Here is a 114,663-nt window from a genome sequence, read left to right on the forward strand (position 1 = left end):
ACCGATAGCCAGAAGACGCTGTCGTCCATCAGGAACTGGTAGTTCTCAAGCCCGATGAAGATGCCGTCGCGGCCGATCCTCGTATCGGTGAAGCCGAGCCAGACGCCGAGCCCCAGCGGATAGGTGAGAAAGCAGACGAGGAACACGGCCGCCGGCAGCATGAACAGGAAGCCGAGCACATTGTTGTTCTGCAGGAGCGAAGAGATCGGCCCACGCCTGTCCTCCGAATTCACCATCGACATTGCCTATCTCCCAGATTGCGTTTGAACTCGCGGAGGACTTGCGGCATGCCGAGGGCCGGCACGCCGCTTGTTTTGAGGCGTGGCTCAGACGCGATAGTAGCGGTTTGCCCGGCGTTCAGCTTCCTTCATCGCATCTTCGGGCGACATCTGGCCGGTGACGGCGGCCGCATACATGTCGACCAGAACGTAATCGGCCATGGTCGCTGCCGAGGCATAACCGAGTGGGCCGGCATAGCCGTTCGGACGCAGCTTTTCCGAGGCACGTGCATAAGGCGCGTGGATCGGATCGGATGTCCAGATCGGGTTCTTGGCGAAAGCCTTGAGCGGCTGGCAGCAATAGGCGCTGGAGCCCTGGATCCAGGCATTCATCTGGTCGGCTTCCATCATGAACTTGATGTAGGCCTTCGCCGCTTCCGGATACTTCGTATGCTTGAAGAGAAGCAGTGAGCTCGTCTGGAAAAGCTCGACGCTCTGGCCAACCGGGCCGACGGGGAAATTCGTCGTGCGGATGTCCTTGGCGATCTCGGCGAGCTTCGGGTCGTTCTTGGCCGTGTAATAGACCGAGACGCCGTTGGCTATCAGCGAAACCTGGCCCGCGAGGAAGGCGCGGTTGTTGTTGACGTCCTGCCAGCTTTCCGTGCCCGGAATGAAGGTCGCATAGAGCTCCTTGGCATAGTTGATCGACGCCAGCGTTTCCGGGCTGTTGATCGTCACCTTGCCGCCTTCGTCGACCATCTTGCCGCCGTGGCTCCAAAGCAGCCAATGGGCGTAGTTGTTGCCGTCGCCGACGGCCTTGCCGTGCGGGAAGCCGGCCGGCGTGCCCTTGGCTTTCATCGCCTTACAAAGCTCGAGGAAGCCTGCCGTATCCTTCGGGAACTCGTTGAAGCCGGCAGCCTTCACGTGAGTGTCGCGATAGACCACCGCATTGCCGATTGCCGCCAGCGGCATGGCGATGAACGTGTCGCCGCGCGCGGCATAGCCCTTCACACCATCATACCAGCCGCCATACTTGTTGCCGAGATAGTTGGCGAGCTCGGTCAGGTCGACCAGCTTGTCGGGATACTGGTGAGCGTCATCGAACCAGCACATGATGAGGTCCGGGCCGGAGCCGACATTGGCCGCGACGGCCGCCTTTGGGCGGATATCTTCCCAGCTTTCCTTGTCGATGCGTACCTGGACGCCGGTCGCGTCTATGAATTTCTTGGTGTTTGCAAGCCAGGCTTCCTCGTCGCCCTTGACGAAAGGTGTCCAGCGCAGCAGCCGCAAGCTAGCGCCGCTTTCCGGTGTGTAGGTCGGTTCGGCCTGCGCAAGGGATGGCCGGATGCCGAAGCCGGCGGCGCCGGCGACGGCAGCCGAGGCGGCAAGAAAGTCACGTCTCTTAATCCTCATGATATTCCTCCTCTTCAAAACAGCGGGTGCGAACTCTCCGCCATTCACCTCCCGCTTGGCGAACGGCGGTCCTTGCATCCCTGAACCAGGGTGCAGCCGACCTGCGGCTGACGGGGCTCCTCCGCCCCGCGCAGCCGCCGGACGGCGTCAGTCGGTCAATCTCCGGCCGCTCTCGGCATCGAAGAGATGAACATGCGCGGCGTCGATCGCAACGCGCAGGGTCTCGCCTGGGCGCGCGCTGACGCGTTCGCGGAAGACGCAGCTGAGATCGCTGCCGCCGAGCCTGAGAATAAGATGCGTCTCGTAGCCGGTCGGCTCGATCACCACGATTTCGCCGGGCAGGCCATTGGCGTCGAGCAGGATGTATTCCGGGCGAAGCCCGTAGACGAGGTCGCGACCCAGGGCGTCGGCAGGCGGATTGGAAACCGGGAGCGCCGTGCCGTCCGGCGCCTTGAAACTTGTCGGGTTTTCGGGGTCGAGCCTGCCCTTGATCATGTTCATCGCCGGCGAGCCGATGAACCCGCCCACGAAGAGATTGGCCGGCTTGTCGTAAAGCTCGAGCGGCGTGCCGATCTGCTCGACGACGCCGTCATGCATGACGACGATCTTGTCGGCCATGGTCATGGCCTCGATCTGGTCGTGGGTGACGTAGACCGTCGTCGTTTTCAGCCGCTGGTGCAGTTCCTTGATTTCGGCGCGCATGGCGACGCGCAGCTTCGCATCGAGGTTGGACAGCGGTTCGTCGAACAGGAAGACTTCCGGATCGCGCACGATCGCCCGCCCCATGGCGACGCGCTGGCGCTGGCCGCCGGAAAGCTGGCGCGGATAACGGTCGAGCAATTTGTCGAGACCGAGGATGCCGGCGGCATATTTCACCCGCTTCTCGGCTTCCGCCTTCGGCGCCTTGTTCAGCATCAGCGAGAAACCCATGTTCTCTTGTACCGTCATATGCGGATAGAGCGCATAGTTCTGGAACACCATGGCGATGTCGCGGTCCTTGGGCGGCAGCGTGTTGACCACGCGCCCGCCGATCTTGATCTCGCCGCCGGAAATATTCTCAAGTCCCGCCAGCATCCGCAGAAGCGTGGATTTTCCACAACCCGACGGGCCGACCAGGATCACGAACTCCCCGTCGGCAATGTCGATATCCACGCCTTTGATCACCGGAAATGCCCCGAATGATTTCCGCACATCCGCGAATTGAACGCCTGCCATACCCACTCCTCCCAGAAATCGAGCGCTACATGCTATGTATTCGTATTTTCGTATATCTTGCCGGCGGCCTTATCTTCTCAAGTCCTTCTGCCGCTGCAATCCCGCATATGCGGGTGTGCCCGGGCGGTACTGTCCTCTTATGGGGCGGTTTTAGCCCGGTTCAATCTCATCCGGACGCACCCGGAGCGTCTTCGGCGAGATAGACCTTGATCAGCTCGTCCACCGTGGTTTCGGCGACGAAACCCAGTTGCGTCGCGCGTTCGGGCGTAAAGGACTTCGGCCATCCGGCGACGATCCCTTCAATGACCTCGTCGCGGCGACGATCGATCAAGTCCGCCGCCTCGGGACCGGCAGCACGGCGCAAGGCTGCGATCTGGTCGGCAACGGTGGCGGCGACGCCCGGCATGGTGAGCGTGCGCCGAACACCCAGCGCCGCCGTGTCGAGCGTGGCCGCATGGATCAGGAACTTGATGGCGGAACGCGGGCTTGCCAGCCAGTGCTTGACCGTTTCTTCGACCGGAAGAACAGCCCGCTGGCCTGCAAGCGGTTCACGCAGGATTCCCGAAAAGAAGCCCGATGCGGCGGCATTCGGCGCACCCGGCCGGATCACGATGGTCGGCAACCGAATTCCGACGCCGTCGATAAAGCCGCGCCGCGAATAGTCGGCAAGCAGAAGCTCGGATATCGCCTTCTGGACTCCGTAGCTGGTGAGAGGTGCGAGCACGTAATCGTCGGGAATGGGATCGGGAAACGGCGAGCCATAGACCGCGATCGACGAGGAGAATACGAACCGGGGAACATAGGCTTGGCGGCTTCCTTCCCGGCGGATCGCTTCCAACAGCAATCGCGTGCCGTCCAGATTGACCTTGTAGCCGAGGTCGAAATTGCGCTCGGCTTCGCCGGAAACGATCGCGGCGAGATGGAAGATCACGTCGGCCCGGCGAGCCGCCAGGGCTTCCGCTGCGCCGCTTTCGGAAATATCGGCAGCCAGCGCTTCCGCCGGCACGGAGACGTCGGTGGGCACCGGCGGAGGCGTTACATCCACAAGCGTCATGCGCGTGATTGTATCGCCGCCGAGTGACCCGCTGCGCCCCAGTGTGGCGGCGAGCTTCCGGCCGATCATTCCTCCCGCCCCGATAATGAGAATATGCATCGTGTTTCGCCTCCCTGCGAACTACGAGAAGAGTAATTTGGTCGTCGTATAAATACGGGTTTCGTGGATTGCGAAGGCCGCGCATGCGGCATCCGGGTCCCGCGTCTCCAAGCCAGCGAGGATCAACCGGTGATCGGCAATGCTCGTGGCGATCGTTCCGGGCTGCGATACGACGCGCCTTCGGTGGCTCAGAAGATAGGAATAAAGGTCGGCGGCCATATCAGCCAGCACCGCGTTGCCGCTGGAACGGTAGATAGCGGTGTGAAATTCCCGGTCGCAGATCAAAAAACGCACAGGATCGTCACAGGCGGCCTCCTGCGCTGCGATCGACTTGCGGAGATAATCAAAAGTTGAAGGCTCCATCTTGAGCGCGGCAGCCCTGACGACCTGTGCTTCGATAAGAAGCCGGGCCTCATGAACATTGTCGAGACTGTAGGCCGCGATGTCGCGATACCGCGCAGCCTGGACGGCCAATTCGCCGACGTCCTCCGATGCCACCACCGTGCGCGTTCCGTGCACAACCGAGAGAATCCCATGGGTGGAAAGGATAAGGATGGCCCCACGGACGGTCTCGCGGCTGACCGAGAGTGCGGAGGCGAGTTCACGTTCGCTTGGCAACGGATCGCCCACCTTGAGAATGCCGGTGGCAATGAAGGTCGCAATCTTCTGGACGACGAAGTCTTTCATCGACTTCTTCGGCGCTCCACCGAGCGCCGCAACGTCGTCTTCGAGCATCGCTCGAACGTCCATTGCTTTTCCCTCCCCGCGCTCAGGTCTACTGGTCCGGTAAGTGGACCAGTAGACCTGAGCAAAAGAGGATTGTCAACGTGATGGCACGCGATTTGCCCAACCGTTATTTGGAGCAGTTTTGTGAATGGCAATATCAGCACGCCGAGAAAATTCACGCCGAGAAAACCAGCTGATCACAGTGCCGGATGGAGTGTAGTCCGACGCTCAAGCCACTTTGGAGACTTTGCCGAGGCGCTTGATCGCCTGTTCCAGCGGACGCTTGCCGTCACTGCAATCTTCCCAGGCGGAAGATTTTGACAGCAGGGTCGGAACGGTGCGCGGGCGCCGGCGGCTCCGCGGTCATCGACGTCGGAGGCTTTCGGGGTATCGGCGCGAAGCCAGTTGCAGTTCCGATCTCGGATCTTGAGTTCATGCGCGATGAAGACGGCGACGTTCATGCCGTTACGAGCTGGACCAAGGACGAGCTCAAGCAGATGCCCGAGCACCGCGACTGAGCGTAATCACATGATGCCTTCCGTCCTGGGGTAGTCGTTGACGCTGCAGAGCGGAAGGCCCATCTACTCGTACATGGCAAAACCCAAGACCACCGACGATGCGGAGCTGATCAAGGAGTGGCCCCTATCGACCGCAGCCACGCTCGGATCATCCGTTCGCGCGAAGGGGATTCTGCTGGAAATTCGCGCACGTCTGCCTTTGGCGGTGAGAAAGTCGCTCGAAATCGAGGCGGGTGCTCTGACATTGGCGATGGCTGAAACGGCTAAGAGTGCGTTCCGTGCTGCTTCGTCAGTCGTTTCCAACGCGCTCGAAGACATCGAAACCTTGCCTGTGATCCCTCGTGAAATCCAGGATATCCTGACGATCTCTACTACCGAGAGACATCGCTGGCTCACCGACGGGCGCTTGCGCAGCGCTGGAACCCGCACGGTGAAGCTGCATGGGCGGGCGAGGAAAATTACCTTCCACGTATTCGACCCGCGCGTGGTGGAGGACATCCTCGACCGAGACCTGGTGACAGTCTGGCGCGAAGAGGATGCTGAAGCTACCGCCGAGAAACGACGACGGGCAGCCTTGAAAGCGAAGTTGACGCGTTCGCTGAAGACCAAGGCCAAGACCCCTTCGAAACCTGATGCCGACCCCGACGATGCGTCAGGTTCGAAACCTCTCGGCTGGGAAGAGTTCAGTCGCGATGGGTTGCTCCGCTAAGGCGGCGGAACCTCTGCAACGCAGTCTTCGATCCCTTCCCAATAGTCGCCGAAGGCATTTCTGCGACCTTGAAGATCGGGTCGGCATCACAGACGTGGAGGCCTCCACCCCTCCACCGGCATGCTGCAATACAGCTCTCCGGATTTCTCCTTCGCGAGGGACGAGACAGTTAAGACCGTCACCGAGGGACTTCCGTCTCATCGGCGACTTGCGGACGCCGATGAGGGATTTTACATTCCCTGGATGAAAATCTTCGAATCCGGCGACAGCTCTCAGCGGAATTCGCTTCGTCAGGGTCCTAAGGCCGGAGACACTTTTTGGCGGCGTCAATCCGAAACTCTGTCTAACGGTGTCGATCCGCTGATCAATTCTCGCAAAGCTTGGCCAAGTTTTTCTCCAGACTTCGCCGGAGGGCGCCAGAGATTTCAGTCTCAAGTCCTTTGACGATATCGCCGAACCGGCCACCGGTCTTCACGATCTCGATGGAGGTCTCGGTCATCTTGCAGGTCGTAAGGTCGACCTTCAGCCGAACCTCTGCGGTCGCTGAAAACCCTCCTTCTACCAGCGCTTCGTCCGAGGTCTTGCAAGCAAGCGTGCCACGGGCGCTCGCCTCCGCGGAGTTGCCATTCACCGACAATTGCAGGTTTTCGATCTTCACGGAATCGAGCTTGTCGACGCCTACCTCCACACTGATGCCGAAGCTCGATACCTTGGTCTTCAACGACCTGCATGGCTGCGCATCTCCGATGGCCCTCTCCAGGGCATTCGGTGCCTGTGCGTTGGCGAAGGAGCATAGCTGGAGGAGAAAGACTCCTGCAGCTAGCAGGCTTAAACAATTCCACATCGCTCTCCCATCTCCCTGGATTTCATGCAGGCGCCTCAGGATGATAGGGCGGGATCGGTCTGCGGGAAAGGCAATGACGGTTGCCCGACCATGACCGTCGCATAAGGAACTTAGACGTCAAATATTGTTTTACGACCGATGGAAACTACGTCGTTTGCAGTACGAGCTCGTGGCCGTGGCGAATGGCGAGCCACATATCCCTCGCATTCCGATCCGATTACCGGCCCTGATTGATCCTGTGTCGTCTTTCGAGCCGCTCGTCGATCTTCCCCCGACAAGTTTCGGAAACTGTAAGCACAGGAGACCGCAGCTCCGCGTATCGCTCTTAGAACACTGATCTGTTCGAAAGAAAATGATGATTTTTCAAACCGGTATTGGCTTCATGAGCGGCGACTGTGTTCAGGAACCGGTCGAGTATCGAGTTGAAGCTCTCCGGCTTTTCCCAGAAGGGCGCGTGACCAGCACCTTCCATTACATGCGCTTTGCCTTCGAAGAGCAACTGGATGTTCAGGCCCGAAAAATAGCTGAGTTTGACAAAGGGGTCATGAAATCCATTCACAAAAGCAATGGGTATATCAGCCTGTTCGACGGTGCGGCGCTGATCCACCCCCTGCCCCCGCAACATTGCGCGAGAAAAAACGCTCCTTAGTCTCCCGTCTGCGCGCGCTATAGCATCGCGAAAGGAGGGGTTGCTCATGTCTCCAAAGCAAAGAGACTGAAACCGCTCCACGTCACGCGATGTAAAGTTCTCTTTTGATGCCAGAAGAATATCAAATGATGGATGGAATCCCCGCAGCATTCCGAGGAGACCGCTGGGGACCGGTGGCGTGCCGCACAACATCAGGCCCGAAATGCCGTTGCCGCTGCCCGCCATCTCAATCGCGACGTGACCGCCAAGCGACCATCCCAGCACGGGAAAGCGATGAAGCCCCAGGCGGGCTGCCACCTCTCCTATGCAGTCGGCAAGACCGGTGACAGTGTAAGTCGACTGCGGATCTCGAGCGTCGCTCGATTCGCCATGTCCCGGAAGATCGAGCGCAATCAGACGCCAATTCCGTGACAAATGGCTGTGTAGTTGCCGTGAAAAGACCGTCCGTGAGCTGCCGGAGCCGTGTATCATAACCAGTGGTGCAGCGCCATCGATAGTGTCACTGATGCGCACAGCGCCGTGGCTAGTGTCGATTGTACAGTGAAATACGTCCATAAGCTGCGACCCCTAAAGCGCAGCCAAAGACTTGCACGAAAATATCTACGGCAGGTGCATGATCATCGTAAACCAGATCTAAACCAGGTCGTGCAATCACGACACGTTTCGGTGCGGTTACGTATCATACATCAATCATTTGCCTTGGCGTTTTATACGGGTTAGGTCTGTCGCAGCAGCAATTGTAACCAACCTTTCAAGCTGGGTATCGAGATGCAATTTCTTCTGGACTTCATTATTTCGATCACCAGCCTGACTATCGTCGCGTCCTACGCGTGGTCGTTGCGAGGCCACTTCAACTCACCGAAGATGGAAGCCGGAGCAAAGCTGATCACCGTCGGCGTCATCGCGACGACGGCGTTTTTCCTGTACCTGGTTTGGTCCGGGACGCAGATGCTATGGGTACAGGTAGTAGGACTGGGATTTGAAATCGGGTCGGCGGGCTTGTTCTGGTGGGCGGTGTCGGCCTCGCGACAGGCCAGGTTGCGCTTTGTGTTCACCCTCGATCATCCAGATAGTCTTGTCACCGACGGTCCCTATCGCTACCTGCGGCACCCTTTTTACACGTCCTACCTGCTCTTCTGGTCGGGGTGGGCGCTGGCATCTTGGTCGATATGGTCGATCCTGCCGGTCTTATTTTTTACGGTTGTCTACGTGATTGCAGCCCGCAATGAGGAGAGGAAGTTCTCCCTATCACCGCTGGCATCCGAATATGAAGCCTATCGGCGCAAGACGGGCTTGCTGACACCGTGGTTCGATGGGCGGTAAACCTGCCTCCGAGGGAAGCAGCCACGTGGCTGTTGAAGGGCCAGGTAACACTGGCATGGCTGCTGGCTCTTCCGGTAAGGTTCGCGAGATCGAGCTCAACGCGTCCGCGCTGATCATGCGGCGACGCGCGCCTTGCCGAGGCGCTTGATCGCCTGTTCCAGTGGCCGTTGGCCGTCGCAATAGTCTTCCCAGGCAGAGGACTTCGGCAGCAGCGCCGGAACGGTGCGGATGGTGAAGCGCTTGGGGTCCAGATCCGATTTGACCTGCGTCCAGCTCAGCGGCATTGAGACGGTGGTTCCCGATCGGGCGCGTGGCGACAAAGGGGCCACGGCCGTCGCCATGCGGTCGTTGCGCAGATAGTCGAGGAAGATCCGACCGTTCCTCAGGCTCTTGGTCATCTTGATCAGATAGAGATCGGGATTGTCGCGCGCCATCTGCTGGCAGACATCGTGGGCAAAATCCTTCGCTTGCGCCCACGAGAGCGGCTTGCGCTTGTTGACCGCAAGCGGAGTGACAACGTGCAGACCCTTGCCGCCAGTCGTCTTGCAAAAGCCGACTAGGCCCAACGCATCGAGACGGTCCCGCATTTCCCGAGCCGCTGAAACGACCGCGGAGAATGGCACGTCTGGACCTGGATCAAGATCGAAGACGAGCCGGCCGGGCACCTCAGGCCGATGCGGTTCACAATTCCAGGGGTGCAGCTCGACGGCGCCGATTTGCGCGACGGCAGCCAAGCCTTCGACCCGGTCGATTTGCAGATAGGGCTTTTTATCGCCGAAGACCTTGACCAGTTCGAGAAGGTTCGAGGTGCCGGGCATCGCATGGCGCTGGAAAAACTGCTCACCGCCGATCCCGTCAGGCGTGCGGATGATGGAGCATGGCCGTCCCTTGATGTGCTCGATCAGCCAGGAGCCGACGGCTTCGTAGTAGCGGGCCAGATCTTCCTTGGTGACGGGTTTGCCGTCATTGGCATCGGGCCACAGCGGCTTGTCCGGGTTGGAGATCAGTACCCCCATGACCTCGGCCTTGGCGCCTTTTTTGCGGGTGGTTCTGGCCTTCGCCTCCACGGCCGGCAGCGGCACGTCTGTTTGCGAGGGCGTAGCCGGCCGTTCGGCTTTGACCTCTTTGGCCGGCTTGTCTTCCCGCAGTCCCTTGAAGGCGGCCTGCCGGACAATGCCGTCGGCGGTCCAGCCGGCGAATTCGATTTCAGCCACGAGCTCCGGCTTCAGCCAGGTGACCTCAGCCTCCTTCTTCGGCGCGCCGATGCCGGTGAAAGGTGATTTTGCCGTCTCGAGCGCTTTCAACTTCGAAAGCAGCGTTTCAACCTTCTTCGCGCCATATCCTGTGCCGACGCGGCCGACATAGACGAAGTGGTCGCCGCGGTAGACGCCGACCAGCAGGGATCGGAATTTCCCGTTGGTCTTGGCATAGGCGCCGATCACCACCTCGTGGCCGGCGCGGCATTTCGACTTCGCCCAGCTTTCGGTACGGCCGGATTGATAGGGTGCATCCGCCTCTTTCGAGACGATGCCTTCCAGCGAGAGCTTGCAGGCAGACCGGAGAACTGCATCACCGCCGGTGTCGAAATGCTCGACGAAACGGATGCGCGGATCATTGCCGGCGTCGGACAGAAGGCTTTGAAGCCGCGTCTTGCGCTCGACGAGCGGCAGAGATCGCACGTCCTCGCCACCCTCATAGAGAAGATCGAAGGCGAAATAGACGAGCTCCCCCGTCTTGCCTTCCGAAAGGGCCGCCTGCAGGGCCGCGAAATCAGGAACGCCGTGATCGTCGAGGGCGCAGATCTCGCCGTCGATGATCGCATCGGGCAGTGTCGATGCCGCCTCGGCGATCTCGGGATATTTGGCCGTCCAGTCGAGCCCTTTCCTGGTCTTCAGCGTCGCCTCACCATCCATCACCCGCATCTGGATCCGGTAACCGTCGAACTTGATCTCGTGAATCCAGCCGGTGCCGGCCGGAGGGCGTTCCAGGGTCTGGCAGAGCTGCGGCACAATGAAATCCGGCAGATCGATTTTTGTGGCCGGTTTCGATTTCCGACCACCTCCGGCGTTCTCCTTTCGCTCTTCGGCAGCCAGTCCGTGATTGCTGTCCCAGACGGCATCAGCCTGAACGTCACCACCCTCGACCATGAAAGGCTTGGGCTTTCGTCCCTTGCCGGCGGCAATCATCTCCATGGTTCGGCCTGAGGCGACAGAGGTGTCGTTCTTCTCGAGGATCGCTTCGCCATTATTTTCGACAGAGAACTGATCATGGTGTTTGATGAGCAGCCAATTTGTCCGGTTGCCGCCGTTGCGATCATTGCGCATGCGCACCAGCACGAAGCTGCCGTGCAGGCGTTTGCCTTCCAGAGTAAACTTGAAATCGCCTTTTGCCAGTGCCTGCTCCGGGCTCTTCTTTCCTTCCGGTTCCCAATAGCCCCGATCCCAGAGCATGACCGTGCCACCGCCATACTGCCCTTTCGGAATGGTGCCTTCGAAATCACCATAGTCGAGCGGATGATCCTCCACCTCGACGGCCAGCCGCTTGTCGTGCGGATCGAGGGACGGACCTTTCGTGACAGCCCAGGATTTGAAGATGCCATCGAGCTCGAGTCTCAGATCGTAGTGCAGTCGAGTGGCATCGTGTTTCTGGATGACAAAACGACGGCGATTGCTGCGCGCGAGGCGCTTTTCACCGGTCGGCTCGGCCGTTTTCTGAAAGTCGCGCTTCGATCGATAAGTCGATAGTTTGTCACTGGCCATGGTCGTTCCCGAAAGCAACCCCGATAGCGAAATGCCGCCTGACGGCTGGAAGTTCCATCAGGGTGCTCCTCCAGCCGTCAGCGGACAAAACGGCTGGGAATAGACGAGAAAAAAATGTCTCCGCCTCGCCGCATCGTTCTCTCGCTTGAAACGTTAATCGCTACCACCGGGATGCAAATATGCGCGCTGATCAATGGCTATCTCTTCTCATCATCGCGCTGATGATGGGCGCGTTCCTGTGGGGGCGTTATCGATACGATATAGTCGCTGTGAGTTCCCTTCTCGCTGCAATCATTGCCGGTATCGTCCCTGCCAAGAATGCTTTTTCCGGCTTTTCCGATGACATTGTCATCATCGTTGGCAGCGCGCTCATCGTCAGCGCGGCGATATCCAGATCGGGGATCATGGATGTCGCCTTGCGCAGATTTTCTCCCGAACGACGCGGGTCACGGATGCAGCTGATCATTCTGGTTGCCATTGTCGCAGCCCTGTCGGCTTTCATCAAAAACATTGGTGCGCTGGCGATCATGATCCCGGTCGCTGTGCAAATGGCCCGGAAATCACGCGTATCACCGTCGATGTTCCTGATGCCGATGTCTTTCGCCTCTCTGCTCGGAGGGCTTATGACGCAGATCGGCACGTCGCCAAACATCATCGTTTCCCGGGTGCGCGAGGAGATCACCGGGCAGCCGTTCATGATGTTTGACTATACGCCTGTCGGCCTGGCGCTCTCGGTCGCCGGGGTTGTCTTTCTGGCGCTCTTCTACAAGCTGCTGCCTGAAAGATCACGGGTCGAAACGTCGATGGATGAGGCGGTGGCCATCAAAAACTACACAACCGAGGCCAAGGTCACCGCGCCATCAGGGGCGATCGGGCGGTCCGTCAGCTGGCTGCAGAAGCCGGCGGGCGGCGATGCGATGGTGACTGCGATTATCGGTGGCAACGGCCAAAGACGAACGCCCCTTCCCGACACGGTGCTTAAGGATGGCGACCTTCTTATTATCGAGGGGGAGCAGAGCGCCCTCGACAAGATCGTCAGTGAAGCCAAGCTTCAACTGTCCGACCGTAAACACGAGCCCGAGATACGCCAAGACATCAGTTCTGTTGAAGCTATCGTTGGCGAACATTCCCGATTGATCGGCGTCAGCGCAAAAGACGTTTCTCTCTTCCACAATACCGGGCTCAACCTTCTTGCCGTCAGCCGCCGCGACAGGCGCTTCACCGAGCGCCTGGGCGAGATCAAGATCCGCAATGGCGACGTCGTAGTCTTGCAGGGCGACTTGCAGAAACTGCCGGATCTTCTACGCGAATGGGGATGTTTGCCGCTGGTCGAACGAGATATGAAGCTCGGCAACGCCCGCAATGGCATGATCCCCGTCATTATCCTGATGGCAACGATGGGGGCGACAGCCTTCGGCGGCATTCCCGTCGCGACAGCGTTTTTCGCCGCCGCTTTTCTGATGGTGGTCACCGGATCCGTTCCTTTGCGGGAAGTCTATCACCATCTCGATGCGCCCATTCTGATCATGCTGGCCGCTCTCATTCCGATCAGCGACTCGCTCAGGACCACAGGAACCACCGACATCATCGCGGACCTCCTCTCGCGAACCGCCGAAATGCTCCCGCCCTTTGGTGCTTTGGCTCTCATCCTGGTTGCGGCCATGGCCGTAACCCCGTTTTTGAACAACGCAGCGACGGTTCTGGTCATGGCACCGATCGCCGCGACCTTTGCCGAGAAGCTGGGCTTCAGGCCCGATGCTTTTCTGATGGCGGTGGCAATTGGAGCCGGCTGTGACTTCCTCACGCCCATCGGACACCAATGCAACACGCTTGTGATGGGACCGGGCGGATATCGATTTGGTGACTACGCCCGACTGGGTCTGCCGCTCTCGCTCATGGTGGTGGTCGTCAGTGTGCCGATCCTGCTGTTGGTTTGGCCGATCTGATTGCACCTGACACCGGGCGTTGCGGTGACCGATAGAAGTTTCGAAGCAGAGATGTGTTCCTCACGCGGCGACGTCGGGAATAGGCAAGCCTAGGATCTCGGCATGTTTGCAAAGCTTTTGCCAAGCTGCATCGCCGACCGGCACGCCCTCTTCCAACGCCGAGCGGCGCTTTCGCGCTGCGCTGTCGCCCGGCATGCGAACGGCGCCATTGTTCCAGGGCGCCGGAGGATTGCTGCGGCATGCAGAGGCGAGAAAGTCAGACTGCGCCGTAAAGGCATCGAGCCCGGCAAAAAAGGCGGGATCGATGACCTGAAGGAAAGCGCTTTGCGAAAAGACGCCGGACGGCGCGTTCGCCCGTCCCTTGCCGGAAAGCCCCTGCCCCAGCAATTCGACGATCAGCCCGAGCCCAAAGCCCTTGTGGCCCTTCAGCTGACCGCCGAGAGGCATCATCGTTCCGCCACGTTCGGTCACCTCGCGCGGATCATTGGTCGGCTCGCCTGCGGCGGTGAAAGCCCAGGCCTCCGGAAATTTCTTGCCGGCCTTGGCCAGGTTTTGCGTCATGGTCGTGGTGGTGATCGAGGCCGAGACGTCTATCAGGATCGGATCCTGAGATGTCGGGAATCCGGCAGCCATCGGGTTGGGCGTCAGGAGCGGCTTCGTGCCGCCATAGGGCGCAACGCGGCTTGCAGCGGGATGCGATACCGACAACTGCACGATGAGGCCCCGTTCGGTCACTTGCCGCATGAAGGCTGAAAGAGCGCAGGTATGGTGGCAGTTGCGGATCGCGGCGGTGACGACGCCATGATCGCCGACGCGTTCGCAGGCCTGTTCGATCGCCTTGGTCAGCAGCCATGCGCCAGGCAGGGATTTGCCGTCCCAAACAAAGGCCGCGCCGCGGTCATTGACCACCTCATAGCTGCCTGACTTCGCCAGCGAGCCGTCTTCCAACGCCTCGACATACCAGTTCAGAAGGCTGACACCATGCGTTTCGTGGCCGATCATGTCGCCCTCGACCAGGACGGCGGCAGTCGTTTCGGCCTTGTCGGGCTCCATGCCCGCACGGGTCAATATCTGCTCGGCGAATTGGGTCAGGGCAATGCGGTCAATCAGGGGCATAGGTATCCCTCCGTCACGTCATCGAAAGCACGGGCCGCTATTTGCGGGCGACCCGTGCTTAAGTTCTGCGAACCAGCTTACTTGAAGCGGATTTGCGAGAGCTGCAGTTCGGAATTCGTCGCGATCGTCGGCTTGAAGTCGAGACGCGGCGAGACGCGGGTGAAACCCACCATATGAAACATCGGGATGTCCGCGATGATTTCGGTGTTCACCTTGGCGAACAGCTCCTTCCAGAGTTTTGTGCGCTCGTCGCCGGTGGCAGACGTCGCCTTGGCGATCAGCGCGTCGACAGCGGGATCCCGAACCATGGAGTGGGAGCCGTCGGTCGCGTATTTCACGAATGCGGTGAAGACGGGATCGCCGGTCGCATTATCGTGCTGCGACTGGGTCAGAGTCGGACCGGAATCGGCGACAAAGGGTGCAACGAAATAGCCGTTCCACACGGAGACGTCATACATGTCCAGCTTCACGTTCAAGCCGGCTTCCTGAAGCATCGCCATCATCGCTTCCATCGCTTCGGTGGCGTTTGGATATTGCCCGTTGCGACCGATGATCCGGATCTCACGATCGACCGGGACGCCATCAGCTTTCGCCGCTTCGACCAGTGCCTTCGCTTTTTCGGGATCATAGGGCCAGGCGGGGATATCGGCATTGTAGCCGATCGTGGTGGGTACGACGAGCTGCGTCGCGATCTTCGCCTGTTCGGGGAACAGCGTTCCGAGCATCGCCTGACGATCGATGGCGAGGTTCATCGCTTCGCGGATGCGCCGATCGTTAAGGGGTGCTGCGCGCGTATCGATGCGCAGCGATGTCGTTTCGGAATTCGGATAGGCGAAATCGGTTTCCTTGTTGGTGGCATCCTGTACGGATACGGCCGGCACGATATCGGCTTCGCCGGCATCGACCATGGCCGCAGCAACGGCGCTGTCAGAGCGGAACAGATAGGTCGCCTGTTCCACCTGCGGCTTCTCTCCCCAATATTCCGGGTTACGCTTCAGCGCGATCGACTGGCCGATATCCCATTTGTCGAACGTATAGGGTCCGGTGCCAATCGGCTTGCGGGTGAATTCGTTTGCTGATGTCGCCTCGGCCGATTCCACGGCCATTACCGTCATCAGAAGCGGAAGAATCGGTTGCGCCGGTTTTGTCGTAATCCGGATGGTGTTGGCATCCGGCGTTTCGAAGCTGAACTCCGTGCCGCCGAAATATTTGCCGCCGGTTTCACAGCTGAGCTTCTTGTTCTTGTTGCGCTCGATGGTGAACTGGACATCTTTGGCGGTGAACGGCTTGCCATCGTGCCATTTGACATTCGGGCGCAGCTTGAACTCCCAGGTGTCGTCGTCGATCTTCGACCATTCCGTCGCCAGGCGGGGTTTGAGGCCGCCATTGACGTAGTCGAATTCCACCAGCATCTCGTTGACGTTTTCAGAAATGACCCGGCCGACGTCCTGGCGCGCTGCCATACAGGGCTCGACGACATCGACGGTTTCGGCAAGCACAACGGTGACGTTGCTCTTGGCATCCTCAGCATGAGCCGAGCCGGCGCTCAGCGCGAGCACCGTTGTTGAAAAACAGGCAGCTAACAAATGCAATTTCATTTCGTTCTCCTCCCATGCGCCTTTGGCGCTCCTCACAGTGAACTGCGTCCCGTTTCCGGTGCCCCGGCATCTATCTCCTCAGTAGTTTCTCAGAAGCACAAGTGCACTAATATACTAGTTAACGACAGTCTTCAACCCTGGCGCTTCGAAGCGTGAAGCCTTCAACCTTGGCTAGGATGCGAAATTTTACCTTGCCGAAGCAATCAGTTCGCGCATCATCTCGACTTCCTCGTCGGTAAGATCCGTCAGTGGCGCCCGTACCGGTCCCGCCTCAAAGCCGCGCAAACGCACACCTGCCTTGACGGCGGAAACCGCATAACCGGCCTTGCGATCGCGAATACGGGCAAAGGGATAATAGAAATCGCGCAGCATCTGTTCACAGGCCGCGTCGTCACCGGCAAGGAATGCCTTGTGAAATTTCAGTGCCGTTTCAGGCACGAAATTGAAGACCGCCGAGGAATAGGTCGGCATGCCGGCTCCGCGATAGGCCTGGGCAAACAGTTCATGTGTCGGCATGCCGCCAATATAGGAAAGCCGATCCCCGAGCGCGATCGTGACACGGCGCACCGTATCGATGTCACCGGTACCGTCCTTGAAGCCGATCAGATTTGGGCATTCGTCGGCAAGCTGAGCAAGCTGCTCGGCCGAAACCCGCGCCTGGCCACGATTATAAACGATAACGCCCATACTGGTGGCCCTGCAAACGGCTCGTACACGCGCGGCAATGCCATCTGCCGGCGCCTCGGTCAGGTAATGCGGCAGCAGAAGAATGCCGTCGCCACCTGCCGCCTCGATCTCGCGAGCCATGTCGCAGGCAATGCGCGTGCCATAGCCGCATCCGGCAATAACCGGCGCATCGCCGGACACCGCGCGGGCGGCCTTTACCACCTCGACCACCTCGCCCGGTGTCAGCGAGAACAGCTCGCCGGTGCCGCCGGCAACGATCAGGCCGGCAACGGGGTAGGATGACAGCCATTCCAGATGCGCTGAAAACGGCCTGGGGGCAAATCGGTCCTCGGCATCGAAAGGAGTGACGGGAAAAGACAGCAGGCCGTTGCGAATGATCTCGCGAAGTTCCGTCGGGGCGATCAATTTGGTACTCCTCGGTTTCAGTTGCGCAGGTCTTGCGGCAACAGGTCGGCGGGGAAATTCTGATAGGCGACGGGGCGCAGAAACCTGCGGATCGACATGGTCCCGACGCTGGTTGCGCCGAAATTGGTCGAGGCCGGATAGGGTCCGCCATGCACCATGGAATCGACAACCTCGACGCCGGTTGGGAAGCCGTTGACCAGCACTCTGCCCGCCCTCCGTTCGAGGATCGGCAGCAGGTCGCGGGCAAGGCCCAGATCGGCGTCGTCCATATGGATCGTTGCAGTCAGCTGCCCCTGAAAGCTTTCGGCAAGGGTGAGCAACTTTTCAGGCGAGCCGACGCGCACGACGAGGCCGAGGGGACCGAAGACCTCTTCGCTGAGCGAGTGATCGGCAAGCCAGGCCGAGCCGTTGGTCTCGAACAGGTTCGGCGCTGCGTCGCGGCCGGCGCTCTGTGCCGCGAGAACCGGCGCGACGGCATTGCTTGTCCGCATCCGCTCGACACCTTCGTGATAGGCCGTGGCGATGCCTTTGGTCAGCATCGTCTGCGGCGCCACCTTTTCAAGAGCCGCCTTGGCGGCACTGGTGAACTTGTCCGCCTCCGGCCCGTCGACGACGACGGCGATACCGGGTTTGGTGCAGAACTGGCCGGCACCAAGCGTCAGGGATCCGGCCCAGCCGGAACCGATCGCCTCTGCCCGGGCAGCGGTAGCGGCCGGCAGCAGGAACATCGGATTAACGCTGCCGAGTTCCCCGAAAAAGGGGATCGGCTCAGGGCGCTGGGCGCAAAGGTCAAAGAGCGCCCTTCCGCCGGCAAGCGAGCCGGTAAAGCCGACGGCTTTGATGGCGGGATGCGTCACCAGGGCCGTTCCGACATCACGACGGCCGCCCTGGATCAGGCTGAAGACGCCGGCCGGCATTCCAGTGCGCTCGATAGCGGCTGCAATCGCCTCGGCAATGATCTCACCTGTGCCGGGATGGGCTGAATGTCCCTTCACCACGACCGGGCAGCCCGCGGCAAGCGCGGCCGCCGTATCACCGCCGGCCGTCGAAAATGCCAGCGGAAAATTCGAAGCGCCGAAGACGGCGACGGGGCCGATCGGCCGTTGCACCAGCCGGATTTCGGGGCGCGGCGCCGGTTGCCGGTCCGGTTGGGCCGCATCGATCCGAGCGTCAAGATGCGCGCCCTTGCGGATATGGTCGGCAAACAGTCGGAGTTGGCCGGTGGTGCGGGCGCGTTCGCCGTTGAGCCGGCCCTCCGGAAGCCCGGTTTCCTGCGTTCCAATGAGGGTGACGGCCTCGCCGCGCTTGTCGATCTCCTCGGCGATTGCCTCGAGGAAAATGGCGCGCTCCTCGCGTGTCGTTGCTGAAAATGCTGCAAAAGCAGCTTCGGCAGCGCGGCAGGCGCGGTCGACCAGTTCCGTTGTGCCGACAGCAAAGTCATGTGCCTGCCCATGCGCCGGCTCGGACTGAAATGTCGTCGTTCCGGCAATCCACTCGCCGGCGATGAAATGCTTGCCTGAAGGGGTCCAGCTCATTGTTATTCTCCTCGGCGGAGCCTCGCTCCGTCCTGATGCGTGAAGTGTTGTCCAAGGTGCGCCGCCTTAGAACAGGATGATATTAGGCCAAGTCGGCCCAAAATCTGAATCCTGTTCTAAATTAAATAGTTAGAGCATGGTGTCGTCCGAAAACCGCTTACACTTTTCGGCATCATGCTCTAGCGGCCATTCACCTTCCGCCATTCGGCAAAGAGCGTCAGATTGCTTTCGTCGGTGGCCGGGTAGAGGCCGATGATCGTATGACCTTGCTTGACGCGTTCCGTCACGAAATCCTCGTAAGCGGTCATCTCTACCGCTTCATCGGCGATCTCGTCGGCGATCTCGGCAGGGATGACGATCACGCTGTCGTCGTCGCCAACCATGATGTCGCCCGGGAAGACCGCAACATCCCCACAGCCTATCGGCACATTGATGTCGATTGCCTCGTGCAGCGTCAGGTTGGTCGGGCTGGAGGGACGATGGTGATAGGCGGGGATATCGAGGCCGCCGATGGTCATGGCGTCCCGGAAGCCGCCATCCGTGACGACGCCGGCGCCGCCGCGCACCATCAGGCGGGTAATCAGGATGTCGCCGGCAGAGGCTGCGCGCGGATCCTTGCGGCTGTCCATCACCATAACAGAGCCTTCCGGGCAAGTCTCGATGGCAAGCCGTTGCGGATGTTTCGGGTTTCGAAAGACGTTCATCGCGTTGCGGTCCTCGCGCGCCGGCATGTAGCGCAGCGTGAAGGCCGGTCCGACCATATTGCGGCCCTTCGGCTGCACCGGCCGAACATCCTGGATCGTCTGGTTTCTCAGGCCGCGCTTGAACAGCGCAGAACAAAGCGTCGCGACGGAGACACCCATCAGTTTTTCACGGGTTGCGGGGTTCATATTTCCTTCTCCTCGTTCCAATTCAGACGCCGAAACTGCGCGTTTCCACGGTCCAGTCACGGGCTTTGCCCGTCAGGCTGCAACCAAGCCCCGGACGGGCCGGCACGATCATCCGACCGTCCTTGATCTCGAGTTGTTCGTTAAACAGTGGCGCCAGCCAATCGAAATGCTCTACCCACGGCTCATGCGCATAGGCGGCCGCCAGATGCAGATGGATTTCCATGGCGAAATGCGGCGCCAGGCGCATGCGTTTCGCCTCGGCGTGTGTGCAGATGCGCAGAAAGGGCGTGATGCCGCCGACCCGCGGCGCATCCGGCTGAATGAAGTCGACCGCATCGGCCCGGATCAGCGCCATGTGCTCGTCGGCGCTTGCCAGCATTTCGCCGGTGGCGATCGGCGTGGCGAGTTCGCGTGCCAGTGCCGCATGGCCCTCGGCATCATAGGCATCGAGCGGCTCTTCGATCCATTCGAGATTGAGCGGCTCGACCAGCCGGCCGAAGCGCAAGGCCGTCGTTCGATCCCATTGCTGGTTTGCATCGACCATCAGCGGTACACGGCCATCGATATGGCTGGTCACCGCATCAAGTCGGCGAAGGTCGATCATCGGGTCCGGCTGTCCGACCTTGATCTTGATGCCGCCGATGCCGGAGGCGATCGAGTGGTCGATGGCATCGCGGATTTCCTCGATGCTCGATGACAGGAAGCCACCGGAGGTGTTGTAGCAGGCAACACTGTCGCGATGGGCGCCAAGTAATTTTGCAAGCGGCAGGCCGGCGCGTTTCGCCTTCAGGTCCCAGAGGCAGATGTCGATGGCGGCGATTGCCTGGGTCGCGATGCCGGAGCGGCCGACCGAGGCCCCGGCCCAGCAGAGCTTGTCCCAGATGCGCGCTGTATCGTTGGGATCTTCGCCGATCAGATTGTCGGCAAGCTCGCAGGCATGTGCATAAAGGGCAGGTCCGCCTGCCCGCTTCGAGTAACTGAAACCGAGCCCACTATGGCCGGCCTCGGAGACGATCTCGCAAAACAGAAAAGCCACCTGGGTCAGCGGCTTCTGTCGGCCCGTCAACACCTTGGCATCGCTGATCGGTCGCGCCAACGGCAGGTAAGCAAGCGACAGGGTAACCGATCGGATGGCGTCCAGTTTGGACGGACCGGCAGCGAAGCCAGCCTTGGGAGGCTGTGCGGGGATCGTGCGTCGATTGGGATCAAACATCGTGGTGCCTCAGTTGATAGCCGGTTCCGGCGTCTTGCCACCGAATTCCGTCGTCAGGAAATCAAAGTCGCAGCCTTTGTCTGCCTGCTCGATATGGCTGGAGAACATAAAGCCGTAACCGCGCTCGTAATGCCGCGTCGGCGCCACCCAGGCGGCCCGCCGCGCTGTGATCTCTTCTTCGGAAACCAGCATATTGAGACTGCGTGCCGGAATATCAAGCTCGACCATGTCCCCCGTTTTCAGCAGTGCCAGAGGCCCGCCTACATAAGATTCCGGTGCGACATGCAGCACGCAGGCGCCGAAACTGGTTCCGGACATGCGGGCGTCCGAGATGCGCACCATGTCGCGCAGACCGAGCTTCAACAGCGCCTTCGGCATCGGGATCATGCCCCATTCCGGCATGCCCGGTCCGCCCTGGGGGCCGGCATTGCGGAGAACGAGAACAGTGTCCGGCGTCAGCGGATAGTCGGGATCGTCGATGATCTTCTTCATCTCCGCATAGCTATCGGCGACCAAGGCCGGGCCGCGATGGCGGTGGAATTTGGGGTCGCAGGCCGCCGGTTTGATGACCGCGCCGTCGGGACACAGGTTCCCCTTGAGCACGGCCAGCGAACCTTCGTGATAGACCGGGTTCGACAATGGCCGGATAACGTCGTCATTGTAGATCTTCACCTGGTCGAGACCGTCCACCAAGGGTTTGCCCGTGACGGTAATCGCGGTTGGGTCGAGCTTGTCGCCGAGCTGCTTCATCAACGCACGCAAGCCGCCCGCATAAAAGAAATCCTCCATCAGGTAGGTCGAACCGGAAGGCCGGATGTTGGCGAGAACCGGCGTCGTGCGACCGATGCGATCGAGATCATCGAGCTCCAACGGGACGCCGGCGCGCCGCGCCATGGCAATCAGGTGAATGATGGCATTGGTGGAGCAGCCAGTCGCCATGGCGACCGTGACCGCGTTGTCGACGGCCGCCGGAGTGATGATCTGATCCGGCGTCAGATCCTCCCACACCATATCGACGATACGGCGGCCACAGGCCGCCGACATGCGCTGGTGGTTGGCATCGGCTGCGGGAATCGAGGATGCGCCCGGCAGCGTCAACCCCATAGCCTCTGCGATCGCCGTCATCGTCGACGCCGTGCCCATGGTCATGCAATGGCCGTAGCTGCGGGCAATTCCGCCTTCAATGCCCTGCCACTCCTCCTGGGTGATCGTGCCGGCGCGCCGTTCGTCCCAGTATTTGAAGCCGTCGGTACCGGAGCCTAGCGTCTTGCCGGCATAGTTGCCGCGAAGCATCGGGCCGGCGGGCAGATAAATGAAGGGAATGCCCATGCTGGTTGCGCCCATGACAAGGCCGGGTGTCGTCTTGTCGCAGCCACCCATCAGAACGGCGCCATCGACAGGATGGCTGCGCAGCAGTTCCTCGGTCTCCATCGCCAGCATATTGCGATAGAGCATCGTGGTTGGCTTGACGAAGTTTTCGGAAAGGGAAAGAGCAGGCAGTTCCATGGGGAAACCGCCCGACTGAAGAATTCCGCGCTTCACCCATTCGGCGCGTTCACGGAAATGCATGTGGCACGGCTGGGCATCGGACCAGGTGTTGATCACGGCAATAATCGGCTTTCCCTGCCAATCCTCGGGCGCATAACCCATCTGCATGGTCCGCGACCGGTGGCCGAACGAGCGCTGATCATCCGGAAGCATCCATCGGGCAGACCGCAATTGCTCGTAGGTTTTCCTTGCGGTCACGGCTTTCTCCCAGCTTTTCGCTTGCTTATCCCGGCGTTTGCACCAACTGATATTTTAGTTTGACATATATATCAATGGAAAGTTTGCGTTCTTGTGCATTAGGTCGTGCAAAGCTATGAATGGACTGAAAAGGATGCCTCACATGAATTCCCAGTTCGCCTCCACATTCGGCCTGACTGCACCCGGCTTTCCGGTCGTCGCCGGCAGCACGGTCCAGCGGGTCTATGATGATCTGCGAAAGCGCATCATCACCATTCAGCTGCCGCCGGACACCACACTGTCGCGCACCGAGCTCACCGAGACTTATGAAGTCAGCCAGACTCCCATCCGCGACGCATTGCAGCTCCTCAAGCAGGAGGGTCTGGTTCGCATTTATCCGCAGTCCCGCACTGTGGTGACCAGGATCGACGTCCTGCAGATTTACGAGGCACATTTCCTTCGCGTGGCGCTGGAAACGGAAGTTTGCCGCCGCCTCGCAACCGATCCGGATCCGGATCCGAGCGTCATTACCCGCGCCCGGTCGATCATCAAGATGCAGGCGGCAGTCGCCGACGACGCCGATCAGATCGCGATCTTTCAGGAGCTCGACGAGCTCTTTCACCAGACATTGTTCGCAGGCGCCAAGCGCAGCAGCCTCCACCAATTGATACGCGAGCGGTCCGGCCATCTCGAGCGCATTCGTCGTCTGCATCTGCCCGAAAAGGGCAAGATCGTCAGCATTCTCGATGGACACCATGCCATCATCGATGCGATTGCCGCTCGCGACGAACAGGGTGCGGTCGATGCAATCCGTGAGCATCTCAGCCGCACCGTCGCAAAAGTGGAAGACCTGCGGAAGGAGTTCCCGGACTATTTCGTCTGATCTGCCGCGCCGCGGGTTTTTGCCGGAGTCAATTGACCGGCGTCAGCAGCGGCCTGCCTGCGAAGAAGGCGGCAAGGTTGTCGACCGTCAATTGCGCCATCCTGTCGCGCGTTTCCTCGGTACCGCTGGCATGGTGGGGATAGAGCACAACGTTGTCGAGCGCTGCAAAGCGCGGATCTGGATTGGGTTCGTTGAGGTAGACATCGATGCCGGCCGACGCGATTCGCCTTTCCTGCAAGGCCTTAATCAAGGCCGGCTCGTCGACCACGGTGCCCCGGGCAATGTTGATGAAGCTGCCCGTCGGTCCGAGCGCATTCAGCACGTCCGCCGAAATCAACCCCTCGGTCGAGGGGCCGCCCGGGGTCGCGACGATCAGGATATCGGCCCAGTCCGCCAGTTTTACCGGCGCGTCGAAATAGGCAAAATCGTTGCCGGCTTTCTTCGTCCTCCCATAATAGCCGACCGTCAGCCCGACAGCCTCGCATCGCTTGGCAATCGCCATCCCTATGCGGCCGAGGCCGACGATCCCGGCCTTCTTGCCCGAGGTCGACGTCGTCAGCGGCATCATGCCCTTCTGCCCCCAGTCGCCGGAGCGCACATAGCGATCGCCTTCCGGCAGGCGCCGGCGTGCCGCCAGCATAAGAAGCAGTGCCATGTCGGCAACGTCGTCGCAAAGCACCTCGGATGTGTTGGTGAGCTTGATGCCGCGCCGTGTCATCGCCTCGACGTCCATCTGGTCGTAGCCAGCCGACGAACAGGCGGCGAGCTTTAATGCCGGCAATTTCGAAAGCAGGGCTTCGTCGATCGTCACATGGCCGTTGCAGACCAGCGCGGAAGCGATCGGGCCAGCTTCCCGCAAGAGAGCATCCCGCTCTTCGCCTTTGACGAGATCCAGCCGGTGCAGCGTGTAGGTCTCCTCCAGCATCGCCATCTGATGGGGCCGGAGCGGATAGGCGACGATGACATCGGGCTTCATGCGGAAACGAGTCCTTCCTGTAGTTGGCGGGCGGCGCGTCGGGTGGCCTGGATCTCCGGATCGGGATCGAGGCTCGCGGCAAGAAGTGCCTGCGTGTAGGGGTGGGAGGGCGCGGTGAAGATCTGTTCGACCGGCCCCTCCTCGACAATCTCGCCGGCCTTCATGACGATGACACGATCGGCGAAATCGCGAACCACCGGCAGGTCGTGCGCAATGAAGAGGTAGGACAGGCCGAATTCGCGACGCAGGCCCTCAAGCAAGGCGATTACCTGGGCCTGGATCGACACGTCGAGCGCCGAAACCGCCTCGTCGCAGATAATCAGTTTCGGCTCCATCGCCAGCGCTCGCGCAATCGCGATGCGCTGGCGCTGGCCGCCGGAAAACTGATGTGGATACCTGTCGGCCATATGCGGTTTCAGGCCGACCTTGACCAGCAACTCGGCCACTCTCTCCTTCCATTTCGCTTTCGGCAGGATATCCGGGTGAATGACCCAGGCCTCGGAAATCAACCGGAACACGCTCATCCGGGGGTTGAGGGACTGCGTCGGGTCCTGAAAGACCATCTGCAAATCGCGACGCAGCCCGAATATTTCTCTCGGGGTCATCGCAAGCAGATCGTTGCCGCGGTAGAGAACCTGGCCCTCTTGCGGATCGTCGAGGCGAACGATCGCCCGGGCAAGGGTTGACTTGCCGGAACCGCTCTCGCCGACAACGGCAACCGTCTCGCCGGGCATGATGACGAAATCCACGCCCTTCAGCGCCTGAAATGCGCCAAAACTCTTTTTCAAGCCGATGGCGCGCAGCAGCGGTTCGCCCTGTCGGTCACGCTCTTGCGCCATCGCACCCTTCCCCGGTGCAGCAGCAATCAGCTTCTTCGTGTAGGCGTTCTGAGGGTTGCGATAGACTTCGGCCGCATTGCCGGTTTCGACGACGCAGCCGGAATTCATCACCACGACCCGGTCGGCGATCTCGGCAACGACGCCCAAATCGTGGGTGATCAGCAGCAGGCCCATGCCGGTTTCCTGCTGCAACTCCTGCAGAAGTTCGAGCACCTGCGCCTGCACCGTAACATCAAGCGCGGTGGTGGGTTCATCCGCGATCAGGATATCGGGCTTGCAGGCGATTGCCATGGCGATCATCAGGCGCTGCCGCTGGCCGCCGGAGAACTGGAACGGATATTTTCGCATCGCCGCCTGCGCATCGGTTATGCCGACGCGCCCGATCAATTCGAGCGCCCTCGCACCGGCGCGCTCCGCCGACTGGCCATGCGTCGTCATCATCTCGGTGATTTGCCAGCCGACCGGATAGACCGGGTTGAGGTGAGCGAGCGGGTCCTGAAAGATCATGGCGATCTTGGCGCCGTTGATCGAGCGCCGCTCCTCGGGCGTCATTTTCAGCATATCGCGGCCGTTGAGGAGAATGGTGCCGCTGGTGATCTTGCCGGGCGGCATGTCGATCAGGTTCATGATCGCCGAGGCCGACACGGATTTGCCCGAACCGCTTTCCCCAAGGATCGCCAGCGTCTCGCCGCGATCGAGATGCCAGCTGACATCCTGCACCGCCTTGACCGTCCCGCTGACGGTGTGGAACTCGACCGAGAGGTCACGCACTTCCAAAAGATGTTCAGCCATTTTTCCTGCCCCTCATTTCAAGGCGCCAGCGTTGTGTCGGATCGAGCGCAATGCGCAGCCAATTTGACAGAAGGTTCAGCGACAGCGTCGTCAGAATGATTGCAAGACCCGGCCAGAAGGAAAGCCACCAGGCATTGGTGAGATAGGGTCGGCCTTGAGCAACCATGAGACCCCAGGTGATCTCCGGCGCCTGAATGCCGATCCCAAGGAACGACAGCGAGGATTCCGCCAGCATGACGAAGGCGAAATCCAGCGTCGCGATGGTAACCAGCGTGGGGAAGATCACTGGCAGGATGTGATGGAAGACAATACGCCAGTATGATGCTCCCATGACCTTCGCCGCCTGCACGAACATCCGCTCGCGCACTTCCAGCACTTCGGCGCGCGTGGTGCGCAGATAGATGGGAATGCGGGTGATCGCCAAGACGAGGACGATATTGGTGACCGAGGGCTCGAGCATGTAGAGCACGATCACCGCCAGAAGCAGCGACGGAAAGGACATGATGACGTCGCCGAGGCGCATGATCCATTGAGCCGCGGAAGAGCGGCTGTAACCCGCGATCAGACCCAGCGCCGTACCGACGACAGATGATGCAAGCACGGCTGCCGCGGCAACCAGGATGGTGTTTTGCGCCGCCACGATGACGCGGGCAAGAAGCGGCCTGCCCAGTGCATCGGCGCCGAGGACATAAAGCCATCCGCGGGTGATATCGAACGGCGGCGCGTTCCGGCCCCGCAGGTTCTGCTTGGTGGCGATGCCCTCGAGCAGGAACGGGCCAAACAGCGCACAGAGAAGAACGATCAAGAGGAACAGAGCGGCGAAGAAAGCGAGCTTGTCCGCCCACAGCATCGTCAGCCAGCGCCCGATCGGGCCGCTCGGTTTTTTCTCGGCGAGGATTTGTGTGTCGGTCATCGTCATCGCTCAATACCGGATACGCGGATCGAGCAGCGCATAAGCGAGGTCGATCAACAGGTTCATGATGAAGATCGCCAGCGCCGAGACCATGATGACGGCCAGCACGACGGCAAAATCGCGAAGCAGGATGGAATCGATCATCAGCTTGCCGATGCCCGGAAAGCCAAACACCGTCTCGACGACGACGGCACCGTTCAAGATGGCGGCCGCCTGGTCGCCGATGACTGTGATCACCGGCAGCATGGCGTTGCGCAGTCCGTGAATGAAGATGATTGAGTTCGAGCGGACCCCCTTGGCGCGGGCCGTCTTCACATAGGCGGAAGACAGAACGCTGATCATCGAGCCGCGGACCACCTGCAGGATCAGGCCGAAAGGCCGGATGAACAGCACGCTGACCGGCAGGACCCAGTGCCAGAAAGTTCCCGTTCCCGATGTCGGCAGGACATGCAGTTTAACGGCGAAAATGACGATCGCGACGATGGCCAGCCAGAAATCCGGCGCCGCAGCACCGATCAGCGAGAAGAAAGTGGCAAGACGGTCGAAGACGCCGCCGACGCGAAACGCCGCCAGAGAACCGATGACGATCGCGGCGACCGTGACCAGCGCCATGGTGATGGCAGCCAGCCAGAAGGTCCAGACGAAGGCCTCCAGCACGACATTCATGGCCGGACGGGCCTGCCGCAGTGACTGACCGAAATTGCCCTGGGCAAGATCCGAGACATAACGGCCGAACTGGATGATCAACGGATCGTTGAAACCGTTCATCTCACGGAATTGCTGGCGCATTTCGGTGGTCGCATCGATCGGCAGATAGAGGTCGGTCGGATCGCCCGTCAGCCGGGACAGGAAGAACACGATGACGATAAGCACCACGAGCGATACGCCACTGGCGATCGCGCGTTTGCCGATGAAACTCTTCATGCCACTCCTCCCGAGTGAACCCCATGGGGTCGTGATTCCGGTTTTTCGTCTTCGTTTGTGCTACCTGTGATACCCCTCCGGCAACAGGCACGGCTCGACGACCAGTCGCTGTAACTGAAATATTAGTGCATCTAGAATTTTTGTGAACCCCAAAAATGATCGGGGCTTATCGCGGCGGCTTGCGCCGCCATGTCATGCCGCGGGTTCCAATAATGGCCGCGCCGAAGATCACAGCCGCGCCGATCCACGTCTGTACGGCCGGAACTTCCGCGAAAAATGAGAAGGCCATAAGGGCCACGACGGGCAGTCGGAGAAAGTCGAGCGGTGCCAGAACGCTTGCGGTCGCCATACTGAAGGCGCGCGTGATCAGCGTCATGTTGAGTGCGCCGAGTGCCCCTTGGAGGGCAAGCAGTCCGAGTTGGCTCCAAGTCGGCATCGACCAGACCGGCAGCATGACGATCAGGCCAAGCGGTACCGTCGCTATCAGATTCCATGCAACCAGCCGGTCGGCACTATCCCTCAATGCCATCCGCCGCAGCATCAATTGGCTGGCCGCCGTCAAGACCGCTCCTGCCAGCGCAAAAAGCAGCCATTGGTCGAAACCGGACGCTCCAGGGCGAATGATGATCATGACGCCGATAAAACCTGCGACAATTCCCACCACGCTGGAGATGCCGACATGTTCCTTGAGCACCAGCCACGCACCGAGAACGAGAAACATCGGCATGGTGAAATTGATCGCCGTGGCATCGGCGAGTGGCGCGTGCGCAAAGGCGACGAACAAAGCAACCAGTGAGGCAAGCTTCAAAGCCGCACGCACGACATGCAGAACACGATAGGGAGAGGATTTCAGGTCGACCCGCGACACGATCCAGGGCGTGACGACAAGAAGTCCGAAAAACGACCGGAAAAAGCCGATCATCAATGGATGCACCTCGCCGGCCAGCAAACGCACAATGACTGCGTCGAAACTATTTAAAATGGAGGCAGCCACCATCAAGCAGACGGCAAGGCCTGTGCGACCAGGCTGCATCACGCTTCTCCTGACCAAACCAAGGTGAACCCCGCTATATCGGCCATTCGATACAGCTGCGCGTTGAACCGGCAATCCATTGGAAATAAAGCCTTCCTGGCGTGTCTGCTAATCTCCGGGCCTCCCAACGGTTTGCCGCGGCTGAGACCGCTCGTTCTTGCCAGGGGCCGGCAGCATCCATTATCTCCGGCGCGGATTAACGGCTTTACCTCAATCCATCGGCCGCCGTCCACACTGACAGAGCGCATTGCTGACAGGGCCGCCCTCGCCCTCGGCTAGTGGAGCACTCCGTTCGTTTTCGCCCGGTTGGAGAATTGGTGGACGAGCATGATGCCCTGCTCAAGGAGCAACTCGGCCGCCTGCAGATCGCGCGGCGTGAGATCGCCGGATAGTCCGCGAATCGTATTCGCGACGCAGATGGAGTTGGCGACGAAGCGGGCGTCGCCCTCACCTTCTGCCTCCTCGGCCGTTGCTTCCAAGGCGTCGGCGACGGTGTCGAGCAGGCTCGAGCGTTCGACAAGCGTCATGTCGTTCAGGGTTTTGGAAATGCCGTTCATGATTGTCTCCTCGCGCGTGCCCAAGGCGGATCGCAGCTCCAATTTCTCGATTTCAGTCACATGGCGGTGACTGTCAGATAGGATGGTTGTCTTCAGAAGCAACTCATGGCTGCCGCGCATCTGACGCATAGTGCAGCCAGATGGGACGGCTTAATCAACAACTTCGGGCCGTAGGAGGCCGGTAAGCATTGGTCGCTGCCCTTTCAAGAGCTTTACGGCTGCGTCGGGCAGGGAAAACCAGCCCGCGCGATCAACCTCCGGAAAACTCTTTACCCGGCCTGACCGTGGCGGCCATTCCATTTGAAATTCGGAACTCTGTATCGCATTCACGTCCAGTACCGGATCGGCTTCGATCGACCACGCGATAACTATCTTTCCGCCAGGTTGTCGGTATTCGCCCAACGGTGTGAACCTGCCATCGACTGCTACACCCAGCTCTTCGGCAGTCTCCCTTATTGCCGCCGCGAGCTCGTCTTCTCCAGGCTCGACCAGCCCCTTCGGGATCGACCACGCAGCCTCGTCTTTCCCAGCCCAGAAAGGACCGCCCGGATGGACGAGAAGGACTTCGATGTCCCCGGAAACGTGCCGGTATATCAGAAGTCCGGCGCTACGGACTACCATCGCCTTGTGCCCTTCTTGCGTCGATCACGAGGCCAGGCATTCCTCACAGATGCCGCAGCCGTCATCGTCCATCCACCGACGCCGGCGCTTGCAGCAAAGGCAAGCAGCATAGTCCGGTTGTTCTGTTGTGTCTTCCGGAGGAATGATCTCGATCGTCGTGTCGAATAGAGTGTCGGCCACAAGCTCCGCCATCTCGTTGCTCCATTAGTCTGTTCTAAATAAGATAGGAACGGCGATCGATACCGGCAAGCTCTCGACGACGTCAGGCGGTGCAATGAAAGGGTCAACTTCGACGCCGGTCGGAGCGGCAAATGCCATGCCGAACCACATTCGGCGATCTCAGCATCGAACGCTGGGCCTTCTTGCGACACGTGATATAGTTAAATTTCGGTCGTCCACCTGGACGATGCGACAAAGGAATTATTCCATGGGAGACCAGAAACGCCCGCTGCAACCAGGAGAAACTGCCCCAGCCTTCGCACTAGCCACGGCCAACTTCGACGGAACCGTCTCTTTCGCCGACTTGAGCGGTCGCCCGTTCGTAATCGGTTTCTTTCGCGGGCTGCACTGCCCGTTCTGCCGGCGCCAGTTAGAACAGCTTGCCGGCGTACAGCCGACCCTGCGCGCTGCCGGGGTGGAGACCGTGGCCGTTATCAACACGCCGGTGGAACGTGCCCGGCTGTATTTCCGCCACCGGCCGACGCCAATAACGCTTCTGTGTGACCCGGACTGCCGCACGCATCGAGCCTACGGTGTGCCGCATGGCGAGTTCCTGCCCGAAGGGAGCTGCGAGCAGCCCGAATGGCCCTATGGCGCAACGATGGCGCAGTTCCAGGCGGCACGCATCAACCCCACGGGCGAGCTGCCGGAACCGCTGCACCCGATGGAAGCCAACACGATACTCAACGCCAAGGACGGCTTCGAGCTTGACGAAGCCGACAATGCGATCTTCGCGAACCACGCTACCCAGCTCGTCGGGCACTTCCTGGTCAATGCGAACGGCACCATCGGCTGGACCCAAATCGAGGCGCTCGACGGACCGAACAGCCTCTCGATCTTCCCGACCGCGGCGGAGATCATCGCCGCCGCTGGTAGCCTTGGACGCTGACCTGCCGCGAACCGTCGGGATGTTGCGTTCCGCCGGTCCGGAAAAATCATCACGTTAGACGGACCTCAACCGCTTTTCGGTTTTTGCGTCGAACAGATGCAGTTTGCTGAGATCTGGGGCAATGACGATCTGGTCGCCGGCGCGCAGATCAAGGCGTTCTCTTACCGTCGCAACGAGGTGATCGGCGCCAAACTTCGTGGTTATCTGGATCTCAGCACCAGTAGGCTCAACGAGGACGACCTCAGCTGTAGCAGGACCTTGTCCGATTGTGAGATGCTCAGGGCGAATGCCGTAGATAATCTGCGCGCCGCGTTCCAATGACGCTGCTTCGGGCAATGGCAATCTACCTCCGCCGTCCGCAATCAACTCCAGCGGTCCCGAGGTGCTGACCTGCCCTCGAATAAGGTTCATCGCCGGCGAACCGATGAAGCCCGCCACGAAAAGGTTTGCCGGCCGGTCGTAGAGATCCAGCGGCGAGCCTATCTGCTCGACGAAGCCGTCCCGCATCACAACAATCCGATCGGCCATCGTCATGGCCTCGATCTGATCGTGGGTGACGTAAATGGTCGTTGTCTTCAGTCGCTGATGCAGTTGCTTGATTTCGGAACGCATCTGGACACGCAGCTTCGCGTCCAGGTTTGACAATGGTTCGTCAAACAGGAAGACCTGCGGATTTCTAACGATGGCACGGCCCATCGCCACACGTTGGCGTTGGCCACCCGACAGGTTTCTCGGATATCTTTCGAGCAGATGTTCGAGCCCGAGAATTTCAGCGGCCTCCCGAACACGCTGCCTGGTCTGTGCTTTGGGTGCTTTGGCCAGCTTCAGCGAAAAACCCATATTCGCCTCGACTGTCAGGTGGGGGTAGAGCGCATAGGACTGGAAAACCATTGCGATATCGCGTTCTTTTGGCGCGACATTGTTTACGACCTTGCTGCCGATCGAAATCCGACCAGCCGAAATCTCTTCGAGGCCGGCGATCATCCGCAACAATGTCGACTTCCCGCACCCGGAAGGACCGACCAGGATAACGAATTCGCCGTCTTGGATATCAATATCCACACCATGCAGAACTTCGAAGTGACCGTAGCTCTTGCGGGCATTCGCCACACTTACTGACGCCATAACTTTCTCCGGCTGAATATTGATATCCTCGGGACGCAGCCGCTCGTCTGATACGGCTGTCGATTGCTCATCGGCTTGCCGTGGCGGCTGAATAAGGCGCCAATGCCGCGTCGACCGCAGCAAGGCAGAGCTCGCGGGCCTTCGGAGCGACCCGCTTTGAGACCACGTTAGAATATAGTCGGCCGAGATATTGGCTGATCAGAGTTTCGGGAATTTCATCAGGAAGCCGGCTGAACAATTCGCCGACTGCGGCGGATGCTCGAGGATCCGGCCAGTAATAGCGAATTCGATCACTATAGCTGAAATGCCGCTGCAGTCGCTGCTCATCGGGACTGCCGCCATAGTGGCCCGCCCAGCTTGCCGGTTGCTCAACCATGATTTTTTCCATGGTCGTCACCAGTCCTGTTCGTGGCGTCTTCCCTGCAAGTAGATCAGCGATCGCATCGAGACCGTACAGCGCTTCGCGCAGCGCGAAAGTCAGCCCTGGTCCGACCTTGAGGATTGCAAAGCCGCTGTCAACGAGAGCAGACAAGGCTTCGGCCGGTTGGTAGTCGGTGGAATGTGCTTCGAAAACCAAGCCCGGCATGTCGTCCAGCGAACGAATGAGGCTCTCGGCCCGTTCAGGCTTGTAGAGCGCCACGTCCGTGTTGCCAAACTCCACACCCGGCTGAACCACTATCCCAATGACCCGCTCCATCGCCGACGCCAAACCTGCTTCGGCAAACGACGCCCGGTGAACCGCCAGGGTTTTCATCGCCGCATCGGCCCGCGTAATTTCGATTTCTTCGAGTGCGTGCGTTGCGCCACCTGGAGGCGGCACCTCGGTTCCGATGATATAGACCGGCGGACGGCGGCCTGAACGAAGAGCGGCCTCTTCCGCGGCCTTTGCCAATCGAGCGGCCCGCGCCGCGGTCAGTTCGTCATCGAGCGCCGCTGGTTCACCGGCACAGCCCATCGACGTGTCCAGGTGAATCTTTTCGAACCCTGCCTCGACATAGGCCGTCACCATAGCCGCGGCGCGCAGCATTGCCTCCTCGGCCGCCAACGTCCTCCATGGGTTGGGGCCGAGATGATCGCCTCCCAGGATGATGCGTTCGGCTGGAAAATCAGTCGCTGCGGCGACGTTCTCGATGAACCGGCGAAAGTCCACCGGCGTCATCGCGGTATAGCCGCCCTCCTGATTGACCTGATTGCAGGTGGCTTCGATGAGGACCGCCCGGTGCTCCATGCCGGCACGCCGAAGGGCTGCCTCAATGACCAGCGGATGAGCCGAGCAGACCGAAGTGACGCCATGGGGAAAAGGCAGGTTTCGGACGCCGAAAAGCTTTCGCAGCGCGATCTGCCGGTTCTCTTCGATCCTCGTCATGCGAGCGTCACAACCTTCGTCAGGTGACGGGGAGAGACCGTGTCGATTTGCCGAGTCTGCGCGGCCCGTTCGCCGAGGACCTGCAGCGCCGGAAGGACAACGAGACCCGCAAGCGAAAGATCGACATCAACGGCGAGTTCCAGATCGCCTGGACCACCTACACCGATAACAACCGCGCCTTTTTCTCTCAGTTCTTCCACCAGTTTCATTTCCGCCTCCCTCTGGTCGGAGCTATACAGCATGACCGCAACCGTCTTCCCGTCAACGAGGCTGATCGGCCCATGCCGGTATTCCAGCGGGTGGAAGGCCTGGGTCATGATCTGGCTCATTTCCATCAGCTTGAGCGCTCCTTCCAGGGCGACGCCGAAGAGGGGCCCGCCGCCGAGAAAGACGAAGTGCGATCGGTCGGCGATAATTCCAGGCAGCGCGGCATCGAGAGCGCTCGCGAGCTGGCGGGCCGAATTCACGACAGAGACAGGAACCTTCTGCCCGATCATCTGCAAACCGAGAAGGACCATGAGGCTCGCCGATACCGTCATGACGATACCTTCGTCCGGATGGGTTTCTGCCGCGACCATCCGATCGCAATTTTTCGCAAGAGAGCTTTCCGGTTCGACGGTTATCGCCGTCACGAAGGCGCCGGCGGCCCGGCTTGCCTTTGCTGCGGCGACCGTCTCTGTCGTCTCGCCGCTCCGGGAAAGCGCGACGACGTGCGTGTTGCGCCACTCCGGCCAGAACGCCGAGGGGCGGTTTTGCCATTCGGCGCCGGGGACCGCGATTGCCTTTCGTCCGGCCATATTGGCATAGGCTGCCAGCGAAAGTGCAAGATTGAAAGACGTGCCACAGCCGACGAAGACGAGCAGCTCCGCCCTATCGGCAGCTGAATTCGAGCCGATCGCCTTCTCCCAGTAGGGAAATTGCTCGAAAATAACTTTTTCGGTCGTGTTCATGAAGTCTCCGATTATTTGACTGAACCAGCCAACAGGCCGCTGACGAGGTAACGGTTGAGGAAAATGACAACGAGGGCGGGGATGACGATGGCGATCGAGCCGCTCGCGGTGATGAGCCCGTAGTCGATGAAGTTCTTCGTGACGAATTCCGGGATCAGAACCGTTAGGGGCTTCGTTGCCTGCGGCGAAAAAATGAGCGGCACGAGATACTGTCCCCAGGCACCAAGGAAGGTGAGGATCGCCGCTGCCGTCAGACCCGGTCCGGCCAGCGGCAGGACGATATTGAAGAAGATGTAGAGCCGGCCCGCTCCGTCTAGTTGCGCCGCCTCTTCCAGTGCGATCGGAAGAGCTTCGAACACGCTCCGCAGCAGCCATAACGACAGGGGCAGGAAGGCCGAGACATAGATCAGCGAGACGCCCACATAGGTATCGACGAGATGCAGCTTGATCATGATCTGATAGAGCGGGATCAAAACTGCGTAGGCGGGAATAGCCAGCGTCGCGACGACGGCGATAAAAAGCACTTTCCGGCCAGGAAACTGAAGCCTGGTGAACGCGTACGCTCCAAGAGAGGATATCGCGACGCAAAGCAGGGTGGCGGCGATTGATGTCACCACGCTATTGAGCAACGCGGCCCGGAACTGTTTGAATACCTCCACACCTCCGATCCGGGCAATATTGATGCCGAGCAGCCGTGAGTAGTGATCCAGCGTAAAGTGCTGCGGGAAGAAGTTGATGGGTCGGGTCGAAAAGTCGTCGCTTGGCGTAACCGAACTCGCGATGGTCCAGTAGATCGGCCCTAAAGACCAGATCAACAGGACGACGACGCCGGCCCAAATCATCATTCGATAGGCAGTCGTGGATTTCATCAGTCGAACCGTGTGTTGCGGTAGACACGAAGGACGTAGACCAGCGAAATCAGCAAAGACACGAGAGTGATCACGACCGATAGCGCCATGCCATACGAGAAACGGAGATTCTGGAAGGTTTCGAGGTAGATCTGGACGAGCACCGGTCGGGTCTCGAGACTGGCTCCCGCCAGAACCCAGGCCTCGTCGAAGAGATTGAAAGCGTTCACGGTTGCGTTCGTCATGGCGACAGCGATCGCACTGCGAACCAGGGGAAGAGTTACCAATGTGAACATCTGAACGCGCGTGGCTCCATCGATCCGCGCAGCCTCATAGAGATGGGCAGGGATACTCTGCATCGCGGCAAGGACGATGACGATCGTCAAAGGCATCATGCGCCAGACGTGGACGATTGTTACGGCGACAATGGCGCTGGTGCGATCGTTGAACCAGACGTGATTTTCGAAGGGGAGCCCGAGCGCCGAAAGAATGCCGTTCAACAGACCCGCGCCGGGTTGATAAATCCAAAGCCAAATGACCGAATTTACAACGCCGGGCAGCGCCCAGGGCAAGATCACTGCTGCGAGCACCCACTGCCGCCCGACCTTGATCTGATTGATGAGAGCAGCGGCAAGAACGCCGAACACGGTTTCGGCGACGACGGCCAGAACAACGTATGTGAGCGTGTTGCTCCAGGTCGTCGCGAGCTGGCCATCCGATAGCATTCGGCTGTAGTTTTCTAGGCCGACGAATGGAGTGCCGGCCTGCATGGGGTTGACCCTGTGCAGGCTGTCCCAGACGGTTCTTCCCATCGGGTAGAAGACCAAAGCTACCATCGTGATAACGATGGGCGACACCAACAGCAAGCCGAGCGTGGCGTCGGCGTTGAAGCCGACCCCACGCTTGCTCGTGGCCCCTTCGGACGCCAAAGCTGTCATTGCGCCATCGCCTGCTTGGCGGCGGAAGCGATAGCCTCCATCGCCTGGTCGACGCTCATCTGTCCCTTGGCAGCGCTATTGATCGCTGTGTTTACGCCGCTGGAAAATTGCGGATACCAAGGCGGCGTGCCTTGCGGGAAGAGCGGCTCAACGGTCTTCGACTGTGCCACGAGAGCGTCGCCGCTGTTCAGCTTTCCGGACTCGTTGAGTTCGGAAAGCGCCGACGTGCGGGTCGGCAGGAAGCCGTTCACGGCATTCTTCTTCTGGAAGTCCTTGCTGGTGAACCATTTGACGAAAGCGATCGCCGCCTCCTTGTTGGGAGAGACGTTTGGAATAGCCAGCGCTTCTGGAAGGCCGAAACTGCGCGTTTCACCACTCGCCGTCGGCACGAGGATCGCTTCAACCTGGCCCGCGACTTTCGACTGCTTCGGGTCGTTCATCTGGCCGAGACGACCGGGCTCACCGGAGATCATGATGCTGGTGATGCCCTGCCCGAACATGCTCTCATTGATCTGGCTGTCTTTCAGGCCGGTAGACGCCGGATCGACCAGCCCTTCCTTGAGGAGCATCAGCTCGAAAGCAAGCGCCTTGTAACCAGCTGAATCCGGCGAGGTGAAGAGCGGATTGAAGTCCTTGTCGAAGAGTTCGCCACCGAAGGCCTTGGTCAGCAAGTACCAGCTTGTTGACGCGCCTTCGGTTGCTGAAACCGGCAGGCCGATCGGATACTCGACAATGCCCTTTTCCTTGATTTTCTTGGCTGCAGCGACCAGGGCGTCCAATGTTTTCGGCATCTCGGTGATGCCTGCATCCGCGAAATGCTTCTTGTTGACGAGCATCACCCGGAAGTCGTTGGTGTAGGGAATTCCCAATAACTTGCCGTCGACGGTGAAGATCTTAGCAACGCCGATATCTTTCACGGTGTCGGCGTCGATCACATCGTCAAGCGGCATATACCAACCAGCGGCGCTGAACTGACCGGTCCAGGACCAATCGAACTCGGTCACATCAGCCGGCGCTGTACCGGCAACCAAAGCCGTCACCAGCTTCGGGCGGATGTCGTCCCAGGACAAGGTCTGCAGGTCGACGTGAATGCCGGTTTCGGCCTCGAAGTCAGAGGCGATATTCGGTCCCTGCGGCGATGGCATGAGCACTGTGATCGATTGGCCGGCAAGCGGCTTTGCGTCCTGGCCAAGAGCGGGTACGGCGACTGCCAGAGCTGCTGATGCAAGTAGAGGCAAGATCAATTTATGCATGTTCCCATCCTTCATTATTCTTGAGCTCAATTCACTGGGGTGCGCGGTCACCGCCTTCGGCCGTGGCCACGATTTGCCCGAACCAGCCGTCGTCTAACGGCCAGTCGAGAAGCTGGGCGGCAGCCAGGAGCGCGCCGCCAATGGGGGGAAGTTTCGGCAAAGCCGGAGGCCTGCCAATTCGGCGTTCAAGCGCCTCTAAAAGAAGCCGGCTCGAAAAAGTACCGCCGGCATAAGTCCAGTCGGCATCCGGATCACAATGGCCGGCAATTGCCTCATGATGCTTCGCCAATTCATCGGCGGCCTGCTCGATCAACGCGATCGCCCCTTTGTCGCCGCCAAGTGCGACCTGATCGACGAGGGCCGAAATTGCTGCAATGTCTGCCCGTGGGTTCGCCAAGGAGCTGGCCCAATCGCCGAGGCCATTCATGGGATTGCTCGGGTCGATGCGAAGGTGGTCAAACAAGGCCGTTGCGAGAGCCGTTGCCGGAGCACGCCCGTCCATGCTTTGACTGACGAGGTTGAGCGCCCTCCGGCCGATCCAATGGCTGCTGCCCTCATCGCCGATGAGATCTCCCCACCCGCCGGTGCGGGCTGACTGGTCTTCAGAGTTGCGCGCCCATGCCATTGAACCCGTGCCCGAAAGAATGAGGATGCCCGGCTCGCCCGCAAAGGCACCAAGGTGTGCCGCGTCGACGTCGTTGAGGACGCGCCGGTGGACGTTTGGGAACGCGCGCTCGATCGCGTCCCGTTGTTGAACCGACAGGCGCTCAACCTCCCCGTAAGCGGGTAGTGCTGCAGCGACCGCCGCCAGATTTCCTTCATCGCGAAAGGGAAGGAGATGCCGCTCCAGCTCCTGGAGCCAATTGGGATTATCCATGGGGTTGACCCCGTGGCCGCGGGAACACCGCAATATCCGGCCACGCTTGTCCGTAAGGGCAACCAGCACCTTGCTTCCGCCACCGTCGATGCCGAGGATCAGCGCGTCGCTCACTCTTTCGCCCTCAAGTCGGCGATCGTTGCGTCGACGCCGAAGTTGACAAGCTCGTCGCGCCAATGTCGCGAAAGCCCGGAATCGGTAATGACTTTCGCAGTGTCCAGCGGCGCGACCTTGTAGGTCGCCGTGGTTCCGAATTTCGAGGAATCGGCCAGGACGAAACGATTGGCCGACCGAGCCAGCATGCGCCGGTTGAGGCTCGCTTCCGCACTGTCCACGCTGTAGATCGCACCGTCGGCGCTAATGGCGCTGGCGCCAAGAAAGAGCTGGTCGAACCATAATGTTTCCAGCATTGCCTCCGCCTGAGGTCCGACAAGCGACGCATTCTCGCTACGCAGCTGACCGCCGAGAAGCACCACCTCCAAATTCGGAATATTCAAGAATTCCTGCGCTACCGTCAGGCCGTTGGTGAATATTCTCAGCGGCATGGGGTTGATGCGAACGAGGCGCGCAAGCTGCAGGACGGTGGTTCCCGCGTCGAGAAAGATTGCCGTACGCGGATGAAGCAGGTCGTAGGCCGCGGTGGCAATCGCCCGTTTGGCCGATAGATGGCGCTTTTCGCGCTCCTGAAATGCAACCTCAACCGACGATCCTTCGGCAATGCGCGCTCCACCATGCACGCGATCAATGGCGCCCTCCTGCTCAAGGATCTGCAGGTCTCTACGAACCGTGGCAAGCGATGCTCCGATCGCATCGGCAAGCGCCTGAATGGTCGAAAAGCCGTTCGCGTAGAGGTGGCTGCGAATGGCATCCAGCCGATCGACCTTCACTCCAACTGCCTGGCTCAACGAAAATCTCCCTCACGGCCGATCCCAATTTCGATCATGCTTTCATTTCAAATGATCAGTGTCAATCAGTTTTCTGACGTTTTATGATTTATTGGATGGGGGCTGGAATGAAAAAGACGCGCCGTGAATTCACGGCGCGTCTATGACGAATGAACTGCCATCCGCTTGTGGCTGGCTTATCCGCGGGATCTCACTGATATCTCGGCAGCAAATCGCCGTGCGCGTCGATCAGGTCGTCGACGAGGTTCCAGATTTGGTCTGGAGACAATTCCGCAGACGTATGCGGATCGAGCAGAGCGGCCTGGTAGACGCGCTCGCGGTTTTTTGTAAGAGCCGCCTCGACCGTCAACTGCTGAACAGAAACGCTCAAGTTCATGACGGCGGAAAGCTGAGAGGGGATCCGACCGACCCGGACCGGCTGAATTCCGTTTCTGTCGACATGGCAAGGCACTTCCACGATGCATTCATCGGGCAGATTCTCGATCAGGCCGTTGTTTGGGACATTGCCGTATATCAGCGCCGGGTTGCCGGTGACCGCGGCATGAATGATGCCGGCCGCATATTCATTGCTGCGGCACACCTCGATCGGCTTGTCGCCTTCCAGTTCCTTCCGCAGGGCATGCCACTCTTTGATCTGCACTTCGCAGCGCCGGATGTATTCGTCCAACGGGATATTGAGCTGATCGATCAGATCCCCGCGGCCCTCTTTGATGTACCAGGAGGTATACTCGGAGAAATGCTCGCTGGATTCGGTGACGAAGTGGCCGAGCCGTTTGAGCACATCGAACCGCACCCGATCGTCCGGCGGGACGCGGCCATCGGCGGCGAGAGCGTTCAGTCTCGGATAGAGATCTTCCAGCCGTCCGTCGCTGTGAACTTTCTCATATTTTAGGAAGAAGGCGACGTGATTGATGCCAGCCGAAACGTAGTTCACGTCGGCAACGTCCTCGCCGAGGCATTGCGCGAGATGTCCGGCTGTGTGCTGCACACTATGACACAAGCCGACGGTCGGGATTTCCGGGGCCAGATCCTTGATCGCCCAGCAGTTGATGGCCATCGGGTTGACGTACTGCATCAGAAGAGCCTGCGGGCAGACCTCCTGCATGTCTCGGCAGATCGCCTCAAGGACTGGTATCGTCCGCAAACCGCGGAAAATGCCGCCGATGCCAAGGGTGTCGGCGATCGTCTGACGCAAGCCATATTTTTTTGGAATACCGAAGTCCGTGACGGTCGCCGGCTTGTAGCCACCGACCTGCATCATCAGGATGACGAAATCAGACCCGCGCAGCGCTTCCCGCCGGTCGAGCGTGGCGTCGATCCTGACGCTTGAAAGCTTAAGCGACTCGCAGATCCGGCGAGCGACGATCTCTGACGTCATCAGTCGCTCTGGATCGATATCAAAGAGGCTGATGACGTAGTCGCCGCCTCTCTGCGAGGACAGGACGTCTCCCAGAATGTTCTGGGCAAAAACGGTGCTACCAGCGCCTACCAGGCAAATCTTCGGCATTGCAATCTCCCTATCGGTTGTGATTGCTTATTGCTCCTTCTGGGTCGGAATTTCTTCCTGGCATCGGCCTATTAATTCCGGAATTCGAGTCTCAGACACATGAAACATACCCAAAGCCGCGGCGAATGGATCGGATCCCGAGGGCAGTTCCTGATCGAGCGCCACATCGCCGATGCGATGGCGGCACCGCATTGGCACGACCACGTTGAATTAAACCTGCTCATGGCAGGCCAGATGACCTACCTTTTTAATGGAAGGCAGGAACAGGTTGAGGCCGGCCGTCTGGTTTTATTCTGGGCCGCAATTCCCCATCAGACGATCGCTGTTGCCGACAACGCGCCGCTCGTATGCCTCTATCTTCCCCTTATCGATTTCCTTGGCCTGCCGGTGGACAGAAAGGCCAGGCAGTCGATCATGCAGGGGAGGTTTCTGGCGCAGGCAAATCAGGAAACGATGGATGCTTTGACACTCCCACGATGGGAAAAGGAATGGCAATTCGGCAGTGCGGCAAGACGGAAATTGGTCGTGGAGGAGGTTCGATTGCGAATACGGCGCCTGATCCTGGACAATGCTGAAATCGACAATTCGCCAACCCATGTCTCTCTGACATCGTTGGCTGGCCACGCGGTGCGCCACGTCGAGCTGCTGATCGATCTCATAAATTCCCGCTACGCAGATCCGATTAGCGTACCCGATCTCGCGAAGCTTGCGGGCATGCATCCAAGCACCGCCAACAACGCTTTCCGAAAGGTTCTGGGAATATCAGTCAACGAATACCTGACCCGACATCGGATTGCCCGGGCGATGCAGCTTCTGACAGACACGGAGGACCCTGTGCTCCAGATCGGTTTTGACTGCGGGTTTGGTTCCAGCAGTCGCTTCTACGAGATTTTCAAGGAGCGAACGGGTACGACCCCCCGTCATTTCCGAGAAGCGGTGAACTCCAGGAACACTCCGGCGCCTTGATGGGATTCAAACCGACGAGGGTGAGATCGCTCTTGTGACCCTGGCCTCTGCTGCCGAAGTGACCGCCGATCCGGAGCGGAGTTGCAATTGACGTTTGGCCGGTACGACGCGCCGTCCGGCAAATGATGGCTCTAGTGGAGCGTGCCGCTGATCACCATTTTTGACACGAATGCGGAAAGAAGCTGGCTATCGAAATGGCCCGGCGAATTCATCATCATGTTGATCGCCTCCGCTTGAGAGAATGCGCGCTTATACGGCCTGATTGTGGTCAATGCTTCGTAAACGTCACAAATCGCCGCAAGCCGGGCTACGTAAGGGATCTTCTTTCCGGCGAGCCGACCAGGATAGCCAGAGCCATCGAACTTTTCGTGGTGGTAGCGACAAATGTCGAGCACCTGCTTAGGGACATGCGCGACATGAGAAACCAGCTCATATCCCCGCTGAGGATGCCCGCGCACAAGATCCATTTCCTCGGCCGTCAGCTTACCGGGTTTCGTCAAAATTTCGTCCGGCAGCGCCATTTTTCCAAGATCGTGAACCAGTCCACCCAATCCCAATACCCGTACCTCCTCTTCTCCATGACCGAGGCTGCGCCCCAGGGTGATCATCAACGCGCTAACTGCAAGCGAGTGGAGGAACGTCAGCTCATCTTTTTCCTTCAGCTTCGCGACTGCGATCAGCGCTCCGGCATTGTCGAAGGCTGCCGACATGATCCGCTCCACAGCCGAGCTTGCCGCGTCACTGGCAAAAGAGGCTTTGATCCTGGCGTGGGCAAGCATCTGGCGGATCTGCGGTCTCGTATCCTCTACGCATTCCCTCGCCTGCTTGATATCCTTCGCCGAAAACACGGCACGAAGCTGGGCGTCAAACGCAGCCCGGTCGATGTCCTGTGGCGCACCTGAGTCGACATCCGCGCCTTTTCCGACGTCGATCACGACCGTCATCAGGCGGCTTGCCATCAAACTCTCGACCTGACCGGCGGCCGAGATCAGGAACGGCTTGAACCGGCGTGTCCTGTCTTCCCCCTCAATTTCGACGTCCTCGACATACATTCCGACCCGCAATTGGCTGACATGTATCCGTTTTCGCATCTCTGATCCGTTCAAAATGATCTTGGTACTTATGCGTTGTCTCAGGTGTCGGGGGCTGGCCCGAGCGCGAAAACCTCACTCAGGGAGGCTATAGGGCTCCGGCACGGGTCTTGTCTTTGTTGGGCCGTTGTCCATGCTGCTCTAAAATGGCTGCGGCAACCGTTCGATCGACTGCTTTCGAAAACAGATAGCCCTGTCCGAGCTTGCAGCCGAGCCGGCTCAACTGAGCAGCTTGGGATTCTGTTTCAATCCCCTCTGCGACAACCCGGATTCCCAGCTTGTCTGCTATTCCGATCAGGCCCTCAACGATGAAAGTCCCTGCGTCGCCCGGCACCATGCGATCGATGAAGGACTTGTCGATCTTGATAATATCGACCGGCACCGTCAGCAGGTGGGTCAAAGACGCGTAGCCCGTGCCAAAGTCGTCGAGGGCAACCAGTAACCCCTTGGACCGAAGAGCTTTTATCTCGTCCGCTACGACATAGTCCCGTTGTCCGAGATAAACCGATTCCGTCACTTCGAGGATGATGTGCTTAAGAGGAACCTCCGCTTCCCCGAAAATGCGGCACAGCCTGTCTTGCAGATTACCGCCACGAAAATCTGCGGCGGACAGGTTGATGCCGACATGTTGGAGAGGAAGGCCCCGGGCGAGCCAGCTACGGATGTCCCTCGCGACCCTCAGCAACATCCGTTGGGTGAGCTCAGCAGCAATATGCGCGTCTTTCGTCGCCTCATGGAAATGCGCTGCGGCTATGATTTCGCCGGAAGGCGTGGTCATCCGACATAAGGCTTCGAAACCGACAATTTCCCGAGTATCCAGGCGCAATATCGGCTGGTAATGCGCGTCGATCCGATCGTCCTCCAGGGCGACGCCCACATCGCGAACCGCCCTGAAGCGGCGGGTCAGGGCGGTGCCCAGGCCGGGATAGTGTTGCACGTACCGGCCGCGGTTGTGTTCTTTCGCATGATAGAGCGCCACATCGGCGTTCTGGCGGATCTGGTCTGAGTTCGTTTCCATCTCAGCCAGCGCGCCGCCAATCGTCGCGGCGGGAAAGACCACATGACCGTCGCACGTTGAAGGAGAGGACAGTGCTTTGAAGATGTCGGTTGCCCTCGCATTCAGATCAAGCTCTTTGTTGTCCGACACAATGACAGCAAACTCATCTCCACCGAGCCTAAACGTGTTTCGGGAGCCTGCTGTCGCGGCGATCCGGTCTGCAACCACTTGAATCAATGCGTCGCCGGCGGCGTGCCCGAACGTGTCGTTCACGAGTTTCAAGTTGTCGATGTCCACCAGCAAGATACCCCAGGCACGCCCGGATCGAGGCAGCTCTTCGGCTAGAAGCTGGTTGAAACGAGCGCGATTCGACAGTCCTGTTAAAGCGTCGCTGTATGTCAGCCGCTGACGTTCCATTACACGTTCTTCGCGATCGATGGCGATTATGCAGAGATGGACACAAGCGTCGACGAGGTCCCGTTCGATGGCCTTCGGACCGCGGTGGTCTCGATAGTAGAAGGCGAAGCTACCAATCACCTGCTCGCCACGTTTGATCGGGCTGGACCAGCAAGCCTTCAACCCTAGCGGAAGGACCAGGGACTTGAAGTCCTGCCAACGAGGATCAGTCTCGATATCGGTGACAACGACCGCTTCTCCGAAATAGGCAGCAGCGCCACAGGAGCCCGCAAGAGGACCGGCCTCAAGATTGTCGACAGCCGCCGAATAGTGAGGCGGTAGGGAAGGTCCAGCGAGTGTGTGAAGACGGCTCCCGTCGAACGTCAGCACCGAAGCGATGATCCTAGGAACGGCGGCCTCAACCTTGAGGCAAAGTTGCTCCATCGTTGCTGCCAGCGGTTCCCCTTTGGCAATCATTTCCAGAATGGCATTCTGCAACTCAAGGATCATGACGTCACTTCCCGGAAGGAGACCTTCCCTAGCAAACCGACTTTCAGATCAGGTTACGCCGTTGATTAGACTTTGATCGAATAGACGCCGGATGATCAGTTCTGGACCCTTCGTGCCGAGCTTCGCGTGCGAAAGGTTTTTTCCACCATTCGGATCTCCTTCTCGAACGAAGTGGGATTGACCGAATGTCACGGTCATTCTCTAAAGGTGACTGTGAATATACAATCCTCAGTCGTACTTTTGAGGACACCGAGTCGGTGAGCACGGCATAATTTTCGAGAGTCAGAAATCAGCTTATCGGATATGGTTCGGAATGCGTTGCAATGTCCCCATTTGGCCGTCGCCGCACAATGGAAATTGGCCTGAAAGATGATCGGTGGCGATAAATACGTTGGCTCCGTAGGAAAAGCATCGCTCGCGATCATCGCGCTGATGTTTCTGTCACTGACCACCCTCTTGTCGCTCTGGCTCATATCCAGTTACGAGACAGCTGTTCGCCGGGGCGATGAGCGTGTCAGCGCCGCTTCCAAAATTGTTGCAGCGAACGCGAACTGGTTGAATTCCCTTGCTCGGGAGACCCTGCACCGAATTGATGATGCTCTGGGGCCGAGTACATCTTTGCCCGGCCCGGAGCGCGTGCGCGATCTCGACGCTGCCGTCTATGACCTTCCTCCTCAGGCGACTGCCTATGTCATCGGAGCGGATGGAGAAACGCTCTATTCAAATGATCGCAATATCCGGCCGATCAATGTTACGGACCGCGACTACTTCGTTCGGCTGAGAAACGGTGCTGACGAATATACGTCCCCGCTGATCATCAGCCGCCTTTCCCAGCGGCAGATATTCGTCTTCAGCCGCAGGCTCGAACGAAATGGCGTGTTCGCCGGCGTCGCCGTGATTGCCTTCGACGCAAGCATCCTAAGGCCAATATGGGACGCGGTCGCGATAGGCGAGAACTCGATTGTCAGCCTCATAAGGCGCGACGGGCAACTTATCGCCCGATACCCGGAACCCGCCGGACCAGTCGATATGCGAAACCACAAACTGTTTACCGACTACATGAGGAAGGCGACATCCGGCACATATCGCTCCGTGTCGCCAGTCGACAATGAAGATCGCCTGGTCGGATACCGAATTCTCGAACGCACCCCTTTTGTGGCTATTGCTTCGGCAGATATCCATGTGATCATGCAGCCCTTTTGGGAGGATGCCAAAATCGCGGCTTTGCTGGTCGCTTTCGCCCTTGTTGGCGCTTTAGCCGCTGCATTGTGGATTCAGAACCTAATCAAGGTGGACACATTGCACACCAGGCAGCTTGCGGATGCGTTGCGATCGAATGAAACGCTCATGCGCGAGATACACCATCGAGTGAAGAACAACCTGCAGACGGTGATGGCCCTGCTGCGCTTGCAGGGTTTTGAACCGGAGGCCGTTCAAAAATTAAATGAGCGCATCTCTGCAATGTCCGCAGTTCACGAGCAGATGTACGGCTTCGACCAGTTTAGCGGAATATCTGCTCGAGAATTCATTCCATCATTCGTTAAGACGCTTGTCGATGTCCATGGTCGCGCCGTTTCCGTTGACTTTGAAATCGACGACATCGTGATTGCAGCCGACAAGGCAACACCGTTTGCCCTCCTGCTCAACGAGTTGATCGCCAACAGCATGAAATACGCGTTCGACGGCCGAGCATCCGGAAACATTCGCGTCATGCTGCACGTGACCGAAGGAGAGGAATCCCAACTGACTGTCGCTGACGACGGGATTGGATTTGATGGCCGATCGGACAGCGCCGGGATGGGGACGAGGCTGATTAAAGCCTTCGTAAATCAACTGCATGGCGAGGCGAGATACAATCGCCTGGAAGGGACGCAGTTTACGGCAACACTCAAGCTTACCGATTGAGCGAGAGAAGCCAGCTCCCTCCGCAAAGCAAACCTTCGGTTATCCCCGTCGCATCGGCACTTTTCATTGGGCTTGGGGCGACACATCTTCCAGATGCCCTGCCGCTCGTGCGAGATTTCCTCGCCCTCGGCTTGTTCAATTCAGATATCACTGGGAAGCAGAACATGACGAAAGTTCCAACCATAGCTCGTATCTGGCGTGGCCGCACCAAGCCGGAATTCGCTGATGAGTATGAAGCCTACAACCGCGCGGAGGGAATTCCTCCACTGCTAAAGACAGCGCTCGACGTTCAGCTATTGCGCGAAGACCGTGAGGATGAGACATGGTTCACGACAATTTCGTACTGGGCCGACATGAAATCGATGACCGCGTTTACGAAAGGCGATCCACAGCAGGTTCATCATCTGGAGCGGGACGCGGAACTGCTTTGCGAACTTCCCGAGCGTATCCAGATACACAAGATAGTGGTCCCGCCTAGGCTGCGCTGAGAAGACCCCGCCGCCTTCGCATATCTGTGTCTCTGCTCGTCTTGAAAGATCATGCGCGCTACCTCGGCACGAATCCAAAACGTTTTGGCTTGACTCCCAAAACGTTTTGGAGAATCTTTTTCTCACTTCGGGAGGAAGATCTTGGCCAATCTCAAACAGCTCGCGCAATCGTTGGGACTGTCGATCACCACGGTGTCGCGCGCGCTCGATGGTTATGCCGATGTGTCGGCTTCCACGCGCGAGCGGGTTCGCGAGGCCGCCGACAAGGTCGGCTACCGGCCGAATGCTTCGGCCCGCCGCCTCCGCAGGCAGCGCGCCGAACTGGTCGCCGTCACGCTGCCGAGCGATCCTGGCCATATCGGTCCTCCCCATTTCCTCGATATGTTGTCCGGCTGTGCCGAACATCTTGCTGCTGCCGGCCTCAATCTGGTGATTGCGCCGGTGCCGCGCGGCGAGAGCGAGCTCGACATCTGCCGCCGCTTCGTCGATGGCCGCCGCGTCGACGCCATGCTTCTCGTCCGCACCAAGCGGAAGGACGAGCGCGTCGAATTTCTGCAGTCGCGCGGCATTCCTTTCGTCACCAACGGCCGCACGGAAAGCCTGCTGCCCCATCCCTATATCGATGGCGACGGCTTCGCCGGCTTTCGCGCCGCGACGTTGCGCTTCCATGCCGCCGGCCACCGCCGCATCGGCCATATCGCCGGCCCGCAGGAATATTACTTCGCACATGACCGCTGCCGCGGCTGGCGGGCGGCAATGGAGGAATGCGGCCTTGCAACCGACCTCTGCGCCGAAGGTGCCCCGTTGGAACAGGGCGGTTATCTCGCAGCACTCGAACTTTTGCGCCAGCCATCGCGTCCGACCGCACTCGTCTGCGCGACCGACGAAATGGCAATCGGGGCTCTGAGGGCGCTGCGCGAAGTCGATGGCGGCAACCAGATCAGCATTGTCGGCCATGATGACCTGCCGATGGGCGCCTTCACCAGCCCGCCGCTCTCGACCATGCGCATGACCGGCGAAAATCTCGGCGCGAGCTTCGCCTCGCTGCTGCTGCGCGCCATTGCAGGCGAACCCGCCGAAGAACTCCAGGAGCTTCATGCGATCGAATTCGTCGATCGCGACAGCCATCGCCGTCCCGCCAAGGCGGCATAGACAGAAGTGCATCTCAAACAAAGAACAATGAAGGAGGAGAAGATGAAACGTATCATGTCATTTGGAATTCTGGCTTCCACCGTGCTGGCCTTCGCCTCGCCGGTGCTTGCCCAGACGGTTTTCGTGTCCACTCAGCTTCGTCCGATCGAAGAGGCGACCGTCGTCCGCGAAGAGCTGTTGAAGGATGTCGGCTCGGTTGATTACGTGGTCGAGGAGCCGCCACAGTTTGCGGTGCGCATGGAGGCCGAACGTCAGGCCGGCAAGCGCACTGTCAGCCTCGTCGGTGCCCTGCACGGTGAGCTCTCGCCGCTCGCCGACAAGGACACGCTTGAGCCGCTCGACGATCTCGCCAAAAAGCTGGCAGCGAGTGGCATGCCGCAGTCGCTGCTCGACCTCGGCAAGCTCGGCAAGCCGACCCAGCAGTATATTCCCTGGATGCAGGCGACCTATGTGATGGCCGCCAAGAAGGAAGCGCTGCAATACCTGCCTGCCGGCGCCGACGTGAATGCGCTGAACTACGATCAGTTGATCGAGTGGGGCAAGAATATGCAGGAGGCGACGGGCCAGCCGCAGATCGGCTTCCCGGCCGGCCCGAAGGGGCTGATGGCGCGTTATTTCCAGGGCTATTTCTATCCGTCCTTCACGGGTGGTGTCGTGCGCACCTTCCAGAGTGCCGATGCGGCCGCTGGCTGGGAGAAGCTGAAGGCGCTGTGGGCCTATGTGACACCGAACTCCACCAGCTACGACTTCATGCAGGAGCCGCTCGCTGCCGGCGAAGTCATGGTCGCCTGGGATCATATCGCCCGGCTGAAGAATGCCATTTCCGCCGCACCGGATGATTATGTGGTTTTCCCTGCTCCCGCCGGTCCCAAGGGTCGCGGCTACATGCCAGTCGTTGCCGGTCTCGCGATCCCGAAAGGCGCGCCTGACAAAGCCGGCGCCGAAAAGATCATTGAACACCTGTCCATGCCGGACACGCAGCTCCTGACCGCCTCCAAGGTCGGCTTCTTCCCGACCCTGAACGTCAAGCTACCGCCGGATCTCGATGCGGGTGTCGCCCTGCTCGCCGGTGCGGTCACGGCCACCCAGGCCTCCAAGGACGCCATCATCTCGCTGCTCCCGGTCGGCCTCGGCGACAAGGGCGGCGAGTTCAACAAGGTCTATATGGACAGTTTTCAGCGCATCGTGCTCCAGAACGAGCCTGTCGCCGACGTGCTGAAGACCCAGGGCGCCACGATGGCCAAGCTGATGGCCGATACGAAGGCTGCCTGCTGGGCGCCCGATGCCAAGAGCGACGGCCCCTGCCCGGTCGAATAAATCCGTCCGAGACGCGTCCGGGCGAAATGCCCGGGCGCTCCTTCACCACTCTGCTCGTCAAGGCGGGAGCTGATGACCAATAGCCGACCCTGGATCCCCTATCTGCTGATCCTGCCATCCGTCGCCTTTCTGGCGCTGCTGTTCGTCGTGCCGCTGGTGCAGACGATATGGCTGGCAGTTTCGGACAATGGGGCGCCGTCGCTTGCGAATGCCGAGCGCATGATCACCGACATCAATTTCACCCGCTCGGTGAAGAACACCTTCCTGCTGACGATCGCGGTCGTGCCGGTGCAGATCGCCGTTGCGCTTGCCATGGGCACCATGGTCGCCAAGGTCGGCCGCGGACGCGAGACGATCCTGTGGATCTGGACGATCCCGCTCGGCATTTCCGATCTCGCCGCCGGTCTCGTCTGGCTGTCGATCCTGCAGAATACCGGCTATCTGAATTCGCTGTTCTTCGGCCTCGGTATCATCAGCAGGCAGGCAAGCTGGCTTTCCTACCAGACGCCGGTCGCGCTCTTCATCGCCATTGCGGTTGCCGAAATCTGGCGCGGCACGGCCATCGTCATGGTCATCATCGTCGCCGGCCTCAACCAGGTGCCGAAGGAATTCAAAGAAGCGGCCGAAATCTTCGGCGCAGGTCCGTGGACGCGCTTCTGGCGCATCACCCTGCCGCTGATCCGCCCCGCCCTGCAATCGGCGCTGATCCTGCGCACCGTGCTCGCCTTCGAAGTCTTCGCGGTGGTCTATGCGCTCGGAGGGCGCAATTTCCCGGTCCTCGTCGGCGAGGCCTACAACTGGCAGAACCAGAACCAGAACTACAGCGTCGCTGCCGCCTATGCGGTGCTGATCATGATCATCTCGCTTGCCGCCACGCTCATCTATCTGAAGGCCCTGAAAGTCGATCCGGAGCGCCTGCCATGACCACGGACACCATCAGCACGGCCGCAGACACACCCAAAGCCGCCGGCTTCGTCTCTTCACGCCGCTGGCTGCTCTGGAGCGGCATTGCCGCACTCTGTGCCTGGGTGCTGGTGCCGATCTATCTGGTGGCACTCGGCGCACTCGGCGGTCGCCAGGGCGTCTATGTCTGGCCGAAAACCGGCCTTCCCACCGGCATTTCACTGGAGCCCTTTTTGCTCTTCCTGAAGACGGAAGGCGTCGTCCAGTCCTTCCTCAATTCGCTGGGTGCGGCAGGCATCACGGTGGCGCTTTCGATCCTGCTCGGCGCGCCGGCCGGTTATGCGCTCGCCCGCTACGATTTCCGCGGCAAGGACAGCTACCGCCTCCTTGTGTTGCTGACCCGCGCCTTCCCGCTGGCGATCCTGGCACTGCCGCTGACGGTCTCCTTCATCCGGCTCGGCCTCTACGACACGATCCTCGGCGTCGGCCTCATCCACACGGTCCTGGCGCTGCCGTTTGCCGCGCTCGTCACGCAAGGGATTTTCCTCGGCGTGCCGAAGGAGTTGGAGGAAGCCGCCTGGGTGTTCGGCTGCACCCGCATCCAGGCCTTCTTCAAGGTGGTGGCACCCTTGGCGCTTCCCGGCATCGTCGCGACCGCGGTCTTTGCCTTCGTCATCTCATGGAACGAGGTTTTTGCCGCCTCGGTGCTGACGGTGCGCAACCGCACACTAACGGCCTACCTGCTGACCGTGCTGTCGGAAAGCCCGATGCATTACCGTTTTGCCGGGGGCTTGATGCTCATCCTTCCCTCGGTTGTCTTCATCTTCGCGGTCAGACGTTACCTCTTCGCGATCTGGGGCATTTCCTCCAAATAACGGGACCAGAGATATGGCCAATATTGTCATCGACCGCATCCGCAAGAGCTTCGGAGCCTTCCAGGCGCTGAAAGAGGTTTCGCTGACGATCAACGACGGCGAATTCGTCTCGCTGCTCGGCCCGTCCGGCTGCGGCAAGACCACGCTGCTCCGCATCATCGCTGGCCTCGAGACGGCAACATCGGGAGATGTCCGTATCGGCGACAAGTCGGTGATCGGCCTGCCGCCCAAGGATCGCGGCCTTGCCATGGTGTTCCAGAACTACGCCGTCTTTCCGCACATGACGGTCTATGAGAACGTCGCTTTCGGGCTGCGGATGCAGAAGGCCGACGACACACGCGTGAAGGCGCAGGTCGAGAAGGCCGCCGGCCTCCTGCATATCGAGCAATATCTCGACCGCTACCCGAACAAGCTTTCCGGTGGCCAGCGCCAGCGCGTCGCGGTTGCTCGCGCCCTTGCCGTCGAACCGAAGGTGCTGCTGATGGACGAGCCGCTTTCGAACCTCGACGCGCTGCTCCGCCTCGAAATGCGCACCGAACTCAAGACCGTGCTGCAATCGGCAGGGACCACGACGATCTATGTCACCCACGACCAGACCGAAGCGATGGGCCTTTCCGACCGCATTGCCGTCATGCATGGCGGCGTGGTCGAGCAGGTCGGCCATCCGGTCGAGATCTACAACCACCCGGCAACACGTTTCGTCGGCGGCTTCATCGGCAACCCGCCGATGAATTTCATCAAGGTGCCGGTGACGAACAGCCAGGTGGCGGCAGGCGCCGAGCAGCTTGCCGCGCCGCAGGGGTCCGGCAATGAAGTGATCCTGGGCCTGCGCGGCGAAGCCGTCGAGCTTGCGCCGCTGCCGCAGGGTCTCGAAATGAGGGTACGCGTTGCCGAACCGATGGGCTCGCACCTGCTTCTGACCGGCTCCATCCACGACCAGCCGGTGCGCGTCATCCTGCCGGCCTCGGAAACCGTAAAGAGCGGCGACACGATCGGTCTGAAGCTCGACCAGAAGCGCATAACCTGGCTTTCGCCCGAAAGCGGCAAGTCCTTTCCGGCCGTTTTGGCCTAAGAATACCGGAGTACCCGAAATGAATATGCATATCGACCAGGCGAAGCGCATCCTCGCCGCCAACGATCGCGGCGGTTATACGGTGCCGACCGACCGGCTCTATCCCTTCCAGTGGAACTGGGATTCCGCCTTCGTCGCCATGGGCTTCGCGCTCTACGATATCGATCGCGCCTATCGCGAGCTGGAACGGCTGGTCGAGGGCCAGTGGGCTAATGGAATGATCCCGCATATCGTCTTCCACGCGCCAAGCGAAACCTATTTCCCGGGGCCGAACGTCTGGCGCACGAAGCACACGATCCCGACCTCCGGCATAACCCAGCCGCCAGTCTTTGCGATCGCACTGCGCAAGCTGCATGACGCCGCCGGCAAAGGCGCCGAAGAGCGCACCTTGCGCCTCTACGAGGCGGCGCTGAAATGGCACCGCTGGTGGTATTCCGCCCGCGATCCCGATGGCACCGGGCTCGTCGCGCTGCTGCATCCCTGGGAAAGCGGCAGCGACAATTCTCCCGCCTGGGACATCGCGCTCGCTCGTGTACCCACCACCACCGATACCGCCGTCGTGCGCAAGGATACCGGCCATGTCGATGCCGACATGCGCCCGCGCGACGAGGATTACCGCCGCTTCATTCATCTGGTCGATACCTATGCCGCCTGCGGCTGGGATCCGGCGAAGCAATGGCAAAAGGCGTCCTTCAAGGTCGCCGAGATCCAGACAACCGCCATCCTGCTCAAGGCCGGCGAGGACCTCGAGCACCTTGCCCGCCTGTTCGGCCGGACCGAGGACGCGATCGAGATCGCTGCCTTCAACAACCGCACTCGCAAGGCGATAATGACCCAATGGCGGCCGGACCTCGCGCGCTTCGTCTCCCGAGACCTGATCTCGGGCGAAGATGTCGAAGCCGCAACGCAAGCCGGCTTCATCCCCCTCCTCTCGCTGGATCTGGACAAGCAGGTTGCCGACGCGCTGGTTTCGGAAATGAAGGCCTGGTCCAAGGATCTCAAGGTCGCCTTTCCCACCACGAAGCCGGGCATCGCCAGCTGGGAGCCGAAGCGTTACTGGCGCGGCCCCGCCTGGGCGATCATCAACTGGCTTCTGATCGACGGATTGAAGCGCAATGGCCAAGCGGATGTCGCCGAAGAGCTGCGGCGATCCACCATCGCAGCGATCGAAACGGAAGGTTTTGCCGAATATTTCGACCCGGTCACCGGCCAAGGCTGCGGTGGCCTCGGCTTTTCCTGGACGGCTGCCGCCTATCTGTGGCTTGAGCGAGGCGTCGGCGTCGCCTGAGCATCGATCCCAATCAATCCGGCTGCCATGGCTGCATGGTGAGCACATTGCCGCCCAGCTTGGCGAAGGCGCGCTGGCGACAGGAGAAGACGAGGATCTGCTGGTCGCGCGATTGGCGGTGCAGCGCATCGAACATCCGCTCGATCCGTTCGTCGTCGGAATAAACAAGCGCATCGTCGAGAATGACAGGCGCCGGCCGGCCGTCGCGGGCAAGCAGCCGGGCGAATGCAAGGCGGGTCAGCACCGAGAGCTGCTCCCGCATGCCGCCGCTCAGCCGGTCGACATCCTCGTCCAGGCCGTTGCGGCGCACGATCTGCGGCAGCAAGGTGTCGCCGTCGAAGGTAATCGAGATGTCGTCGAACAGCAGGCCGAGCAGCGGGGCGAGTTCGTTCATAACAGGCTTGAGATAGAGGTCGCGCGCCGCCGCCCGCGTCGCCGTTAGCGCCTTGCGCAAGCGATCGAGCACACCGACCTCCGTCTCGAATCGCTTCACCTGCTCCCACGCCGCTGCAAGCAAATCTCGGCTTTCCAACCAGTTTTCTTCCACCGCACTGTCCGAGCGGGTGCGGATCTGACCGCCGAGATCGGCAAGCTCTTCGCGAAGCCTGGCAATTTCGCGGCCTGCGGCATCGGCGACCGAGCGCGCCCTGGCAAGGGCGGCCTCTGCACCTGCGAGGTCCCGCCCTGTCCTGCGCAAAGGCCCGGCCCGCAGTTCAACCGCATCGATCTGCTCTTTGGCGCTGGAAAGTTTTACGGCAAGGTTCTGCTGCAATTCAGTTCGACCGGCCTCCGGGCCGATGACCGCCTCGATGGCCTCGAGTTCCTGGCCAAGCTTGGCGTGCTCCGTCTGCGCGCGCAATATGGCCTCGCCCGCGTCCGTGCGCATCACCGACGCCTCCCGCGCCCGATTGCGCGCCAGTTCGATGCGCCGCGTCGCATCCGCGAGACGGGCGCGCACCTCTTCCGGGTTGGCGTCGAGTTCGACCGGACCCTGGCTGAGTTCGGCAAAGCGTGCGGCGTCGAGGTGAAGCTCGTCAATGCCATTCGGGGCGAGATCCGCGAGCCGCTGGCGCGCCCGCACCAGCTTCTCCTGCTTGTTCCGCGCGGCAATATCGCGCTGTCGCGCCGCCCGCAGACTGTCGACACCGAGCTTGGCAAGCAATGTTTGGCGCGCGGCTTCCGCGGTCTCCAGCGCCCCGTCCTGGTCTGCCTGCCGGCTGGAATGGATGGTCAGGGTGCCGACGCCTGTTATGTCGAGCCTCGCCATCCCGGCAAAGCTCTTATCCTCGCCCCCAATCAAGGGCTGGCGGTCCATGCTCACCAATCCGGAGAAGGCTTTCAGGTAATCGATCCTGAGCGTGGGAAGGCCGACTTCGGCGGCTGCGCGCAAGCCGACGATCTTGAGATCCAGCGCTTCGAGCCGTTCGATCGCATCGGCTGGAATGGCAAGCAATGCATGCGCCGCCTCCCCATCCTCGATCTGCTGGCGCGCGGCTTCCGCCTGTTCGAGACGCAGGCGGACCTCGGCCAGACGCTCGGCGGCGTGGCGCGAACGCAGCGCTGCCTCCAGCCGCGCAAGCAGTTCGCGGTTTACCCGCTCCTCCTCTTCGGCCGTCTGCACCTCCGCCGTTGCGGCCTCGCTTTCGGCCAGCGATGCCGTGCGTCGCTCGGCTGCGTTTGAAAGTTCTTTCTCCGCCAAGGCGAAACGCCGCGCGAGTTCGCCGCTGCGGTTCAATGCGGTGAGGAAGCGGTCGAATGCCTGCTGCGCCTCATCGCGACGGCTGGCGGCCAATGCAGCCTCGGCATCGAGGGCTTTGAGTTCCCTGTCATGCAGTTTAGCAGCTTCGAGCACCGACTCGGCATTGGCAATCGCCGTCTTCCGGCCGGCCTCCTCATCAGGGTCTTCCAGTTCGCTGAGTCTCGCCTGCACTGAGCGGCGGCGGTCGAGTGCGCCGTGCAGCATCTCCACCTCCTTGGCCAGCCGCGCCTCCTCCTCCTGCAGCCGGTCACGCTCCTCGAGAGCGGCGGCAAAGCGGCCTCCTGCCTTCGGCCGGAGCGTCGCGGTGACCAGGCGATTGAGTTCGTCCTCGCAGGCTTCGAGCACTGCCGACATGCGCCGTCCGCCCGTCAGCGCCTCCACCTCGCCCTGCACCGAAGTCAGCAGGCTTTCACGCACCCGCTTGTCGTTCTCTTCCTCGCTCTTGCTGCGATTTTCGATGCCGGTGACGCCCTGGCGCACCCAGAGCAGTCCTGCCGGGCCGGATGTTCCGCCGGAAATGAGATCGCTGATGAACGCCTCGGCCTCGTCGGCCTGGGCGACGATCCGGCCGCTGCCGAGATCGGTGACGCTGGCGCGCCGTCCGCTATGGAACTGCTTGGTCAGGCGGTAGCGGCCGGCTTCGATCGTGATATCGGCCTCGACGATCGGATTGCCGCCGCTATAGGGGCGCAGCATCTGCACGCTCTTTGGATTGCCGCTGTGCGGCTGGAAGAACAGGGCATGCAGCGCCTCGAAACAGGTTGATTTGCCATGTTCGTTGGCGGCGCTCAGCACATTGACGCCGTCGGTGATTCCTTCGACTGATATGCCGCGGCCGGCGAAGCGTTTGACATTGTGGAGGCGAAGGGCGGTCAGTTTCATCGATCGATCGCCTCGCAATAGGAAAACAGGCGGATCAACGCTTGACGCGCCACGTTCCTGTCGTCGCCGGAACGGGCCTCGTCGAGGCTTTCGGCAAGAAGCAAGTCCGCAGCATAGCGCAGCGCACCGGCTCGGTCGATGGTCTCGAGATCATCGCTCTCGCAGTCGGTCCCCAGAAGGTCGGTATCGATCTCCAGATGCGCAAATTCCGGCGCAACCTGCTCCAGCAGGCTGATCATTGCCGTTCGCCCGTTCAACCGGGCACGGCCGGACAGCGCGACGCGCAACAGGGTTTGTCTCCGCGCGAACGGTTCCGGTAACGCGGCCTTCAGCACCTGCGCACCGTCTTCCGATGCCAGTAATGGAAGGTGCAATGTCTGCCAGGAAAAGCTGGCGGTCGTCACCCCCGTCGTTGTTGGCATCGCCCCCTGCCCGGCAATGGAAACGACCATCGCCTGCCCCGGCCGTTCATGCTTGAAACGGTCCGGCTCGGGCGCGCCGCTGTAATATGTTCTGGCGTCCACCGCCACCGATCCGTGCCAATCGCCGAGCGCCATGTAGTCGAGGCCGGCCAGCGCCGCGCGGTTTGGCGCAATCACGTTCGTGGCCGTGGCATCCTCCGAAAATTCCTGGATCGGGCCATGGGCGAGGCCGATGCGGATAGCGCCGTCCGGTGTGGCGGCACCCGTCATCCATTCGGTCAGGTCGCGGCCCGGCCTCCTGGTCGTGCAAGGCGCCGGCAGCAGGATGACATCAGGTCCAAGCGGAAGGGGCACCGCTTCCGTCGCCAGGATGACATTGTCGGGCACCACGCCGCGCGCAGCACTCCAGAGCTGATCGGCCAGCAGCGAGTCGTGATTGCCTGGAAGCAGGACCCAGCGCAGCGGTGAATTCCGGGCCATCTCACCAAGCGCCTGACGAAGCACGGCTGGCGTCGGCGTCTCGGTATCGAAAGTGTCGCCCGCGAGCAGGATGACAGCTGCCCCATGCTCTCGTGCCGCACCGGCAAGCCTGGCGATCACGCCATGCCGCGCCTCGCGCAGGCGCCCTCTCAAATCCTCCGGAAGATTGCCAAATCGTTTGCCAATATGAAGGTCCGAACTGTGCAGGAAGGAAAACATTAATCAGCCATGTTTGCGATGCGCTGCGAGCTTTCGAGCATGGCCAAGGACCTCTCGTCCGTAGTTTCGTGATTCCGTTGTTCCGTGACAGACCATGCCTCCCGATAACAGGCGAGGCAAGTCGATCCTGGCTGAACGAGCTGTTATCCAATGCTTGTCTAACTCTCAGCGGTACTCGACATCGCATCGCCCAGCAGTCTCGATGCAAATGCCGCTGGTCCGGCACGCCTCGCGAAAGCGTCGTCCATTGTCCAATATTGTTGGCTGCCAACGGCGACGGAGTGCCGACCGGTCTTAAGTAACCTGGTTGAATACCACCATCTTGTCGTCAGCCATTTCTTCCATCGTCCAGGGAATGCCGCCGACCCCGTATCCGGACTGTCTGCGTCCGGCGAAAGGCATCCAGTCGGTGCGAAACGCCGTATGGTCGTTGACGAGAACGGCCGATGCATCCAGATGTTTTGCCGCCCTGAGAGCAACCGCGATATCGGCGGAAAAGACGCTTGCCTGGAAGGCATAGGGCAGCGAGTTGGCGATGCGGATCGCTTCGTCGAGCTCGCGGTAGCCGTAGACGCAGGTCAGCGGTCCGAAGACCTCGAGCACCGACACTTTCGCGTCGGCAGGCGGGTTCAGCAAGACAGATGGCAGCAATGTCGTCTCGGACATCCGCCCACCTCCGATCTGTCTGGCTCCGGCATCCGTCGCCTCCCTGATCCAGGTCGTGACGCGGTCTGCCTCGCGTGGCAGGATGAGCGGCCCTACCTCGGTTTGCGCAAGCTTGGGATCACCGACATGCAGGGCTGCAACCTTGGCGGCGAGGGCTTCGGTGAAGGAAGCCAGAATATCTTCGTGCACGAAAAGACGCTGGGCCGATACGCAGACTTGCCCGGCGTGATAGTAGCCGCCTTTGACGATGGTGCCGACGATCGCATCGACATTGGCGCTGCGGTCGACGATGACCGGTGCCACTCCGCCATGCTCCAGCGCGCATCGGGTGCCCGGCGGCAACTTGCTCTTCAGGTACCAGCCGACCTTTGCAGAGCCGATGAAACTCAGAAACGCGACGCGACGATCGGTTGCGAAGGCTTCGGCAAGCGCATTGTCCTCGGTGATGAGGGTCTGGCACCAGCGTTCGTCGAGACCGGCCTCCCAGAACAGCTTGACGATCTCGATGCAGGAAATCGGCGTCGTTGCCGCCGGCTTCACGATCACAGGGCAACCGACTGCTATCGCCGGCGCGATCTGATGGATGATGAGATTGAGCGGATGGTTGAAGGCTGATATCGCCGCCACGACGCCGATCGGCTCCTTGGTGGTGAAAGCCCATCGGTTGGCGCTTGCCGCAGTCAGGCCCATGGGGATTTCCTTGCCGCCGAAATTGCGCAATTCGTCCGCCGCGTTGAGGAGACCGTCGATCCCGCGCGTCACCTCGATGATCGCGTCGGTCAGCGGCTTGCCGCCTTCGCGCGCGATCATCATCGCAAAGCGGTCGCGATGTTCCTGCAGAAGCGCCGACGCCTTTCTGAGGATTGCAATCCTTTGATGGGCGGGCAGCCAGCCATCGCGATCGGTAAAGGCTTTGGCGGCGACTTGAAGCTTTCGTTCGAGCGCGGCCGCGTCGTCTGCCGGCAGCTCCGCAATCGGTTCACGGTCAAACGCCTGGTAGACCTTCATGGCAAGCGGCATCTCAAACCTCCAATATCTGGGGGAGCCGTTCACGAAGCTCCTTCACCAGCACGCGTTCATTTTCCGAATAGTCGACCGGGACGTTCACCAGATGGACCCCGCCGCCGGAGAATGCCTCTTCGAGAACCTGTTTGAATTGGCTGATATCATCGACCCTGGTTCCCCTAGCGCCGTAGGATTCGGCATATTTCACGAAGTCGGGATTGCCGAAGGTCATCCCGAAATCCGGGAATTCGTCCACCGCCTGCTTCCAGCGGATCATGCCGTAAGCATTGTCCTCGATCACGAGGACGAGGATGTTGAGTTTCAGCCGGACGGCCGTCTCGAGTTCCTGGGAGTTCATCATGAAGCCGCCATCCCCGCAGATCGCCATGACACGCCGCTCCGGATAGAGCATCGAGGCAACCATGGCCGACGGCAGCCCTGCTCCCATCGTTGCAAGAGCATTATCAAGCAGTAGCGTGTTCGCCATTCGCGTCCGGTAGTTTCGCGCGAACCAGATCTTGTACATGCCGTTGTCGAGCGCCAGGATGCCGTCATGCGGCATCACCTCCCTGATATCGTGGACCAGCCGCTGTGGCGTGAAGCGATCCTCCGTTGCCCGCGCGGCGATGCGCTCGAGGATGCGCTCGCGCAGGTGGAGAAGCGCCTGCGCGTTTGGCAGCTTGCCCTCGAGGCGATCGGCCAGCGCCTTCAGAGAGGGGCCGATGTCGCCGATGACCTCGGATTGTGGAAAATAGACCTGTTCGACGGTCGCCGGCTGATATCCGATATGGACGACCTTCGGACCACCCTTGCCCATGATGAACGGCGGCTTCTCGATCGTGTCATGGCCGATCGTGATGATGAGGTCGGCCTGTTCGATGGCCTCATGGACATAATCCCGCTCCGACAGTGCGGCGGTGCCCATGTAAAGTTCGGTTCCACCTGGAACCGTTCCCTTCCCCATCTGGGTCGTGAAGAAGGGGATGCGCGTGCGGATGACGAATTGGGCGATGTCGGAGGTGGAGCGAGGACGGGAGGCGGCGGCCCCGAACATCAGAAGCGGACGTTTGGCCGCGGCGATGAGGGCGGCGGCACGGTCGAGCGCCGCATCGCTTGCCGTCGGCAGTTCGAGTTGGTGCGGCGCAATCAGCGCCACCTCCTGGCATTCTTCGGCCGCGATATCTTCCGGAAGCTCCAGATGCACCGGCCCCGGCCTTTCCTCCTGGGCGATGCGGAACGCCTCCCTGACCGTCGTCGGGATCATCTGCGGCGACACAATCTGCCTTGCGAGCTTGGTCAGCGGCTTCATCGACGCGACAACATCGACCACCTGGAAACGCGCCTGGCGGGACGAGAGTATCCCTTTCTGACCGGTTATCATCACCATCGGCATCGCGCCGAGCAAGGCATAGGCGGCACCCGTCGAGAGGTTCAAGGCGCCAGGCCCGAGCGTCGTCAGGCAGACGCCCGGCTTTCCTGTCAAGCGGCCATAGGTTGCGGCCATGAACGCCGCCGCCTGCTCGTGCCGGGTGAGCACGAGCTCAATCGACGATTTACGGATGGATTCGACGACGTCGAGATTCTCTTCGCCGGGAATGCCGAAGATGCGCTCGACGCCTTCGTTCTCAAGCGCTGCCACTAGAAGATCGGAGCCTTTGGTCATGGATGTGTGCCCGTGCTGTTTGGTTTGAGACTTCCAGAAAGGAAGGTCCCTCGAAGATATGTTCTTTTCCGGGGCTGTCCATGCGTTCGGCGGCTTCAGCCACAGTTCCAGCTTGATCTCGGATCGTGACGGGTGCTTGCGCCGTCATTGAGCGCTGGCTGATATGGACGTTCCCGAGCGCTCCCTGAGGATGAAGCTCGCTGGAGCACTACGGGCATTCGTAGCCAGCGCTCAGTCGAAAAATACGACTTGGTCTTCACCTGCGAATTTGAAGTCGCCTTAAGACCAAGAACAAAATTGAAGATATTTGCGCCGCTGGCGTCGCGCGTGAAGCTGAGATAGGAGCCGAATCGTTCGGATTCAACGTTTTGAAGGTTTCGGATCGAGGCAAGAGTATCCTCGAAATCACGCCAGCACGCCTGCTTCACTATGATCTCGAAAATGCGAAGGATGGCCGGGGAGAGACGTCCCTGGGCGTCGGTCGTCGGCCCGATGATCTTGGCTCGGATCTCAAGGATATCGCCCATTTCATCTCCACGAACCTTAACGAAGGTCGAGCTGAGCGGACGCACCTGGTCCCGTTCGTAGATCCGCTGAAAATAACATTCATAGCTGCGATTGCGCATCGATGCGGCTTTCCATTCGCTCATATCAATGCCGGCTTCTCGAAGAGCACCACAAAAGTTCGACCCCGAGACGCGCCACATCCGCAGAAACTGACTTGCTAACTCCAGCTTCGGGGCCTCGATCAACTGCAGCGGTATCGACGTCGGCGGGAGGGGAGAAGGTGCCGCCGGATCCGGACGGGCGGCGATGCGAGATGATCGGGCAGCCTTATTGAGAGCTCGATTTTCAATGGGGCCGACCGGATCTTCGAGGCGATGGATTTCACGGTAAAAAACGACGATGCCTGCAAGAAGCAAAATTGATATCAAAAGCCCTGGCCAAAGCAGCGACCAGCGGTTCCTCGGCATCGGGAAATTCCGGTGCCAAGGCGGGCTGTCTCGAGGAGGATCGACTGCTGATGGCACTTTATCCACGGCGCGACCTCACAAGCAAATAGGAGCGGCTGCGAGTTCGAGCTCAATCAATCTCGATCCTATTTGCGATCAACCGGTGTCGGTCGGCGCGTGGACCAATCAGCCCTGCTGAACGACTCCCCCTCAGATGAGCAACGGATGCGAAAAACGGTACAGTCTGTCCGACTCACCTTCGACGCTGTGAGTGTGAAGTCGCGTGTGTGGAGCGTCAAGCAGCAACCCCGGTGGATGGCGCTCGTCCCCTAGTATTCCCGTGGCGGCTTTGCAATGTCGGCAGCAACGTCGAGCGTTTCAAAAGAACGAACGCACGGGTTAATCTGCGAGCAGACGGCAGCCTGTGACAATGCTTTGAAGCAATTGTGTCATGCCGTCATATGACGCGCTTGGCGCCAGGCCTCATAACGCTCCAGGGTCTCCTGGTTTGGCGGGTATACGCCCAAGGTCGACTTGCCTGATTCGATTTCCAGCTTGAGAAACTCTTCCTGCTCCTCCATCGCGACGGCTTCTTCGGCAATGTCATCGACATATTCCCGCGGAATAACGATCACCGCTTCGCTGTCGCCGAAGATGATGTCATCGGGGTAAACGGCAACGCCGCCGCAGGCGATTGGCTGGTTCATGTCCGAGGCATGGTGGGCAACCAGGTTCGCCGGCGCTGCAGGTCCCAGGCAGTAGGTCGGGAGGCCCAACTGCGCGATATCGGCCGTATCGCGGACGCCGCCGTCGAGCACGAGACCGGCGGCACCACGATAGACGAGGCGACGGGCGAGCATGGCGCCGATGCCGGCGACTTCCGCCAAGGAGCGGCAATCGAAGACGAGAACATGGCCGTCGGGGATCGTATCGATCGCCTTGCGCTGCTGATTGGATGGATCCGAACTGTAAGTCGAACCGTCGATATCCTCCCGGGCGGGAATGTAACGTACGGTGACGGCTGGGCCGATCATCGGCTTGCCGGCGCTCGCCAGCGGCCGGACGCCGCGAACCGCGGTGTTCTTGAGGCCGCGCTTCAGCAACAGAGTGCTGAGACTTGCAGAATTCGTCCGCAAAAGTTTTGCGTAAACTGATGGGTCCAAAGCCGTCATGAGATCCTCCATTGTCCGGTGGAAGCTCTAGCACAGGGAACAGATAGTTCAATAAAGAATTTTATGTTTCTTATTTGGATAAAGGCCGCTTGCCGTTGATCGCCTTTGTCAAGATGGCGGCGCCCTCCACAACCTCGCGCTTGATTGCGCGCGCCCTGTCCGGCGTCGCTTCACCAATAAACGGGACGCTGATCGTCGCGACGAGTCGACCTTCGGAATCGAAGACGGGCGCGGCAAAGGCCCGGAGGCCAAGGTTGGATTCCTGATTGTCCTCGGCACATCCATTGCGCCGAATTTCAACAAGTGCTTCCTTCAGCGCCTCCGGATCGGTAATCGTGTATGGCGTCTTCGACTCCAGTCCGCCGCTGCAATAGGCCTCGATGTCACCGTAGTCCGAATAGGCAAGGGCGAGCTTACCGGCCGCGCCGACATGTTTACGCGACCGGCTGCCGACCTTGATGAAAAGCGAATAATCGCCGGGACTGGAGGCCGCAAATATCGTCATCATCTCGTTGCCTTCGGGGGCGGCCAGCCTGAAGGATTCGAAAATGCGGTCAGCCGCTGCCGTCAGGATCGGCCTTGCCGCCTCGATCACCGTTGCCCTGTCTGCGCCGGGCGAGATGCGCCGCGCAAGCTCGACGAATTTTGGCCCCAATTCGTAGGACGCTCCACCATTCACTCGCGCCACGAGCCCGTGCGCGGCCAATGAATTGAGGATCCGATAGACGGTCGAACGCGGAACTCCAAGCTGATCAACCAGCGCGGCCAAGGAAATTCCCGTCTTCGCATCGGCGACTGCCTCGAGCAGGTGGGCGGTCTTTTCGACGACGGGTGATCCATGCTTTGGTTCAATCATGAACTTTGAATTCCATATTAGAATTATAATATTGACTTCGCCGGACTGAGCGAGCATGCTCAATGGTGTGAGTGTCACATTTGACACTACGCGCTTGCCGGAGGAAGTAAAGCCATTTGCATACCCGCCGAGGCGGTGCGCAACCGGATGGTTTTCACACAGACGGCACTGCGATGGACGGGATGCCGCTCGTTTGGATCTGGAGGAGGGATTTCATGAAGAAGATGAAGGGAATTGGTGCGCTGGGCATCGGACTGGCATTTCTGCTGGCTCCGGGCAGCGCAATTCGCGCCGACGCTGCCTCGGATAAGCTGACGGTCGTGGTGACCGACGAACCGAAGTCGCTCGATCCCTGTGACACCGACCTTTCCGGCAATTCTCGCATTCTGCACAACAACATCACGGAAGCGCTCGTCAATCTGAGCCCGATCGACGGATCGGTCGTCCCGAGCCTTGCCACCGGCTGGCGGCAAGTGGACCAGCTGACCTGGGAATTCAAGCTCCGCGACGACGTCACCTTCCACGACGGCAAGGGCTTCGATGCCAATGCAGTCGTTGCCGCTCTCAAGCGGGCACAGGATCCGGCACTGGCCTGCGAAGTCGGACTTGCGACGCTGAAGGGCGTCAAGTTCAATGCAGAAGCGGTGAACCCGACGACCCTCCTCATCAAAACGGATATCGTCGAGCCGATCCTGCCGAACAAGATGTCCGCCGTGGACATCGGTTCGCCGGCGACCCCGAACGACGGCAAGTCGCGCTCCCCGGCCGGAACCGGACCTTACAAGTTTGCAGCGTGGACGCCCGGGCAATCGGTCAACCTCGTGGCCTATGACGGCTATTGGGGCGACAAGCCGGCGATCAAGAACGCGACCATCATCTGGCGCGCCGAATCCGCTGTTCGCGCGGCAATGGTCGCCACTGGTGAAGCGCAGATCGCATATGAAATAGCGCCCCAGGACGGCACCACGGAACAGGATCATGCTTTCCCGAACGCCGAAACCTCCCTGCTGAGGATTGATGCAGAAATCCCGCCACTCAACGACAAACGCGTCCGTGAAGCCCTTAATCTTGCGATCGACCGGGACGGCCTTGTCGGCACCATCTTCCACCAGGATGCCCAAAAGGCGATGCAGGCGGTGCCGCCGTCCGTCTTCGGCTTCAATCCCGATATTCCCATCTGGACCTATGATCCCGAAAAAGCGAAATCCCTGCTCGCCGCGGCGAAAGCCGACGGCGTGCCGGTCGACAAGGAAATCGTGATCTACGGCCGCATCGGCATCTATCCCAATTCGTCCGAAAGCCTGGAAGCCATTCAGGCGATGCTCGCCGATGCCGGCTTCAATGCCCGGCTCGAAATGCTTGAAACAAGCCCGTGGTTGAAGAAGCTTCTTAAGCCTTGGGACAAGGAACGTCAGCCGTCGATCCTCCAGACGCAGATCGACAACACCGAAGGCGACGCCGTATTCACGCTGCCGAACCGTTTTACCACCGACGGCAACCAGTCGACCATCGCCGATGCCAAGCTCGACACATTGATTGCCGACGCGTCGAAGGCAACCGGCGACGAACGCAAGAAACTGTTCGAGGAGGCGTTCAGCTACATCGCCGTCGATGCGGTCAATATCGTCCCGCTGTTCCACATGGTCACGATCGCCCGCGTCGCCGAGAACGTCGCCTATACGCCCGATGTGCAGGCCGGTAACGAGATCAAGCTTACATCGATCAGCTACCGCTGACGGCGCAGACTGGTTGCCGAACGTCCCTTGAGGAGAGCGGATGTCCTTCACCTACTTCCTGAAACGCGCGGCCTTTGCGGCACTCGCACTTGCCGCACTGATGACATCTGCCTTCTTCCTGGTGCGGTTGACGGGCGATCCCGTCAATCTCTACCTGCCCGTCGATGCCTCGGATGCAGCCCGCGAAGCCATGCGTGTCCGTCTCGGCCTCGATCGCTCCCTCCCGTGGCAATTCCTCGATTGGGCCGGGGACATGCTGAGCCTCGATTTCGGCACGTCGCTTTGGCACAACCGCCCGGCCATGGACGTTGTCCTGGAGGCGTTGCCGAATACGCTGGCGCTCGGTGCCATTGCCTTGACCCTGGCTTTCATCACTGCCGTCATCATCGGATCGATTGCGGCTGTGAACGCCGGAGGCTGGATCGACCGGGGTATCAACTTGCTGTCGCAGGCAGCGGCCAGCGTGCCGGATTTCTGGCTCGGGCTGATGGGCGTCCTGCTGTTTGCCGTCACCTTGCGCATTCTGCCGACATCGGGTTTCGGCGGTCCGATCTATTGGATCCTGCCGGTTGCCTGTCTTTTTGCCAGGCCATTCGGGACGCTGGTGCAAATCGTCCGCGGCTCGATGATCGAAGCACTGAACGCGACATTTGTCCGGACTGCGCGGGCCAAGGGCGCGCGCGGCGGCCGGGTCACCTTCGTGCATGCACTGCGCAATGCCCTCCTGCCCGCGGTGACCGTGACCGGTGACCTCGCCGCCCAGTTCGCCGGTGGCGGTGGCGTCGTCGAGGTTGTTTTTGGGTTTCCCGGCATCGGCAAGCTACTGATCGACGGCATCCTGAAGCGCGACTTCGCGATCGTCCAGGCATCGATCTTCGCGGTCGCCGTCGTCATCTTCTTCATCAATATCCTGGTCGACATGCTCTATGCCTCGATCGATCCGCGTGTGAGGGTTGAATGACCAGCACGTCCGCCGACGTCCTCCCCGCCCGCGAGCGCCGAAGCCGCCGCGTTCTGTGGTTCATGCGCGCGCTCGCGGGTGACCCGATGGCGGTCGCTGCGACGATCTGGCTGCTGATCGTCGTCCTTGCCATTCTTGCGGATGCATCGTCGCTGCTCGGCGAAAACCGCATTTCGCTGAAGGCGCGCAACCTGCCGCCCTTCGACTTCGGCCAGTCCTGGACGTTGTGGCTGGGCGCCGACGCCCTCGGGCGCCCGCTTCTCGTTCGCCTCATCCAGGCGGCATCCACGACGATCGGCATAGCGCTGGTGACCGTGCTGACGAGCCTGATCGGCGGAACGCTGCTCGGCGTAATCGCCGGTTACTTCGGTGGCATCATCGGCAACCTTGTCATGCGGGTGTGCGATATCATCCTGGGTTTCCCGACGCTGCTGGTGGCGCTCTTTGGCCTTTACCTGTTCGGCCCGAGCGTCGGCAACCTCGTGATCGTGCTCGCCGTTACCCGCATGCCTGCCTATATCCGCGTCGCAAGAGCCGAAACTCTCGAAGTCCGGGAGAGGCTTTTCGTTGATGCGGCGCGCGTCTTTGGCGGCGGGCCTGTCTGGATATTGCGCAATCACATTCTCCCGAGCGTCGCTCCCACGATGCTGACACTCGCCTCTGTCAATCTCGCCATGGTCATGCTGTTCGAATCCGGGCTGAGCTATCTCGGCCTCGGCATCCAGCCGCCTGCAGTGAGCTGGGGTCTGATGGTGGCGCAGGGCCAGGGATATCTGTCATCCGCTTGGTGGCTGGGCTTTTTCCCCGGCATGGCGGTGATGCTCACCACCATGTCCTTCAATCTCCTCGCCAACTGGTTCCGGATCGTCAATGACCCGTCGCAGCACTGGCGTCTTGTCAGCCGGAGGCGCTGATGGCTCTTCTCGAAGTTGAGGATTTGCAGGTCAGTTTCGATACGGCAGCCGGCCGCATCCTCGCGCTCAACGGCGTCTCCTTCTCGCTCGAGCGCGGAGAGGTGCTGGCGCTTCTCGGCGAAAGCGGCTCCGGCAAGTCGGTGACCGCATCGGCCATCATGGATCTCGTTCCCAATCCACCGGGCGAAATCAATAGAGGATCGATCCGTTTCGACGGTGTCGAGCTGTTGCAGCTCTCGCGGAACGAACGGCGCGATCTTTGCGGCGACCGCATCGCCCTGATCTTTCAGGATGCGCTCGCAGCGCTCAACCCGGTCTATTCCGTGGGTTGGCAGATCGCCGAAATGTTCCGCATCCACGGCCGCACTCCGGAAGGCGGTGTCGAAAAGGCCGTGATCGACCTCCTGACGGCTATCGGCATTCCTGATCCTGAAAGCCGTGCCAGGCAATATCCGCATGAGTTTTCGGGCGGTATGCGCCAACGCATCATGATCGCCATGGCCGTGGCACTGGAACCGGATGTCATCATCGCAGACGAGCCGACGACAGCGCTCGACGTCACGATCCAGGCGCAGGTGGTCGATCTTCTGGAGACTATCCGCAAACGCAGCGATGCCGGCATGATCTTCATCACCCATGATCTCGGCGTCGTCGCCGAACTCGCCGATCGCGTCGCCGTCATGTATGCCGGCCGCGTCGTCGAGACCGCAAGCGTCTTCGAACTGTTCGAGGATGCCCGGCATCCTTACAGCGTTGGATTGCTTGCCTCGCAGCCGCGCATGGACACAGATGAAGACGAATTGGTGCCGATCCCCGGCTCCGCCCCCAATCCTGTCGCCCTGCCTTCCGGCTGCGCATTCAGAACCCGCTGTCCACGCGCTGAAGCGCTCTGTGCCGAGTTCGTCCCCCATCTCGAAACCGTTGGGCTGGGCCGCCAGGCCGCCTGCCACTTCCCGGTATCTCCAGTATGATCGAACCTCTGCTCAAGGTCCAAAACCTCTCCCGGCACTTCGGCAGCGCCTCGGCGCCGGTGCGTGCCGTCGATGATGTCAGCTTCGAGATTGCCAATGGAGAGACGCTCGGCCTCGTCGGAGAAAGCGGTTGCGGCAAAACCTCGCTGGTTCGGACGCTCTTGAAGCTTGGGCCGGCGACAAGCGGCAGCGCTTTGCTTGACGGTGTGGACATTACGACAGCCAGTGGCCGGCGGCTGCATGAATTGCGCCGCAAGATGCAAGTCGTTTTTCAGGACCCCTACCAGTCGCTCAATCCCCGCATGCGGGTCGACCGGCTAATTTCCGAACCGTGGGCATTGCACCCGGGGGTCGTGCCTAAGAGCAACTGGCGTGAAGAGACGGTCAAGCTGCTCGAATCCGTGGGGCTGCGCGCCGAGCATGCGGACCGTTATCCCTCGGAATTTTCAGGCGGCCAGCGGCAGCGCCTTGGCATTGCCCGTGCTCTCGCCCTCAATCCGACACTTCTTGTCTGCGACGAGCCTGTCTCGGCCCTCGACGTCTCGGTCCAGGCGCAAGTGATCAACCTGCTCGCCGGACTGAGGCGCGAGCGCAATCTGGCGATGCTGTTCGTCGCGCATGATCTCGCCGTTGTGCGGCATGTCTCGGACCGTGTCATGGTCATGTATCTCGGCAGGATCATCGAAACGGGACCAAAGCAATCGATCTTCGGCGCGGCGGCCCATCCCTACACGCAGGCCCTGATGTCGGCGGTCCCGACACCGGATCCGAGGCGTCGCGCGCAGCGCAAGCGCATCGTTCTGCAGGGCGATCTGCCGAGCCCCGCAAATCCGCCCAGCGGATGCCGTTTTCGAACGCGTTGCTGGAAAGCAACCTCGATCTGCGCAGAACAGGAGCCGGCCCTAATCGCGCGAACGGAAGCCCCTGGTCTTCTGACCGCCTGTCATCACGCCGGTCCAGAAATCGCCAACGAGATCCCTCGCCTTGAGGAAACCTGAACCCAGGTCCACTATGGCGAGGTGATCGCAAAGCTGCGCATGCCGTTGCGCAGGTCGGGTATAATTATTTTCCGTCCGTTTTTCCCGTTTGTTTCGTGGCTGCCTTCAGCACGCCTTGCTGCAGATCCGCCTCGTCGGCAAGAATGGCGGCCGCCTCATCCAGCAGAACGTCCTTTGCGTTCTTGCGGGCATTCTCGATGGCAATATCAGCGCTCAGGCTGCGCTCGCCGGCCTCAAGGCCATCATCTCCAAGATCCTCGCCATCCCCTGCTTCCGCTCGATCCTTGAAGCGTTTCTCACGAGCCGTCGCTTCTTTGCGACGTTCGGCTTCGTTGAGGGAGATAACCCCTTTCTCGCGCTGCGCCTTGAGGTCGGCAATGTCTTTCAACAGGCGTTGGAAGTCCGGATCGCTGCCGACCCGCGCATCATGGCGGCTTTGCAATGTCGGCAGCAACGTCGCGACTGTGTCGGCGCGCGCGTAGTTCGCGGGCTTGATCTCAGCCCACGGCAGCGCATTGTCATAACTGGTTTCCCCGAAAGCAGTCGGATCGGACAGTCCCGGCAAGCTGATATCAGGCGTCACGCCGTGCAACTGCGTCGTACCGCCATTGACCCGGAAAAACTGGGCAATCGTCACTTTCAGCTCCCCGAATTCGGGTTTGCTGTTGCGAACGATCTGGTCAAGATCGACGACGGTCTGAACCGTGCCCTTCCCGAAACTGGGTTCGCCGACGATCACGCCTCGACCATAATCCTGGATTGCCGCGGCAAAAATCTCCGAAGCCGAGGCCGATCCGCGATTGATCAGGACACCCATCGGGCCTGTCCAGACAGGCTCTGCAAACTCAGCGCTTTTGACCTCGATCTTGCCGTTGCTGCCACGTTGCTGAACGACCGGGCCGTTGCCGATGAACAGACCGGTCAAATCAATCGCCTCGTCCAATGAACCGCCGCCATTGTTGCGCAGGTCGATGAGAACGCTGTCGACCTGTTCTTGCTTCAGTTCGTCGAGAAGCTTGGCGACATCGCGGCTTGCACTTTTGTAATCCTTGTCGCCTTTGCCCTTGGCTTCGAAATCCTCGTAGAATACCGGCAGCGTGATGATCCCGATTTTACGCGTGGCGTCGCCCGCCTTCACGGACAGCACAGTCTTCCTGGCGGCCTGCTTGTCGAGACTGATTTTATCGCGCACCAGGCTGATGACGCGATGCGTGCCATCTGCTCCGGCATCTGCCGGCAGGATGTCCAGCCGCACGACGGAGTCTTTTTTTCCGCGTATCATCTGCACGACTTCGTCAAGGCGCGTGCCCACCACTTCTTTGATCGCCCCATCCTTGCCTTGACCAACGCCGGTAATGCGGTCTCCGACCGCGAGCTTGCCGGACAGTTGCGCCGGTCCGCCAGGCACGAGCTCACGGATCGTCGTGTAGTCGTCGCGTTCCTGCAGCACAGCACCGATACCAAACAGCGAAAGCTTCATCGAGACATTGAAGTCGGCTGAAGCGGCCGCGCCGAAATAGTCCGTGTGCGGATCGATCGACGTTGAATAGGCGTCCATGAACGACTGGAAAACGTCGTCGCTTTTAAACTTGTAAGCGCGCTCGAGCGTGTTTTCATAACGTTTGTCGAGTGTTTCGCGAATGGCCGCGTCGTTTTTACCGCCCAGTTTCAACCGCAACCAGTCGCTTTTGACGCGCTTGCGCCAAAGCTCATTGCTCTCGGCTTCCGACTGCGGCCACGGCGCTTTGTCGCGCAGCACCGAATAATTTTCCTGCGCACTGAAATCGAAGCCCTGCTTAAGCAGGCTGCGCGCGTAATTCATGCGGTCGACAACGCGCTGTTCATAGGTGTTGAAAATCGCAAACGGGATCTTCAAGTCCTTCCGTTCTATCGCATCGTCGATCTCGTTGCGATCGGACATAAACCTGTCGATATCCGCTTGCAGGAAGAGCATGCGGTCCGGATCAAGTGACTTGATGAACCCATCCATGATCCTGGCCGACAAGGCGTCGTCGAGTGGAACGGGCTTGTAGCTATACCGCGAAAGAAATTGTGCGCTCAACTCAGCGGCTTGCGCCTGTCGCTTTAGCGGCGCCAAAACAGGCGGCGATGCGACTTCAGCATATGCGGACTGTGCAATTGCAAGAAATGCACCAAGGAAAACGTAGGCTATGCGCATTCAGCGTTGATCCAATTCTTAATGCCGAGTCTCGATGTGCGATCTATGTGACGCAATCATGGTTTTTTGGCAACCAAGTGGCAAACGACATCGTTTGCAAAGCCGCGGAAACATATCCGGCGCGTGGTCGGCGTCTCCGCAGCCGGCGCTCAATCCGCCTGTACGTCTTGCCAGGAGTCGAATGTCGCAGCCTGACCGCGACGGTGTCCGCTGCGGTCGACGAGATCCCAGACGATGGCTTTCTCGATATAGAAACGCCGCCCTGACTTGGCGATGCGAAGTCCTCGGTAGTCGGCGATAAAGCCGTTGGCCGCCACGGCATTCAACAACCTGTCACGTTCCGCGCGATCGGGTGCCTCCGCCGAAAGACGCGATGGCAAAGTGATGAACTCGTCCCACGAATATTCAAAGCAGGCCTGGGCAGCGCGGTTTGCGTAGATGAAGCGCGGATCGGCATCGATGTTGTGGGCAAGGACAACCGCCGGCGACTGGTCGTAAAGCCATTCAGCACCCTGGCCTTCCGGCGTCAGGCTGCGTCCTACGCTTCGTTCGAAGCTTTCCGCCATCAGTGCGTAAAATTCGAGATCGTAAGACAAGTCGAGGCCGGCGTCGGTATAGTTGGCAATCATGCTGCGCATCCTGAATTGCGGCGAGAGATCTTGAAGTGATCTTCTCGCTTGAAAAGGGCTACAAAATCCTTTTGCGCTACAGAGAGTGCAAGCTCAAATGCGACCCGGTCAAGCCGGGCGACCGGGACTTCAGGCGTCGTCCTGGAGGTAGCGCTCCGCGAGCCTAGCCCACATAGCTGCACCTACCGTCAGGCTGGCATCGGCGAAGTCATATTTGGGGCTATGCAGGGTGGCGGAATTCATGCCGTTGCCGAGACGCAGGAAGCTGCCCGGCTTGTGCTCGAGAAAGTGCGAGAAATCCTCGCTGCCGGGAATGAGCGGGCAGGTCGCGACCTTGTCTTCGCCGATCAGTTCTGCCGCGACGATCCGGGCAAAATCCGTCTCACCAGGCGAATTGACGACGACAGGATTGCCGCGATCGTAGTCGATCTCGATCGAAGCATCATGACCGTCCGCCACCGAGCGGGCGAGCTTGGTGATGCGCTCCTGCAGGAGGTTGCGAATGCCAGGCTCGAAGGAGCGCACGCTCAATGCGAGCTTGGCATATTCCGGAATGACGTTGACGGCATCGCCGGCATGGATCGTGCCGACGGTAATGACCGCCGTCTGGGTCGGATCGAGGTTGCGCGAGATGATCGTCTGCAGCGAGACGACGAGGTTGCACGCCACGACCACGGGATCGATGGTCAGGTGCGGCCGCGAGGCATGGCCGCCTTTGCCCTTGATGGTAATCTCGACGGTATCAGACGCCGCCATCATCGGGCCGGATCGCAGCAGGATGGTGCCTTCGGGAGCGCCGGGGTGATTATGCAGACCAAAGATGGCGTCGAACAGAAACCGCTCGAACAGGCCGTCGGCGATCATCGCCTGGGCGCCGCTATTCTTGCCCGCCTCTTCCGCCGGCTGGAAGATCAGCGTCACCGTGCCGTTGAAGCGGCGGGTGCGGGCGAGATATTCGGCTGCGCCGAGCAGCACGGTCGTGTGACCGTCATGGCCGCAGGCATGCATCTTGCCGGGGGTGCCGCTGGCATAGGCAAGTCCGGTTTCCTCGACGATCGGCAGCGCATCCATATCGGCGCGGATGGCGATGCCCTTGCTGCCCTTGCCGGCGCTGAGCCGCGCGACAACGCCGTGACCGCCGACATTGCGGGTCACGTCATAACCCCAACCTTCCAGCTTTTCTGCAACGTAACGTGCCGTTTCCGCTTCTTCAAAGGAGAGTTCCGGATGGGCATGCAGGTACTGACGGATCGCCTTCAGCTCCCCCTCCATCGCTTCGAAGTCGGAAAGGCGGGCATAGGCATTGTCGAGCGTGGGCATGAAAACATCCAGTATTGGTCGAAAAGAACGATTGCTCCGGCCCGAGGGTCGAAGCAGCGAGCTGACACCAGTCAGAGAAAACGGGCGAGAAAAGCCTGGGTTCGGGGATGTTGCGGATTGCCGATGACATCCTCGGGCTTGCCCATTTCGACGACATTGCCGCCGTCCATGAACACCACCCGATCGGCCGCCTCACGGGCGAAACCGATCTCGTGGGTCACGACGATCATGGTCAGGCCCTGTTTGGCGAGATCGCGCATGGTGGACAGAACTTCGCCGACCAGCTCCGGGTCGAGCGCAGAGGTGGGCTCATCGAACAGCATCAGCTTGGGCTTGATCGCAAGGGCGCGAGCTATGGCGACGCGCTGCTGCTGACCGCCGGAGAGTTGGCGGGGGTAGCTACCCGCCTTTTCCGATAGGCCGACCCGCTCCAAAAGCCGCATGGCGTTCTCGGTTGCGGCCTTGCGGCTTTCTCCGTGCACACCGATCGGGGCTTCGATGATGTTCTGCAGCACCGTCATGTGCGGATAGAGATTGAACTGCTGGAACACCATGCCGATCTTGCGCCGCTGGCTGGCGATCCCGTTGCTGGACAGCTTTTCCAGCCGGTCCTTGCGAAGGCGATAGCCGATCTGTTCGCCATCGACTTCGATGAACCCCTTGTTGATCGCTTCGAGATGGTTGATGCAGCGCAGGAAGGTCGATTTTCCCGACCCGGACGGGCCGAGCACCACGACGACTTCACCCGGCATGACGTCGAGGTCGATCCCCTTCAGCACTTCGAGCTGGTCGAAGGACTTGTGGACGTTACGGGCTCTGACGAGAGGTTTTGCAATTTCGGCACCGGTCAATGGCTTGCCTCCTCTGCAAGGGTCTCGGATTTGACGGCGGCGGTATTGTTTCGCCGTTCGCTGCGGCCGTAATAGGCCTCGATATAGCTCTGGCCGAGATTGAGGATGGAAGTGATGAAGAGGTACCAGAGGACGGCGACCAGCAGCATCGGCACAATCTCGAAGGTGCGATTGTAGATCGACTGGACGGAATAGAGCAGATCGGCCATGGCGATGACGCTGACGAGCGACGTCGCCTTGATCATGCTGATCAGCTGGTTGCCCGTCGGCGGCACGATCGAGCGCATCGCCTGCGGAATGATGATCCGCCACAGCGCCCTCGCCTTGGTCATGCCGAAGGCTTCCGCCGTCTCGAACTGGCCGCGATCGACCGAGAGCAGGCCGCCGCGGATGATCTCGGCCATGTAGGCCGCTTCGTTCAAGGCAAGGCCGACGATCGCCGCCGTCATCGGCGTGATCACCGAATTGGTCTCCCAGCTCGCGAGCGCCGGGCCGAACGGAATGGCGATCGAGAGTTCGGGAAAAAGGGTCGAGAGATTGTACCAGAAGATCAGCTGCACCAGGAGCGGCGTGCCGCGAAAGAACCAGATGAACAGCGATGCCAGCGAACTTGCGAGCCGGTCATTCGACAGCCGGGCGATCGCCAGTCCGAGGCCGAGAACGATGCCGATGGCCATCGCGATCACCGTCAGGCCCAGGCTGACGTAAAGGCCACTAATCACCGTCGGATCGAAGAAATAGGCCGCGACGACAGGCCAGCCGAAATTCTCGTTGTGAGCGACGATCCACAGGAAGTTCGCGGCAATGAGGAGCACGGCCATCCATAGGATGAGCCGGCCCGTTTGAAAGGGCTTGTGGGCGTGGGCAACGTCCCGGAAGTCCGCACCGCCCGAAGGCGGCGCGCCAGTCACGCCGTGAGTGCTCATTTCGGCAAGGCTCCGCCGAGATTGAGGCCGGGCTGCTTGATCATGTTGTTCTCAAGACCCCACTTCTTCATGATGGCGGCATAGGTGCCGTTATCCATCAACGCCTTGATCGAGTCGAGCAGAACGGGGCCGAGCGGCGAGCCTTTCGGCACCACGGCGCCCTGATATAGATCGTCGAAGCCATTCTTCTGGCCGACGCCGCTCAGTTCCAGCTGGCCGTTTGCCTGAGACACGAAATAGGTCAGCGGCGCCTGCGAGGAGAAGAAGGCATCGGCGCGTTTGGAGCGGACCGCCAGGATCGAGCTCGGCTGGTCGGTGTAGGACTGCACTTCGGGCGCGGGCTTGCCCGCCGCCTTGCACTTTTCGACCTGTGCCTGGATCACCTTTTCGGCGGAGCCGCCGGCCATGACGGCAATGCGATTGCCGCAGGCGCTTTCGAGCGAATCGATGGCCTTCGGATTGCCCTTCTGGACGGAGAAGACCACGTATTCCTGAACCCAGTCGACGAAATCATTGGCCTCTTCACGGGTCTTGAAGTCGCCTATCGGGCCGAAGGCGAACTGGTATCGGCCGGAATTGATGCCGGCGAGCAATGCGGTCAGTCCGCTGACGGTTTCGTGCTCGATCGTAACGCCGAGCATCTGGCCGATCGCATCGGTCAGATCGGCGCTGGCGCCGGTCAGTTTAGTGCCGGTGACGATCTCATAGGGAGGAAAGGAACCGTTGTTGACGGAGATCATCTTGCCGTCCGTGCGGAGCTTCTCCGGCAGGCGGGCGCGAAGCGCGTCGTTGACGGTCTGTTTTGGTACGCCCGCCTCCTCAGCGAACACCGAAGTCGTCATCATCAGACCGAGCAGAGCGGCGGAAGCGATCAGTTTTGAATGCATGTCATTCCCCTTTTTTGCGAAAATGGTAATTCAACATGACGCGAAGAATTTCACCGGGCCTTGGCGTGCCACGGAAACAGCTCGGCGGGTGTCAAACGGCGCGGCATGATCTTCTGTTCGTAAAGTTCCTCGGCAAAGTCGGCGATCATTGCTTCGTTCTCGGCAAGCCCGCTGGCCCTCCAGGTCTGCGGCAGATCGGCCGCGCAGCGGCGCAGTTCGTCGATCATCCAGGGCGTGGTGTCGGCATATTTCTCGCGCTTTTCCAGCCAGAGACGCTGGGACTCGTCGATCAACTCGCTGAGTTCATCCATGATCCAGGGATGCTCCTGGACGATATCAGCCTTGAAGCCGATCAGATGCATGCCCGGGATATAGCCGACCCCATGGAAGTAGGCGACTTCAGCGGCGCGGAAATCATCCAGCACCTGTCGCAGGGGCGATTCCTGATCGAAGAAACCCTTCGGCATGAAAGGCGTGAACACGGCATCGAGCTCGCCATCCAGCAAAAGATCGACCATCGGACGCTCGCCGGGAGCAGCCTCGATGCGGCCAGGCCGTCCAAAACCATCAAGGCGGTCGACGATCGGATGAGCCTCCGTCAGGCGCCCGGCATACCAGATGGCATCCTCGACGCCGACGCCTTCCCGGCGCAACGCAGCACGGGTCCAGGTATTTCCGGAATCGCGCCAGCCGGTCACGCCGATCTTCTTGCCGCCGAGATCGGACAGCTTGCGGATCGGACTGCCCTTGGTGGTGATAATGCAGCGATGGCGGAAGCCGCGCATGATGAAGTTCGGCATGCCGACGATCCGATCATCGCCATCATGACGCATCTGCGAATAGCGGCTGAAGGACATTTCCGCGGCGTCGTGCGCCGCGTCATCGGCGAGGCTGGAGACCAGCGTGCCCACACGATCCACTTTGATATCGAGACGGGAAGAACTGACATCACCGAGCACAAGCGGTGTCATGTAATCCCAGTCTCTAAGGGCGATGCGAAGCGTTACAGGCATGCAAAAAACTCACTGAAATGGCTCGACGAGGGGCAAATTAAATGTTCAAAATGGTGAGTACAAATGTTATTACGTTATTGAACATTTAAAGTGAGAGAAAAATGGGCGACACTGTCGAAGCCTCCTGGTTTGCTGAAAAAATAGCCGATTGCAGCATCAGGGGGATCGCCCTCGAAACGAGTGCGCTGATCCGCGCCGGTGTCCTGCCCATTGGTACGCGCCTGCCGGCGATCCGCGATATCGCCTACGAATTGCGTGTCAGCCCGGCAACGATCTCCCAAGCATGGGGCGAATTGCGGCGGCAAAAGATCATCAGCGGCCGGGGGCGCAACGGCACCTGGGTTAGCGGCGACCGTTTTGTCGCCAAGCCGGAGCGTCTTGCGAGCTCGGGAAACTATGCGGCCGGTGTTCTCGACCTCACCTTAGCCGGGCCGGATGCAGCACTTCTTCCTCGCCTGGCCGAAGCAATGGCCTACGGCGCGTCAGCTGCCGACCTCAACAGCTATGAGCGCAGCCGTATCGTACCTGAGTTGAAGGGCGCCGTTTCAGAGCGGTGGCCTTATGAGGCGGAAGCCTTTCTGGCCACCAATGGCGGTTACAACGCCGTCTATACGATATTGCATGCGCTGGTCTCCTCGGGCTCGTCGGTCGCGATCGAACATCCGACGGCCATGCGACTGCTCGATATTCTGGAAGATCTCGGCGTGAAAATCATCCCTATCGCCTGCGACGGCGAAGGCCCCCTGCCGGATTCGCTGCGCGAAGCATTGCGGCAACGTCCGGCGGCTTTCCTGTTCCAGCCGCGGCTGCATTCCGTGACCGGCGTAACGGTCAGTTCATCCCGCCTCGATCAGCTTGGAGATGTGCTGGAAGACAGCGACACGCTTGTCATCGAGGACGATGGCGTCGGCGACGTGTCGGCAGCGCCTCCGCAGTCGCTCGGCGGCCGATTTGCGGAGCGGACGATCCATATCCTCTCACTCTCTAAAAGCCTCGGCCCGGATCTGCGTCTCGCGGTTCTGTCGAGTTCTGCGCCTATCGTCGACCAGATCCAGTCTTACCGTTCCTTCAGCGCCGGCTGGACCAGCCGTATCCTGCAAAGTGCCACCGCCTGGCTACTGCGTGATCCGGCAACCTGGCAGCTTATCGGCGAGGCGCGCGAGATCTATCAGCAGAGGCGCGACGCTCTTGCCGATGCACTCTGCGAACGGGGAATACCGATACCGTCGGGCCAGGGCCTGTGCCTCTGGGTGCCCGTCGTCTCCGAACCATTCGCGATGGTGACGCTCGCCGCACGCAATATCGCCGTCAATCCAGGCAGCAAATTCTCCGTCTTGCCAAGCAGTCATATTCGAGTGGCCACCAGCACGCTCAGCGATCGCTGCGAGGAAGCCGCCGATGCGATCGCGCTGGCTCATACGCCGTGAAAGGCAGGCGGCCGCAGCCACGTCTCTGATCCCCAGCCATTCCACGAAAGTCCGGAAACTACTTTCCCTCCAGCCACTCCTGCAGCTCTGCTTCAGCTCGCTCCAGAGCGCTGTAATTCAGGAGTTTGCGCAGGAAAGCGACGGTGACGGCGCGGGCGCGGAGATTGAAGCGGCCGTCCTCATGGTCGTCACCGGCGCTCTGGTAGACGTCGAGCTTGTCGTAGAGCTGCTGCAGGCGGTTCTGCACGCTGCGCAGCGACAGGCCCCGACGTTTGGCGATGGCCCGGTCGGTGAGGCCGAGAGCGATATCGACGAGGATCTCGTATTCGGAATCGGTGAAGCCGTTCGTCTGGCCGAGGCTCTTTTGCTGCAGGCCCCGCACTTCGCGGTCGATGACGCATTGGCTCTCGATGAAGATCGAGCGCAGCGCAAGCTTCAGCCGCTCGTCGGAGGCGGATTTCAGCACATAGCCATAGGCGGCGCCATCCGGCACGATGCGGGAGACGCCGCGCACATAGGCCTCGTCCGAGTAATTCGACCAGAACAGGATGCGGGTTTCCGGCCGCTCCTTCCAGATGGTGCGCGCCGCCTCGATGCCGTTGCGGTTCGCCATCTGCAGGTCCATGACGATATGCGCCGACTTGTGGTCGCGGGCGAGCTTCTCGCCGACGGTTCCGTTCTCCGCCTCGATCACCGTGTCGCATTCCGGCAGGGCCGCGTTAACAGCCTCGTGCAGATAGGACCGGTGCAGCGGGTCGTCCTCGACGATCAGAACCTTCATGGCGCCCTTCTCCTCAGTTTGGCCCGATTGCCGGGTCGTGCGGTAAGAGCGGTAGCACGACGCGCACCGCAGTCCCGCGATTGTTGTGGCCGGGCCCGGTCGTGAACCGCGCCGAGATCAGCCGCGCCCGAGTCTTCATATTGTCGATGCCGCCGCCGATCCGTCCCCGCGCCTTGGTGAGGCCGGTTCCGTCGTCGGAGATTTCGATCGACAGCCGCTCCTCGTCGGCCTCGAGCCGCACCGTGACGGCCAGCGGGGCGGCATGGCGCACCGCATTGTTGATCGCCTCCTGCGCGATCCGGAACAGCGCGACGCTGACGGTCGGTTCCAGTCGCTCCAGTGCGCCGTGCGTCTCGTCGACAAGGCCCCATTCGATGCCCGATCCGGTGTCGCGGGTCGACCGGTCCAGATGATGTTCGATCGCCTGGGCGAGGCCGAAGAGCTGGAGCACGGAGGGTTTTGCCTGCTCGATGATCTGCCGCAGATCCTGCATGCAATGCTGCAGGGAACGGGAGATCGGTTCCAGCGCCTCGGGCGCCAGCTCTCCGTTGCGCGACAGCCGATCGATCCGGCGGGCGAGCCGCGTCAGGTCGGCGAGCGTCTGGTCGTGCAGGTCCATGCCGATGCGCTGGCGTTCCTGCTCCAGGGCTTCGGTTAGCTTCAGCGCGCCTTGCCGCAACCCCTCCTCGCGGGCACGGGCCTCTGCCTCGACAATGGCCGAGCGTTGCGCCTGTTCGGCCGCCTGCAGCGCGAAGAAATAGGGCGTCAGCAGGTCGGCGATGATGCGGGCGCGCTCGATATCCTCCATCGTATAGACGCCCGCCCTGTGCGACGAACAAGACAGCGCCGCGATGATCGTGCCCTGCACCTTCATCGGAACATGCAAGCGGCTCCTCAGCGACTGTTCGACGATCGGCCGCTTGAACGCGCCCTCGAAGTGGAAACGCGGGTCGATCATGGCGTCGTCCGCCAGCAGAAAATCCACCTCGCCGCGGAGCAGCGAGCGGATGGGGCTGTTGACAACAGGCGCACCGGCAAGGCCGCCCCAGGCGGTCTCGATGCCCGTCTCGTAGGCCGTGTGGTAGTTGCCGCCCTCAAGCAGCACGCATACATCGAGATGGTCGTGGGGGATGATATGGGCGACCTCGGCCGCGACGGAACGGATAGCCGAGCGGAAGTCGAGCTGGCCCGCGAGCAGCCGGGAAATGCCAAGATAATGGTCGAACATGGCTGCGGGTACGAGATGCAGCATTGTCAGTTCCTCCCCGAGACGGCAGCAGGCTCCTCAACCCGCAGCGTCTCCTTCCCAGTAAGCGCCCGCGGACGCGTCGCCGTCTTGCGTAAACCCGCAGCTTGTTGCGCAAATCCCGCAAACGACTTGCCGCCTTGCCCCTGTACAGGCCGATCGATCTCCCGCATCCTGCCCTTACTGAGAGGAGGAAGCTCAGTGCAAGAACAATTTTCACTCGGACCCAGTTGGGCCGGCAGGAGTGAAGCGATCCGCCGACCAGCGCGATCATCAGGGAGGAAGACATGACAATTCGTAAGATGCTTCTGGCATCGGCCGCTATTGCTTGCGCCGCGATGCCCGTTTCCGCCTTTGCCGACACGTCGGCCAAGAAGATCGCCCTTTCCAACAACTATGCCGGCAACTCGTGGCGCCAGGCCATGCTGACGAGCTGGGGCAAGGTGACGGGCGAAGCCGTAAAGGCCGGCATCGTTGCCGCAGCCGACCCTTTCACCACCGCAGAGAACCAGGCGACGGAACAGGCCGCGCAGATCCAGAACATGATCCTGCAGGGCTATGACGCGATCGTGCTCAACGCCGCCTCGCCGACGGCGCTGAACGGCGCGGTCAAGGAGGCCTGCGACGCCGGCATCACCGTCGTTTCCTTCGACGGCATCGTCACCGAGCCCTGCGCCTGGCGCATCGCCGTCAACTTCAAGGAAATGGGCCGCAGCGAGGTCGAGTACCTGTCGAAGAAAATTCCGGACGGCGGCAACCTGCTCGAGATCCGCGGCCTTGCCGGTGTCTTCGTGGACGACGAGATCTCGGCCGGCATTCACGAGGGCGTCAAGCAGTTCCCGCAGTTCAAGGTTGTCGGCTCCGTTCACGGCGACTGGGCGCAGGACGTGGCGCAGAAGGCTGTTGCCGGCATCCTGCCGAGCCTGCCCGACATTGCCGGCGTGGTAACGCAGGGCGGCGACGGCTATGGCGCCGCACAGGCGATTGCCGCGACCGACCGGAAGATGCCGATCATCATCATGGGCAACCGCGAAGACGAACTGAAGTGGTGGAAGGAGCAGAAGGAGGCGAAGGGCTACGAGACCATGTCCGTATCCATCGCGCCCGGCGTCTCGACGCTTGCCTTCTGGGTGGCCCAGCAGATCCTCGACGGCAAACAAGTCAAGAAGGACCTCGTCGTCCCCTTCCTGCGCATCGACCAGGACAATCTCGAAACCAACCTCGCCAATACCCAGGCCGGCGGCGTCGCCAACGTGGAATACACGCAGGCAGACGCAATCAAGGTCATCGAGTCGGCAAAGTAATTCTCCCGGCGACTGCCGCGCGGCCGCAGAAGGTCGCGCGGCATTTTTTGCAAGCAGGCATGGCGGGCAGCATGGATGACGTTTTGAAGGCGGTGATCGCCGTCGATGGCGCCAAGGTGAATTTCGGCGCAGTCAGGGCACTCGATGGCGTGACCCTTCGCGTCATGCCGGGCGAATGCGTCGGGCTCGTCGGGCACAACGGAGCCGGCAAGTCCACCATCGTCAGCGTCATCAATGGCGGCCTCACCCCGCACGAAGGAAGTGTGGCGAGCGACGGCGAACGGCTGGAGCGTTATGGCATCAACGCTGCGCGTGCCCGCGGCGTGCGCTGCGTCTTCCAGGAGCTCTCGCTCTGCCCCAACCTTTCGATCGTCCAGAATACGCGCATCATGCATCGCCATCTCGGTGGCTTCGGCTGGCGCAGGCGCGCCGCAAAAATCATCGAGACGAGCCTCGACGCCGTCTTTCCCGGCCACGGCATCGACAGCAGCCGGGCCGTGGGAGATCTTTCGATCGCCGAGCGGCAGATGGTCGAGATATCAATGGCCTTTTCCGACGCCGGCATTCCCCCGAGGCTGGTGATCCTCGACGAGCCGACCTCGTCGCTCGATGCAAGCCTTGCCCGCCAGATGCTCGACCATGTCCGCCGCTTCATTGCCGCGGGTGGGTCCGTCATCTTCATCTCGCATATCCTGCACGAGATCCTCGAAACCTCCGATCGCATCGTCGTCATGAAGGACGGCCGCGTTGTCGCCGAACGCCCGGCGCAGGGCTTCGACCATCACGGTCTCGTGGAAGCGATGGGCACCGTTGCAAAGGAGGAGACCAAGCAGCGCTCGGCCCGCGAACAGTCCACCGCCCCGCTCATTCTGTCCCATCAGGCGAAGGGGCTTCCCTTTGCGGCGCGCAAGGGTGAGATCATCGGACTGGCGGGTCTGGCCGGCCACGGGCAGACTGGGCTGCTGCTCGCCCTGCATGCCGCCCAGTCCAGCAACTGGCTGCCGGAGCGCGATCCGCTCGTCACCTTCGTCGCCGGCGACCGCCGCCTCAACGGCGTCTTCGAACTGTGGAGCATCCTGCGCAACTTCTCCATCGCCTCGCTCGGTGATCTCTCCCGGCGTGGTCTCATCCTCGCGGGCGAAGAGGAGGCGAAAGCCACCGACTGGAAGCGGCGGATCGAGATCCGCACGCCCGATATGGACAACCGCATCCTGTCGCTTTCCGGCGGCAACCAGCAGAAGGTGCTCTTTGCCCGCGCGCTTGCGACGCGCGCACCTGTCGTGCTGATGGACGACCCGATGCGCGGCGTCGATGTCGGCACCAAGCAGGAGGTCTACGCGATCATCCGCGAGGAAGCGGCGCATGGCCGCACCTTCATCTGGTACTCGACCGAAATGGACGAGGTCCGCCTCTGCGACCGCGTCTACGTCTTCCGCGAAGGCCGCATCACGGCCGAACTCGCTGGTGACGCCGTCAACGAGACGAATATCATCGCCGCCTCCTTCGAGGGGGTCGCCGCATGACGTTCCGGCTGTCGTCCGACGCCATGCGTCTTGCCATTCCCGCCCTGTCGCTGACGCTGCTGCTCGCCGCTGTCTTCTGGCTGCAGCCGCGCGCCATGAGCTATGTCGGGCTCAACCTGCTGTTCAACCTGGCTGTACCGATCGCGCTTGCGACGATCGCCCAGATGATCGTGATGGCGGTCAACGATCTCGATCTCTCGATGGGCGCCTTCGTCAGCTTCGTCGCCTGCGTCACCGCGACCTTTCTGCGAGATGCCCCGGTGACCGGCGTGCTGATCCTTGCCGGGGCGATCGCAACCTATGCAGCGCTCGGCATCGTCATCTATCTGCGCAACCTGCCGTCCATAGTCGTGACCCTTGGCATGAGCTTCGTCTGGGGCGGCCTCGCCGTCCTGCTGCTGCCGGCACCGGGCGGGCAGGCGCCGGACTGGGTGCGCTGGCTGATGACCGTCAAGCCGCCGCTGGCGCCGATGGCGATCGTCGCCAGCATCGTCATTGCCGCCGTCGCTCATCTTCTCGTCATGCGGTCGTCGCTCGGCGTGCTGATGCGCGGCATCGGCGGTAACCAGCGTTCGGTCGAGCGCGCCGGCTGGTCGATTGTCGGGGCGCGCGCTGCCGCCTACGGTCTTGCCGGCCTCTTTGCCGTGCTCGCCGGCATCGCCCTCGTCGGCCTGACCACCTCGGCCGATGCCAATATCGCGCTGCGTTACACGCTGCTGTCGATCGCCGGCGTCATCCTCGGCGGCGGCGAGTTCATTGGCGGCCGCGTCTTCCCGATTGGCGCCGTCATCGGCGCGCTGACGCTGACGCTCGCCGGCTCGTTCCTGTCCTTCCTGCGCATCTCACCAGACTGGCAGATCGGGGCTCAGGGCGCGATCCTCATCATTGTGCTGGCACTACGGCTGATGCTGAACCGCCTGGAGAAGCGGGAGAAACGCCGATGACCCCGCTCCTTCGCCTATTTCGTAAACCCTGGATCTGGTCGTGGCTTGCCGCCTTTGTCGTCTGGTTCCTGACGATCATGGTGACGCTCGGCGCCAGCACGCTTGGCCTGTCGCAGGCAGCCCTCACCTTCGCGGCCTTCTCGGTCATCGTCGGCATCGGCCAGATGTTCGTCATCACGCTCGGCCCCGGCAACATCGATCTCTCGGTTCCCGCCACCATGACGCTTGCCGGCACGGTGGCGCTGAAGTTGATGAATGTCGAAAACGGCATGATCCTGCCGGGCCTTCTCGTCGCCATCGTCATCGGTCTTGTCGTTGGTCTCGGCAACTATGCGCTCATCAAGGCGCTGCGCATTCCGCCGATCATCGCCACGCTGTCCATGAGCTTCATCGTGCAGTCCGCCGCGATCTGGACGAACCGGGGCTTGCGCATCAAGCCTCCGAGCGTGCTGGCGGAATTCACGACGTCGAACGCGCTCGGCGTGCCGAATGTGGCGATCGTCGCTTTCCTCATCTCGCTGCTTGCCTGGTTCCTGCTCGAGAATACGATCTACGGACGCTGGATCTCGGCGATCGGCCAGAGCATGCCGGCAGCGCGCATGGCCGGCATACCGGTCGACGGCACGCGTTTCGTCACTTATCTCTTCTGCGCCGTGCTCGCTTCGGTCGCAGGCTATCTGCTCGCCTGTTTCTCCGGCGGCGCAGCGCTCAACATGGGCTCGGAATATCTCTTGATGTCGATCGCTGTCGTCGTGATCGGCGGTACGGCAGTCGCCGGCGGCGATTCCAACGTGCCGGGGATCTGGGGCGCATCGCTCTTCATGTTCCTGGTCGTCTCCATGCTCAATACTTATGGGTTCGGCGCGGGCATTCGCCTGATCATGACCGGCCTCATCATCATCAGCGTCATCATGCTCGCCGGCGGTCGCCGGGCCGGCATGCGATAAACGGGAAGACCGCCATGGCCGAGGCCAGCATTTACGAAATCCACGACCCGCGCTTCCGGCAGATGATCGTGACCAGCGCCGGTCTCGACGAACTCTATTCGGGCTGCCGCTGGGCGGAGGGCCCCGTCTGGTTCAACGACGCCAACCAGCTGCTGTGGAGCGACATACCCAACCAGCGCATGTTGCGATGGACGCCGGAGAACGGCGTCTCCATCTATCGGCAACCCTCCAACTTCACCAACGGCCATACGCGCGACCGGCAGGGACGGCTGATCTCCTGCGAGCATGGGACGCGCCGCGTCACCCGCACCGAGGTCGACGGCTCGATCACCGTGCTCGCCGATCGTTTCGAGGGCGCCAGGCTCAATTCGCCGAACGACGTGGTGGTGAAGTCAGACGGCTCGATCTGGTTCACCGACCCGACCTACGGCATCATGTCGGACTATGAAGGCTTTCGCGCCGAGCCGGAGCAACCGACGCGCAACGTCTACCGGCTCGATCCGACGACCGGCGCGCTTGCTGCTGTCGTCACGGATTTCACCCAGCCGAACGGCCTCGCCTTCTCGCCCGACGAGACCATCCTCTATGTGGCGGATTCGGCAGCCAGCCATGACGAAAGCCTGCCACGTCACATCCGCGCTTTCGACGTGATCGACGGCATCAGGCTTACGAACGGCCGCGTCTTCTGCCTCATCGACAAAGGCATCCCGGACGGCATTCGCACAGACGTGAACGGGAACCTCTGGTCAAGTGCGGCCGATGGCGTGCATTGCTTCGACTCGACCGGCAAACTGATCGGCAAGATCCGCGTACCCCAGACCGTCGCCAACCTCACCTTTGGCGGCCCCCAACGCAACCGGCTGTTCATTGCGGCGACGCGGTCGGTTTATTCGGTTTATGTCGCGGTGAGTGGGGCGCAGGTGCCGTGAGGTTATCGCCTTGCACCAATATGGCGCGAGGCGAACAAAAGCTCGGCGGCCCACGTATGCTGGCCGCCGATCTCCACATAAATCTCTTCATCAGACGGGCTGATTGAACCCTCCGCTCGAGTCCGTAAGGCCATGCATGTCCCGGATCAGATCGGCCGCCCGCTCTCCGATGACAACACAAGGCGCCATCGTGTTGCCGGTGGTGATGCGAGGCATGATCGAGGAGTCTGCGATGCGAAGGCCATCAATACCGTACACTTTGAGCTCGTTATCGACCACCGACATTCTGTCGCGTCCCATCTTGGCTGTGCAGGATTGATGCCAATAGGTGACGGCCGATCTGCGGATGAAGTCAATCATTCCCGACCGATCGCGCGCGCCTGGCGCTGTCTCTCCTGTCACCAGCGGCGTGAACGCTTCGCTGTTTCCCAGTTCCCGGCATAGCTCCACCGCGGCCAGGGCAGCAGCCATGTCTTCTGGTTCACTCAAAGAGTTCGGTTCGATCAGGATGGGGTCATTTGTATCCGGGCCGGAGAGCCGTAGTCGACCACGGCTTTGCGGTTGGGCGAGACCGTTAAACATTGTCCAGCCATGTTCGGGCGTTTGGAGACCCGTCTCGATCGGCGAAGGCACGGCGAACTCCAACTGGCACTGAAGAATGTCCGGCTGGGCAAGACGCGAGTCGCTTTTCCAATATAGTTTTGCTTCGCAGCCGCTACCACCGATGGTTTCAGGCTTTCGATATGCCCAGGTGCAGCCGAATGCGAGGTGATCCTGATGATTGCGACCAACACCAGGTAAGTGCTGAACGACAGGAATGCCATGAGCGTGTAACTCATCTTCCGGGCCTATACCCGACTGCATCAAAACTTTCGGCGTGTTGATCGCGCCAAGCGACAGCACCGTCTCGCAACGCGCCGTGAATTGACGTCGCTGACCATCGACAAGAACCTGGACCCCAATCACCCGCTTGCCATCGAAGATGAGACGCGTGACCAGGGCATCGGTCAGCACCGTCAGGTTCGGCCGCGACATGAGCGGACGGACATAGGATCCGAACACGGATTCCCGCTTGCCATCCCGGATCCGCAGTTCAGCGATCGATGCCCCTCCTGGCCCCTCCATCATTTCACCGTTCGGGCTATCGTAGACGGGAATGCCGATAGCGGATGCCGCACGCAACAGGGCCTTTGCGATCGGTTGGGGCGCCTGCGGCTGCGCTACGTAGGCCGGTCCTCCCACGCCGCGCCGCGTTGAGTCCGGAGCGCCGCGCCAGTCTTCGACCCGGCGATAGTAGCCGAGGATCGACTGGTAGCCCCACGTCTCATCGCCGGCTTCAGCAGCAAAGTGGTCCCAATCTCGCTTGTGTCCTCTGGCCCACACCATGACATTGATGCTCGAACCGCCACCGAGCCCCTTGCCCATGCTGAGAGGAAGACGTCGACCATATAGGCCCGGGGCCGGTTGTCCAACAAAGCCCCAGTCCCGGCTCGAGCCGAGATTGAGCGGCCACTGCGCAGGGTTCGTAACGGTCTCGGCCTCATCGTCTCCACCCGCCTCGAGCAGCAGAACATTCGCGTTCCCACTCTCTGCCAGGCGCGCAGCGACAACGGAGCCGCTGGACCCGGCGCCGCAGACGATGAAGTCGAAAACATCACCGACCTCGCGCTGAGGAATGGGCGGATTTTCGAGTGCATTTTGGTCATGACTATTCAGCTTCACGTGACTACCTCCGTGAATGGATTCAAAACAATAGCGAATTTGCTGGGGATCCCCGGGGCGAATGCGGGCAATGGATCCCAGTCCGAGATCGTGCGGCCTTTTATGTGCTCGCTTTAGCCCGACCTCGCTCGGTTCGACAGCCCCTGCTCGTCGTCATCGGGATAGTGCGGAGTGTCCCGATGAGGCTGCGTCTGTCATTGCCTCTTCGCCGAGACGGCCTTAGCGGCCTGATCAATGGTATCCGCGACCACCTTCGGCTGCGTCATGAACAGGGCGTGGCTTGCCGAAACCTTGGTGATCTTCGCCTTGATGCGCTCTGCCATGTGGATCAGCATCGCCTGATCAAATGCCTTGTCCTCGGTAGCAATGACGGCCCAGCTGGGCTTGGTGCGCCACGCAGCATTTTCGAGCTTGGTGCCGAACGCCAACATGTTGATCGGCACCTGCGCGTCCCTCATGAACGCAACATCGGCGTCGCTGACGTCATGAGCAAAGCCAGCCTTGAACTTTTCCGGGCTGACATATCCGAAACCATCCTTGGTGGTCTCGATGACGAACTCCGATGCGGGAGCAAATCCTGCGTATTGCTGTGCCGTTGTCTCGCCAGCATCGGGGGATAGAGCAGAAACATAGACGAGGCCTGCAACCTTTGCGTCTATGCCCGCTTCCGTGATGACTGTGCCGCCCCAGGAATGTCCGACGAGAATGACCGGACCGTCCTGCCGCTCAAGCGCACGTTTGGTGGCTGCGACATCGTCTTCCAGCGAGGTCAGCGGGTTCTGCACGATGGTGACGCGATAGCCGCGCTTTGTCAGATTGTCGTAAACACCCCTCCAGCCAGAGCCGTCCACAAATGCGCCATGGACGAGAACAACATTTTTTACTGACTGGTTTTGAGGAATGGTGTCGGCGGCGTCCGCCGATATGGCGGCAGACAATGCGGCGGCGGCTGCGATTGCGGCAACGGTAGTCGTGGTCTTGAGTGTCATGGCTTTCTCCTATGAGCGATAACTGTTATCGCGATATATATAAGTTTGCAGACTTCAGCTCAGGCGTCAAGATAATTCTTATCGCGATATTTAAATTCCTGCTTGCATGGGCTATATGGAGTCTACAGGAGCTCACAATGACCAAACGCCATAACGACCCGCCCCCTCTGCACGAACAATTGTGCTACGCAATTTATACAGCTGGTATTGCCATCCAGCGCGCTTACAAGCCCCTTCTCGATGAGCTGGGTCTAACGTACCCGCAGTATCTCGTGCTCAACGTATTATGGAGCGAAGATGGACAAACGGTGGGTGCCATTGCCAACGCCCTTGCCCTGGAATCCAGCACGCTGACGCCGCTTCTAAAGCGCCTTGAGGTATCCGGCCTGCTACGCAGGACCAGAAACCTGAGCAACGAGCGCCAGGTGTTGATTGCGTTGACCGGCGAAGGCAGGGCGTTACAGCACAAGGCTGGTTGTCTGAGCGACACCTTGCTTGCTGCCTCGACCCAGACGCCACAGGAATTGGGCGCTCTGAACCGCGACGTCCGCCACCTCCGCAACGCGATCTATTCCCAGATCGGCGGGTGGGACGCACCCGTCTGATTTGCCGTGTATGTCGGCGCCTAGGCTGTTGGCACTGTCCCTCCATCGATCGTATATTCGGTACCAGTGATCGATGCAGCCCGGTCCGAAGCGAGGAAGGCAATCAGGTTTGCGACCTCTTCCGGCTTTGCCGGACGCCCCATCGGAATGCCGCCCAGCCCGTCCATGATGATCTTTTTGCCCCCCTCAAGGTCAGTTCCGGCCTGCTTCGCCAGGCGCTCTGCAAGGTGGATCGAAGCTTCCGTTTCGATCCAGCCCGGCGACACCCGAACGACCCGGACACCTTTGGGCGACACTTCTTTCGACATCGCCTTGCTGTAAGTGGAAAGTGCTGCCTTGGCTGCAGCATAGGCGGTCGTCGATTCTGGAAGCGGCAGGACTCCCTGGATGGATGTCACATGCACCACCACACCGTTTCCTTGAGCAACCATGTCCGGAACCAGTTGCCGATCCAGGCGAACGGCTGGAAAGAGGTTGAGCGACAGCTCCTTATGCCAGTCGTCTTCCGACAGTGCAGAAAATCCACCTCCGGCCGCTGAAGAGCCACCGAGCATATGGACGATGACGTCGACGCCGCCAAGGCGCCGCCGCGTGGCCTCTGCGACGATTGCACATCCCTCTTCCGTGGTCAGGTCCGCCTCGACGAACATTTCTTCCGACAGGCTTTCCGGACGGGCCCGCGCTGTCGTCAGCACCTTTGCGCCTAGCTCCCGAAACAGTCTGACGGTCGCAGCGCCGGTACCTTTTGTTCCAGCGGTAATGAGTGCGCGTTTGCCCCTCAGGTTGAGAAAGTCGGTCATGACCGGATCTCCAGCCAGACGATCCTGTCGTCCTTGAGGGTGAAGGCATGGGTGAGCATCACCGGGCTACCGGGAAACTGGCCGCTCACCCTCGCCCGGACGATTGCTTTATTGCCGTCAACCGCGGATTCCACGGGTTCTGCATGGTATTGGGTCGCCTTCTTCGCAGCCACCCACCACTCGCGGATTGCGGCGACGCCTTGATGGTGCGCTCCTTCGTCTTCGACGACGGCTTCGATCGCAAAGGTGTCCAGCAGCGCATCCGCGTCATTTCGACGGTCTGCTTCAAAGTACGTGTTTATGATACCGGGCATGTCCATTGTGTTCTCCTCATAACCTAACCGATACTTTATCCCTCGACCATTGCGTAAATAAGTGGGATAAACCGGCATGCGATGATGAACAGATCGGGACGATGGAGCTATCCAGCCTGAAGGAACTTGAAGCGGCCATTGCAATTGCCAGGCGCGGGACTTTTCGAGCAGCGGCCATTGATCTCGGTATGTCCACGACCGCGTTGAGCCATACGATAAGCAGGCTCGAGGCGGGACTTGGCGTGCGGTTGTTCAACCGCACCACCCGCAGTGTGTCGCTGACGGATGCCGGCCGGTTGTTTGTGCAGCAGGTCGCGCCCTCGCTTCAGGATCTCCATGCTGCTCTGGATCTGGTGCGCTCCCACCGCGAGACTCCTTCCGGGACAATACGGATCAACGCAGCGCCATTTGCGGCGCGCGCCATCGTCTCACCGCTCGTGCTGGAGTTCCTGCGCCGCTATCCCGACATGAATGTCGATATCGTTACCGAGGGTAAAATGGTCGATATCGTCAAGGACGGGTTCGATCTGGGCGTCAGGGTTGAAGGCCTCGTTCCCAGCGACATGATTGCCGTTTCGCTCGGCCGGCCTCAGCGACACGCAGTGGTTGGGTCTCCCGAGTATTTCGAGAAACATGGTAAGCCCACGGTGCCTCCGGATCTTCTCAGTCACAGGTGCATTCGTGTTCGCCTGCCAGACGGCTCCTTGTTTCGATGGCGGTTCGAAAAAGACGGCGAGCCGGTGCAGATAGATGTACGGGGGCCAATCGCACTCGATGAGGCCAGTCTTACGCGGACTGCCGTGCTCGAAAGCGCCGGCGTGGGCTACCTCTTTGAACAGGACATTCTCTCGGACATAGAGGCGGGGCGCGTTGTTCGTGTTCTAGAAGATTGGACGCCGCCCTATCCAGGCTTATGCCTCTACTATCCTGGACGCCGAAATCTATCGGCTGGCGTCAGAGCATTTCTCGACTTAGCTCGTGAGTTCTCCCGAAAAGCGGCTTAACTCACTGTCTTCCGCCTTGAACGGTTTCGAACCGTTGGCCGGTGAACCCTCCTGCTTCGTTTCTGTCTACCGCCCACCCTGCTACTGCGCCGGCTCCAGCATGGCGCAATCTTCCCCGCCGGTGCACTCGCCCGAGAGGGTACGCTGACCGAGCGCAATGATAAGGACGGTCGCGGCCCCGGCCGCCGCAGACACCCAGAATCCGCTCTGGGGACCGTAGCTGTCGACGACCCAGCCCGTGACGAAGGCGCCAAGCGCCATACCGATGCCTATGCCGGTCATCACCCAGGTGACGCCCTCGGTCAGCACCGATTCCGGCACACGACGCTCAATCAGTCCGAAGGCCGTTATAAAGGTCGGCGAGATCGCGATGCCGCTGACGAAGACGGCGATAGCAAGCAGGGTTACCGAGCTGCCGGCGGCGAGAAGAGGCAACGAGGTTAGTGCGAGAGTCGCAACAGCGATCAGCAACTGACGATGTAAGGGGATGCGCAGATTAAGCGCGCCGAGGGTCAAACCCAACAGGAAGGAACCGAGCGCATAGACACCGATGACCAGGCTTGCCGCATTCGGCTGACCAAGCTCCTTGGTGATGGCGACAACACTCACTTCAGCGGTTGCGAAGATCGCGCCGACGAAGATCAGCGCGAGCGTAATGATCTGCACCGGACGCTGCCGGATCGCGGAGCCAACCGAAGCCGCGCCGGCGACATGACGCACCTTCGGCTCGGTGCCGCGCTGCACGATGAAGGCCGCGGTCCCAAGCGCTAGAAAAGCTGTGCTCACCATCATGCCGGCTTCCGGGAAAAGGGCCACTGCGAGCCCAACGGACAGCGAGGCGCCGGCGATATAGACCAGTTCGTCCGCGGCACTTTCGAACGCGAATGCCGTGTTGAGTTCTGGCTGGTTGCGAAACAGTTCCGTCCAGCGCGCCCGCATCAGCGCCGGGATGCTTGGCATGGCTGCCGCAAGGAAGGCTGAGGCGAAGAGCGTCCACGCCGGCCAGTTCTGATTGGCCGCGGCGATCAGCGCGATGAACGCCAGCACTGATACGATGGTTGTCGGAACGACGACTGCCGTCTGGCCCTGCCGGTCGACTGCTCGCGAAATCTGCGGTGAAATCACCGCATTGGTGAGCGCATAGGTCGCCGACACGGCGCCTGCCAGCCAATATTCGCCATGTGCCTGGGAGAGCATGGCGACGATGCCAATCGGCGCCATGGCGATGGGAAGCCGTGCGAAAAAGCCGGCGACGGAGAAGCCCTTGGCCCCAGGTGCCGCGAATATTTGTCTATACGGATTTGACATGGGACGAACCTTCCAGCTATCGGATAGAACACTTATATACGGAGCGTATGTGTTTACATAATGCATACGCCACGTATGTCAATGAAAAAGATACGCGGCGTATGCCAAAGGAGAAGCCATGCGCAAACCGCGCCGGGAGATGATCGCAGAGACCCGCGGCAAACTTATCGCAGCCGGGCGGCGTGCCTTTGGCACGATCGGCTACGCGGAAGCGTCGATGGACGATTTCACCGGCGAAGCGGGACTGACGCGCGGGGCCCTCTATCATCACTTCGGTGACAAGAGGGGCCTGCTCCAGGCCGTGATCATGGAAATCGACGCTGAGATGACTGAACGGCTGAACGAGGTCTCGGCCGCCGCGCCCACACGCTGGCAAGGCTTTGTCGACGAGTGCTCCGCTTATATCGAAATGGCGCTTGAGCCCGAAATCCAGCGCATCATGTTTCGCGATGGCCCGGCTGTCCTCGGCGATATCTCGCAATGGCAAAACACCCCCGGCTGTATCGCCGCCCTCTCCCGCAGCCTCGACCGTCTCAAGGCCGATGGCGAGATCATCGACATCGACACCGAAACTGCCGCTCGCCTCATCAATGGCGCCAGCAGCCATATGGCGCTGTGGATCGCCAATGCCGAGAATCCGGAGGGGGTTTCGAAGCGGGCGGTCGCGGGGTTCAAGGCTATGCTGGGGAGCCTCCGCAGACAGGAATGAGGTGTTTGATTTCCCGCTCAGGCGCCGCGGCTTAACAATTCCCGTCCCAGCGGCACCAGACGGGTCGAGTGCCGACCCTTCCGGCCCAACGTGCGTTCTCGATTGCCGCCTTCTGCTGCTTCCTGTTTTTGAGGACGTGGCGGATCTTCCAGGCAAACACTTTCCACGTCGAAAGCTTTGATAGCAGCTCGACACCGGGGCCAGGCCGTTCCCTGATGATCGCGTTCCCCCCTGCGAAGCCGCCACTCCACACTCTGATACGTTTTTGGCATTTCTTGAAACATGTCAGATACGCAGACCCGTCAGAGATCACTCCGTCACGAAATGTCGCCCTGGGCGACAAGAACATGGAGTGCCTCATGAAGAAGATTGAAAATGTTCTCGCCTGGCGCCGCCTTGTCCGCGGCGCGATGGTGATGGCGGTTGGACCAATGTTGCTGTTCCCAGCCGGCTATCTTTTGCCAGCGAGTGCCGCCGACGTCACATCGGAAGGGCCGGCGACGCCGATCGGGGCCGATGAAACTATCCGCCCGTTCCAGATCCACGTTCCGCAGTCACAGCTTGACGATCTGCGCAAGCGCATTGCCGAGACGCGATGGCCAGATAAGGAAACCGTGAGCGACGCCTCGCAAGGCATTCAGCTTTCGCGCGTCCAGGATCTGGTCCGTTACTGGGGCACTGATTACGACTGGCGCAAGGCGGAGGCCCAGCTCAATGCACTTCCGGAATTCATCACGACGATCGACGGGGTCGATATCCAGTTCATTCATGTGCGCTCCCGTCATCCTAACGCTCTTCCGGTCATTCTGACCCATGGATGGCCGGGTTCAACCTTCGAGTTCATCAAGGCGATCGGCCCTCTTACAGATCCGACTGCTTATGGCGGTAAAGCGGAGGACGCATTTGATGTCGTCATCCCCTCGATCCCGGGTTACGGCTTTTCGGGTAAGCCGGCAGAGCTTGGCTGGGGGCCAGATCGAGTTGCGCGGGCATGGGATGTACTGATGAAGCGGCTCGGCTACGCGCACTATGTTTCCCAGGGCGGCGACCACGGTTCCGTTATCTCCGACGCACTGGCGCGCCAGGCACCGAAGGGCTTGCTTGGTATCCATCTCAATATGCCGGCGACCGTTCCGGGCAACCTCACGAAGGCCATCAATAGTGGCGACCCGGCGCCTGCAGGGCTGTCGGCGCCCGAGCGGGATGCATTTGAATCCCTGAGCACCTTCTTCGGCCGGAATGCCGCCTACGGGGCCGTGATGGTGACGCGTCCGCAGACGATCGGCTACTCGCTTTCCGACTCGCCGTCGGGCCTAGCTGCATGGATTTACGAAAAATTCGCGCAGTGGAGCGACAGCGAGGGCATTCCTGAACGCGTTTTTTCGAACGACGAAATGCTGAATGACATCACGTTATACTGGCTGACCAACACCGGGGCATCCTCGTCGCGGTTCTATTGGGAAAACAACAACAACAACTTCAGCGCAGACGCCCAGAAGACCAAAGAGATCAAGATCCCGGTGGCAATCAGCGTATTCCCAAAGGAGATCTACCAGGCGCCGGAGAGTTGGAGCAAGCAGGCCTATCCCACGCTGCATTATTACCACCGTGTCGACATGGGCGGTCACTTCGCCGCCTGGGAACAGCCCAAGCTCTTCGCTGAGGAATTGCGAGAGGCGTTCAGGTCGGTGCGTTGATACGCCGGTAGAACGACAGGTCGGCACATCCGCGGCTGAGAGTGACAAATTCAAAGCCGGGGAGAATGCAGTTCGAATCATTTCATCAAATGATCCTCACCTCGCTGTCTTTTCCGCAGGTCAGTTCATTGCGCCACCGGCTGCCAATACCCGCGTGTCGACATCCAGTGGGCGGTTTCGCCCACTGGATTGTGATCCGTCTTCGCGGTACAGCCAGGATGTATTTGTTGCTGAGTCCATCCCTTTAGGTGCGAATTTATGACAAAAAAAGTTTATCTCGCCGGTCCGGAAGTCTTCCTTCCCAACGCCCGTGAAATGCTCGACCGCAAGGCGGCACTTGCCCGTGAGGCGGGACTTATCCCGCTCTCGCCCGGCGATCTGGAAATCCCGCACACGAACTCGAAGCGCGAGCGGGCGGCGGCGATAAACGCGGTGGACGAGAAGATGATGATTGAGGCTGACGCGATCATCGCCAATCTGACGCCATTTCGCGGCATTGCCGCCGATACAGGGACAGCCTTCGAACTGGGCTTTATGTGCGCAAGTGGTAAGCCTGTATTCGCCTACACCAATGTGGCCCGCGATCACAGCGGACGGGTGAGCGATCTTTATGGCGGGGCCGTCGCCTATGATGGCGAAGGTCGACTGCGAGACCCGAACGGGATTGCGATCGAGGATTTCGGCCTGGCCGACAATCTCATGCTGCACGCCGGGATTGAGCGGCGTGGTGGCGTCCTCATCATCGGAGACGCGGCGCGGGATGCGCTCTATACGGATCTTGCCGCGTTCAAGGCGTGTCTTGCCGTCGCCGTTGAGAAACTGCGCTAAGGCGCTCGATAATCGGCGATCCCTCGCCGACGCGAGAGCTTGCAGCTCGCTTCACGCCGCCCGAGGGGATCGCCGCTCCAGCCGCGCGTTGTGTGGGTGGACAGGTTTGAGAGTTAGCCAGACGGCGACCAATGATCGGTATCGTGGTCAGGATGCTGATGATTGGTGCTGCTGATCCGGTGCAACATCTGGGGATTGTCGGCATAGGTCGGTCGCTCGCCCGGCACTTGAGCCAGGTTGGCGTACCAGGACACCCGGCTCTCGTTGCCGTATTGGTTTTCGGGCGGCGCGCGATCGGGCTGGTCGAGGGTACCGACCAAAACTCCGATGTCGTCACCATCGGGATAGTCGAAGGTGAGTGGGGTGCCACAGTCACGGCAAAAACCACGTCGGCCGACGTCCGAGCTGCGAAAATAGCTGATCGCGCCACGCGTCAGGCGAAATGCGGGCTTCAGCACCGGGCAGATGATCGCGAACGGACCGCCCACAGCCTTCTGGCACATCCGGCAGTGGCAGATATGGACGTTTTGCGGGGGCTCCTGAAGCGCGTACCGCACGGCGCCGCATTGGCAGCCACCAGTTAGAACGACTATTTGCATGCGGACAAACCATGGAAGGATCGCGCTGGAGCATTTCCGTTTTTCTCCGAATCACGGAAATGCTCTATCTCTTTGTTTTCACGCAATTTCGGACGCAAAACCGCTACGCACTTTTGCTGGAATTGCTCTAGCTCAAAAGCGCGTGAGTCCACGGCGGAGGCGCCTTGCCGGTACAAAAAGGTAGCGTCTTGGGTGAGCAAAGAGCACGTCCCCACTTCTACATTTGCTGCACGGTGACGAATGCTCGCCAACTGGCTCGACAAACTATGCATCCGCGAGGCCCGAGACGTCAATCTTCGGCGGTTGATTGTCGTGAGAGGGCGATGAACGCCGCCGAAGAGGCTTGGTTCGAAGCCAGTCGTTGATCTCCCATGAAAGCGTTTTTCTCAATTTCTGTGATCGGGGCATCAACGGTCTCCAAGTGTGCCGAAACAGGGCTCGGCACACTTTTCGCTGGGAGCAGCCGCCGGCCGTCAGACCAGCCCAGGCACGACGAACACCAGCCAGGCAACAATCGGGCCGATGATGGCGATCAGGGCGCTGTAGACAAGCAACTGTCGCAGCACCTGCTCGCGGCTGTCGTCCGGCGCATTGGCGACGACAAGAGCACCGTTGGTGGAGAATGGGCTGGTGTCGACGATCGTCGTCGAGATGGCGATCGCCGCGACCACACCGATGGCGCTGATGTGCCCTTGCAGGAGGAACGGAACGGCAAGCGGGATGATCGCGCCGAGCAGCGCGGTCGAGGATGCGAAGGCCGAGACAATGGCACCTGTAAAGCAAAGCAGGAGCGCTACCAGCAGCGGCATGCCGAGACTGGATATGCCATTCGCCACGTAGTCGACCGTACCGGCCTTCTCCATGACGCCAACATAGGTGATGATGCCGGCAATCAGCAGCACGGTCGACCAACTGACCTTGTCGATTGCTGCCTTCTGGGTCTTCGGTGACAGCAGCGCGAGGACGACGGCGACGGTCATTGCGACGAGGCCAACGTTGAACTTGAAAACCAGGGCGCCGATGCCGAGCGCCGTCAGGCCGATCAAGGTGGTTATTCTCTCATTGTTCAGGCGCAACGTCGCCGCCGTATCAGCTGCCGTACCGTAGGCATGCTCCCTGATCGGTTTTGCCGGCGTGCCGCCGTGACCTCTGATCGACGCCGATACGCCCTCGGGATGGAGTTCGGGCAAAGGGCCAAGTGATGTGGGATCTTGCTTCATCATCCTGGCGCCGCCGAAAACGAAGAAAACCAGCACCGCGATCGCCAGGTTGAAGAAGAAGCTGGAGAGAAACAGCGAGGTCGGAGCGAAAGGCAGGCCGGCCTTCGCAACGATCTGGTTGGTGATTCCGCCGTAGATGCTGATCGGCGAAAAGCCGCCTGCCTGCGCGCCATGGATCACCGTCAGCCCCATCATCACCGGGTGAATGCGGTACTGGACGGCAAAACTCAACGCGACGGGTGCGAGAATGGCCACCGCAGCCGGCCCAAGTGCACCGAAACCAGTAATGATGGCGGCGACCAGGAACATCACCCAGGGAATCAAGCCGATGCGCCCGCGCACCAGGCGGACGGCACATTCGACGAGCCAGTCGATCGTGCCGTTGATCTGCGCGATGGCGAAGAGGTAGGTGACGGCGACGAGCGTCAGGAAGAGATCACTCGGAAAGCCGGCGAAAATGTCGGTTGTTTTCATCCCGATGATCATCGAGCCGAGCACGAAGGCGCCGGCAAAGGCGAGCGCACCCATGTTGATTGGCTGGATCGTCGCAATGATGAACATGGCGACCAGCAGGCCTATGGACAATATTTCAATACCCATGATTCCCCTCCCTCCGACGCCTCCGCGTCGTAGTTGCTGTTTTCAAGATTGATGCGGAATGTCGGCGCACCCTCCTCCCAGAGAGCGCGGTCGCCTTACGTCTTGGTGTAAAGATCGGCGTATTGCTGCCGCAGGATGTTTTTCTGAACCTTACCCATCGTGTTGCGGGGCAAGTCCTCAGCAAAGATGACGCGCTTGGGCTGTTTGTAGCGTGCGAGACGGTCCTGGAGGGCGCTGACGATGCCCTTTTCATCGAGGACAGCGCCGGGCTTGCGCACGACGATGGCGGTCACGCCTTCTCCGAAATCGGGATGCGGCACACCGATAACGGCGCTCTCGACCACACCCTCGATCTGGTCGATCTCGCCCTCGACCTCTTTCGGATAGATGTTGTATCCACCCGAAATCACCAGATCTTTGCCGCGGCCGACAATGTGGACATAACCGTCCCGGTCGATCTTGCCGAGATCGCCGCTAATGAAGAAACCGTCGGCGGTGAACTCGGCCGCCGTCTTTTCCGGCATGCGCCAATAGCCCTTGAAGACGTTCGGCCCCTTGATCTCGATCATCCCCGTTTCTTCGGGCGGCAGCACCAGCCCGGTGGCGGGATCGGTGACGCGCACCGACACATCAGGCAAGGGAAAGCCGACCGTTCCGGCAATCCGTTTCCCCTCAAAGGGGTTGGAGGTGTTCATATTGGTTTCCGTCATGCCGTAGCGCTCGAGAATGGCGTGACCGGTGCGGGCCTGGAACTCGGTATGTGTCTCTGCAAGCAGGGGAGCCGATCCGGAAATGAAAAGGCGGATGCTGGCGACCGCTCGCTCGTCGAGGCGCGGGCTTTGCAGGAGGCGCACGTAGAACGTCGGCACGCCCATCAGCATCGTTGCCTGCGGCATCAGCGACAGTATCTCCTCCGGGTCGAACTTCGACAGCAGGAACATCGAGGCACCGGCGAGCAATGTGACGTTCGTGGCGACGAACAGCCCGTGCGTGTGGAAGATCGGCAAGGCATGGATCAGTCGATCGCCGGCGGTGACGCGCCAATAATCTCGCAAGGTCAGGGCGTTCGAGAGCAGGTTCCCATGCGTAAGCATCGCCCCTTTGGAGCGTCCCGTCGTTCCCGATGTGTAGAGGATCGCAGCCAGATCATCGGCGGAGCGGGAGGCATCGACAAAGTCGGCCGGCTCATCGCGTGCGAGATCAAGCAACGAGCCGCTGCCATCAGCGTCGAGCGTTTCGATGATTGCGCCGTGGGGCTTGGCGATTTTCTCCACGCCCCCTCGATCAGCCGACGCAACAACCACCAAACGCGGCTCCGCATCGCCGATAAAGTAATCGAGCTCAGCCAGCGTATAGGCGGTGTTGAGCGGCAGGTACACGGCGCCGCTTCGAAGACAGGCGAGATAGAGGATCAATGCCTCGGCACTTTTTTCGACTTGCACCGCCACCCGGTCGCCGGGGCGAATGCCGAGCGTGTCCATCGCGCTGGCAATGCGGCCGGAAAGAGCGAAAGCGTCATCATAGGTCCATGTGCGGGTGCCATCGATCCGGATGAACGGTGCGTTACCAGGCGCGGCGGCCCGCATGGCGTCGAAAAGATGGTTGCTCACTTTCGCCCTCCTCCAAGCGTTGAGTTCATTATCTGTGTAAATGGCCGGGAGCCTTGCTGGCCATTGCCGCCACGGCCGCTCTCGTCGTTCTGGTTGAGCAAGCTTTTGACAGCAGGCGAGGCAATCACTTCGCCGCGCTGCGCCAGAGCCTCGTGGTTGGCCACGATGTCGTCGAGCTTGTAGAGATAGTTGACCATCAGGCCGTGTGCCTGCTGCATCGCCTTTGCCGAGCGGTCGCCAAGAAAATTCAATCTTTCAAGTCGGGCGCCGTTGCCGAGATGGAAGCGGGCGACAGGATCGACGGGGCGGCCCTCTGGCGTCCGTTCGATCAGGAAATAGCGCGCCGCAAGAGGCAGCAACACGCGCTCCACTTCAGTCGCCGCCTTCTCGTTGTCAGGCCAGTTCGGATCTTCCAGCGACATCAGCGTTTCGCGAGCCGCTTCGGATAAGAACCGGTCGGCGGCCGAGGCGCGCGCCTTGGCAAGCCAGCGGGCAAAGCCTGGAACGGGCGACAGCGTGACGAAATTCTTCAGGCCGGGCAGGTCTCTGCGCAGGTCTTCCACGACCTGCTTGATCAGGAAGTTGCCGAACGAGATTCCACGCAAGCCATCCTGGCAGTTGGAGATCGAATAGAAGACAGCCGTCGTCGCCTCGTCGGCGTTGATCTGCTGCCTGCCCTCGTCGAGCACATCTCCGATCGCGCTGGGCACCGATCGTGTCAGCGCCACCTCGACGAACACCAGCGGCTCGTCGGCCAGTCGGGGGTGGAAGAAGGCAAAACATCGGCGGTCGGCCGGTGCCAAACGACGGCGCAACTCCTCCCAGCCGGCAATCTCGTGCACGGCCTCGTATTTGATGATCTTTTCAAGGATGTAAGCCGGCGTCGACCAGTCGATGGGCCGCAGCGTCAGGAAGCCGCGATTGAACCAGGAGCCGAACAGATGCGTGAAGTCGGCGTCAAGCGCGTGATAACCTGCGGATTGATCTTTTGAAGCAAGCAGCTGCTGGCGCATCCGGACGAGCTTGGCGGTGCCGTTCGGCGCGTGATTTAAACGACGCAGAAGCTCCTGTCGCCGCGGCTCAGCTGCCTGGTGGAGAGCAATGATCGCGGCAGAGCTTTTGTCAGCGCGGTAATTTTCAATTGCCTGGTCGAGCTTGGTCGTATCGGGCCCGAACTTTTCATGAAGCATAAGGAGGAATTTCTGCGCGCCCTCGCTCTCAAGCGCGCCCCAGCGATCGAGTATCTCGGCGGCAAGCGCCATGCCCGAGGCCTCGCCGCGGCTCGACAGCAGCATTTCACAGAGTGTCTGGAGATCGACCTTGGCTGCGACCTGCGTGGGGCGCGCGCCGGAAAACAGAAGCTGGCGTCCGCGATCCGTGATGCTCTGCAGCATGTCGGTGAAGAAGGAAGCCTCAGACATGCCATTTCTCCTCTCTTCTGCCGGCCGGCTGGGTGACCGTTTTTGACGGCTGCTTCCCATCGTCGGGTTTCACCGGTAGTATGTAGAATGCCACTATTCGTACACGAGGTCAACAATCGTGTATACAAGAATAGCATTTTTGTATGAGGAAAGCGAAACTAAATGTCCGAGAATGTCGGCCGATGGCTTCGGGATGAGATTGAAAATTCAATTCTTTCCAACGAGTTCTCCCCCGGTGAGCGGCTCGACGAAACGGTGCTTGCGACGCGTTTCGGGGTCTCCCGCACGCCGGTGCGTGAGGCGCTGATGCAGCTCGATGCGATCGGCCTCATCGAAATTCGACCGCGCAGAGGCGCAATCGTCATCGATCCGGGGCCGCACCGCGTCTATGAGATGTTCGAGGTTATGGCAGAGCTGGAGGGCCTGGCCGGCTCGCTCGCCGCACGGCGGCTGGACAAGGCGTCCCGAGAAGCAATCACGGCCACCCACAGCCGCTGTGAGCAATCCGCCGCTGCCGGTGACAGCGATGCCTATTATTACGATAATGAGGAGTTCCATAAGGCCATCTACGCAGCCGGCCGAAGCGATTTCCTCGAGGAGCAATGTCTGCAATTGCATCGGCGCCTGCGACCTTATCGCCGCCTCCAGCTGCGCGTGCGCAACCGCCTGTCGACCTCCTTCTCAGAACATTGCGCCATCGTCGATGCGATCTTTGCCGGAGATGGAGATGCGGCCCGCCGGCTGCTGCGGGGGCATGTCGGCATTCAGGGAGAGAGGTTTAGCGATCTGGTCGCGAGCATGGCCGCCAGGTGAGGCTCTTGGGCAATTCCAGGAAAAGTGCGAAGCGGTTTTCCATCCGGGATTGCGCGAAAACAAAAAGTTAGAGCGTCTTTTGCGCGTCTGAAAAGACGCGCGGCGCTCTAGGCGTGGTGGTTCCAGATCGAATGCAACGGTCATCAGATAGGGAACCGAACCATCTCGCTGCCATCTCGTGAGTTAGTTCTTCATTGCGCCGCCGGCGGCCACGATATCGTCCGGCGTATCGACGTCGAGGCAGGCCGCATCGCCGACATCGACATCGAGCACGGGCAGAGCTGACGTCGCAATGATATCGCGCGCGCCGACGTCGCCCTCAAGTCTCCGCACCGCGGGATGGAGCGAACGTGGCAGGATAACGGGATTGCCGGGCTTGCCGCGTGAGACGGCGCGCACGATGGCCTCACCGCCCGCGTTGCGAAAGGCGAAAATCAAGGCATTAAGGTGTGCCGTGGCAATGCCGGGCATATCGGCCAGCATGACGAGAATGCCGTCGGCGCCGTCAGTGCGCTTTGATGAGAACCCTGCCATGAGCGACCTCGCCATGCCGCTGGGGTAATCGGGATTATCGACGAAAGTTAGAGCGAGCCCCTGGAGCGCAGCTTCAATTTCGCTCCTGCGATGGCCGACTACAACAGTTACAGATGCTGCATCCGCACAGAGCGCCGTCAATGCTGACCGCCGCACGAGCGGTACGCCGTCGAACTCGGCCAGCAGCTTGTGTTTCCCGCCTTCACCCATCCGGCTTGCCTTGCCGGCAGCGAGAATGACGATCGCGACCGACGCCTTAAGCATAAGCAGCCAGTCTTGCCGCAGCGACATCCGCCAGAACCGACAGGGCGAGCGACGTCGCATCCCGCGTCGGGCCGAACATCCCGATGGGCGCCTTGATACGAGCGATGTCGTCCTTTCTGAAAGCCATGGCTCTCAGCCGCTCGACACGTCGACGATGCGTCCGGGTGCTGCCGAGCGCGCCGATGTAGAACCCGGGCGACCGAAGCGCGGTCTCGAGAATGGCAGCTTCGGCGTCAAGATCATGATGCAGGAGCACGACGGCCGTGAAGGGGTCGATGATGCCGGCTGCGACCCTGCCCCCCTCGCCCTGCCCCCTGACGATCACGTCGTAGCCGGAAGCTTCGGCCAGTCGTGCGACGGCCTGCGCTTCGATCGTCTGCCCGGAAAGGACGACGCGGGTGCGGGGACGGTAGACGCTCACGAAATCTCGCTCGAGCCAGCATGCCCCTGGCAGGGGGTCTACCGGTTCGAGCGTCTGCCGCTCTGGCGAATAGGCAAGGCCGGCTGCCTGCCTGCGTTCGAGACGCTCCAGAACATGCCGCAAAGCTCCGACATCTTTCAGGACATGGATTGCGACTGAGATTCCGCCGCCGCAGGGAAGGACAATGTCGAAGAAGGGCGAGCCGTCGCCGAACTTGACCGTGCGGTCCCGTCCTTCCGCCATTGCCAGAAGCGCTTCGGAAGCGACGGCGGCTTCGACGCATCCGCCGGAGACATAGCCGCAGAACCGCCCGTCTGCGGCAACCGCCATATGAGCGCCGAGCGCACGCGCCGCTCCGCCTCGGATGTCGACGAGGGTCGCAAGTGCCGCCGCGCCGAGACCATGGGCGTCTATCGCGAAGCGAAGCAGTTCCGCCGGATCGTCGGTGGACGAGGCCCTGACGGGAATTGGCGCCGTGATGGGCGCAAGTGTCTGATCCATCGGAAATCCTACAGGACGTGACGGCGGTCCGCTTTCGAGACCGCCGCCGAAATAATCACGCCACGTCCGGCAAGCCGCCGATGAGCTTGTCAAGCGTCAGCGGATAGTGCCGAACCCTGACGCCGGTCGCGTTGTAGACGGCGTTGGCGATTGCTGCCGCGACGCCGCAAAGGCCAAGCTCGCCGACGCCCTTCGCCTTCATTGGCGAGGACATCGGATCGGTCTCGTCCATGAAGATCACCTCCTGGTGCGGAATGTCGGCATGCACCGCCACTTCGTAGCTGGCGAGATCGTGGTTGACGAAGAAGCCGCGGCGGGTGTCGACCGCCAATTCTTCGGACAGTGCGCCGCCCGCCCCCATCGTCATCGCGCCGATGACCTGGCTGCGGGCGGTGATCGGGTTGAGGATTCTTCCCGCCGCGCAGACTGCGAGCATCCTGCGAATGCGGCTTTCTCCCGTGGCAATGTCGACGCCAACCTCCACGAAGTGCGCGCCGAACGTCGATTGCTGATGCGTCTCGGTAAGCTCACCCCATTTGATGGTGTCCTCGCCGACAAGACCATCCGGACCGGCGGCCTCGGCAAGAGGCACCGAACGATTGCCCGAGCGGACCTCGCCATTCTCGAAGACGATGTCTTCGGAGTTGAAGCTGAGCTTCTTGGCGATGGCCTCACGCAGCTTGACACAGGCTGCATAGACGCCAGACGTGGAAGAGTTGGCACCGAACTGTCCGCCGGAACCAGCAGAAACCGGAAAACGCGAGTCGCCGAGTTGGACGGCGACCTTGTCGATCGTAACTCCCATCATCTCGGCGGCCGTCTGGGCGATGATCGTGTAGCTGCCGGTCCCGATGTCGGTCATGTCGGTTTCAACAGTCACGACGCCTTCCCGGTCGAGCTTTACCCGCGCGCCGGAGGGAAGGACGAGGTTGTTGCGGAAGGCAACGGCAACGCCCATGCCGACCAGCCAGTTGCCCTCCCGCCTGGAACCGGGCTTCCCGCGTTCACCCCAGCCAAACCGCTCTGCACCGAGCTTGAGGCAGCCGATGAGATTGCGCTGGGAAAAAGGCCGCTGCGGCTTTTCCGGATCGACCTGCGTGTCGTTGACGATCCGAAACTGCACAGGATCGATCCCAACTTTTTCGGCAATCTCGTCGATGGCAATCTCGAGCGCCATCAGTCCGGGCGCTTCGCCCGGAGCGCGCATGGCGTTGCCCTCGGGGAGGTGAAGCGTCGCCAGCCGCATCGCCGTCATGCGGTTCGCCCCGGCATAGAGAAGACGCGTCTGGTTGACTGCTGTCTCCAGGCCTCCGCCAGGAAGATCCCCGGACCAGCTTTCGTGGGCAATGGCGGTTATCTTGCCGTCACGCTCGGTTCCAATGCGAATCCGCTGGATCGTCGCCGGCCGGTGGGTGGTATTGTTTATCAGAAGGGGTCGCGGCAAGGCGACCTTGACGGGCCGTTTTACCGCACGCGCGCCGACAACGGCCAGCACGGCGTCGGCCCGCAGAAATAGCTTGCCACCGAAGCCGCCGCCGATAAACGGCGACATGAGGTGGATCTTCTCCTTGTCGATATCGAGTGTCGTCGCAAGGTCGGAACGCCACCAGTCGATCATCTGGCTGGAGGTCCAGACGGTCACCTCGTCGCCGTTCCAGGCTGCGATCGATGCGTGCGGCTCCATCATCGCGTGAGACTGGTCGGGCGTCGTGTAAGTCGCGTCCAGAGTAACGGGAGCCGACGTGAAGGCAGCCTCGAAGTTGCCGGTCGCAGTGTCGGGCTGCTGCGATTCATCCGGCTTGACGGCCGAATCCTTTGCCTGCCCGAGGTCGAACGCACCCTTTTCTTCGGCATAGTCGACCTTGACCAGAGCGGCTGCGGCGCGCGCCTGCTCGAAGGTCTCGGCGACGACGACCGCGATCGCCTGATGATAGTGCTGAACCTCGTCGCCACCGAAAAGCCTGGCGGTGTTGAACTTGCCCTTCTTCCGCTCGCCGATGTCGAGCGTCGTCACGACGGCAAGCACACCCGGAGCCTTTTTGGCGGCAGAGACGTCCATGGCCTTGATGCGGCCCTTGGCGATCGCCGCACCAACGGGATAACCATAGGCGTAGCGCATGTTCGGATCGTGCCACTCATAGGCGTACATCGCCCGGCCGGTGGTCTTGAGCTGGCCGTCGATGCGGTGGATCGGCTGACCGACGACCGTCAGATTGTCGATCGGGTTGGTTGTCGCTGGCGTATCGAACTGCATGGCTCAACCCCTTGCTTCGGCAATGACCGCGCCGAGCGTGCGCTCGACAAGATCGACCTTGAAACGGTTCTGTTCAGTAGGACGAGCACCGGCAAGAAGGACGCCCGCCGCCGCCCGCGCGCCTTTCGGCAGCTCGGCTTCGGCTGCCTCGATGCGCCACGGCTTATGGGCAATGCCGCCGACGGCGACGCGTCCTGTCCCATCCGGCTGGATCACGGCTCCGATCGAGACGAGTGCGAAGGCATAGGAGGCGCGGTCGCGAACTTTACGATAGATGTGCTTGCCGCCGATCGGGGGCGGCAGCAGGACCGCCGTGATGAACTCGCCGCGCTCGAGAACGGTCTCGATATGGGGCGTATCGCCGGGCAACCGGTGAAGGTCGGCGATCGCAATCGAGCGACGACTGCCGTCGGCCTTGACCGTCTCTACGGCGGCATCGAGTGCCCGCATCGCGATGGCCATGTCACTCGGATGAGTGGCGATGCAGCTCTCGCTTACCCCGACCACTGCATGCTGGCGACTGAAGCCGCCGATGGCGGAACAGCCGCTGCCCGGCTGCCGCTTGTTGCACGGCTGGTTCGGGTCATAGAAATAAGGACAGCGCGTGCGCTGCAGAAGGTTGCCGGCCGTCGTCGCTTTGTTGCGCAGTTGCCCGGAGGCGCCCGCGACAAGCGCCCTGGAAAGCAGGCCGTAGTCGCGGCGAACAGTTTCGTGAGCTGCAAGATCGGTGTTGCGGACCAAAGCGCCGATGCGCAGCCCGCCCTCCGGCGTGGGCTCGATCTTGTCGAGGCCGAGACCGTTGACGTCGATCAGATGCGCCGGCGTTTCGATCTCGAGCTTCATCAGGTCGAGGAGATTGGTGCCGCCGGCGATGAACTTGGTTTCAGGATTGGAGGCTGCCGCCTTGGCCGCGGCCTCGACGGACGAGGCACGTTCATAGGTGAAGGCTCTCATGCTTTAATCCCCGCGACTTCCGAAATGGCATCGACAATGTTGGAATAGGCGCCGCATCGACAGATGTTGCCGCTCATGCGTTCGCGGATCTCGGCCGGAGTGACAGCCGCCTCAGCCGTAAGATCGCCGGTGACGTGGCTCGGTATGTTCGCCCTGATCTCGTCGAGCACCGCCACGGAGGAACAGATCTGTCCCGGCGTGCAGTAGCCGCACTGGAAGCCGTCATGCTTGACGAAGGCCGTCTGCATCGGATGAAGGTTTCCAGGCTGGCCGAGGCCTTCGATCGTGGTGATTTGATCGCCTTCGTGCATGACCGCCAGCGTCAGGCAGGAGTTGATGCGGTGGCCGTCGACCATCACGGTGCATGCGCCGCATTGACCGTGGTCGCATCCCTTTTTCGTGCCTGTGAGATGAAGGTGCTCGCGCAGCGCGTCGAGCAGCGACGTTCTGTTGTCGACCTCGAGATCGCGGTTCTCGCCGTTAACCGCGAAAGAAACTTTCGATGTATAGGCCATTTCATTTCCTGGGGACTGTGCCGCCGCGGGAGCGACGGCTCCGGTTACCGCAATCGTTGCGGCCGACGAGATAAGTAGATCTCGACGGGAAAGTTCCAGTTGTGTCTGGCTTGGCATGAGCTGTTCCACCTTGCTCGTTGGACATGGGCGCGCGTCAACGCCGTCTGCTGAGGTAGTGCAACTCCGCCTCCTGATTAGACCCCTTCCGTTGCATACGGTTATCGATCTGGCTCATGAATTCACCAAGCCGCGGTCGTATGATGCTGCGAGCCACAACTTCAACGAAGTTGCCTTGGACGCGGAAGCGCCAGCGGAGTAACGCCCGCCGATGCGCGCGAAAAAAAGCAGCGCCATGCGCAAAAAATGATGCTTTTCCGGCTTATCTTTATTCCCTACTCCCTTTCGAAGCAGGTGACGAAAAGGGATGACCGCATGCCCACGCCGTTTTACTGGAACGAGCTCAACACATATGATTTTGCCGGCCTCTCCCCCGAGACCACGATTGCCGTTCTCCCCATTGCCTCGACGGAACAGCACGGCCCGCATCTGCCGATCGCAACGGATGTCGCCATCGCGACCGGCATGCTGGCGGAGCTGAAGAGGCAGCGGCCGGAGGATCTGGACATTCTGGTCCTTCCGACACAGGAGATCGGCAAGGCCAACGAACACATCTACGGCCCCGGCACGCTGTCGCTCAGTGCCGAGCTGCTCATCCCCGTCTGGACGGCGATTGGCGCAAAGGTTGCTGAAGCCGGGCTGCGGAAGATGGTGATCGTCAATTCCCACGGCGGCAATGTCGACATCATGAGCATCGTCGCGCGCGAACTGCGCGTGCGCTATCAAATGGCGGTGGTCTCCACGCAATGGGGCCGTTTCGGTCATCCGGAAGGCATGGTCAGCGATCACGAGAGCAGATACGGCATCCACGGCGGCGATGTCGAGACGTCGTTGATGCTGCAGTTCCGCCCCGAACTGGTGCGCATGGACAAGGCTCAAAACTTTGCCTCGAAGGCCGAATGGATGCGGGAGCAGTCCAAATTTCTTCAGCCTCTGCCGCCGCATTCGCTGGCCTGGATCGCCCATGACCTCAATCCCCTCGGCGTGGTCGGCGATGCCTCGATCGCCAAAGCCGAAAAGGGCGAGGCGATCTGCCGCCATCAGGTCAAGGGATTTGTCGAACTGCTCCAGGATCTCAAGGCCTATCCGCTTTCGAATCTCTATGTGAAATAGGCTCAGCCGCGGGTTTCACATCCGGTGGGATATGACCCTTGGCCTGTAACTCCTGCACCAAGCCGAGCAGTTCGGCGAGCAGATATTCGACGAAAAGGCTGGTGGCCGCGTCGAGGGGCGCGCGGGCGCGGGCAAACAGCTTCATTTGCTGGTAACGCGCGTGCGGCTCAGCGATCGGCCGGAAGACGAGTTCACCGCGCCGGCATTCGGTGATGACGTCGAGCGGATTGAGCAGCGTCAGCCCCGTGCCGCATTTGACGAGCTGTTTCAGCATCTCCGATGCATTGGTTTCCAGCACCGGCTCGACCGAGATGGGCAGGCGGGCAAAAGCAAGGTTGATCACCTCGCGCAGGCTGGTGCCCGGCTGCGCCAGAACCAGTTTTTCCTGGGTGACATCGGCAAGGTTGATCGGCCCAGGGCCGATCAACTGATGCCCTGGCGGCAGCACGACACCGATCGGGATATCGAAATTTCCGAGCGTGCGGATGCCGGGCATGGCGGGGATGTTGAAGCCCAGACCGATATCCACCTCGCCGGATACAACAGGGCTGGCCGTCGTGCCGCCGGTATCGTTGCGCAGTTGGACGAAGACGCGCGGATGCTCTGAAAGAAAGCGCGCGATGATTTCGGGCAGCGGCCCGGCGGCAAGCCCAACGGTCGTCACCATGCGCACCTTGCCTGCCTGCTGCATCTTGAGGCTGCGGATGCGCCCCTCCAGGCGCTCGTAATTCTTCAGCACGTCCCGAATATGCTCGATGCAGAGTTCGCCGGCAGCCGTCAACCGCAGGCCACGCGGCAGCCGCTCGAAAAGCGGCGCCCCGATCTCCTCCTCCAGCGCCAAAATCTGCCTGTTGACCGCCGACGACGCCACGTTGAGGCGCGCGGCCGCCTTGCGGATCGAACCGCAACGGGCGATCTCGTTGATGTAAAGAAGGCGTCTGGAGTGCAACATGATCTCTCCAATGCATAAATTTTGCGCAGGACGCACAAATTATCTTCAGCTTTCCCAGAGATGCCGAAAAGGCATCAATGCGAACGAATTTTGATGCTTTTCAAAGCGCATGGCAATGGCTCAAATTCCCTCAAAAGGGGGCCGAGCAAGGCTTCCCTCGGCTCAGAAGGGGAACTGCCAACCATGTTGAAAGCACAGACGAAGATGCAATTCCTGGGCTGCCTCGGCCTCGCCTCGATGCTTGCCGCCGCCTCGCCGGCGCTCGCCCTCGACAAGGTGAGCTACGGGACAAACTGGCTTGCCCAGGCGGAACATGGCGGCTTCTACCAAGCCGTTGCCGACGGCACCTATGCAAAATACGGCCTCGACGTCACCATCGTCCAGGGCGGCCCGAATGCTGCAAACAGCGCGCTGCTGATCTCCGGCAAGCTCGATTTCTACATGGGCGGCCCGCAGGGCGAAATATCCGCCGTCGAACAGGGCATTCCGCTGGTCGATGTCGCCGCGATCTTCCAAAAGGATCCGCAGGTGCTGATCGCCCATCCGGACAATGGCGTCGACAAGTTCGAGGATCTCGCCAAGCTGAAAACGCTGTTCCTCAGCAAGGACGGCTACCTCACCTATTTCGAATGGATGAAGGCCAACTTCAAAGGCTTCAAGGACGAGCAGTACAAGCCCTACAACTTCAGTCCCGCGCCATTCCTCGCAGACAAGGACTCTGCCCAGCAGGGGTACCTGACCTCCGAACCCTACGAGATCCAGAAGCAGGCAGGCTTCGAGCCGAAGGTCTTCCTGCTCGCCGACAACGGCTATTCGCCCTATTCGACGATGATCACGACGACGCAGGCGATGATCGACGGCAAGCCCGACGTCGTACAGCGCTTCGTCGATGCCTCGATCGAGGGCTGGTACAACTATCTCTACGGCGACAACACCAAGGCGAACGCGCTGATCAAGAAGGACAATCCTGAAATTACGGACGGCCAGATCGCCTATTCGATCACCAAGATGAAGGAATACGGCATCATCGAATCCGGTGACAGCGTCGACAAGGGCATCGGCTGCATCACCGACGCCCATTACAAGAAGTTCTTCGACGAGATGACTGCCATCAAGGTCTTCAAGACCGACACCGACTATACCAAGGCCTTCACGACGAAGTTCGTATGCAAGGGCACCGGAATTGCGCTGAAGAAATAAGCCTCCCAGGCCAGGTCCGCCGCTCGTCTAGCGGCGGACCGCACTCCTTCGATAAATGAGCGAGAAAATGTCCCTAGCCGAAACCAAGGCGGCGCCTTCCAAGGAAGCGAGAAAGCGGCCGCTGGTCGTCATGCAGTCAGTGTCGAAGGTCTTTTCCAGCGGCACCACAGCACTTTCGGGCATGTCGCTGACCGTCGAAAGCGGCGAATTCATTAGCCTGCTTGGCCCCTCCGGCTGCGGCAAGTCCACGGCGCTGCGCATCATCGCAGGCCTTGGCGACATCACCGCAGGCAACATCGATTGGCCAAGTTCACGCATCAATTCCAAGGGTCTGCCTGAAGGCGATATCGGCTTCGTCTTCCAGGAGCCGACGCTGATGCCGTGGAAGACCGTTTTCGGCAACGTCTACCTGCCGCTGAAACTGCGCGGGATCACCAAGATGGAAGCCCGCGACCGGATCGCCGAAGCGCTGGCGACCGTCAGTCTCCAGGATTTCGCCGATGCCTATCCGCGCGAACTTTCCGGGGGCATGAAGATGCGCGTGTCGATCGCCCGCGCGCTGGTGACGAAGCCGAAGCTGCTGCTGATGGATGAGCCTTTCGCCGCGCTCGACGAGATCACCCGCCAGAAGCTCAACGACGACGTGCTGCGGCTGTGGAAGACGACCGGGATTACGGTGATCTTCGTGACGCATTCGGTGTTCGAATCCGCTTATCTCTCGAACCGGATCGTGGTGATGAAGGCAAGGCCCGGCCGCGTGCATGCCGATTTTCCGCTGACCACCAGCCTTGAGCGGGATTCGCATTATCGAACCTCGGAACAATATCGGCAGGCCTGCGAAAAGGCGTCCCGTTCGCTGATCGAGGCGATGGGCGGATCGGAGGAGCACTGATGAGCGTCGAAAGCATCGAAACCGCCGAAGCCGCATCCCCGCGCGCCTCCCAACCGGCGAACGCCCTGCGGCATGAGCTGGCGCTGCGCATCGCCGTGCCTTTCCTCGTCATCACCGTGCTCATCATCGCTTGGGAGCTTTACGTGGTGCTCTCGGGCGTTCCGCCATACATCATGCCCGGTCCCGGCGCGGTGGCCGCGGCCTTCGTCAATGATTGGGGCACGCTGGCTCCAGCCCTCTGGGTCACGACTAAGATCACCTTCATCTCGCTGATGCTGGCGCTGATTGGCGGCGTGGGATTTGCAATCTTCCTCGTGCAATCGCGCTGGATCGAGATCGCCTTCTATCCGCTCGCCGTTATCCTGCAGGTGACGCCGATCGTGGCGATCTCGCCGCTGATCCTGATCTACGCTCCCTCCACGCAGGTCGCGCTGCTGATCTGCGCCTTCCTCGTCGCATTCTTCCCGATCCTGTCGAACATGGTGCAGGGACTGAAGAGCGTCGACCATAATCTCATCAACCTCTTCGAGCTCTATGGCGCCTCGCGCTGGCAGACGCTGATCCATCTGAAGATCCCGGCCGCCCAGCCCTATTTCATGACCGGTCTTCGCATCGGCGGCGGGCTTGCGCTGATCGCCGCCGTCGTCGCCGAATTTGCTGCAGGCTCGGCCGGTGCCGGCTCCGGCCTCGCCTTCCGCCTGCTGGAAGCGCAGTACCGGATGAACATCCCGCGGCTGTTCGCAGCGCTGTTGATGCTCTCGATGCTTGGCGTAGCGATCTTTGGCCTCACCACCCTCATTGCCTGGCTGAGCCTTCACCGCTGGCATGAAAGCAGCATCAAACGGGAAAACTGATGACCTATTCCTTCATATCCCCGCCAAATGCTGCCCGCTTCGTGCTGAGCAATGCGACAGTGCCCGCCGTCACCGTCGAGCATGTCGACGTGCCGGTCACGGAAGGGCTGGCCACGGTCGATATCGTCATCAGCGACGGCATGATTGCCGCCATCCGGCCGGCCGGCGCCGCACCCGCCGATTATGCCAGGACCGATCTCAGGGACGGCATGGTGTGGCCGTGCTTTGCCGATATCCATACCCATCTCGATAAAGGCCATATCTGGCCGCGCCAGGCCAATCCCGACGGCAGCTTCATGGGCGCGCTCGATGCCGTCAGGGCCGACCGGGAAGCCAACTGGTCAGCGGCAGACGTCAAACGGCGCATGGAATTCTCGCTCCGCTCCGCCTATGCCCATGGCACGAGCCTGATCCGTACGCACCTGGATTCGCTTGCGCCCCAGCATCGCATCTCCTTCGAGGTTTTTGCCGACATCCGGGATGCCTGGAAGGACAGGATCGCATTGCAGGCGGTCGCCCTCTTCCCGCTGGACGCCATGGCAGACAGCACCTTCTTTACCGATCTCGTCACAACAATCCGACGGAGCGGCGGCCTGCTTGGCGGCGTCACCCGGATGGGGCCGGAGCTTGTCTGGCAGCTTGACACGCTCTTCAGGACTGCCGCGGAGCATGGCCTTGATGTCGATCTGCATGTCGACGAGACGGATGATCGCGGCGCGGAAACACTGAAGGCAATCGCTGAGGCCGTACTGCGCAACGGGTTCGAGGGCAAGGTGACCGCCGGCCATTGCTGCTCGCTCGCCCGCCAGGACGAAGACACCGCCGCGCGCACCGTCGAGTTGGTCGCCAAGGCAGGGATCGCGGTCATCGCGCTGCCGATGTGCAACATGTATCTGCAGGATCGCAATCCTGGCCGCACCCCGCGCTGGCGCGGCGTCACGCTGTTCAAGGAACTGGCCGCCGCCGGCGTCGCGACCGCGGTCGCATCCGACAATACTCGTGACCCCTTCTATGCTTATGGTGATCTCGATCCAGTGGAGGTCTTCCGTGAGGCAGTGCGGATTCTGCATCTCGACCATCCGCTCGATACCGCCGCCCGCGTCGTCACCACCTCGCCCGCCGCCATTGTCGGACGACCGGACAAGGGCCGTATCGCCGCCGGCGATCCCGCCGATCTCGTGCTCTTCAGCGCGCGGCGCTGGAGTGAATTCCTGTCCCGTCCTCAGGCTGACCGCGTCGTGCTTCGCCGCGGCAAGGTGATCGACCGCAGCCT

The 114,663-nt window shown here is 60.7% G+C and carries 101 protein-coding genes and 1 pseudogene (2 of these 102 cut by a window edge); 37 read left to right on the plus strand and 65 right to left on the minus strand.

All coding sequences use genetic code 11. From position 1 onward, the window contains the following. From CUJ84_RS24855 to CUJ84_RS24875, 5 genes are all read right to left on the minus strand, one after another. On the minus strand, positions 1-242 hold the start of the coding sequence (locus tag CUJ84_RS24855) for a carbohydrate ABC transporter permease (RefSeq protein WP_018516760.1). The gene continues 691 nt to the left of window position 1, outside the view; 242 of the gene's 933 nt are visible here — the first part of the coding sequence; its start codon is at positions 240-242; the stop codon falls past the left edge of the window. 84 nt (positions 243-326) lie between these two features. After that, on the minus strand, positions 327-1,631 hold the full coding sequence (locus CUJ84_RS24860) for an ABC transporter substrate-binding protein (protein WP_105008386.1): 1,305 nt from the start codon (positions 1,629-1,631) through the stop codon (positions 327-329). A gap of 147 nt (positions 1,632-1,778) precedes the next feature. Continuing rightward, entirely contained in the window at positions 1,779-2,846 is a 1,068-nt protein-coding gene (locus CUJ84_RS24865; protein ID WP_003550787.1) for an ABC transporter ATP-binding protein, read from the minus strand. Between the two features lie 166 nt (positions 2,847-3,012). Then, positions 3,013-3,999, minus strand: a complete 987-nt coding sequence (gene denD / locus CUJ84_RS24870; protein ID WP_105008387.1) for a D-erythronate dehydrogenase — start codon at positions 3,997-3,999, stop codon at positions 3,013-3,015. Between the two features lie 21 nt (positions 4,000-4,020). Then, positions 4,021-4,749, minus strand: a complete 729-nt coding sequence (locus tag CUJ84_RS24875; RefSeq protein ID WP_017991662.1) for a FadR/GntR family transcriptional regulator — start codon at positions 4,747-4,749, stop codon at positions 4,021-4,023. A gap of 320 nt (positions 4,750-5,069) precedes the next feature. On the opposite strand from CUJ84_RS24875, the pseudogene CUJ84_RS24880 reads away from it, so the two are divergent. Together CUJ84_RS24880 and CUJ84_RS24885 are read left to right on the plus strand one after the other, a co-directional pair. Next, positions 5,070-5,243, plus strand: a pseudogene (locus CUJ84_RS24880) (PRC-barrel domain containing protein); the annotation flags it as partial. Positions 5,244-5,316: 73 nt separating this feature from the next. Then, positions 5,317-5,952: a hypothetical protein gene (locus CUJ84_RS24885; protein WP_105008388.1), complete on the plus strand. Its 636-nt coding sequence runs from the start codon at positions 5,317-5,319 to the stop codon at positions 5,950-5,952. Between the two features lie 364 nt (positions 5,953-6,316). On the opposite strand, the gene CUJ84_RS24890 is transcribed toward CUJ84_RS24885, so the two are convergent. Together CUJ84_RS24890 and CUJ84_RS24895 are read right to left on the minus strand one after the other, a co-directional pair. Beyond that, positions 6,317-6,796, minus strand: a complete 480-nt coding sequence (locus CUJ84_RS24890; protein WP_105008389.1) for a hypothetical protein — start codon at positions 6,794-6,796, stop codon at positions 6,317-6,319. A gap of 325 nt (positions 6,797-7,121) precedes the next feature. After that, positions 7,122-8,000: an alpha/beta fold hydrolase gene (locus CUJ84_RS24895; RefSeq protein WP_105008390.1), complete on the minus strand. Its 879-nt coding sequence runs from the start codon at positions 7,998-8,000 to the stop codon at positions 7,122-7,124. A gap of 213 nt (positions 8,001-8,213) precedes the next feature. On the opposite strand from CUJ84_RS24895, the gene CUJ84_RS24900 reads away from it, so the two are divergent. Further along, positions 8,214-8,768, plus strand: coding sequence for a methyltransferase family protein (locus tag CUJ84_RS24900; RefSeq protein WP_105008391.1), 555 nt, complete (start codon positions 8,214-8,216; stop codon positions 8,766-8,768). 113 nt (positions 8,769-8,881) lie between these two features. On the opposite strand, the gene ligD is transcribed toward CUJ84_RS24900, so the two are convergent. Continuing rightward, positions 8,882-11,527, minus strand: a complete 2,646-nt coding sequence (gene ligD / locus CUJ84_RS24905; protein ID WP_105008392.1) for a DNA ligase D — start codon at positions 11,525-11,527, stop codon at positions 8,882-8,884. Between the two features lie 179 nt (positions 11,528-11,706). Here ligD and CUJ84_RS24910 point away from each other — a divergent pair, with 179 nt between their 5' ends. Beyond that, positions 11,707-13,473: an SLC13 family permease gene (locus tag CUJ84_RS24910; protein WP_105008393.1), complete on the plus strand. Its 1,767-nt coding sequence runs from the start codon at positions 11,707-11,709 to the stop codon at positions 13,471-13,473. Between the two features lie 60 nt (positions 13,474-13,533). Here CUJ84_RS24910 and CUJ84_RS24915 read toward each other — a convergent pair whose 3' ends face one another. The 7 genes from CUJ84_RS24915 to araD all read right to left on the minus strand — a co-directional run bounded on the left by CUJ84_RS24915 (position 13,534) and on the right by araD (position 22,663). Next, positions 13,534-14,589, minus strand: a complete 1,056-nt coding sequence (locus CUJ84_RS24915) for an Ldh family oxidoreductase (protein ID WP_105008394.1) — start codon at positions 14,587-14,589, stop codon at positions 13,534-13,536. 77 nt (positions 14,590-14,666) lie between these two features. Then, positions 14,667-16,187, minus strand: a complete 1,521-nt coding sequence (locus CUJ84_RS24920) for an ABC transporter substrate-binding protein (RefSeq protein ID WP_105008395.1) — start codon at positions 16,185-16,187, stop codon at positions 14,667-14,669. 186 nt (positions 16,188-16,373) lie between these two features. Then, positions 16,374-17,279 carry a 5-dehydro-4-deoxyglucarate dehydratase gene (locus tag CUJ84_RS24925; RefSeq protein ID WP_105008396.1) on the minus strand — a complete coding sequence of 302 codons (906 nt, stop codon included), beginning with the start codon at positions 17,277-17,279 and terminating at the stop codon, positions 16,374-16,376. A gap of 17 nt (positions 17,280-17,296) precedes the next feature. Further along, positions 17,297-18,814 carry an aldehyde dehydrogenase (NADP(+)) gene (locus CUJ84_RS24930; RefSeq protein ID WP_105008397.1) on the minus strand — a complete coding sequence of 506 codons (1,518 nt, stop codon included), beginning with the start codon at positions 18,812-18,814 and terminating at the stop codon, positions 17,297-17,299. A gap of 179 nt (positions 18,815-18,993) precedes the next feature. Continuing rightward, positions 18,994-19,704 carry a ribonuclease activity regulator RraA gene (locus tag CUJ84_RS24935; RefSeq protein WP_105008398.1) on the minus strand — a complete coding sequence of 237 codons (711 nt, stop codon included), beginning with the start codon at positions 19,702-19,704 and terminating at the stop codon, positions 18,994-18,996. 22 nt (positions 19,705-19,726) lie between these two features. After that, positions 19,727-20,917 (minus strand): L-talarate/galactarate dehydratase, encoded by a 1,191-nt coding sequence (locus CUJ84_RS24940; protein ID WP_105008399.1) that lies wholly within the window; start codon positions 20,915-20,917, stop codon positions 19,727-19,729. Positions 20,918-20,926: 9 nt separating this feature from the next. Continuing rightward, on the minus strand, positions 20,927-22,663 hold the full coding sequence (araD, locus tag CUJ84_RS24945) for an L-arabinonate dehydratase (RefSeq protein ID WP_105008400.1): 1,737 nt from the start codon (positions 22,661-22,663) through the stop codon (positions 20,927-20,929). Between the two features lie 142 nt (positions 22,664-22,805). Here araD and CUJ84_RS24950 point away from each other — a divergent pair, with 142 nt between their 5' ends. Beyond that, the gene (locus CUJ84_RS24950; RefSeq protein WP_017956478.1) at positions 22,806-23,525 is read left to right on the plus strand and encodes a GntR family transcriptional regulator; all 720 of its coding nucleotides are present in this window, start codon (positions 22,806-22,808) and stop codon (positions 23,523-23,525) included. Between the two features lie 28 nt (positions 23,526-23,553). Here CUJ84_RS24950 and CUJ84_RS24955 read toward each other — a convergent pair whose 3' ends face one another. The 8 genes from CUJ84_RS24955 to CUJ84_RS38405 form a co-directional block, all read right to left on the minus strand. Then, positions 23,554-24,501, minus strand: a complete 948-nt coding sequence (locus CUJ84_RS24955) for a 2-hydroxyacid dehydrogenase (RefSeq protein ID WP_105008401.1) — start codon at positions 24,499-24,501, stop codon at positions 23,554-23,556. Next, entirely contained in the window at positions 24,498-26,132 is a 1,635-nt protein-coding gene (locus tag CUJ84_RS24960; protein ID WP_105008402.1) for an ABC transporter ATP-binding protein, read from the minus strand. The genes CUJ84_RS24955 and CUJ84_RS24960 overlap by 4 nt, the downstream gene beginning before the upstream one ends. Next, positions 26,125-27,051, minus strand: coding sequence for an ABC transporter permease (locus tag CUJ84_RS24965; RefSeq protein ID WP_199788847.1), 927 nt, complete (start codon positions 27,049-27,051; stop codon positions 26,125-26,127). Before CUJ84_RS24965 ends, CUJ84_RS24960 begins: the two co-directional genes overlap by 8 nt. 3 nt (positions 27,052-27,054) lie before the next feature. After that, entirely contained in the window at positions 27,055-27,969 is a 915-nt protein-coding gene (locus tag CUJ84_RS24970) for an ABC transporter permease (protein ID WP_105008403.1), read from the minus strand. A 166-nt stretch (positions 27,970-28,135) separates the two neighbouring features. Then, positions 28,136-29,002 (minus strand): DMT family transporter, encoded by an 867-nt coding sequence (locus tag CUJ84_RS24975; protein ID WP_017996179.1) that lies wholly within the window; start codon positions 29,000-29,002, stop codon positions 28,136-28,138. 275 nt (positions 29,003-29,277) lie between these two features. Beyond that, entirely contained in the window at positions 29,278-29,559 is a 282-nt protein-coding gene (locus CUJ84_RS24985; protein WP_024321456.1) for a hypothetical protein, read from the minus strand. A gap of 150 nt (positions 29,560-29,709) precedes the next feature. Further along, the gene (locus tag CUJ84_RS24990) at positions 29,710-30,180 is read right to left on the minus strand and encodes an NUDIX domain-containing protein (protein WP_105008405.1); all 471 of its coding nucleotides are present in this window, start codon (positions 30,178-30,180) and stop codon (positions 29,710-29,712) included. A gap of 24 nt (positions 30,181-30,204) precedes the next feature. After that, on the minus strand, positions 30,205-30,372 hold the full coding sequence (locus CUJ84_RS38405; protein WP_199788848.1) for a hypothetical protein: 168 nt from the start codon (positions 30,370-30,372) through the stop codon (positions 30,205-30,207). Between the two features lie 235 nt (positions 30,373-30,607). Between CUJ84_RS38405 and CUJ84_RS24995 the strand changes: the two genes are divergently transcribed. Further along, on the plus strand, positions 30,608-31,288 hold the full coding sequence (locus tag CUJ84_RS24995) for a redoxin domain-containing protein (protein ID WP_105008406.1): 681 nt from the start codon (positions 30,608-30,610) through the stop codon (positions 31,286-31,288). Between the two features lie 54 nt (positions 31,289-31,342). Here CUJ84_RS24995 and CUJ84_RS25000 read toward each other — a convergent pair whose 3' ends face one another. From CUJ84_RS25000 to CUJ84_RS25040, 9 genes are all read right to left on the minus strand, one after another. Beyond that, positions 31,343-32,413: an ABC transporter ATP-binding protein gene (locus tag CUJ84_RS25000; RefSeq protein ID WP_105008407.1), complete on the minus strand. Its 1,071-nt coding sequence runs from the start codon at positions 32,411-32,413 to the stop codon at positions 31,343-31,345. Between the two features lie 67 nt (positions 32,414-32,480). Beyond that, entirely contained in the window at positions 32,481-33,779 is a 1,299-nt protein-coding gene (locus CUJ84_RS25005; RefSeq protein ID WP_105008408.1) for a D-tagatose-bisphosphate aldolase, class II, non-catalytic subunit, read from the minus strand. After that, a complete protein-coding gene (locus CUJ84_RS25010; RefSeq protein WP_105008409.1) occupies positions 33,776-34,729 on the minus strand; it encodes an SIS domain-containing protein in 954 nt (317 codons plus the stop codon). Before CUJ84_RS25010 ends, CUJ84_RS25005 begins: the two co-directional genes overlap by 4 nt. Before the next feature lie 11 nt (positions 34,730-34,740). Next, a complete protein-coding gene (locus CUJ84_RS25015; RefSeq protein ID WP_024321462.1) occupies positions 34,741-35,574 on the minus strand; it encodes a carbohydrate ABC transporter permease in 834 nt (277 codons plus the stop codon). Positions 35,575-35,597: 23 nt separating this feature from the next. Beyond that, complete coding sequence (locus CUJ84_RS25020) at positions 35,598-36,515, minus strand: carbohydrate ABC transporter permease (protein ID WP_105008411.1); 918 nt, start codon at positions 36,513-36,515, stop codon at positions 35,598-35,600. Further along, positions 36,512-37,768, minus strand: coding sequence for an ABC transporter substrate-binding protein (locus CUJ84_RS25025; RefSeq protein ID WP_105008412.1), 1,257 nt, complete (start codon positions 37,766-37,768; stop codon positions 36,512-36,514). The genes CUJ84_RS25020 and CUJ84_RS25025 overlap by 4 nt, the downstream gene beginning before the upstream one ends. Positions 37,769-37,799: 31 nt before the next feature. Next, on the minus strand, positions 37,800-38,759 hold the full coding sequence (locus tag CUJ84_RS25030; protein WP_105008413.1) for an N-acetylglucosamine kinase: 960 nt from the start codon (positions 38,757-38,759) through the stop codon (positions 37,800-37,802). Next, positions 38,756-39,550, minus strand: coding sequence for a DeoR/GlpR family DNA-binding transcription regulator (locus CUJ84_RS25035; protein ID WP_105008414.1), 795 nt, complete (start codon positions 39,548-39,550; stop codon positions 38,756-38,758). Before CUJ84_RS25035 ends, CUJ84_RS25030 begins: the two co-directional genes overlap by 4 nt. Before the next feature lie 190 nt (positions 39,551-39,740). Further along, positions 39,741-41,057: an alpha-glucosidase/alpha-galactosidase gene (locus CUJ84_RS25040; protein ID WP_105008415.1), complete on the minus strand. Its 1,317-nt coding sequence runs from the start codon at positions 41,055-41,057 to the stop codon at positions 39,741-39,743. Between the two features lie 99 nt (positions 41,058-41,156). Between CUJ84_RS25040 and CUJ84_RS25045 the strand changes: the two genes are divergently transcribed. After that, positions 41,157-42,023, plus strand: a complete 867-nt coding sequence (locus tag CUJ84_RS25045) for a helix-turn-helix domain-containing protein (protein ID WP_105008416.1) — start codon at positions 41,157-41,159, stop codon at positions 42,021-42,023. Between the two features lie 131 nt (positions 42,024-42,154). On the opposite strand, the gene CUJ84_RS25050 is transcribed toward CUJ84_RS25045, so the two are convergent. Both CUJ84_RS25050 and CUJ84_RS25055 read right to left on the minus strand, forming a co-directional pair. Next, positions 42,155-43,114 carry an HD-GYP domain-containing protein gene (locus CUJ84_RS25050; RefSeq protein WP_199788849.1) on the minus strand — a complete coding sequence of 320 codons (960 nt, stop codon included), beginning with the start codon at positions 43,112-43,114 and terminating at the stop codon, positions 42,155-42,157. A gap of 88 nt (positions 43,115-43,202) precedes the next feature. Next, entirely contained in the window at positions 43,203-45,017 is a 1,815-nt protein-coding gene (locus CUJ84_RS25055) for a putative bifunctional diguanylate cyclase/phosphodiesterase (protein ID WP_105008418.1), read from the minus strand. A gap of 369 nt (positions 45,018-45,386) precedes the next feature. Between CUJ84_RS25055 and CUJ84_RS25060 the strand changes: the two genes are divergently transcribed. The 8 genes from CUJ84_RS25060 to CUJ84_RS25095 all read left to right on the plus strand — a co-directional run bounded on the left by CUJ84_RS25060 (position 45,387) and on the right by CUJ84_RS25095 (position 54,017). Continuing rightward, on the plus strand, positions 45,387-46,922 hold the full coding sequence (locus tag CUJ84_RS25060) for a sensor histidine kinase (protein ID WP_105008419.1): 1,536 nt from the start codon (positions 45,387-45,389) through the stop codon (positions 46,920-46,922). A 164-nt stretch (positions 46,923-47,086) separates the two neighbouring features. Beyond that, entirely contained in the window at positions 47,087-47,410 is a 324-nt protein-coding gene (locus tag CUJ84_RS25065) for an antibiotic biosynthesis monooxygenase family protein (protein ID WP_105009154.1), read from the plus strand. Positions 47,411-47,551: 141 nt separating this feature from the next. Further along, positions 47,552-48,562: a LacI family DNA-binding transcriptional regulator gene (locus CUJ84_RS25070; RefSeq protein WP_105008420.1), complete on the plus strand. Its 1,011-nt coding sequence runs from the start codon at positions 47,552-47,554 to the stop codon at positions 48,560-48,562. A 42-nt stretch (positions 48,563-48,604) separates the two neighbouring features. Beyond that, positions 48,605-49,879 (plus strand): ABC transporter substrate-binding protein, encoded by a 1,275-nt coding sequence (locus CUJ84_RS25075; RefSeq protein WP_105009155.1) that lies wholly within the window; start codon positions 48,605-48,607, stop codon positions 49,877-49,879. A gap of 72 nt (positions 49,880-49,951) precedes the next feature. Then, entirely contained in the window at positions 49,952-50,803 is an 852-nt protein-coding gene (locus tag CUJ84_RS25080; RefSeq protein ID WP_105008421.1) for a carbohydrate ABC transporter permease, read from the plus strand. Then, positions 50,800-51,657, plus strand: coding sequence for a carbohydrate ABC transporter permease (locus CUJ84_RS25085; protein WP_027686319.1), 858 nt, complete (start codon positions 50,800-50,802; stop codon positions 51,655-51,657). The genes CUJ84_RS25080 and CUJ84_RS25085 overlap by 4 nt, the downstream gene beginning before the upstream one ends. A gap of 13 nt (positions 51,658-51,670) precedes the next feature. Beyond that, positions 51,671-52,729, plus strand: coding sequence for an ABC transporter ATP-binding protein (locus CUJ84_RS25090; protein WP_105008422.1), 1,059 nt, complete (start codon positions 51,671-51,673; stop codon positions 52,727-52,729). 19 nt (positions 52,730-52,748) lie between these two features. Next, entirely contained in the window at positions 52,749-54,017 is a 1,269-nt protein-coding gene (locus CUJ84_RS25095) for an MGH1-like glycoside hydrolase domain-containing protein (protein WP_105008423.1), read from the plus strand. A 13-nt stretch (positions 54,018-54,030) separates the two neighbouring features. Here the strand turns inward: CUJ84_RS25095 and CUJ84_RS25100 are convergent, their stop codons facing one another. From CUJ84_RS25100 to CUJ84_RS25130, 7 genes are all read right to left on the minus strand, one after another. Continuing rightward, positions 54,031-56,658: an AAA family ATPase gene (locus tag CUJ84_RS25100; RefSeq protein ID WP_105008424.1), complete on the minus strand. Its 2,628-nt coding sequence runs from the start codon at positions 56,656-56,658 to the stop codon at positions 54,031-54,033. Continuing rightward, on the minus strand, positions 56,655-57,779 hold the full coding sequence (locus CUJ84_RS25105) for a metallophosphoesterase family protein (RefSeq protein ID WP_105008425.1): 1,125 nt from the start codon (positions 57,777-57,779) through the stop codon (positions 56,655-56,657). Before CUJ84_RS25105 ends, CUJ84_RS25100 begins: the two co-directional genes overlap by 4 nt. Positions 57,780-58,073: 294 nt before the next feature. After that, the gene (locus CUJ84_RS25110) at positions 58,074-59,465 is read right to left on the minus strand and encodes an aldehyde dehydrogenase family protein (protein WP_105008426.1); all 1,392 of its coding nucleotides are present in this window, start codon (positions 59,463-59,465) and stop codon (positions 58,074-58,076) included. A gap of 1 nt (position 59,466) precedes the next feature. After that, the gene (locus CUJ84_RS25115; RefSeq protein WP_105008427.1) at positions 59,467-61,113 is read right to left on the minus strand and encodes an acetolactate synthase large subunit; all 1,647 of its coding nucleotides are present in this window, start codon (positions 61,111-61,113) and stop codon (positions 59,467-59,469) included. A 95-nt stretch (positions 61,114-61,208) separates the two neighbouring features. Beyond that, positions 61,209-62,087 carry a DUF6030 family protein gene (locus CUJ84_RS25120; protein ID WP_105008428.1) on the minus strand — a complete coding sequence of 293 codons (879 nt, stop codon included), beginning with the start codon at positions 62,085-62,087 and terminating at the stop codon, positions 61,209-61,211. A gap of 428 nt (positions 62,088-62,515) precedes the next feature. Next, a complete protein-coding gene (locus tag CUJ84_RS25125; protein WP_105008429.1) occupies positions 62,516-63,238 on the minus strand; it encodes a ribonuclease activity regulator RraA in 723 nt (240 codons plus the stop codon). Positions 63,239-63,308: 70 nt separating this feature from the next. Then, the gene (locus tag CUJ84_RS25130; RefSeq protein WP_105008430.1) at positions 63,309-64,094 is read right to left on the minus strand and encodes an IclR family transcriptional regulator; all 786 of its coding nucleotides are present in this window, start codon (positions 64,092-64,094) and stop codon (positions 63,309-63,311) included. Positions 64,095-64,309: 215 nt separating this feature from the next. Between CUJ84_RS25130 and CUJ84_RS25135 the strand changes: the two genes are divergently transcribed. Genes CUJ84_RS25135 through CUJ84_RS25155 form a run of 5 tightly spaced genes read left to right on the plus strand, consistent with a single transcriptional unit; the run spans position 64,310 to position 69,674 of the window. Further along, positions 64,310-65,830 (plus strand): ABC transporter substrate-binding protein, encoded by a 1,521-nt coding sequence (locus tag CUJ84_RS25135; RefSeq protein WP_105008431.1) that lies wholly within the window; start codon positions 64,310-64,312, stop codon positions 65,828-65,830. 40 nt (positions 65,831-65,870) lie between these two features. After that, complete coding sequence (locus CUJ84_RS25140) at positions 65,871-66,791, plus strand: ABC transporter permease (RefSeq protein ID WP_105008432.1); 921 nt, start codon at positions 65,871-65,873, stop codon at positions 66,789-66,791. Next, complete coding sequence (locus tag CUJ84_RS25145; protein WP_105008433.1) at positions 66,788-67,705, plus strand: ABC transporter permease; 918 nt, start codon at positions 66,788-66,790, stop codon at positions 67,703-67,705. Before CUJ84_RS25140 ends, CUJ84_RS25145 begins: the two co-directional genes overlap by 4 nt. Continuing rightward, positions 67,705-68,676 carry an ABC transporter ATP-binding protein gene (locus CUJ84_RS25150; RefSeq protein ID WP_105008434.1) on the plus strand — a complete coding sequence of 324 codons (972 nt, stop codon included), beginning with the start codon at positions 67,705-67,707 and terminating at the stop codon, positions 68,674-68,676. Before CUJ84_RS25145 ends, CUJ84_RS25150 begins: the two co-directional genes overlap by 1 nt. Beyond that, the gene (locus CUJ84_RS25155; protein ID WP_105008435.1) at positions 68,673-69,674 is read left to right on the plus strand and encodes an ABC transporter ATP-binding protein; all 1,002 of its coding nucleotides are present in this window, start codon (positions 68,673-68,675) and stop codon (positions 69,672-69,674) included. Before CUJ84_RS25150 ends, CUJ84_RS25155 begins: the two co-directional genes overlap by 4 nt. A 64-nt stretch (positions 69,675-69,738) precedes the next feature. Here CUJ84_RS25155 and CUJ84_RS25160 read toward each other — a convergent pair whose 3' ends face one another. From CUJ84_RS25160 to CUJ84_RS25190, 7 genes are all read right to left on the minus strand, one after another. Continuing rightward, complete coding sequence (locus CUJ84_RS25160) at positions 69,739-71,853, minus strand: carboxy terminal-processing peptidase (protein ID WP_105008436.1); 2,115 nt, start codon at positions 71,851-71,853, stop codon at positions 69,739-69,741. A 149-nt stretch (positions 71,854-72,002) separates the two neighbouring features. Beyond that, positions 72,003-72,482, minus strand: a complete 480-nt coding sequence (locus CUJ84_RS25165) for an MEKHLA domain-containing protein (protein WP_199788850.1) — start codon at positions 72,480-72,482, stop codon at positions 72,003-72,005. A gap of 129 nt (positions 72,483-72,611) precedes the next feature. Further along, positions 72,612-73,802: a M20 aminoacylase family protein gene (locus CUJ84_RS25170; RefSeq protein WP_105008438.1), complete on the minus strand. Its 1,191-nt coding sequence runs from the start codon at positions 73,800-73,802 to the stop codon at positions 72,612-72,614. Between the two features lie 71 nt (positions 73,803-73,873). Beyond that, entirely contained in the window at positions 73,874-74,653 is a 780-nt protein-coding gene (locus CUJ84_RS25175; protein ID WP_027686300.1) for an amino acid ABC transporter ATP-binding protein, read from the minus strand. After that, positions 74,650-75,579 (minus strand): amino acid ABC transporter permease, encoded by a 930-nt coding sequence (locus CUJ84_RS25180; protein ID WP_105008439.1) that lies wholly within the window; start codon positions 75,577-75,579, stop codon positions 74,650-74,652. Before CUJ84_RS25180 ends, CUJ84_RS25175 begins: the two co-directional genes overlap by 4 nt. After that, positions 75,576-76,466: an ABC transporter substrate-binding protein gene (locus tag CUJ84_RS25185; RefSeq protein ID WP_105008440.1), complete on the minus strand. Its 891-nt coding sequence runs from the start codon at positions 76,464-76,466 to the stop codon at positions 75,576-75,578. The genes CUJ84_RS25180 and CUJ84_RS25185 overlap by 4 nt, the downstream gene beginning before the upstream one ends. A 50-nt stretch (positions 76,467-76,516) precedes the next feature. Further along, positions 76,517-77,479 carry a nitrate ABC transporter substrate-binding protein gene (locus tag CUJ84_RS25190; protein ID WP_105008441.1) on the minus strand — a complete coding sequence of 321 codons (963 nt, stop codon included), beginning with the start codon at positions 77,477-77,479 and terminating at the stop codon, positions 76,517-76,519. A gap of 101 nt (positions 77,480-77,580) precedes the next feature. Here CUJ84_RS25190 and CUJ84_RS25195 point away from each other — a divergent pair, with 101 nt between their 5' ends. Beyond that, positions 77,581-78,906 carry a PLP-dependent aminotransferase family protein gene (locus CUJ84_RS25195; RefSeq protein ID WP_105008442.1) on the plus strand — a complete coding sequence of 442 codons (1,326 nt, stop codon included), beginning with the start codon at positions 77,581-77,583 and terminating at the stop codon, positions 78,904-78,906. Between the two features lie 58 nt (positions 78,907-78,964). Here CUJ84_RS25195 and CUJ84_RS25200 read toward each other — a convergent pair whose 3' ends face one another. Together CUJ84_RS25200 and CUJ84_RS25205 are read right to left on the minus strand one after the other, a co-directional pair. Then, on the minus strand, positions 78,965-79,687 hold the full coding sequence (locus tag CUJ84_RS25200) for a response regulator transcription factor (protein ID WP_003562390.1): 723 nt from the start codon (positions 79,685-79,687) through the stop codon (positions 78,965-78,967). A gap of 13 nt (positions 79,688-79,700) precedes the next feature. After that, entirely contained in the window at positions 79,701-80,939 is a 1,239-nt protein-coding gene (locus CUJ84_RS25205) for a GAF domain-containing sensor histidine kinase (RefSeq protein WP_105008443.1), read from the minus strand. Between the two features lie 281 nt (positions 80,940-81,220). Between CUJ84_RS25205 and CUJ84_RS25210 the strand changes: the two genes are divergently transcribed. From CUJ84_RS25210 to CUJ84_RS25230, 5 genes are all read left to right on the plus strand, one after another. Next, positions 81,221-82,237, plus strand: coding sequence for an ABC transporter substrate-binding protein (locus CUJ84_RS25210; RefSeq protein WP_105008444.1), 1,017 nt, complete (start codon positions 81,221-81,223; stop codon positions 82,235-82,237). Positions 82,238-82,308: 71 nt separating this feature from the next. Beyond that, on the plus strand, positions 82,309-83,760 hold the full coding sequence (locus CUJ84_RS25215) for a sugar ABC transporter ATP-binding protein (protein ID WP_105009156.1): 1,452 nt from the start codon (positions 82,309-82,311) through the stop codon (positions 83,758-83,760). Then, positions 83,757-84,704: an ABC transporter permease gene (locus tag CUJ84_RS25220; RefSeq protein ID WP_105008445.1), complete on the plus strand. Its 948-nt coding sequence runs from the start codon at positions 83,757-83,759 to the stop codon at positions 84,702-84,704. The genes CUJ84_RS25215 and CUJ84_RS25220 overlap by 4 nt, the downstream gene beginning before the upstream one ends. Then, a complete protein-coding gene (locus tag CUJ84_RS25225) occupies positions 84,701-85,651 on the plus strand; it encodes an ABC transporter permease (protein WP_105008446.1) in 951 nt (316 codons plus the stop codon). Before CUJ84_RS25220 ends, CUJ84_RS25225 begins: the two co-directional genes overlap by 4 nt. 14 nt (positions 85,652-85,665) lie before the next feature. Then, positions 85,666-86,580, plus strand: a complete 915-nt coding sequence (locus CUJ84_RS25230; protein WP_105008447.1) for an SMP-30/gluconolactonase/LRE family protein — start codon at positions 85,666-85,668, stop codon at positions 86,578-86,580. Between the two features lie 90 nt (positions 86,581-86,670). On the opposite strand, the gene CUJ84_RS25235 is transcribed toward CUJ84_RS25230, so the two are convergent. Next, positions 86,671-88,302, minus strand: coding sequence for a GMC family oxidoreductase (locus tag CUJ84_RS25235; RefSeq protein WP_105008448.1), 1,632 nt, complete (start codon positions 88,300-88,302; stop codon positions 86,671-86,673). A gap of 194 nt (positions 88,303-88,496) precedes the next feature. After that, positions 88,497-89,291, minus strand: coding sequence for an alpha/beta hydrolase (locus CUJ84_RS25240; RefSeq protein ID WP_105008449.1), 795 nt, complete (start codon positions 89,289-89,291; stop codon positions 88,497-88,499). Positions 89,292-89,428: 137 nt separating this feature from the next. Between CUJ84_RS25240 and CUJ84_RS25245 the strand changes: the two genes are divergently transcribed. Then, entirely contained in the window at positions 89,429-89,896 is a 468-nt protein-coding gene (locus CUJ84_RS25245) for a MarR family winged helix-turn-helix transcriptional regulator (protein ID WP_105009157.1), read from the plus strand. 20 nt (positions 89,897-89,916) lie between these two features. Here the strand turns inward: CUJ84_RS25245 and CUJ84_RS25250 are convergent, their stop codons facing one another. Both CUJ84_RS25250 and CUJ84_RS25255 read right to left on the minus strand, forming a co-directional pair. Further along, positions 89,917-90,696 (minus strand): SDR family oxidoreductase, encoded by a 780-nt coding sequence (locus CUJ84_RS25250; protein WP_105008450.1) that lies wholly within the window; start codon positions 90,694-90,696, stop codon positions 89,917-89,919. Then, positions 90,693-91,016: a nuclear transport factor 2 family protein gene (locus tag CUJ84_RS25255; protein WP_105008451.1), complete on the minus strand. Its 324-nt coding sequence runs from the start codon at positions 91,014-91,016 to the stop codon at positions 90,693-90,695. Before CUJ84_RS25255 ends, CUJ84_RS25250 begins: the two co-directional genes overlap by 4 nt. A 95-nt stretch (positions 91,017-91,111) precedes the next feature. Here CUJ84_RS25255 and CUJ84_RS25260 point away from each other — a divergent pair, with 95 nt between their 5' ends. Then, the gene (locus tag CUJ84_RS25260; RefSeq protein ID WP_105008452.1) at positions 91,112-92,014 is read left to right on the plus strand and encodes a LysR family transcriptional regulator; all 903 of its coding nucleotides are present in this window, start codon (positions 91,112-91,114) and stop codon (positions 92,012-92,014) included. 81 nt (positions 92,015-92,095) lie between these two features. On the opposite strand, the gene CUJ84_RS25265 is transcribed toward CUJ84_RS25260, so the two are convergent. Further along, complete coding sequence (locus tag CUJ84_RS25265) at positions 92,096-93,322, minus strand: MFS transporter (protein WP_105008453.1); 1,227 nt, start codon at positions 93,320-93,322, stop codon at positions 92,096-92,098. Between the two features lie 118 nt (positions 93,323-93,440). Here CUJ84_RS25265 and CUJ84_RS25270 point away from each other — a divergent pair, with 118 nt between their 5' ends. From CUJ84_RS25270 to CUJ84_RS25285, 3 genes are all read left to right on the plus strand, one after another. Next, the gene (locus CUJ84_RS25270) at positions 93,441-94,031 is read left to right on the plus strand and encodes a TetR/AcrR family transcriptional regulator (protein ID WP_105008454.1); all 591 of its coding nucleotides are present in this window, start codon (positions 93,441-93,443) and stop codon (positions 94,029-94,031) included. A 359-nt stretch (positions 94,032-94,390) separates the two neighbouring features. Beyond that, positions 94,391-95,728: an epoxide hydrolase family protein gene (locus CUJ84_RS25280; protein WP_105008456.1), complete on the plus strand. Its 1,338-nt coding sequence runs from the start codon at positions 94,391-94,393 to the stop codon at positions 95,726-95,728. Between the two features lie 258 nt (positions 95,729-95,986). Next, entirely contained in the window at positions 95,987-96,556 is a 570-nt protein-coding gene (locus CUJ84_RS25285) for a nucleoside 2-deoxyribosyltransferase (protein ID WP_105008457.1), read from the plus strand. Positions 96,557-96,669: 113 nt separating this feature from the next. Here the strand turns inward: CUJ84_RS25285 and CUJ84_RS25290 are convergent, their stop codons facing one another. The 4 genes from CUJ84_RS25290 to CUJ84_RS25305 all read right to left on the minus strand — a co-directional run bounded on the left by CUJ84_RS25290 (position 96,670) and on the right by CUJ84_RS25305 (position 102,006). After that, positions 96,670-97,155, minus strand: coding sequence for a GFA family protein (locus CUJ84_RS25290; RefSeq protein ID WP_105008458.1), 486 nt, complete (start codon positions 97,153-97,155; stop codon positions 96,670-96,672). 473 nt (positions 97,156-97,628) lie between these two features. After that, the gene (locus CUJ84_RS25295; RefSeq protein WP_105008459.1) at positions 97,629-98,975 is read right to left on the minus strand and encodes an SLC13 family permease; all 1,347 of its coding nucleotides are present in this window, start codon (positions 98,973-98,975) and stop codon (positions 97,629-97,631) included. Positions 98,976-99,070: 95 nt separating this feature from the next. Continuing rightward, the gene (locus tag CUJ84_RS25300; protein WP_105008460.1) at positions 99,071-100,585 is read right to left on the minus strand and encodes a malonate--CoA ligase; all 1,515 of its coding nucleotides are present in this window, start codon (positions 100,583-100,585) and stop codon (positions 99,071-99,073) included. After that, positions 100,582-102,006 (minus strand): malonyl-CoA decarboxylase, encoded by a 1,425-nt coding sequence (locus tag CUJ84_RS25305; RefSeq protein ID WP_105008461.1) that lies wholly within the window; start codon positions 102,004-102,006, stop codon positions 100,582-100,584. Before CUJ84_RS25305 ends, CUJ84_RS25300 begins: the two co-directional genes overlap by 4 nt. Positions 102,007-102,168: 162 nt before the next feature. Here CUJ84_RS25305 and CUJ84_RS25310 point away from each other — a divergent pair, with 162 nt between their 5' ends. Then, a complete protein-coding gene (locus CUJ84_RS25310; protein ID WP_105008462.1) occupies positions 102,169-102,819 on the plus strand; it encodes a GntR family transcriptional regulator in 651 nt (216 codons plus the stop codon). Positions 102,820-103,002: 183 nt separating this feature from the next. On the opposite strand, the gene CUJ84_RS25315 is transcribed toward CUJ84_RS25310, so the two are convergent. Genes CUJ84_RS25315 through paoA form a run of 5 tightly spaced genes read right to left on the minus strand, consistent with a single transcriptional unit; the run spans position 103,003 to position 108,391 of the window. Continuing rightward, positions 103,003-103,617 (minus strand): nucleotidyltransferase family protein, encoded by a 615-nt coding sequence (locus CUJ84_RS25315; protein ID WP_105008463.1) that lies wholly within the window; start codon positions 103,615-103,617, stop codon positions 103,003-103,005. Further along, the gene (locus CUJ84_RS25320) at positions 103,610-104,539 is read right to left on the minus strand and encodes an XdhC family protein (protein WP_105008464.1); all 930 of its coding nucleotides are present in this window, start codon (positions 104,537-104,539) and stop codon (positions 103,610-103,612) included. Before CUJ84_RS25320 ends, CUJ84_RS25315 begins: the two co-directional genes overlap by 8 nt. Positions 104,540-104,594: 55 nt before the next feature. Continuing rightward, a complete protein-coding gene (gene paoC, locus CUJ84_RS25325) occupies positions 104,595-106,793 on the minus strand; it encodes an aldehyde oxidoreductase molybdenum-binding subunit PaoC (RefSeq protein WP_105008465.1) in 2,199 nt (732 codons plus the stop codon). A gap of 3 nt (positions 106,794-106,796) precedes the next feature. Beyond that, the gene (locus CUJ84_RS25330; RefSeq protein ID WP_105008466.1) at positions 106,797-107,747 is read right to left on the minus strand and encodes an FAD binding domain-containing protein; all 951 of its coding nucleotides are present in this window, start codon (positions 107,745-107,747) and stop codon (positions 106,797-106,799) included. After that, the gene (paoA, locus tag CUJ84_RS25335) at positions 107,744-108,391 is read right to left on the minus strand and encodes an aldehyde dehydrogenase iron-sulfur subunit PaoA (protein WP_105008467.1); all 648 of its coding nucleotides are present in this window, start codon (positions 108,389-108,391) and stop codon (positions 107,744-107,746) included. Before paoA ends, CUJ84_RS25330 begins: the two co-directional genes overlap by 4 nt. A gap of 234 nt (positions 108,392-108,625) precedes the next feature. Between paoA and CUJ84_RS25340 the strand changes: the two genes are divergently transcribed. Next, positions 108,626-109,492: a creatininase family protein gene (locus CUJ84_RS25340; protein WP_105008468.1), complete on the plus strand. Its 867-nt coding sequence runs from the start codon at positions 108,626-108,628 to the stop codon at positions 109,490-109,492. Here CUJ84_RS25340 and CUJ84_RS25345 read toward each other — a convergent pair. Next, a complete protein-coding gene (locus CUJ84_RS25345; protein WP_003550595.1) occupies positions 109,455-110,444 on the minus strand; it encodes a LysR family transcriptional regulator in 990 nt (329 codons plus the stop codon). The two genes, CUJ84_RS25340 and CUJ84_RS25345, sit on opposite strands and share 38 nt — an antisense overlap. 183 nt (positions 110,445-110,627) lie before the next feature. Between CUJ84_RS25345 and CUJ84_RS25350 the strand changes: the two genes are divergently transcribed. The 4 genes from CUJ84_RS25350 to CUJ84_RS25365 all read left to right on the plus strand — a co-directional run. Further along, positions 110,628-111,644 carry an ABC transporter substrate-binding protein gene (locus tag CUJ84_RS25350; RefSeq protein ID WP_105009158.1) on the plus strand — a complete coding sequence of 339 codons (1,017 nt, stop codon included), beginning with the start codon at positions 110,628-110,630 and terminating at the stop codon, positions 111,642-111,644. A gap of 67 nt (positions 111,645-111,711) precedes the next feature. Continuing rightward, positions 111,712-112,536 carry an ABC transporter ATP-binding protein gene (locus CUJ84_RS25355; RefSeq protein ID WP_105008469.1) on the plus strand — a complete coding sequence of 275 codons (825 nt, stop codon included), beginning with the start codon at positions 111,712-111,714 and terminating at the stop codon, positions 112,534-112,536. Beyond that, entirely contained in the window at positions 112,536-113,390 is an 855-nt protein-coding gene (locus CUJ84_RS25360; protein WP_105008470.1) for an ABC transporter permease, read from the plus strand. The genes CUJ84_RS25355 and CUJ84_RS25360 overlap by 1 nt, the downstream gene beginning before the upstream one ends. Continuing rightward, a protein-coding gene (locus CUJ84_RS25365; protein WP_105008471.1) for a cytosine deaminase crosses the window boundary here: on the plus strand, positions 113,390-114,663 show its 5' portion. It continues 40 nt past the right edge of the window; only the first 1,274 of its 1,314 coding nucleotides appear in the window; it begins with the start codon at positions 113,390-113,392; its stop codon lies off the right edge, out of view. Before CUJ84_RS25360 ends, CUJ84_RS25365 begins: the two co-directional genes overlap by 1 nt.

It is taken from the genome of Rhizobium leguminosarum (assembly GCF_002953715.1).
Classification (GTDB): domain Bacteria; phylum Pseudomonadota; class Alphaproteobacteria; order Rhizobiales; family Rhizobiaceae; genus Rhizobium; species Rhizobium leguminosarum_V.

What these genes read in the sequence shown, in the direction of transcription:
- CUJ84_RS24860 (WP_105008386.1), bottom strand. Translation starts at nt 1,631, where the DNA reads ATGAGGATTAAGAGACGTGACTTTCTTGCCGCCTCGGCTGCCGTCGCC.
- CUJ84_RS24865 (WP_003550787.1), bottom strand. Translation starts at nt 2,846, where the DNA reads ATGGCAGGCGTTCAATTCGCGGATGTGCGGAAATCATTCGGGGCATTT.
- denD (WP_105008387.1), bottom strand. Translation starts at nt 3,999, where the DNA reads ATGCATATTCTCATTATCGGGGCGGGAGGAATGATCGGCCGGAAGCTC.
- CUJ84_RS24875 (WP_017991662.1), bottom strand. Translation starts at nt 4,749, where the DNA reads ATGGACGTTCGAGCGATGCTCGAAGACGACGTTGCGGCGCTCGGTGGA.
- CUJ84_RS24885 (WP_105008388.1), top strand. Translation starts at nt 5,317, where the DNA reads ATGGCAAAACCCAAGACCACCGACGATGCGGAGCTGATCAAGGAGTGG.
- CUJ84_RS24890 (WP_105008389.1), bottom strand. Translation starts at nt 6,796, where the DNA reads ATGTGGAATTGTTTAAGCCTGCTAGCTGCAGGAGTCTTTCTCCTCCAG.
- CUJ84_RS24895 (WP_105008390.1), bottom strand. Translation starts at nt 8,000, where the DNA reads ATGGACGTATTTCACTGTACAATCGACACTAGCCACGGCGCTGTGCGC.
- CUJ84_RS24900 (WP_105008391.1), top strand. Translation starts at nt 8,214, where the DNA reads ATGCAATTTCTTCTGGACTTCATTATTTCGATCACCAGCCTGACTATC.
- ligD (WP_105008392.1), bottom strand. Translation starts at nt 11,527, where the DNA reads ATGGCCAGTGACAAACTATCGACTTATCGATCGAAGCGCGACTTTCAG.
- CUJ84_RS24910 (WP_105008393.1), top strand. Translation starts at nt 11,707, where the DNA reads ATGCGCGCTGATCAATGGCTATCTCTTCTCATCATCGCGCTGATGATG.
- CUJ84_RS24915 (WP_105008394.1), bottom strand. Translation starts at nt 14,589, where the DNA reads ATGCCCCTGATTGACCGCATTGCCCTGACCCAATTCGCCGAGCAGATA.
- CUJ84_RS24920 (WP_105008395.1), bottom strand. Translation starts at nt 16,187, where the DNA reads ATGAAATTGCATTTGTTAGCTGCCTGTTTTTCAACAACGGTGCTCGCG.
- CUJ84_RS24930 (WP_105008397.1), bottom strand. Translation starts at nt 18,814, where the DNA reads ATGAGCTGGACCCCTTCAGGCAAGCATTTCATCGCCGGCGAGTGGATT.
- CUJ84_RS24935 (WP_105008398.1), bottom strand. Translation starts at nt 19,704, where the DNA reads ATGAACCCCGCAACCCGTGAAAAACTGATGGGTGTCTCCGTCGCGACG.
- CUJ84_RS24940 (WP_105008399.1), bottom strand. Translation starts at nt 20,917, where the DNA reads ATGTTTGATCCCAATCGACGCACGATCCCCGCACAGCCTCCCAAGGCT.
- CUJ84_RS24950 (WP_017956478.1), top strand. Translation starts at nt 22,806, where the DNA reads ATGAATTCCCAGTTCGCCTCCACATTCGGCCTGACTGCACCCGGCTTT.
- CUJ84_RS24955 (WP_105008401.1), bottom strand. Translation starts at nt 24,501, where the DNA reads ATGAAGCCCGATGTCATCGTCGCCTATCCGCTCCGGCCCCATCAGATG.
- CUJ84_RS24960 (WP_105008402.1), bottom strand. Translation starts at nt 26,132, where the DNA reads ATGGCTGAACATCTTTTGGAAGTGCGTGACCTCTCGGTCGAGTTCCAC.
- CUJ84_RS24965 (WP_199788847.1), bottom strand. Translation starts at nt 27,051, where the DNA reads ATGACGATGACCGACACACAAATCCTCGCCGAGAAAAAACCGAGCGGC.
- CUJ84_RS24970 (WP_105008403.1), bottom strand. Translation starts at nt 27,969, where the DNA reads ATGAAGAGTTTCATCGGCAAACGCGCGATCGCCAGTGGCGTATCGCTC.
- CUJ84_RS24975 (WP_017996179.1), bottom strand. Translation starts at nt 29,002, where the DNA reads ATGCAGCCTGGTCGCACAGGCCTTGCCGTCTGCTTGATGGTGGCTGCC.
- CUJ84_RS24985 (WP_024321456.1), bottom strand. Translation starts at nt 29,559, where the DNA reads ATGAACGGCATTTCCAAAACCCTGAACGACATGACGCTTGTCGAACGC.
- CUJ84_RS24990 (WP_105008405.1), bottom strand. Translation starts at nt 30,180, where the DNA reads ATGGTAGTCCGTAGCGCCGGACTTCTGATATACCGGCACGTTTCCGGG.
- CUJ84_RS38405 (WP_199788848.1), bottom strand. Translation starts at nt 30,372, where the DNA reads ATGGCGGAGCTTGTGGCCGACACTCTATTCGACACGACGATCGAGATC.
- CUJ84_RS24995 (WP_105008406.1), top strand. Translation starts at nt 30,608, where the DNA reads ATGGGAGACCAGAAACGCCCGCTGCAACCAGGAGAAACTGCCCCAGCC.
- CUJ84_RS25000 (WP_105008407.1), bottom strand. Translation starts at nt 32,413, where the DNA reads ATGGCGTCAGTAAGTGTGGCGAATGCCCGCAAGAGCTACGGTCACTTC.
- CUJ84_RS25005 (WP_105008408.1), bottom strand. Translation starts at nt 33,779, where the DNA reads ATGACGAGGATCGAAGAGAACCGGCAGATCGCGCTGCGAAAGCTTTTC.
- CUJ84_RS25010 (WP_105008409.1), bottom strand. Translation starts at nt 34,729, where the DNA reads ATGAACACGACCGAAAAAGTTATTTTCGAGCAATTTCCCTACTGGGAG.
- CUJ84_RS25015 (WP_024321462.1), bottom strand. Translation starts at nt 35,574, where the DNA reads ATGATGATTTGGGCCGGCGTCGTCGTCCTGTTGATCTGGTCTTTAGGG.
- CUJ84_RS25020 (WP_105008411.1), bottom strand. Translation starts at nt 36,515, where the DNA reads ATGACAGCTTTGGCGTCCGAAGGGGCCACGAGCAAGCGTGGGGTCGGC.
- CUJ84_RS25025 (WP_105008412.1), bottom strand. Translation starts at nt 37,768, where the DNA reads ATGCATAAATTGATCTTGCCTCTACTTGCATCAGCAGCTCTGGCAGTC.
- CUJ84_RS25040 (WP_105008415.1), bottom strand. Translation starts at nt 41,057, where the DNA reads ATGCCGAAGATTTGCCTGGTAGGCGCTGGTAGCACCGTTTTTGCCCAG.
- CUJ84_RS25045 (WP_105008416.1), top strand. Translation starts at nt 41,157, where the DNA reads ATGAAACATACCCAAAGCCGCGGCGAATGGATCGGATCCCGAGGGCAG.
- CUJ84_RS25050 (WP_199788849.1), bottom strand. Translation starts at nt 43,114, where the DNA reads ATGCGAAAACGGATACATGTCAGCCAATTGCGGGTCGGAATGTATGTC.
- CUJ84_RS25055 (WP_105008418.1), bottom strand. Translation starts at nt 45,017, where the DNA reads ATGATCCTTGAGTTGCAGAATGCCATTCTGGAAATGATTGCCAAAGGG.
- CUJ84_RS25060 (WP_105008419.1), top strand. Translation starts at nt 45,387, where the DNA reads ATGATCGGTGGCGATAAATACGTTGGCTCCGTAGGAAAAGCATCGCTC.
- CUJ84_RS25065 (WP_105009154.1), top strand. Translation starts at nt 47,087, where the DNA reads ATGACGAAAGTTCCAACCATAGCTCGTATCTGGCGTGGCCGCACCAAG.
- CUJ84_RS25075 (WP_105009155.1), top strand. Translation starts at nt 48,605, where the DNA reads ATGAAACGTATCATGTCATTTGGAATTCTGGCTTCCACCGTGCTGGCC.
- CUJ84_RS25080 (WP_105008421.1), top strand. Translation starts at nt 49,952, where the DNA reads ATGACCAATAGCCGACCCTGGATCCCCTATCTGCTGATCCTGCCATCC.
- CUJ84_RS25085 (WP_027686319.1), top strand. Translation starts at nt 50,800, where the DNA reads ATGACCACGGACACCATCAGCACGGCCGCAGACACACCCAAAGCCGCC.
- CUJ84_RS25090 (WP_105008422.1), top strand. Translation starts at nt 51,671, where the DNA reads ATGGCCAATATTGTCATCGACCGCATCCGCAAGAGCTTCGGAGCCTTC.
- CUJ84_RS25095 (WP_105008423.1), top strand. Translation starts at nt 52,749, where the DNA reads ATGAATATGCATATCGACCAGGCGAAGCGCATCCTCGCCGCCAACGAT.
- CUJ84_RS25100 (WP_105008424.1), bottom strand. Translation starts at nt 56,658, where the DNA reads ATGAAACTGACCGCCCTTCGCCTCCACAATGTCAAACGCTTCGCCGGC.
- CUJ84_RS25105 (WP_105008425.1), bottom strand. Translation starts at nt 57,779, where the DNA reads ATGTTTTCCTTCCTGCACAGTTCGGACCTTCATATTGGCAAACGATTT.
- CUJ84_RS25110 (WP_105008426.1), bottom strand. Translation starts at nt 59,465, where the DNA reads ATGCCGCTTGCCATGAAGGTCTACCAGGCGTTTGACCGTGAACCGATT.
- CUJ84_RS25115 (WP_105008427.1), bottom strand. Translation starts at nt 61,113, where the DNA reads ATGACCAAAGGCTCCGATCTTCTAGTGGCAGCGCTTGAGAACGAAGGC.
- CUJ84_RS25120 (WP_105008428.1), bottom strand. Translation starts at nt 62,087, where the DNA reads ATGCCGAGGAACCGCTGGTCGCTGCTTTGGCCAGGGCTTTTGATATCA.
- CUJ84_RS25125 (WP_105008429.1), bottom strand. Translation starts at nt 63,238, where the DNA reads ATGACGGCTTTGGACCCATCAGTTTACGCAAAACTTTTGCGGACGAAT.
- CUJ84_RS25130 (WP_105008430.1), bottom strand. Translation starts at nt 64,094, where the DNA reads ATGATTGAACCAAAGCATGGATCACCCGTCGTCGAAAAGACCGCCCAC.
- CUJ84_RS25135 (WP_105008431.1), top strand. Translation starts at nt 64,310, where the DNA reads ATGAAGAAGATGAAGGGAATTGGTGCGCTGGGCATCGGACTGGCATTT.
- CUJ84_RS25140 (WP_105008432.1), top strand. Translation starts at nt 65,871, where the DNA reads ATGTCCTTCACCTACTTCCTGAAACGCGCGGCCTTTGCGGCACTCGCA.
- CUJ84_RS25145 (WP_105008433.1), top strand. Translation starts at nt 66,788, where the DNA reads ATGACCAGCACGTCCGCCGACGTCCTCCCCGCCCGCGAGCGCCGAAGC.
- CUJ84_RS25150 (WP_105008434.1), top strand. Translation starts at nt 67,705, where the DNA reads ATGGCTCTTCTCGAAGTTGAGGATTTGCAGGTCAGTTTCGATACGGCA.
- CUJ84_RS25155 (WP_105008435.1), top strand. Translation starts at nt 68,673, where the DNA reads ATGATCGAACCTCTGCTCAAGGTCCAAAACCTCTCCCGGCACTTCGGC.
- CUJ84_RS25160 (WP_105008436.1), bottom strand. Translation starts at nt 71,853, where the DNA reads ATGCGCATAGCCTACGTTTTCCTTGGTGCATTTCTTGCAATTGCACAG.
- CUJ84_RS25165 (WP_199788850.1), bottom strand. Translation starts at nt 72,482, where the DNA reads ATGATTGCCAACTATACCGACGCCGGCCTCGACTTGTCTTACGATCTC.
- CUJ84_RS25170 (WP_105008438.1), bottom strand. Translation starts at nt 73,802, where the DNA reads ATGCCCACGCTCGACAATGCCTATGCCCGCCTTTCCGACTTCGAAGCG.
- CUJ84_RS25180 (WP_105008439.1), bottom strand. Translation starts at nt 75,579, where the DNA reads ATGAGCACTCACGGCGTGACTGGCGCGCCGCCTTCGGGCGGTGCGGAC.
- CUJ84_RS25185 (WP_105008440.1), bottom strand. Translation starts at nt 76,466, where the DNA reads ATGCATTCAAAACTGATCGCTTCCGCCGCTCTGCTCGGTCTGATGATG.
- CUJ84_RS25190 (WP_105008441.1), bottom strand. Translation starts at nt 77,479, where the DNA reads ATGCCTGTAACGCTTCGCATCGCCCTTAGAGACTGGGATTACATGACA.
- CUJ84_RS25195 (WP_105008442.1), top strand. Translation starts at nt 77,581, where the DNA reads ATGGGCGACACTGTCGAAGCCTCCTGGTTTGCTGAAAAAATAGCCGAT.
- CUJ84_RS25200 (WP_003562390.1), bottom strand. Translation starts at nt 79,687, where the DNA reads ATGAAGGTTCTGATCGTCGAGGACGACCCGCTGCACCGGTCCTATCTG.
- CUJ84_RS25205 (WP_105008443.1), bottom strand. Translation starts at nt 80,939, where the DNA reads ATGCTGCATCTCGTACCCGCAGCCATGTTCGACCATTATCTTGGCATT.
- CUJ84_RS25210 (WP_105008444.1), top strand. Translation starts at nt 81,221, where the DNA reads ATGACAATTCGTAAGATGCTTCTGGCATCGGCCGCTATTGCTTGCGCC.
- CUJ84_RS25215 (WP_105009156.1), top strand. Translation starts at nt 82,309, where the DNA reads ATGGATGACGTTTTGAAGGCGGTGATCGCCGTCGATGGCGCCAAGGTG.
- CUJ84_RS25220 (WP_105008445.1), top strand. Translation starts at nt 83,757, where the DNA reads ATGACGTTCCGGCTGTCGTCCGACGCCATGCGTCTTGCCATTCCCGCC.
- CUJ84_RS25225 (WP_105008446.1), top strand. Translation starts at nt 84,701, where the DNA reads ATGACCCCGCTCCTTCGCCTATTTCGTAAACCCTGGATCTGGTCGTGG.
- CUJ84_RS25230 (WP_105008447.1), top strand. Translation starts at nt 85,666, where the DNA reads ATGGCCGAGGCCAGCATTTACGAAATCCACGACCCGCGCTTCCGGCAG.
- CUJ84_RS25240 (WP_105008449.1), bottom strand. Translation starts at nt 89,291, where the DNA reads ATGACACTCAAGACCACGACTACCGTTGCCGCAATCGCAGCCGCCGCC.
- CUJ84_RS25245 (WP_105009157.1), top strand. Translation starts at nt 89,429, where the DNA reads ATGACCAAACGCCATAACGACCCGCCCCCTCTGCACGAACAATTGTGC.
- CUJ84_RS25250 (WP_105008450.1), bottom strand. Translation starts at nt 90,696, where the DNA reads ATGACCGACTTTCTCAACCTGAGGGGCAAACGCGCACTCATTACCGCT.
- CUJ84_RS25255 (WP_105008451.1), bottom strand. Translation starts at nt 91,016, where the DNA reads ATGGACATGCCCGGTATCATAAACACGTACTTTGAAGCAGACCGTCGA.
- CUJ84_RS25260 (WP_105008452.1), top strand. Translation starts at nt 91,112, where the DNA reads ATGGAGCTATCCAGCCTGAAGGAACTTGAAGCGGCCATTGCAATTGCC.
- CUJ84_RS25265 (WP_105008453.1), bottom strand. Translation starts at nt 93,322, where the DNA reads ATGTCAAATCCGTATAGACAAATATTCGCGGCACCTGGGGCCAAGGGC.
- CUJ84_RS25270 (WP_105008454.1), top strand. Translation starts at nt 93,441, where the DNA reads ATGCGCAAACCGCGCCGGGAGATGATCGCAGAGACCCGCGGCAAACTT.
- CUJ84_RS25280 (WP_105008456.1), top strand. Translation starts at nt 94,391, where the DNA reads ATGAAGAAGATTGAAAATGTTCTCGCCTGGCGCCGCCTTGTCCGCGGC.
- CUJ84_RS25285 (WP_105008457.1), top strand. Translation starts at nt 95,987, where the DNA reads ATGACAAAAAAAGTTTATCTCGCCGGTCCGGAAGTCTTCCTTCCCAAC.
- CUJ84_RS25290 (WP_105008458.1), bottom strand. Translation starts at nt 97,155, where the DNA reads ATGCAAATAGTCGTTCTAACTGGTGGCTGCCAATGCGGCGCCGTGCGG.
- CUJ84_RS25295 (WP_105008459.1), bottom strand. Translation starts at nt 98,975, where the DNA reads ATGGGTATTGAAATATTGTCCATAGGCCTGCTGGTCGCCATGTTCATC.
- CUJ84_RS25305 (WP_105008461.1), bottom strand. Translation starts at nt 102,006, where the DNA reads ATGTCTGAGGCTTCCTTCTTCACCGACATGCTGCAGAGCATCACGGAT.
- CUJ84_RS25310 (WP_105008462.1), top strand. Translation starts at nt 102,169, where the DNA reads ATGTCCGAGAATGTCGGCCGATGGCTTCGGGATGAGATTGAAAATTCA.
- CUJ84_RS25315 (WP_105008463.1), bottom strand. Translation starts at nt 103,617, where the DNA reads ATGCTTAAGGCGTCGGTCGCGATCGTCATTCTCGCTGCCGGCAAGGCA.
- CUJ84_RS25320 (WP_105008464.1), bottom strand. Translation starts at nt 104,539, where the DNA reads ATGGATCAGACACTTGCGCCCATCACGGCGCCAATTCCCGTCAGGGCC.
- paoC (WP_105008465.1), bottom strand. Translation starts at nt 106,793, where the DNA reads ATGCAGTTCGATACGCCAGCGACAACCAACCCGATCGACAATCTGACG.
- CUJ84_RS25330 (WP_105008466.1), bottom strand. Translation starts at nt 107,747, where the DNA reads ATGAGAGCCTTCACCTATGAACGTGCCTCGTCCGTCGAGGCCGCGGCC.
- CUJ84_RS25340 (WP_105008468.1), top strand. Translation starts at nt 108,626, where the DNA reads ATGATGCTTTTCCGGCTTATCTTTATTCCCTACTCCCTTTCGAAGCAG.
- CUJ84_RS25345 (WP_003550595.1), bottom strand. Translation starts at nt 110,444, where the DNA reads ATGTTGCACTCCAGACGCCTTCTTTACATCAACGAGATCGCCCGTTGC.
- CUJ84_RS25350 (WP_105009158.1), top strand. Translation starts at nt 110,628, where the DNA reads ATGTTGAAAGCACAGACGAAGATGCAATTCCTGGGCTGCCTCGGCCTC.
- CUJ84_RS25355 (WP_105008469.1), top strand. Translation starts at nt 111,712, where the DNA reads ATGTCCCTAGCCGAAACCAAGGCGGCGCCTTCCAAGGAAGCGAGAAAG.
- CUJ84_RS25360 (WP_105008470.1), top strand. Translation starts at nt 112,536, where the DNA reads ATGAGCGTCGAAAGCATCGAAACCGCCGAAGCCGCATCCCCGCGCGCC.